Origin of the sequence: Bowmanella yangjiangensis, from assembly GCF_018531185.1 — a bacterium.
Classification (GTDB): Bacteria; Pseudomonadota; Gammaproteobacteria; order Enterobacterales; family Alteromonadaceae; genus Bowmanella; species Bowmanella yangjiangensis.
Map to the genome: position 1 here is coordinate 344016 of NZ_JAHDJU010000002.1, position 112773 is coordinate 456788.

124 protein-coding genes and 2 tRNA genes (2 of these 126 running past the window's edge) are annotated in these 112773 nt (G+C 50.2%); 77 read left to right on the forward strand and 49 right to left on the reverse strand.

Features of this window, described 5'->3' with window-relative positions; translation table 11 throughout:
• Positions 1-128: the beginning of an MFS transporter gene (locus tag KJY73_RS11090; RefSeq protein WP_214343835.1), read on the reverse strand. It extends 1090 nt beyond the left edge of the window; the window shows 128 of its 1218 coding nt (coding positions 1-128); it begins with the start codon at positions 126-128; its stop codon lies beyond the left edge, outside the window.
• Between the two features lie 128 nt (positions 129-256).
• On the opposite strand from KJY73_RS11090, the gene KJY73_RS11095 reads away from it, so the two are divergent.
• The 10 genes from KJY73_RS11095 to KJY73_RS11140 all read left to right on the forward strand — a co-directional run bounded on the left by KJY73_RS11095 (position 257) and on the right by KJY73_RS11140 (position 6452).
• The gene (locus tag KJY73_RS11095) at positions 257-1150 is read left to right on the forward strand and encodes a LysR family transcriptional regulator (RefSeq protein WP_214343836.1); all 894 of its coding nucleotides are present in this window, start codon (positions 257-259) and stop codon (positions 1148-1150) included.
• 24 nt (positions 1151-1174) lie between these two features.
• Positions 1175-1459, forward strand: a complete 285-nt coding sequence (locus KJY73_RS11100; protein WP_214343837.1) for a YciI family protein — start codon at positions 1175-1177, stop codon at positions 1457-1459.
• Positions 1460-1515: 56 nt separating this feature from the next.
• The gene (locus KJY73_RS11105; protein WP_214343838.1) at positions 1516-1872 is read left to right on the forward strand and encodes a MerR family transcriptional regulator; all 357 of its coding nucleotides are present in this window, start codon (positions 1516-1518) and stop codon (positions 1870-1872) included.
• Positions 1873-1916: 44 nt separating this feature from the next.
• On the forward strand, positions 1917-2495 hold the full coding sequence (locus KJY73_RS11110; protein ID WP_214343839.1) for an NAD(P)H-dependent oxidoreductase: 579 nt from the start codon (positions 1917-1919) through the stop codon (positions 2493-2495).
• 62 nt (positions 2496-2557) lie between these two features.
• Positions 2558-2956, forward strand: coding sequence for a fosfomycin resistance glutathione transferase (gene fos / locus KJY73_RS11115; RefSeq protein ID WP_214343840.1), 399 nt, complete (start codon positions 2558-2560; stop codon positions 2954-2956).
• A 35-nt stretch (positions 2957-2991) separates the two neighbouring features.
• On the forward strand, positions 2992-3732 hold the full coding sequence (locus KJY73_RS11120; protein WP_214343841.1) for an MliC family protein: 741 nt from the start codon (positions 2992-2994) through the stop codon (positions 3730-3732).
• Between the two features lie 12 nt (positions 3733-3744).
• The gene (gene sseA / locus KJY73_RS11125) at positions 3745-4578 is read left to right on the forward strand and encodes a 3-mercaptopyruvate sulfurtransferase (protein ID WP_214343842.1); all 834 of its coding nucleotides are present in this window, start codon (positions 3745-3747) and stop codon (positions 4576-4578) included.
• A 72-nt stretch (positions 4579-4650) separates the two neighbouring features.
• Positions 4651-5487, forward strand: coding sequence for an AraC family transcriptional regulator (locus KJY73_RS11130; RefSeq protein WP_214343843.1), 837 nt, complete (start codon positions 4651-4653; stop codon positions 5485-5487).
• Positions 5488-5605: 118 nt separating this feature from the next.
• On the forward strand, positions 5606-6058 hold the full coding sequence (locus tag KJY73_RS11135) for a RidA family protein (protein WP_214343844.1): 453 nt from the start codon (positions 5606-5608) through the stop codon (positions 6056-6058).
• A 1-nt stretch (position 6059) separates the two neighbouring features.
• Positions 6060-6452: a hypothetical protein gene (locus tag KJY73_RS11140; RefSeq protein WP_214343845.1), complete on the forward strand. Its 393-nt coding sequence runs from the start codon at positions 6060-6062 to the stop codon at positions 6450-6452.
• A gap of 33 nt (positions 6453-6485) precedes the next feature.
• On the opposite strand, the gene KJY73_RS11145 is transcribed toward KJY73_RS11140, so the two are convergent.
• Positions 6486-7511, reverse strand: coding sequence for a zinc-binding dehydrogenase (locus KJY73_RS11145; protein ID WP_214343846.1), 1026 nt, complete (start codon positions 7509-7511; stop codon positions 6486-6488).
• Between the two features lie 209 nt (positions 7512-7720).
• Between KJY73_RS11145 and KJY73_RS11150 the strand changes: the two genes are divergently transcribed.
• From KJY73_RS11150 to KJY73_RS11175, 6 genes are all read left to right on the forward strand, one after another.
• Positions 7721-8641 (forward strand): LysR family transcriptional regulator, encoded by a 921-nt coding sequence (locus tag KJY73_RS11150; protein ID WP_214343847.1) that lies wholly within the window; start codon positions 7721-7723, stop codon positions 8639-8641.
• Between the two features lie 80 nt (positions 8642-8721).
• Entirely contained in the window at positions 8722-9765 is a 1044-nt protein-coding gene (locus KJY73_RS11155) for a Kelch repeat-containing protein (RefSeq protein ID WP_214343848.1), read from the forward strand.
• Positions 9766-9917: 152 nt separating this feature from the next.
• The gene (locus KJY73_RS11160) at positions 9918-10616 is read left to right on the forward strand and encodes a pirin family protein (protein WP_214343849.1); all 699 of its coding nucleotides are present in this window, start codon (positions 9918-9920) and stop codon (positions 10614-10616) included.
• A gap of 2 nt (positions 10617-10618) precedes the next feature.
• The gene (locus tag KJY73_RS11165; RefSeq protein ID WP_214343850.1) at positions 10619-11365 is read left to right on the forward strand and encodes a sulfite exporter TauE/SafE family protein; all 747 of its coding nucleotides are present in this window, start codon (positions 10619-10621) and stop codon (positions 11363-11365) included.
• Positions 11366-11437: 72 nt separating this feature from the next.
• The gene (locus KJY73_RS11170) at positions 11438-12313 is read left to right on the forward strand and encodes a glycerophosphodiester phosphodiesterase (protein WP_214343851.1); all 876 of its coding nucleotides are present in this window, start codon (positions 11438-11440) and stop codon (positions 12311-12313) included.
• A gap of 125 nt (positions 12314-12438) precedes the next feature.
• Complete coding sequence (locus KJY73_RS11175; RefSeq protein ID WP_214343852.1) at positions 12439-14067, forward strand: methyl-accepting chemotaxis protein; 1629 nt, start codon at positions 12439-12441, stop codon at positions 14065-14067.
• 16 nt (positions 14068-14083) lie between these two features.
• Here the strand turns inward: KJY73_RS11175 and KJY73_RS11180 are convergent, their stop codons facing one another.
• The 3 genes from KJY73_RS11180 to priA form a co-directional block, all read right to left on the reverse strand.
• On the reverse strand, positions 14084-15058 hold the full coding sequence (locus tag KJY73_RS11180) for a quinone oxidoreductase family protein (RefSeq protein WP_214343853.1): 975 nt from the start codon (positions 15056-15058) through the stop codon (positions 14084-14086).
• Between the two features lie 25 nt (positions 15059-15083).
• Positions 15084-15620 (reverse strand): SPOR domain-containing protein, encoded by a 537-nt coding sequence (locus KJY73_RS11185; protein WP_214343854.1) that lies wholly within the window; start codon positions 15618-15620, stop codon positions 15084-15086.
• Positions 15621-15736: 116 nt separating this feature from the next.
• Positions 15737-17923 carry a primosomal protein N' gene (gene priA / locus KJY73_RS11190; protein ID WP_214343855.1) on the reverse strand — a complete coding sequence of 729 codons (2187 nt, stop codon included), beginning with the start codon at positions 17921-17923 and terminating at the stop codon, positions 15737-15739.
• Between the two features lie 187 nt (positions 17924-18110).
• On the opposite strand from priA, the gene rpmE reads away from it, so the two are divergent.
• The 3 genes from rpmE (at position 18111) to KJY73_RS11205 (ending at position 21834) form a co-directional block, all read left to right on the forward strand.
• Complete coding sequence (rpmE, locus tag KJY73_RS11195) at positions 18111-18323, forward strand: 50S ribosomal protein L31 (RefSeq protein ID WP_206594609.1); 213 nt, start codon at positions 18111-18113, stop codon at positions 18321-18323.
• A 263-nt stretch (positions 18324-18586) separates the two neighbouring features.
• Positions 18587-19831, forward strand: coding sequence for a malic enzyme-like NAD(P)-binding protein (locus tag KJY73_RS11200; protein WP_214343856.1), 1245 nt, complete (start codon positions 18587-18589; stop codon positions 19829-19831).
• 212 nt (positions 19832-20043) lie between these two features.
• Positions 20044-21834 carry a winged helix-turn-helix domain-containing protein gene (locus KJY73_RS11205; RefSeq protein WP_332874193.1) on the forward strand — a complete coding sequence of 597 codons (1791 nt, stop codon included), beginning with the start codon at positions 20044-20046 and terminating at the stop codon, positions 21832-21834.
• A gap of 16 nt (positions 21835-21850) precedes the next feature.
• On the opposite strand, the gene KJY73_RS11210 is transcribed toward KJY73_RS11205, so the two are convergent.
• Positions 21851-23581, reverse strand: coding sequence for a formylglycine-generating enzyme family protein (locus KJY73_RS11210; protein ID WP_214343857.1), 1731 nt, complete (start codon positions 23579-23581; stop codon positions 21851-21853).
• 282 nt (positions 23582-23863) lie between these two features.
• Positions 23864-26044, reverse strand: coding sequence for a winged helix-turn-helix domain-containing protein (locus KJY73_RS11215; RefSeq protein WP_214343858.1), 2181 nt, complete (start codon positions 26042-26044; stop codon positions 23864-23866).
• Positions 26045-26227: 183 nt separating this feature from the next.
• Between KJY73_RS11215 and KJY73_RS11220 the strand changes: the two genes are divergently transcribed.
• From KJY73_RS11220 to KJY73_RS11230, 3 genes are all read left to right on the forward strand, one after another.
• Positions 26228-27070: an alpha/beta hydrolase gene (locus tag KJY73_RS11220; RefSeq protein WP_214343859.1), complete on the forward strand. Its 843-nt coding sequence runs from the start codon at positions 26228-26230 to the stop codon at positions 27068-27070.
• A gap of 1 nt (position 27071) precedes the next feature.
• Positions 27072-27941, forward strand: coding sequence for a TolB family protein (locus tag KJY73_RS11225; protein WP_214343860.1), 870 nt, complete (start codon positions 27072-27074; stop codon positions 27939-27941).
• 99 nt (positions 27942-28040) lie between these two features.
• Entirely contained in the window at positions 28041-28568 is a 528-nt protein-coding gene (locus KJY73_RS11230) for a hypothetical protein (protein ID WP_214343861.1), read from the forward strand.
• Positions 28569-28618: 50 nt separating this feature from the next.
• Here the strand turns inward: KJY73_RS11230 and hemB are convergent, their stop codons facing one another.
• Genes hemB through tatA form a run of 7 tightly spaced genes read right to left on the reverse strand, consistent with a single transcriptional unit; the run spans position 28619 to position 34107 of the window.
• Positions 28619-29611 (reverse strand): porphobilinogen synthase, encoded by a 993-nt coding sequence (gene hemB, locus KJY73_RS11235; RefSeq protein WP_214343862.1) that lies wholly within the window; start codon positions 29609-29611, stop codon positions 28619-28621.
• Positions 29604-31484 carry a sensor domain-containing diguanylate cyclase gene (locus tag KJY73_RS11240; RefSeq protein WP_214343863.1) on the reverse strand — a complete coding sequence of 627 codons (1881 nt, stop codon included), beginning with the start codon at positions 31482-31484 and terminating at the stop codon, positions 29604-29606. The genes hemB and KJY73_RS11240 overlap by 8 nt, the downstream gene beginning before the upstream one ends.
• Positions 31471-32265 (reverse strand): TatD family hydrolase, encoded by a 795-nt coding sequence (locus KJY73_RS11245; RefSeq protein ID WP_214343864.1) that lies wholly within the window; start codon positions 32263-32265, stop codon positions 31471-31473. The genes KJY73_RS11240 and KJY73_RS11245 overlap by 14 nt, the downstream gene beginning before the upstream one ends.
• Before the next feature lie 2 nt (positions 32266-32267).
• Entirely contained in the window at positions 32268-32816 is a 549-nt protein-coding gene (locus KJY73_RS11250) for a PI-PLC domain-containing protein (protein WP_214343865.1), read from the reverse strand.
• Positions 32813-33556 carry a twin-arginine translocase subunit TatC gene (gene tatC, locus KJY73_RS11255; protein ID WP_214343866.1) on the reverse strand — a complete coding sequence of 248 codons (744 nt, stop codon included), beginning with the start codon at positions 33554-33556 and terminating at the stop codon, positions 32813-32815. The genes KJY73_RS11250 and tatC (KJY73_RS11255) overlap by 4 nt, the downstream gene beginning before the upstream one ends.
• On the reverse strand, positions 33557-33856 hold the full coding sequence (gene tatB, locus KJY73_RS11260; RefSeq protein WP_206594600.1) for a Sec-independent protein translocase protein TatB: 300 nt from the start codon (positions 33854-33856) through the stop codon (positions 33557-33559).
• A gap of 2 nt (positions 33857-33858) precedes the next feature.
• Entirely contained in the window at positions 33859-34107 is a 249-nt protein-coding gene (tatA, locus tag KJY73_RS11265) for a Sec-independent protein translocase subunit TatA (RefSeq protein ID WP_214343867.1), read from the reverse strand.
• 122 nt (positions 34108-34229) lie between these two features.
• Between tatA and KJY73_RS11270 the strand changes: the two genes are divergently transcribed.
• Entirely contained in the window at positions 34230-35165 is a 936-nt protein-coding gene (locus KJY73_RS11270) for a hypothetical protein (RefSeq protein ID WP_232848572.1), read from the forward strand.
• 46 nt (positions 35166-35211) lie between these two features.
• Here the strand turns inward: KJY73_RS11270 and ubiB are convergent, their stop codons facing one another.
• From ubiB to KJY73_RS11295, 5 genes are all read right to left on the reverse strand, one after another.
• Positions 35212-36837 (reverse strand): ubiquinone biosynthesis regulatory protein kinase UbiB, encoded by a 1626-nt coding sequence (gene ubiB, locus KJY73_RS11275; RefSeq protein ID WP_214343868.1) that lies wholly within the window; start codon positions 36835-36837, stop codon positions 35212-35214.
• Positions 36837-37448 carry a ubiquinone biosynthesis accessory factor UbiJ gene (locus KJY73_RS11280; RefSeq protein WP_214343869.1) on the reverse strand — a complete coding sequence of 204 codons (612 nt, stop codon included), beginning with the start codon at positions 37446-37448 and terminating at the stop codon, positions 36837-36839. Before KJY73_RS11280 ends, ubiB begins: the two co-directional genes overlap by 1 nt.
• The gene (ubiE, locus tag KJY73_RS11285; protein WP_214343870.1) at positions 37448-38206 is read right to left on the reverse strand and encodes a bifunctional demethylmenaquinone methyltransferase/2-methoxy-6-polyprenyl-1,4-benzoquinol methylase UbiE; all 759 of its coding nucleotides are present in this window, start codon (positions 38204-38206) and stop codon (positions 37448-37450) included. Before ubiE ends, KJY73_RS11280 begins: the two co-directional genes overlap by 1 nt.
• A 209-nt stretch (positions 38207-38415) precedes the next feature.
• Positions 38416-38604 (reverse strand): hypothetical protein, encoded by a 189-nt coding sequence (locus tag KJY73_RS11290; protein WP_214343871.1) that lies wholly within the window; start codon positions 38602-38604, stop codon positions 38416-38418.
• A gap of 46 nt (positions 38605-38650) precedes the next feature.
• Positions 38651-39325 carry a 4'-phosphopantetheinyl transferase family protein gene (locus KJY73_RS11295; protein WP_214343872.1) on the reverse strand — a complete coding sequence of 225 codons (675 nt, stop codon included), beginning with the start codon at positions 39323-39325 and terminating at the stop codon, positions 38651-38653.
• Between the two features lie 90 nt (positions 39326-39415).
• Between KJY73_RS11295 and KJY73_RS11300 the strand changes: the two genes are divergently transcribed.
• From KJY73_RS11300 to KJY73_RS11410, 23 genes are read left to right on the forward strand one after another with little or no spacing between them, the layout of a single operon-like run.
• Positions 39416-39799, forward strand: coding sequence for a hypothetical protein (locus tag KJY73_RS11300; RefSeq protein ID WP_214343873.1), 384 nt, complete (start codon positions 39416-39418; stop codon positions 39797-39799).
• A gap of 4 nt (positions 39800-39803) precedes the next feature.
• Positions 39804-40514 carry a beta-ketoacyl synthase chain length factor gene (locus KJY73_RS11305; protein WP_214343874.1) on the forward strand — a complete coding sequence of 237 codons (711 nt, stop codon included), beginning with the start codon at positions 39804-39806 and terminating at the stop codon, positions 40512-40514.
• Positions 40507-41292 (forward strand): lysophospholipid acyltransferase family protein, encoded by a 786-nt coding sequence (locus KJY73_RS11310; RefSeq protein WP_214343875.1) that lies wholly within the window; start codon positions 40507-40509, stop codon positions 41290-41292. Before KJY73_RS11305 ends, KJY73_RS11310 begins: the two co-directional genes overlap by 8 nt.
• Complete coding sequence (locus tag KJY73_RS11315) at positions 41264-41521, forward strand: phosphopantetheine-binding protein (protein WP_188690849.1); 258 nt, start codon at positions 41264-41266, stop codon at positions 41519-41521. The genes KJY73_RS11310 and KJY73_RS11315 overlap by 29 nt, the downstream gene beginning before the upstream one ends.
• Positions 41522-41536: 15 nt before the next feature.
• Positions 41537-41785 carry an acyl carrier protein gene (locus tag KJY73_RS11320; RefSeq protein ID WP_214344612.1) on the forward strand — a complete coding sequence of 83 codons (249 nt, stop codon included), beginning with the start codon at positions 41537-41539 and terminating at the stop codon, positions 41783-41785.
• 6 nt (positions 41786-41791) lie between these two features.
• The gene (locus tag KJY73_RS11325) at positions 41792-42340 is read left to right on the forward strand and encodes a COG4648 family protein (protein WP_332874194.1); all 549 of its coding nucleotides are present in this window, start codon (positions 41792-41794) and stop codon (positions 42338-42340) included.
• Between the two features lies 1 nt (position 42341).
• A complete protein-coding gene (locus KJY73_RS11330; RefSeq protein WP_214343876.1) occupies positions 42342-43634 on the forward strand; it encodes an AMP-binding protein in 1293 nt (430 codons plus the stop codon).
• Positions 43631-43984: an ApeI family dehydratase gene (locus KJY73_RS11335; RefSeq protein WP_188690844.1), complete on the forward strand. Its 354-nt coding sequence runs from the start codon at positions 43631-43633 to the stop codon at positions 43982-43984. Before KJY73_RS11330 ends, KJY73_RS11335 begins: the two co-directional genes overlap by 4 nt.
• On the forward strand, positions 43981-44712 hold the full coding sequence (locus KJY73_RS11340) for a glycosyltransferase family 2 protein (RefSeq protein WP_188690840.1): 732 nt from the start codon (positions 43981-43983) through the stop codon (positions 44710-44712). Before KJY73_RS11335 ends, KJY73_RS11340 begins: the two co-directional genes overlap by 4 nt.
• A complete protein-coding gene (locus tag KJY73_RS11345; RefSeq protein ID WP_214343877.1) occupies positions 44709-45665 on the forward strand; it encodes an LpxL/LpxP family acyltransferase in 957 nt (318 codons plus the stop codon). The genes KJY73_RS11340 and KJY73_RS11345 overlap by 4 nt, the downstream gene beginning before the upstream one ends.
• A complete protein-coding gene (locus tag KJY73_RS11350; RefSeq protein WP_188690835.1) occupies positions 45662-47206 on the forward strand; it encodes an HAL/PAL/TAL family ammonia-lyase in 1545 nt (514 codons plus the stop codon). Before KJY73_RS11345 ends, KJY73_RS11350 begins: the two co-directional genes overlap by 4 nt.
• Entirely contained in the window at positions 47199-47612 is a 414-nt protein-coding gene (locus KJY73_RS11355) for an acyl-CoA thioesterase (protein WP_188690832.1), read from the forward strand. Before KJY73_RS11350 ends, KJY73_RS11355 begins: the two co-directional genes overlap by 8 nt.
• Positions 47609-48151 carry a LolA family protein gene (locus tag KJY73_RS11360; RefSeq protein ID WP_214343878.1) on the forward strand — a complete coding sequence of 181 codons (543 nt, stop codon included), beginning with the start codon at positions 47609-47611 and terminating at the stop codon, positions 48149-48151. Before KJY73_RS11355 ends, KJY73_RS11360 begins: the two co-directional genes overlap by 4 nt.
• Positions 48148-50391: an MMPL family transporter gene (locus KJY73_RS11365; protein WP_214343879.1), complete on the forward strand. Its 2244-nt coding sequence runs from the start codon at positions 48148-48150 to the stop codon at positions 50389-50391. The genes KJY73_RS11360 and KJY73_RS11365 overlap by 4 nt, the downstream gene beginning before the upstream one ends.
• On the forward strand, positions 50378-51604 hold the full coding sequence (locus tag KJY73_RS11370) for an NAD(P)/FAD-dependent oxidoreductase (RefSeq protein ID WP_214343880.1): 1227 nt from the start codon (positions 50378-50380) through the stop codon (positions 51602-51604). The genes KJY73_RS11365 and KJY73_RS11370 overlap by 14 nt, the downstream gene beginning before the upstream one ends.
• On the forward strand, positions 51592-52143 hold the full coding sequence (locus tag KJY73_RS11375; protein ID WP_214343881.1) for a DUF3261 domain-containing protein: 552 nt from the start codon (positions 51592-51594) through the stop codon (positions 52141-52143). Before KJY73_RS11370 ends, KJY73_RS11375 begins: the two co-directional genes overlap by 13 nt.
• A complete protein-coding gene (locus tag KJY73_RS11380; protein ID WP_214343882.1) occupies positions 52136-53293 on the forward strand; it encodes a beta-ketoacyl-ACP synthase in 1158 nt (385 codons plus the stop codon). The genes KJY73_RS11375 and KJY73_RS11380 overlap by 8 nt, the downstream gene beginning before the upstream one ends.
• A 4-nt stretch (positions 53294-53297) precedes the next feature.
• Positions 53298-53762, forward strand: a complete 465-nt coding sequence (locus KJY73_RS11385; protein WP_188690813.1) for an ApeP family dehydratase — start codon at positions 53298-53300, stop codon at positions 53760-53762.
• Positions 53755-54480 carry a 3-ketoacyl-ACP reductase FabG2 gene (locus KJY73_RS11390; protein WP_188690809.1) on the forward strand — a complete coding sequence of 242 codons (726 nt, stop codon included), beginning with the start codon at positions 53755-53757 and terminating at the stop codon, positions 54478-54480. Before KJY73_RS11385 ends, KJY73_RS11390 begins: the two co-directional genes overlap by 8 nt.
• Positions 54480-55706 carry a beta-ketoacyl-ACP synthase gene (locus KJY73_RS11395; protein ID WP_214343883.1) on the forward strand — a complete coding sequence of 409 codons (1227 nt, stop codon included), beginning with the start codon at positions 54480-54482 and terminating at the stop codon, positions 55704-55706. The genes KJY73_RS11390 and KJY73_RS11395 overlap by 1 nt, the downstream gene beginning before the upstream one ends.
• On the forward strand, positions 55706-56503 hold the full coding sequence (locus tag KJY73_RS11400; protein ID WP_214343884.1) for a MipA/OmpV family protein: 798 nt from the start codon (positions 55706-55708) through the stop codon (positions 56501-56503). The genes KJY73_RS11395 and KJY73_RS11400 overlap by 1 nt, the downstream gene beginning before the upstream one ends.
• Before the next feature lie 2 nt (positions 56504-56505).
• Positions 56506-56937: an excinuclease ABC subunit A gene (locus KJY73_RS11405; RefSeq protein WP_214343885.1), complete on the forward strand. Its 432-nt coding sequence runs from the start codon at positions 56506-56508 to the stop codon at positions 56935-56937.
• A 34-nt stretch (positions 56938-56971) separates the two neighbouring features.
• Positions 56972-57931: a HEAT repeat domain-containing protein gene (locus KJY73_RS11410; protein ID WP_214343886.1), complete on the forward strand. Its 960-nt coding sequence runs from the start codon at positions 56972-56974 to the stop codon at positions 57929-57931.
• Positions 57932-58073: 142 nt separating this feature from the next.
• Here the strand turns inward: KJY73_RS11410 and KJY73_RS11415 are convergent, their stop codons facing one another.
• From KJY73_RS11415 to KJY73_RS11430, 4 genes are all read right to left on the reverse strand, one after another.
• Positions 58074-58577, reverse strand: coding sequence for a hypothetical protein (locus KJY73_RS11415; RefSeq protein ID WP_214343887.1), 504 nt, complete (start codon positions 58575-58577; stop codon positions 58074-58076).
• A 55-nt stretch (positions 58578-58632) separates the two neighbouring features.
• Positions 58633-59331 carry a DNA-3-methyladenine glycosylase I gene (locus tag KJY73_RS11420; protein ID WP_214343888.1) on the reverse strand — a complete coding sequence of 233 codons (699 nt, stop codon included), beginning with the start codon at positions 59329-59331 and terminating at the stop codon, positions 58633-58635.
• A 99-nt stretch (positions 59332-59430) separates the two neighbouring features.
• A complete protein-coding gene (gene prlC / locus KJY73_RS11425; RefSeq protein ID WP_214343889.1) occupies positions 59431-61455 on the reverse strand; it encodes an oligopeptidase A in 2025 nt (674 codons plus the stop codon).
• 111 nt (positions 61456-61566) lie between these two features.
• Positions 61567-62025, reverse strand: a complete 459-nt coding sequence (locus KJY73_RS11430; RefSeq protein ID WP_214343890.1) for an Hsp20/alpha crystallin family protein — start codon at positions 62023-62025, stop codon at positions 61567-61569.
• A 220-nt stretch (positions 62026-62245) separates the two neighbouring features.
• On the opposite strand from KJY73_RS11430, the gene gorA reads away from it, so the two are divergent.
• The gene (gene gorA / locus KJY73_RS11435) at positions 62246-63595 is read left to right on the forward strand and encodes a glutathione-disulfide reductase (RefSeq protein WP_214343891.1); all 1350 of its coding nucleotides are present in this window, start codon (positions 62246-62248) and stop codon (positions 63593-63595) included.
• Between the two features lie 61 nt (positions 63596-63656).
• Here the strand turns inward: gorA and KJY73_RS11440 are convergent, their stop codons facing one another.
• From KJY73_RS11440 to KJY73_RS11450, 3 genes are read right to left on the reverse strand one after another with little or no spacing between them, the layout of a single operon-like run.
• Entirely contained in the window at positions 63657-64331 is a 675-nt protein-coding gene (locus KJY73_RS11440) for a DUF799 domain-containing protein (protein WP_214343892.1), read from the reverse strand.
• Positions 64328-64678, reverse strand: coding sequence for a DUF4810 domain-containing protein (locus KJY73_RS11445; RefSeq protein WP_214343893.1), 351 nt, complete (start codon positions 64676-64678; stop codon positions 64328-64330). Before KJY73_RS11445 ends, KJY73_RS11440 begins: the two co-directional genes overlap by 4 nt.
• 4 nt (positions 64679-64682) lie before the next feature.
• Positions 64683-65360 (reverse strand): CsgG/HfaB family protein, encoded by a 678-nt coding sequence (locus KJY73_RS11450; protein WP_214343894.1) that lies wholly within the window; start codon positions 65358-65360, stop codon positions 64683-64685.
• 279 nt (positions 65361-65639) lie between these two features.
• Between KJY73_RS11450 and KJY73_RS11455 the strand changes: the two genes are divergently transcribed.
• From KJY73_RS11455 to KJY73_RS11510, 12 genes are all read left to right on the forward strand, one after another.
• On the forward strand, positions 65640-66326 hold the full coding sequence (locus KJY73_RS11455) for an MOSC domain-containing protein (protein ID WP_214343895.1): 687 nt from the start codon (positions 65640-65642) through the stop codon (positions 66324-66326).
• A 95-nt stretch (positions 66327-66421) separates the two neighbouring features.
• The gene (locus tag KJY73_RS11460; RefSeq protein WP_214343896.1) at positions 66422-67132 is read left to right on the forward strand and encodes an SIMPL domain-containing protein; all 711 of its coding nucleotides are present in this window, start codon (positions 66422-66424) and stop codon (positions 67130-67132) included.
• Positions 67133-67210: 78 nt separating this feature from the next.
• Entirely contained in the window at positions 67211-67435 is a 225-nt protein-coding gene (locus tag KJY73_RS11465) for a twin-arginine translocase TatA/TatE family subunit (protein WP_214343897.1), read from the forward strand.
• A 1-nt stretch (position 67436) separates the two neighbouring features.
• Positions 67437-67793 (forward strand): Sec-independent protein translocase subunit TatA/TatB, encoded by a 357-nt coding sequence (locus KJY73_RS11470; protein ID WP_214343898.1) that lies wholly within the window; start codon positions 67437-67439, stop codon positions 67791-67793.
• Positions 67790-68581 (forward strand): twin-arginine translocase subunit TatC, encoded by a 792-nt coding sequence (gene tatC, locus KJY73_RS11475; RefSeq protein ID WP_214343899.1) that lies wholly within the window; start codon positions 67790-67792, stop codon positions 68579-68581. The genes KJY73_RS11470 and tatC (KJY73_RS11475) overlap by 4 nt, the downstream gene beginning before the upstream one ends.
• A 183-nt stretch (positions 68582-68764) precedes the next feature.
• Positions 68765-70201 carry an alkaline phosphatase PhoX gene (locus KJY73_RS11480; protein WP_214343900.1) on the forward strand — a complete coding sequence of 479 codons (1437 nt, stop codon included), beginning with the start codon at positions 68765-68767 and terminating at the stop codon, positions 70199-70201.
• 50 nt (positions 70202-70251) lie between these two features.
• Positions 70252-70791, forward strand: a complete 540-nt coding sequence (locus tag KJY73_RS11485) for a PEP-CTERM sorting domain-containing protein (RefSeq protein WP_214343901.1) — start codon at positions 70252-70254, stop codon at positions 70789-70791.
• Between the two features lie 45 nt (positions 70792-70836).
• The gene (locus tag KJY73_RS11490) at positions 70837-71415 is read left to right on the forward strand and encodes a GNAT family N-acetyltransferase (RefSeq protein ID WP_214343902.1); all 579 of its coding nucleotides are present in this window, start codon (positions 70837-70839) and stop codon (positions 71413-71415) included.
• Between the two features lie 108 nt (positions 71416-71523).
• Positions 71524-71871: a PadR family transcriptional regulator gene (locus KJY73_RS11495; protein WP_206594584.1), complete on the forward strand. Its 348-nt coding sequence runs from the start codon at positions 71524-71526 to the stop codon at positions 71869-71871.
• Complete coding sequence (locus KJY73_RS11500) at positions 71864-72574, forward strand: hypothetical protein (RefSeq protein WP_214343903.1); 711 nt, start codon at positions 71864-71866, stop codon at positions 72572-72574. The genes KJY73_RS11495 and KJY73_RS11500 overlap by 8 nt, the downstream gene beginning before the upstream one ends.
• A complete protein-coding gene (locus KJY73_RS11505; RefSeq protein WP_214343904.1) occupies positions 72567-73412 on the forward strand; it encodes a MotB family protein in 846 nt (281 codons plus the stop codon). The genes KJY73_RS11500 and KJY73_RS11505 overlap by 8 nt, the downstream gene beginning before the upstream one ends.
• Positions 73413-73422: 10 nt before the next feature.
• On the forward strand, positions 73423-74205 hold the full coding sequence (locus tag KJY73_RS11510; protein ID WP_206594581.1) for a motility protein A: 783 nt from the start codon (positions 73423-73425) through the stop codon (positions 74203-74205).
• Positions 74206-74288: 83 nt separating this feature from the next.
• Here the strand turns inward: KJY73_RS11510 and KJY73_RS11515 are convergent, their stop codons facing one another.
• The gene (locus tag KJY73_RS11515) at positions 74289-75179 is read right to left on the reverse strand and encodes a LysR family transcriptional regulator (protein ID WP_214343905.1); all 891 of its coding nucleotides are present in this window, start codon (positions 75177-75179) and stop codon (positions 74289-74291) included.
• A 273-nt stretch (positions 75180-75452) separates the two neighbouring features.
• On the opposite strand from KJY73_RS11515, the gene KJY73_RS11520 reads away from it, so the two are divergent.
• The 6 genes from KJY73_RS11520 to KJY73_RS11545 all read left to right on the forward strand — a co-directional run bounded on the left by KJY73_RS11520 (position 75453) and on the right by KJY73_RS11545 (position 80592).
• On the forward strand, positions 75453-76427 hold the full coding sequence (locus KJY73_RS11520) for a DUF1852 domain-containing protein (protein ID WP_214343906.1): 975 nt from the start codon (positions 75453-75455) through the stop codon (positions 76425-76427).
• A gap of 31 nt (positions 76428-76458) precedes the next feature.
• Positions 76459-77487, forward strand: coding sequence for a methionine synthase (locus tag KJY73_RS11525; RefSeq protein ID WP_214343907.1), 1029 nt, complete (start codon positions 76459-76461; stop codon positions 77485-77487).
• Between the two features lie 378 nt (positions 77488-77865).
• A complete protein-coding gene (locus tag KJY73_RS11530) occupies positions 77866-78204 on the forward strand; it encodes a DUF6249 domain-containing protein (RefSeq protein ID WP_214343908.1) in 339 nt (112 codons plus the stop codon).
• Entirely contained in the window at positions 78204-78746 is a 543-nt protein-coding gene (locus KJY73_RS11535) for an RNA polymerase sigma factor (protein WP_214343909.1), read from the forward strand. Before KJY73_RS11530 ends, KJY73_RS11535 begins: the two co-directional genes overlap by 1 nt.
• A complete protein-coding gene (locus KJY73_RS11540) occupies positions 78743-79042 on the forward strand; it encodes a hypothetical protein (RefSeq protein WP_214343910.1) in 300 nt (99 codons plus the stop codon). Before KJY73_RS11535 ends, KJY73_RS11540 begins: the two co-directional genes overlap by 4 nt.
• Before the next feature lie 65 nt (positions 79043-79107).
• Entirely contained in the window at positions 79108-80592 is a 1485-nt protein-coding gene (locus KJY73_RS11545; protein WP_214343911.1) for a serine hydrolase domain-containing protein, read from the forward strand.
• Positions 80593-80675: 83 nt separating this feature from the next.
• Here KJY73_RS11545 and KJY73_RS11550 read toward each other — a convergent pair whose 3' ends face one another.
• A complete protein-coding gene (locus KJY73_RS11550) occupies positions 80676-82574 on the reverse strand; it encodes an alkaline phosphatase D family protein (RefSeq protein ID WP_232848576.1) in 1899 nt (632 codons plus the stop codon).
• Between the two features lie 366 nt (positions 82575-82940).
• On the opposite strand from KJY73_RS11550, the gene KJY73_RS11555 reads away from it, so the two are divergent.
• A complete protein-coding gene (locus KJY73_RS11555; RefSeq protein ID WP_214343912.1) occupies positions 82941-85115 on the forward strand; it encodes a methyl-accepting chemotaxis protein in 2175 nt (724 codons plus the stop codon).
• Positions 85116-85168: 53 nt separating this feature from the next.
• Here KJY73_RS11555 and ilvN read toward each other — a convergent pair whose 3' ends face one another.
• The 8 genes from ilvN to orn form a co-directional block, all read right to left on the reverse strand.
• Positions 85169-85666 (reverse strand): acetolactate synthase small subunit, encoded by a 498-nt coding sequence (ilvN, locus tag KJY73_RS11560; protein ID WP_214343913.1) that lies wholly within the window; start codon positions 85664-85666, stop codon positions 85169-85171.
• A complete protein-coding gene (locus KJY73_RS11565; RefSeq protein ID WP_214343914.1) occupies positions 85666-87384 on the reverse strand; it encodes an acetolactate synthase 3 large subunit in 1719 nt (572 codons plus the stop codon). Before KJY73_RS11565 ends, ilvN begins: the two co-directional genes overlap by 1 nt.
• A gap of 314 nt (positions 87385-87698) precedes the next feature.
• Positions 87699-88067, reverse strand: a complete 369-nt coding sequence (maoP, locus tag KJY73_RS11570) for a DUF413 domain-containing protein (protein WP_214343915.1) — start codon at positions 88065-88067, stop codon at positions 87699-87701.
• Positions 88068-88224: 157 nt separating this feature from the next.
• The gene (gene nhaD / locus KJY73_RS11575) at positions 88225-89481 is read right to left on the reverse strand and encodes a sodium:proton antiporter NhaD (protein WP_214343916.1); all 1257 of its coding nucleotides are present in this window, start codon (positions 89479-89481) and stop codon (positions 88225-88227) included.
• A 63-nt stretch (positions 89482-89544) separates the two neighbouring features.
• On the reverse strand, positions 89545-90054 hold the full coding sequence (locus KJY73_RS11580) for a DUF4442 domain-containing protein (protein ID WP_214343917.1): 510 nt from the start codon (positions 90052-90054) through the stop codon (positions 89545-89547).
• A 128-nt stretch (positions 90055-90182) separates the two neighbouring features.
• A tRNA-Gly gene (locus KJY73_RS11585) sits at positions 90183-90258 on the reverse strand.
• A gap of 39 nt (positions 90259-90297) precedes the next feature.
• A tRNA-Gly gene (locus KJY73_RS11590) sits at positions 90298-90373 on the reverse strand.
• Between the two features lie 134 nt (positions 90374-90507).
• Positions 90508-91053, reverse strand: coding sequence for an oligoribonuclease (gene orn / locus KJY73_RS11595; protein ID WP_214343918.1), 546 nt, complete (start codon positions 91051-91053; stop codon positions 90508-90510).
• Positions 91054-91148: 95 nt separating this feature from the next.
• Between orn and rsgA the strand changes: the two genes are divergently transcribed.
• Positions 91149-92183, forward strand: a complete 1035-nt coding sequence (rsgA, locus tag KJY73_RS11600; RefSeq protein WP_206593412.1) for a small ribosomal subunit biogenesis GTPase RsgA — start codon at positions 91149-91151, stop codon at positions 92181-92183.
• A 34-nt stretch (positions 92184-92217) separates the two neighbouring features.
• On the opposite strand, the gene KJY73_RS11605 is transcribed toward rsgA, so the two are convergent.
• Positions 92218-94041: a 5'-nucleotidase C-terminal domain-containing protein gene (locus tag KJY73_RS11605; protein WP_214343919.1), complete on the reverse strand. Its 1824-nt coding sequence runs from the start codon at positions 94039-94041 to the stop codon at positions 92218-92220.
• A gap of 231 nt (positions 94042-94272) precedes the next feature.
• Between KJY73_RS11605 and asd the strand changes: the two genes are divergently transcribed.
• Genes asd through KJY73_RS11620 form a run of 3 tightly spaced genes read left to right on the forward strand, consistent with a single transcriptional unit; the run spans position 94273 to position 96710 of the window.
• Entirely contained in the window at positions 94273-95130 is an 858-nt protein-coding gene (asd, locus tag KJY73_RS11610) for an archaetidylserine decarboxylase (RefSeq protein WP_206593414.1), read from the forward strand.
• Position 95131: 1 nt separating this feature from the next.
• Positions 95132-96010 (forward strand): DMT family transporter, encoded by an 879-nt coding sequence (locus tag KJY73_RS11615; protein ID WP_214343920.1) that lies wholly within the window; start codon positions 95132-95134, stop codon positions 96008-96010.
• A gap of 1 nt (position 96011) precedes the next feature.
• Positions 96012-96710, forward strand: coding sequence for a glycerophosphodiester phosphodiesterase (locus tag KJY73_RS11620; protein WP_214343921.1), 699 nt, complete (start codon positions 96012-96014; stop codon positions 96708-96710).
• A gap of 7 nt (positions 96711-96717) precedes the next feature.
• Here KJY73_RS11620 and KJY73_RS11625 read toward each other — a convergent pair whose 3' ends face one another.
• From KJY73_RS11625 to gpmM, 5 genes are all read right to left on the reverse strand, one after another.
• Complete coding sequence (locus KJY73_RS11625; protein ID WP_214343922.1) at positions 96718-97107, reverse strand: MerC domain-containing protein; 390 nt, start codon at positions 97105-97107, stop codon at positions 96718-96720.
• A 94-nt stretch (positions 97108-97201) separates the two neighbouring features.
• Complete coding sequence (locus KJY73_RS11630; RefSeq protein ID WP_214343923.1) at positions 97202-97990, reverse strand: SDR family NAD(P)-dependent oxidoreductase; 789 nt, start codon at positions 97988-97990, stop codon at positions 97202-97204.
• A 4-nt stretch (positions 97991-97994) separates the two neighbouring features.
• Entirely contained in the window at positions 97995-98753 is a 759-nt protein-coding gene (locus KJY73_RS11635) for a divergent polysaccharide deacetylase family protein (RefSeq protein WP_232848578.1), read from the reverse strand.
• Between the two features lie 103 nt (positions 98754-98856).
• Positions 98857-99987 carry a murein hydrolase activator EnvC family protein gene (locus tag KJY73_RS11640; protein ID WP_214343924.1) on the reverse strand — a complete coding sequence of 377 codons (1131 nt, stop codon included), beginning with the start codon at positions 99985-99987 and terminating at the stop codon, positions 98857-98859.
• Positions 99988-100004: 17 nt separating this feature from the next.
• Complete coding sequence (gpmM, locus tag KJY73_RS11645; protein WP_214343925.1) at positions 100005-101540, reverse strand: 2,3-bisphosphoglycerate-independent phosphoglycerate mutase; 1536 nt, start codon at positions 101538-101540, stop codon at positions 100005-100007.
• Between the two features lie 252 nt (positions 101541-101792).
• Between gpmM and KJY73_RS11650 the strand changes: the two genes are divergently transcribed.
• Genes KJY73_RS11650 through gpsA form a run of 4 tightly spaced genes read left to right on the forward strand, consistent with a single transcriptional unit; the run spans position 101793 to position 104055 of the window.
• Complete coding sequence (locus tag KJY73_RS11650) at positions 101793-102218, forward strand: rhodanese-like domain-containing protein (protein WP_206593421.1); 426 nt, start codon at positions 101793-101795, stop codon at positions 102216-102218.
• Positions 102219-102254: 36 nt separating this feature from the next.
• Positions 102255-102512 carry a glutaredoxin 3 gene (gene grxC, locus KJY73_RS11655; RefSeq protein WP_206593422.1) on the forward strand — a complete coding sequence of 86 codons (258 nt, stop codon included), beginning with the start codon at positions 102255-102257 and terminating at the stop codon, positions 102510-102512.
• 26 nt (positions 102513-102538) lie between these two features.
• The gene (secB, locus tag KJY73_RS11660) at positions 102539-103048 is read left to right on the forward strand and encodes a protein-export chaperone SecB (RefSeq protein WP_214343926.1); all 510 of its coding nucleotides are present in this window, start codon (positions 102539-102541) and stop codon (positions 103046-103048) included.
• Positions 103048-104055, forward strand: a complete 1008-nt coding sequence (gene gpsA, locus KJY73_RS11665) for an NAD(P)H-dependent glycerol-3-phosphate dehydrogenase (protein WP_214343927.1) — start codon at positions 103048-103050, stop codon at positions 104053-104055. Before secB ends, gpsA begins: the two co-directional genes overlap by 1 nt.
• Before the next feature lie 36 nt (positions 104056-104091).
• On the opposite strand, the gene trmL is transcribed toward gpsA, so the two are convergent.
• Positions 104092-104556, reverse strand: a complete 465-nt coding sequence (trmL, locus tag KJY73_RS11670) for a tRNA (uridine(34)/cytosine(34)/5-carboxymethylaminomethyluridine(34)-2'-O)-methyltransferase TrmL (protein WP_214344616.1) — start codon at positions 104554-104556, stop codon at positions 104092-104094.
• 113 nt (positions 104557-104669) lie between these two features.
• On the opposite strand from trmL, the gene KJY73_RS11675 reads away from it, so the two are divergent.
• On the forward strand, positions 104670-105599 hold the full coding sequence (locus KJY73_RS11675; protein WP_332874195.1) for a cation diffusion facilitator family transporter: 930 nt from the start codon (positions 104670-104672) through the stop codon (positions 105597-105599).
• Here the strand turns inward: KJY73_RS11675 and KJY73_RS11680 are convergent.
• The 3 genes from KJY73_RS11680 to KJY73_RS11690 are packed head-to-tail and all read right to left on the reverse strand — an operon-like array spanning position 105559 to position 108681.
• Complete coding sequence (locus KJY73_RS11680) at positions 105559-106602, reverse strand: alpha/beta fold hydrolase (protein WP_232848579.1); 1044 nt, start codon at positions 106600-106602, stop codon at positions 105559-105561. The two genes, KJY73_RS11675 and KJY73_RS11680, sit on opposite strands and share 41 nt — an antisense overlap.
• The gene (locus KJY73_RS11685) at positions 106592-107989 is read right to left on the reverse strand and encodes an ATP-binding protein (protein WP_214343928.1); all 1398 of its coding nucleotides are present in this window, start codon (positions 107987-107989) and stop codon (positions 106592-106594) included. The genes KJY73_RS11680 and KJY73_RS11685 overlap by 11 nt, the downstream gene beginning before the upstream one ends.
• Positions 107986-108681 (reverse strand): response regulator, encoded by a 696-nt coding sequence (locus KJY73_RS11690; RefSeq protein ID WP_214344619.1) that lies wholly within the window; start codon positions 108679-108681, stop codon positions 107986-107988. The genes KJY73_RS11685 and KJY73_RS11690 overlap by 4 nt, the downstream gene beginning before the upstream one ends.
• 155 nt (positions 108682-108836) lie before the next feature.
• On the opposite strand from KJY73_RS11690, the gene KJY73_RS11695 reads away from it, so the two are divergent.
• Positions 108837-109610, forward strand: coding sequence for a Spy/CpxP family protein refolding chaperone (locus KJY73_RS11695; protein WP_214343929.1), 774 nt, complete (start codon positions 108837-108839; stop codon positions 109608-109610).
• Between the two features lie 70 nt (positions 109611-109680).
• Here KJY73_RS11695 and KJY73_RS11700 read toward each other — a convergent pair whose 3' ends face one another.
• Genes KJY73_RS11700 through argE form a run of 3 tightly spaced genes read right to left on the reverse strand, consistent with a single transcriptional unit; the run spans position 109681 to position 111954 of the window.
• On the reverse strand, positions 109681-110094 hold the full coding sequence (locus KJY73_RS11700) for a methylglyoxal synthase (RefSeq protein ID WP_214343930.1): 414 nt from the start codon (positions 110092-110094) through the stop codon (positions 109681-109683).
• A 19-nt stretch (positions 110095-110113) separates the two neighbouring features.
• Complete coding sequence (gene hxpB, locus KJY73_RS11705; RefSeq protein WP_214343931.1) at positions 110114-110794, reverse strand: hexitol phosphatase HxpB; 681 nt, start codon at positions 110792-110794, stop codon at positions 110114-110116.
• Between the two features lie 11 nt (positions 110795-110805).
• A complete protein-coding gene (gene argE, locus KJY73_RS11710; protein WP_214343932.1) occupies positions 110806-111954 on the reverse strand; it encodes an acetylornithine deacetylase in 1149 nt (382 codons plus the stop codon).
• A 228-nt stretch (positions 111955-112182) separates the two neighbouring features.
• Here argE and argC point away from each other — a divergent pair, with 228 nt between their 5' ends.
• A protein-coding gene (gene argC / locus KJY73_RS11715; RefSeq protein ID WP_214343933.1) for an N-acetyl-gamma-glutamyl-phosphate reductase crosses the window boundary here: on the forward strand, positions 112183-112773 show its 5' portion. The gene runs 435 nt beyond the window's last position; the window shows 591 of its 1026 coding nt (coding positions 1-591); the start codon lies at positions 112183-112185; the stop codon falls past the right edge of the window.

The following is a 112773-nucleotide window of genomic DNA, read 5'->3' on the forward strand; positions in this document are numbered from 1 at the left end:
ACTTGCAGGTCCTGACTGACTTCGAGCAGCAGCCCCATAATCACAAACTCGGTCACACCTATGCCAAAAGCACCCACAGTGAGGGCCAGCAATGCGGCAGGTAATTTAGTCTTGGCTGACCGGCTCATAACCGGCAACCTGGTTGAACAGTGTGCATATTCATCTCACTTGCAAAAGGAATATGCCTATTGTGGGGTGACGCAGGCTGAATGATAATTGCCGTACTGTATAAAACACTTTCAAAGAATTATTGAAAATGAACAGGCTGGATGATCTGCAACTTTTTGTTGAGGCGGCGCGCCAGGGCTCTTTGAGCGGCGCGGCGCGTATTCTCGGGCGCACGCCGGCGGTGGCCAGCGCCAGTCTGAAACGTCTGGAAACTCAGCTTAGAGTGAAACTGGTTGAGCGCAATACCCGCAACTTGCGTTTAACTCCTGAGGGCACTTTGTTTCTGGATAAAGTTGCACAAGGACTGACGCTGCTCGAAGACGCCCAGCAGGTGGTTCGCCATGATTGTGCGGAGATTTCAGGGGAGATTCGCCTGACCGCGTCGGTGGATTTGGCCCGTCAATGGATTATGCCCTTGATGGATGAATTCCAGTCAGTGCATCCGCAGGTTTACTTTACCTTGCTAGCTGGCGATGCGGTGCGTGATTTGGTCTTGGAACCTCTGGATCTGGCTTTACGATATGGTGAGTTACCTGATTCCGCGCTAGTGGCTCGGCGCTTGCTGAATAACCGGCGAATGCTGGTGGCCAGTCCGAGCTATATTGAACGTCATCCTCCACTGCTGCATCCGCAGGATTTACTTCACCACAATTGTTTGATTTTTCAGAGTCAGGAACGGGCTTACCGTCGCTGGGCCTTTCATCAGGGCAGTGATGCTGTGGTGGTAGAGGTTAAAGGCGACAGGGTATGCAATGACGGCTCATTGGTCAGGGAGTGGGCATTGCTGGGCAGAGGTATTGCCTACAAAAGCCATCTGGATGTTTACCGGGACCTGCAAGCCGGTAACTTAGTGCAATTGTTGCCGGACTGGCAAGGGGACTCAGCTCCTTTGAGCGCCGTGTATCCGGGCTCCGGCCCCAGGCCGCCGCGGGTTAAGAAATTTGTCGAGTTCCTTGCCCAACACTTTAAAACCCTTGAATAGCCAACATTACCTCAGGAAGTCATTATGTTTGTTGTAGTACTCACTTATATAAAACCACTGGAGCAGGTGGAAAAGCTGCTGGCAGAGCATATTGCGTTTTTGGATTGTCACTATGCATCAGGCTGTTTTATTGCCTCGGGTCGCAGAGTGCCGCGCAATGGTGGTGTGATTCTGGCCCGTGGTGAAGACCCTGAGCAGTTGCAGGCCATATTGGCGCAAGATCCATTCTATCGTGAAGGTGTTGCCAGATATGACCTTTACCCCTTTGTACCAAGTAAAATGCAACCGGGATTTGAACAGTTTATCTGAGGTGTCAGGGGCTGGTATTAGCACCAGATAGGCTTTAAAGCACAGAGTAGTTCGCTATGTATATAGGAAAAGTGGCCAGTCTGACCGGTCTGTCCATCAAGGCCATACGGCTATACGAAGAGAAAGGCCTGATTGCGCCTCCTAAACGACAGGGTAAATACCGGGTATATGAGTCATCCCATATTGATGCCTTGCATTTGATTCGGGAGGCCCGGCAGCTAGGTATCAGTTTGAGTCGTTTGCAGCCTGTGATGCAATATCGCAGAGGGGCCCTCGACTGGCAGGGCATACGGCAATTTTTGCTAGAGATTCGCGGTGAGATGGAAGCACAGATTCGGCAAACTCAGATACGTATTCAACGATTGGACGCCTGTTGTGAGGAGATCGGCCACTGTCCCTTGACTCTGCCCTAAAGGGGAGACGCTAGACTGCCCCTTTGTTTACCAAAGGAGGTAGTGTGAAAAAGCGAATTCTGGTTATTAGCGGTAGCCCCAAAGTCGGTAGTTTCAGTGAATCTTTAGCTTTGTCTTATCAGGCTGGGGCAGCTGAAGACCATGAGGTGCAGCTGTGCTTGCTGTCTGCCATGGAGTTTAACCCGGACTTAAGCCAAGGCTATGCGCAGGTACAACCGCTGGAAGATAGTCTTGAGCGTTTCCAGCAGCAGCTCAGGTGGGCGGAGCACCTGGTGGTGTACAGCCCAGTGTGGTGGGGCGGGCTGCCCGCTAAGTTTAAAGGTTTATTTGATCGTACCTTGTTACCCGGTTTTGCGTTTCGCTTTGAGAAGGGCATGAGTGTGCAGCAAAAATTACTCACAGGTAAAACTGCCAGTCTGGTACTGACTATGGATACCCCACCCTGGTATTTTCGCTGGTGGCAAGGGGCTCCGGCGATTAAACAGCTTAAAATTACCACTTTGGAATTTTGTGGGATCCGCTGTACCAGCCAGCACCTGCTTGGCCCTATGATCAGTGCCACGGACAAGCAGAAAGCCACTTGGCTGACACAAGCCAAACAGCAGGGGTTGCAAGGTAAGTAAGTCCTTGCCTGGAGATGGCGGGCAGGTTAGCTTGGTGCCACCTAGAGATCATCTGTCTGATAATGCTTAAAGGACTAAACCATATCACCTTGGCCGTCGCCGATGTGCAGCGCTCGGTAGATTTTTATACCTTATTGCTTGGTTTCAAGGGGCATGCGCGCTGGCAGCGGGGAGCCTATCTGAGCCTGGGTGAATTGTGGCTGTGTTTGTCATTGGACAAGCCCGAGCCAGCGCAAGATTACACGCATCTGGCCTTTAGTTTGGACAAAGCTGACTTCGAACCGTTTTGCCAGCGTTTGCAGCAAGCGGGTACAAGCTTGTGGAAAGACAATAGTAGTGAGGGGGAATCACTGTATTTTCTGGATCCTGACGGCCATAAACTGGAGGCGCATGTGGGCGATCTAACCAGCCGTCTGCATAGCCTGCGTCAGCATCCCTATGACGGTTTACAGTGGTTGTGATAGATTGGGACTCTGTCTGAGACAAGGAGCATTCCATGCGCAACAGATTAATTTGGTTGGCCATTACCCCATTATTATTCGCTTGTAGCCAGGCCGAGAAGACGCCTCCTGAAGCTGCGGTAAAGGACTTCCTGCCTTCGGTTTCATACCTCTGCGACAGCGGTGAAATGGTTGAGGCTGCTTATACCACTGAGCAGCAAGCCAGTATCAGATACAAACAGCATATTCATGCTATGCAAATCACCGCTAGTGCCAGTGGCGCTAAGTATCAGGGCAGTAGCCTGACCTGGTGGACTAAAGGCAGTGGGGCGGGCAGTGAAGCCATGCTGTTGGACCAAAAAGGTCAAAGCCTGGAGCACTGTAAAGAAGTTTCCATGGTGGTCAACCCTGTTGCAGCACAGGTAGTCGGTGAATTCACTATTCCAAAGCGCGTAGGTTCATTTGACGGGCTGCGCCTGGAACTGACTCTCTTCAAGTATGACCCGCGTATCGCAGACAAAGCCGCCGAACGGGTCGACAGTCTGGTTATTGACAACTTCAGTCACGTACAGGAGTTTGTGACCCAGCAGGATTTTGTCCTGGGCCAGAATATCAAACTGGATCCGGAGCAAGGGTATTACCTGACGTTGTTTGTGCTGGACGGACAACGTCGCACCCATATGGGCATCTGTCAGCATAGCCCGGACAACCTGTGTAAAGTACTGACTCAGGGTGGCCCTTTGCAGGTTGAATTTGTGGTTAACCCGGTAGATAACCGGGGTGAGCCCAGTAGCTAAGTGTTGGAGTAGATGATGTTGAACAATCAGGTAACGGTGAGCACCGAATGGCTTGCTGCCCACCGCAAAGATACCAATCTGGTGTTGCTGGATGCCAGTATGCCGTTACCTGGCCAGGCCGCGAGCCCCGACCTGTGTTGTATTGCAGGGGCCCTGCGCTTTGATATTGATAAGGTGGTTTGTCAGCCTCACTCGCCCCTGCCGCATACCATGCCGGATGCTTCGCTGTTTGCCCAATTGGTGGGCGAGCTTGGGATCGACAATAACAGCCTGATCGTGGTGTATGACAATATAGGCCTTTATTCGGCCCCCCGTGCCTGGTGGATGTTCAAATGCATGGGGCACGACAAAGTCTATGTATTGGATGGTGGTTTGCCTAAGTGGCAGGCGGAAAGCGGGGCTCTGGCGAATGAATACGCACTGCCCGGCCAAGGCAAGCTATATCAGGCGCAACTGCAGGAGAACGCACTTATTACTGCAGAGCAGCTACTGGCTGTTAGCGGACAGGGTGATTATCTGGTGCTGGATGCCCGCAGTGCAGGGCGCTTCGAAGGCACGCAGCCGGAGCCACGGGCAGGTCTGCGCTCAGGTCATATTCCCGGTTCTGCGAATTTACCTTTTACCCTGTTGCAGGAACAGGGCTGTCTGCTGCCACCTGCGCAACTGCAGGAACAGTTTCAAGCACAAGGGCTTACCCAGGAAAAACAACTGGTGTGCAGCTGTGGCTCTGGTGTGACGGCTTGTGTGCTATTGATGGCAGCCTATGCTTGCGGGCACCGCAACCTGACACTTTATGACGGCTCCTGGACGGAATGGGGTGCACGAGCTGATTTGCCCGTTGCTTGAATTGCGCAAGAATGGTCAAGCGACGCATACCGGGCATGGGTAAGCTCTATACAAATCTAATGAGTGCCGCCTATGCCGAATCTGCAAGCCGTCTGTGAATATATCGACTGTCATCTGAGCCAAGAACTCAGACTAGAGGAATTAAGCCGTCTGGCCTATCAGTCGCCTTTTCACTTTCACCGCTTGTTCTCTGCGCAAATGGGGTTAGGGCTTAGTGCCTATATTCGCCAAGCCCGCCTGAAACGCGCTACTTGGCAGTTAGCGTTTCGCCCGCAAATGAGTATTACCTGTATTGCGCTGGATAACGGTTACCAGAGTCTGGAGGGCTTCTCCAGGGCTTTTAGACTGGTCAGTGGGCTGAGTCCCTCTGCTTTTCGTCAAAACCCGGACTGGCATTGGTGGCAGCACTATCCACAGAAGGAAACCATCATGACATCCACATCCGACTTTCAGGTTCAACTCGTGCAGCGCACAACTACCCCTGTTGCATTACTGGTCCATCAAGGGGCTCCCCATTTACTGGGACAAAGTATCCAGCGCTTTATTGCCTGGCGTAAGGCCAACCAACTGCCACCGGCTAAAAGCGCTACCTTCAACTTACTTTACGATGACCCGTCAGAAACCCCACCAGAGGATTACCGCTTTGGATTGGCCTGCGAATATCGGGGGCCGGCAAGTGACGAAATAGATGTCACTGAACTACCTGCTGGTACTTATGCCAGGCTGAGTGTCAAAGGGGGAGATCAGCAACTGGAAGAGGCTATTCGTTATCTGTATGGCCACTGGTTGCCAGAACAAGCCTGTCAGGCGGGGAACTATCCGTTGTTTTTGCAGCGCCTAAGCTTTTATCCTGATGTACCCGCCAGTCAGGCGCAGACTGATATTTACCTGCTGCTGAAGCCCAATTGAGCTGACTCGTCTGCACAATCAGAAATTCTTCATGTTAGTTCATAACAAAATAAGGTTGATTTAGTTGTTCGGTTGGAACATCTTGTGTATCCATCCTCTTTTTGCTGGGAGGACTGGAATGTCTAAATGGTTCGCTTTTAGCTGGCTGTGTGCCGTCTTATGTGTAGGGGGTTGTCAGAACCTGCCGACGTCGCAGGAGATTGAACGCAAGCACTACGCCCCTTTTGAGCGGGACTTAGGTATAAGTGCGGTTAGCAGGGTCGGTAATCAATTGTATCTGTCGGGTATCGTCGGATCGGGGGAGGATATGTCGGCGCAACTGAAAAGTTGTTACCAGACCATCAGTGATATTCTCGCCGACTACGGCACAGACACTCGAGCTATTGTCCGGGAAACCATCTACACCCGGGATATAGACAAGCTGAAGACATTACAGGATGAGAGAAAGGCATTCTTTGCCCATGGCAATTATCCCAGTGCAACCTGGGTGCAGGTGGAGCGGCTTTATCTGCAAGAGTTTTTGATTGAAGTAGAAGTACAGGTTTTACTTCCGGTACAAGGAGACAACTAAAATGAAGTATCTGATTATATTCTGCGCGTTATTGGCAAGCAGTGTTATGGCGCACCCGCTAAAGGGCAGTTGGCAGCTCAAATCTGGGTTCTATGTGAATGAGCAGGGGCAAAAGATTGACTATGAAGGCTTGAAGCTGAGCGCTATCAAAGTGGTCTCAGATAATCATTTCAGCTTTATCACCATGTCCGATGGAAAATTCTGGGCGGCGGGTGCCGGCAACTTTGAAGCCAATGATAAAACTTACACCGAGCGCCCAGTGCATACCTCATACCCGGTTCCTGCTGACGGGAAGTACCAGTTTGATTACAAACTGGAAGGTGATCTCTGGAAGAAAAACCGCTGGCAGGATGGTCAGTTGGTTGAGCATGAAGTATGGCAGCGTCTGCCCTGACGTCAGCCGTTTACCTCGCAAAGACGGCATGGTCTAAGGGCAGAGAATGACCTTGCCGTCACTTTTGTGCGCCGCGTAGTGTTCCAGCGCTGTAACGAAGTCATCGAAGCCGGTTTGCGCGTAGATATCCGTATTAAAGGTGCCGTCATTAAAGAGTTGCTGCACTTTTCTGTTTAACGTTATCACCTGCCAAATCGGGGCTTTTTTCAGGGTGCGAGCCAGCCAGAAGCCTTCAATACGCACGTCGCGAAAAATCACATCAGCCACACTGAAGTTACCACCCAGAGGATCCTGACTCTCTTCCAGCCTGCCGTAAACAATGGCCGTGCTGCCGCTTGGCATCTGCCTAAGTAAAAGCGCGGTGTCCTGGTCAGCAACCGCATCCATTAAAACCGAAGCGCCACAAGCTTCCACGGCGTCTTTAAGTTGCTGATTAAAATCGTGATCTGTGGTTAACAAGGCATAATCAGCACCCAGCTTACGTAACACCTCCAGATTGGGCTGACTGCGCACGGTGGCAATGGTTTTCATACCCTGCGTTTGGGCGTAACGAATGAGTCCTTTTCCTACCTGGCTGGCCGCCGCATTGATGACGATAGCGCGGGCGCCGAGTTGCCGGGCACGTTCAATTAAGCAGATAGAGGTTAAGGGATTCACTATAAGGGTAGCCCCTTGCGCGTTGCTGATGCTGTCGCGTAGTGGCAAACAGTAACTAGCCAGTGTACAAGCATATTTGGCCCATAAACCGTCCTGTCCGGGTTGCGCCGAGAGTGCCACACGCTTGCCGACCAGCCATTTTCCATACAAGCCGGCATTGGCTTTGATAACCAGTCCGCAGCCTTCAAACCCTGCATAGGCATTCGCTTGCGGCGGCAATCCATATTGGCCTCGCAAGTAAACTAAATCTGACGGATTCACCGGTGACGCCAGCATCTTGACCAACACTTGACCTTGTTGAGGTGTGGGGATGGGCTTCTCGTGCAGAGATAAGCGCTGGTGGAAAGGTGCCTGGGTATCATCCAGCAAATTAAGGGCGAAGCCGAGATTAGTGTCGGACATAGTGGTTCCTGTTGTTGTTTTTATGCTTGGCAGATTACCGGGTATGTCTGCCGCGGGTCAAAGATTAGGTCTAAACAAGGGCTGCTGTAGGTAGACATTTCATATTATTCATTCGAAATTTCTGAACCAATTTTTAAGAAATCCCTTAATATTTATAGCTAAAGCGAATTAAAGGGCGGTATCTGCCCGATTGCGATAAGGATTTGTGAATGCTGAAAACAACATTGGGACAATGGCGTATGTTCCGTGCGGTGGTGGAATATGGTGGGTTTAGCCAGGCCGGAGATGCTATCCACAAGAGCCAGTCAACCATTCACCATGCCGTGCAGAAACTGGAAGACTCGCTAGGTATTAAGCTACTTAAAGTACAGGGGCGAAAAGTAGGCCTGACCCAGGCCGGCGAGTTAATGTTGCGCCGGGCAAACTACTTACTTGATGAAGCGGCAAAGTTGGAGGCGGTGGCAACCGGATTAGGGTCAGGTACCGAAACCCAATTAAAAATCGCTGTCGATGAGGTGTTCCCACAAAATTTGCTGTACCGGGTGCTGGACACAGTATCTGCACAGTTTCCACTTTTACGTATTGAGCTGATGGAAACCGTGCTAAGTGGTGCACAGGAGCTGCTGGAAAAAGCCAAAGTGGACATTGCAATCTCGCCCGTGGCGCTGGCAAACGGCTTCAATGAGGAGTTCTGCCAGATTGAGTTTCTGGCCGTGGCGAATCCTAGTCATGCATTGCATCAGCAAGAACAGGCACTGAGTTTTGAAGATCTGAAATCACACAGGCAAATTGTGGTCAGGGATTCTGCCAGTAGCTCAGGCAAAGATGTGGGCTGGCTGGGGGCTGATCAGCGCTGGACCGTGAGCCATGTGCGCACTTCAATAGATATGATCAGTCAGGGATTTGGCTATGCCTGGTTACCTGTGCCTGCCATTGAGCAAGAGTTGCAGTCTGGTCTGCTTAAGCCGTTGCCTTTGGCACAGGGGGTAAAACGTACAGCCCAATTGTATTTGTGCTTTGCAGATGGGGACCGCTTGGGACCGGCAGCACGCACATTTATTGGTGAACTGCGCTATCAGTCACAAACTATGCTGACCGCAGAGCAATTGGATACTGCCGATTCGTTTTAATCAGAAGATTTACCCTCTTATATCAGTTAACCTTTTGAATTATTGTGTATTTATAATTTTATTAAAGATGGGAAGTGCGGATGTTAACACGGAGAGATTTTTTAGTGGCGGGCACAGCTGCGGTAGCGGCTAACTGTATTCCTGGCCTGTCTTTAGCGGCCAGCAGAAACTGGCGGGCTCTCGCTTCTTTACCTGTGCCTTTACAAGAAATTTATCCGTGCATTTTCAAAGATAAAATAGTGATTGCTGGCGCTCTGGAACAGGTGCAAGAGGGCAAGGGACTGCTGGGAAATATGAGTCCATCAAAATCGGTCCATCTTTATGATTTTAAGGACAATAGCTGGTACAAAGGGCCTGAATTACCAGAGCCTCGTCATCATTTAGGTCTTGCCTCAGACGAGCACTCCTTGTTTGCTATTGGTGGCTTCAGTTCTGACAAGCAGGATGCCTGGAAGATGGAAAGCCAGGTTTGGCAATTGAGCTCTTTTGCTGAAAGCTGGCAGCCTATTACTTCATTGCCGGTGCCTCAGGCTGAAGCAGGTTATGCCTTTCTAGGCAAGGATTTGCATGTAGTGGGCGGGCGTACTCACATCAAAGGTCAGTTAAACGACACTTCTGCACACCATTTTTATGACGGTGCATCATGGCAACCGGCGGCACCTCTGCCCGTGGCCAGGAACTCATTCTCCTGTGTGGCACACAATAATGGATTAATCGTGGTTGGCGGCCGCATTTATCAAAAACAGCATGAAAACCAGGCTCGCGTTGATTTTTATGAAAAGCAAACCGACCGGTGGTTTGAATTGGCGCCCTTGCCCAAGGCCAGCGCTGGCACTGCAGCGGCGGTGTGGCAAAACGAACTGTATTTGTTTGGTGGCGAAGCCTATTACTTTTCCCAACAAGACAAACAATGGACATTAACGTCCAGCGAAACGTATAACCAAATTTGGCAATATAGTTTTGCTAAGGATGAATGGCACACCCTGCCAGTGGCAATGAGTTCAACCCGTCACGGCTTAGGTGCGGTATCTACCCAATATGGGATTTATCTGCTCGGCGGCGCGAGGCAAGCTGGCATTGAAGGGGTGAGCAACCTAGTAGAAAAATTTACCTACTTGGGGTGATCTTTCATTTGTAAACTCGGCCTGAACGCTTAGATCAAGGCAAAATAGTTATATTCTAAATAAACGAATGTTTTTGCAGGTTTTATCTAATTTAAGTTCTTTAAATTCGTTTATATAGTGAGTCCATGTGAACTTCAAATTGAGGACAAATCATGGATTACATCAGACTTGCTGATGATCGCGGTCGGGCTAATTTTGGTTGGTTGGACAGCCGTCACACCTTTTCATTTGGTCACTACCATGATGCCAAGCATATGGGCATTTCCGCACTGCGCGTTATCAATGATGACAGGGTGCGCGGTGGTGCTGGCTTTGACACGCACGGTCACCGCGATATGGAGATTATCTCCTATGTGCTGGATGGTGCTTTGCAACATAAAGACAGTACCGGTAACGAGTTTATTATTCCTGCTGGTGATGTGCAGCTGATGAGTGCAGGCAGCGGTATAATGCATTCGGAATACAATGCATCCGCAAACGACCCTGTGCATTTTTTGCAGATCTGGATTCAGCCCAATATACGTGGGGTCAAACCCGGCTACCAACAGGCGACCATCAAGCAGCATGGCAAACTCACGGCACTGGTGACGCCAGATGGCAGAGATGGCAGCTTATCTATCCGCCAGGATGCCACTTTGTCGCGCCTTGCGCTGCAGGCAGGGGAGAGCATCGAGCTGTATGTGGGTAGCCGTAGCGGCTATTTGCACATGCTCAGTGGCCAAGCGCACAGCGGCCAGCAACGCTTGCAAGGTGGCGATGGTGTTGGTCTGGTGCGAAGCGACGCATTGGTTTTACAAGCCGACACAGACTTGCAGGCGCTGTGGTTTGATTTGCCGGAGCAGGCGAGCTGACTATGCTGATGGATATGGATCCCTTTAGTCTAGGTCTGATTGCACTGGTTGTGGTGTTGACCGGGATTTCCAAATCCGGATTCGCCGGGGCACTGGGGATATTCTCTGTGCCCCTTCTACTGTTGGTTTTGTCGCCTCAGCAGGCTTTGGGGTTGATGTTGCCGCTGTTGCTGCTGGCCGATATGTTCAGTTTAAAAAGCTATTGGCGCCAATGGGACAGTGCAAGACTACGAGTTTTATTACCCGGCGTGGCAATAGGTTTGTTACTGGGCAGTTTGCTGCTTGGGCATCTCCCCACGCTCTGGTTACAAGGGTTGATTGGTTCTCTGAGTTGTTTGTTTGCACTGCGCTATTTGTTGGGCCGACATCTGCGTGGTGCCTGGTTGGCAAGCCGGCCTGCAGGGCTTGTGCTGGCTTCGGCATCTGGATTAAGCAGCACCTTGCTGCATGCCGGGGGCCCTCCTCTGATGATGCATTTGTTGTCGCTAATCCTGCCTTCCGCGACTTTAGTGGCGACAAGCGCGGTGGTATATGCGGGTATGAACGTCGCAAAACTATTACCCTTTGTGTATTACGGCGTGCTTGACTGGCATCTGGTTGGCTTGGCGCTGGTTTTTTTTCCGCTGACCTGGCTGGGTAATCGCCTGGGGTTGTGGTTGCGTACCCGGCTGAATCATAGAGTCTTTATGGGGATCTTGCATGGGTTGCTACTGCTAATGGGGATAAAATTGATCTGGCAGGCAATTTGATCCTTCTGACTGGTTCACAGCGCGCTATTGCAAACGTAAGATGAACGTTCATTTCTTCATCAATTGATTCTGATGTTCAATTTGCTGCAATGGTTTCTCGGTATTTTGCTGGTGTGGGCGGGCTTATCTCTGGCACCTATGGTCAATCACATGGCCCCGCATCCCTATTATCAGGCTGATGGCTTTGAAGTTATTGCCCATGGCGCAGGCCAGGGACTAAGGCCCAAGAACACCTTGGAAGCTGCAAAACACGCCTGGCAATTGGGCGCAGATGTGATTGAGATGGATATTCATGCCAGTTGGGATAAGCAATTGCTCGCCCGCCATGATGAGACGGTGGATTCAACGACTAATGGTCAGGGGCGCATTCGTGATATGACCTGGGCGCAGTTGCAAGAATTGGACGCAGGCTTTCAGCATCTGCCGGAACAAGACTTCCCCTATCGTGGTAAGCAAGTGCGGATTCCTGCCTTAAGAGACATTTTCAAAACCCTACCCAAGGCGCGCTACATGTTGGAGATCAAACCCAATGATCGACAAGTGAGTCAGTTGCTTTGCAATTTGATCAACCAATACGGCATGCAGCACCAAGTGTTGGTGACTTCTTTTCACTCCGATGCACTGCACGCATTCCGGCGAGGTTGCCCTTCGGTGGCCACCGCTATGACCAAAAATGAAATAACCTGGTTTGTGCTACTGGAGAAAATTGGCCTGTCACATCTGTTCCCGGTTAGAGGTCAGGCTGTTCAAGTTCCAGAATATTGGTCAGGGGTGAAAGTCTTATCGCCATCCTTAGTGGCGGCTTTGCACCAGCGAGGGGTGAAAATTCAAGTTTGGACAGTCAATGACGTAGAAAAGATGGTGCAATTTAAAGCTTTTCAGGTCGACGGGTTGATAAGTGATTTTCCGGATAGGGTGTTAGCTTTATCTGACGAGCATAAAAAATAATCAGTCTTTAGTTGTAGTGCTGCGCATGCTTGAAAAAAAGCAGCTATGCTATTGTTTCTAATAACTTATAAGCACATGTCGGCGGCTTTAGGAGCTACCGACGCACGCCATCCGAGGGGTACTGCATGTTAAATCGTTTGAGCATTCGTCAGCGTCTATGGAGTATTTTGGCTGTTGCCATTGCAGGCCAACTGGCCTTGTGTTTGCTGATATTAAACGGACTTAACAATACCATTTTGGAAGAGAAGCGCCTGACCACCCGGTTTTTGGCCGAATCCATTGAAGGTCTGCTGGACAATTACCGTTCCAGGGCGCAAAGCGGTGAAATCAGTATGGAGGAAGCGCAGCGCTTGGCTTTAGGGACCCTGAAGACGATGCGTTACAAGGATGACGACTACTATTTTGTTATCGATGGTGAAGCAACCATGTTAATGCATCCTTTCCGCCCGGATTTAGATGGCACCAGCGTTGATGCTTTCCAGGACAAAGAAGGTAACCGTCTGTTCCACGATATGGTGGTTGGTGTGCGAGATGATGGCGTGCACACAGTGCAGTACAACTGGCCCAAGCCGGGCCAGTCAGAGCCCGTCCCTAAAATCACCTTTGTAAAACTCTATCAGCCCTGGGGCTGGATCGTCGGTACCGGTATTTATATTGATGATGTAGCAGATACCTTCTGGGCTGCGGCATTTAGAATGTTGGAAATTGCCTTGGTCATAGTGGTTATTTTGGCCGGGTTGATTTATTTGGTATCCCGCAGTGTGCTGAGGCCTTTGCATAATGTTGTTGGGGCCATGAAAGACATTGCCCAAGGTAAAGGTGACTTGACGGTCAAGCTTACTGTTGAGGGAGAGGATGAGCTTTCCAGGCTGTCTGACTATTTCAATCAGTTTGTACTGAAGATCAGAGAGTTGGTCAAAGAAGTAGCGGATTCCGCTACCTCGTTGGCTGACTCTGCCCGGCAATTAACGGGAGCCACGGAAGAGATCCGGGCCGAGAGCCAGCAGCAGTTAATGGAGACCGATCAGGTAGCCACAGCCATCACCGAAATGAGTGCGGCGGTATCGCAAGTGGCCGGTAATGCGGAACAGGCCAATCATTCTGCCATGCAGGCTGAGCAACTGACCAACCAGGGTAACCAGGTGGTAGAGCGTTCGCGGGGCAGCATTCAGCAGCTAAGCCAGAATGTGCAGCAAAGCGCTGAAGTGGCGAAAACCCTGTCGGCGGCAGTGGTGGATATCAGTAAAGCCTTGGGGATCATCAACAATATTGCCGACCAGACCAATCTATTGGCTTTGAATGCGGCTATTGAAGCAGCGCGAGCAGGTGAACAAGGACGCGGATTTTCGGTAGTCGCCGATGAGGTGCGTACCCTGGCCCAGCAGACACAGGATTCCACCCGTGAAATTGCGGTGATCATCAATAATCTTCAGCAAGACACCAATAAAATGACCAGCTCGGTACAGCAAAGCCTGGAACAGGCCAATAATACTGTGAGCCTGTCGGATGAGGTGAAGGATGCGCTGGATCAGATAAATCATGCGATAGGCTTGATATCTGAAATGAACTCACAAATCGCCACCGCCGCTGAAGAACAAAGTGCAGTGGCCCTGGAAGTTGATAAAAACGTACATAATATCAATAGCTTGGTTCAGCAAACTGCCAGAGGTATTGAAGATTGTGACCAGGCCGCTCAGGTACTGACGAACTTGAGTCAGGGCTTGAGCAGACTGGTGAGTCAGTTCAGGGTTTAAATACGATGACCAGCGTTTAGGGTAGCAGTATCGCCGAGCCGGTCAGTTTTCGCGCTTCCAGATCTTTATGTGCCTGGGCCACATCAGCTAATGCGTAACGCTGGCCGATCAGGGGTTGAAGCTTATTTTGTTGCACCATAGCAAACAGCTCCTGACACATAGTTTCCAGATCCTGTCGCTTGGCAACATAGTCAAACAACCGTGGCCGGGTAATGAATAAGGAACCTCTGCGCGTCAGCTCACTAAGTGCAAACTCTGGTACTGCGCCGGAGGCATTGCCGAACGACACCATCATGCCAAGCGGGGACAAACAATCCAGGGAATCCTGAAATGTGCTTTTACCCACACTATCGTATACCACAGGTACACCTTCGCCATGGGTCAGTTCTCTGACACGCTCAACGAAGGACTCCTGATTATAATTAATCACTTCGGCACAGCCGTTGGCTTTGGCCAGTTGCGCTTTTTGTGCGTCACCGACTGTTCCTATCATGCGCACGCCCAGGGCTTTGGCCCATTGGCAGGCCAGCAGTCCTACCCCGCCAGCGGCAGCATGAAAAAGTATGGTTTGGCCTGCTTGCACTTGATAAGTTCGCCGCAGCAAGTATTGCACTGTCAGGCCTTTAAGCATTATGGCGGCGGCTGTCTCAAAACTGATGTCATCAGGCAATTTTACCAAGTTAGCCGCTGGCATAACCCGCACTTGGGCATAGGCTCCCGTAGGGCCACCTGCGTAGGCGACGCGATCACCAGGCTGAACAATATCCACGCCTGCTCCGACTGACTCCACTTCACCTGCGCCTTCCAAGCCCAGACCACCAGGCAGAGGCTGTGGATACAGACCGGTACGAAAATACACATCAATATAATTCAGGCCGATAGCGTGTTGGCGCAGGCGTACTTCGCCAGGCCCAGGTTGACCGGGATCCTGGTCGACCAAATCCATCACTTGCGGGCCACCGGTTTGACTGATGCGAATTTGTTGTGTCATCTGCAGTTCCTTGGTTGACTAGGACTTAATCCAGATTCCATTGCCAAATCTGGCAAGTGGTAATGCCGGTGCGACGGATAGCGTGTCGATTCTTTTCCGCTTCGCGTTTGCGCTCAAAGGGACCCAGAATTACCCGATACCAGCGACCATTGGCGCCATCACTGGGGCGAACCTGAGATTCCAAGCCTGCAAAAGCAATTTTAGCGCGCATCTCCTCGGCTTGCTGCTGCTGGCGGAATGAACCACATTGCATCAGCCAGCGAATGCCGTCATCAACTTCGGCCGGTACGTCTACTTCTACGGTCTGATTAGGCAGTACTTCAATAAATTCCCATTCTTCCTCGGGGGGCTTGGGGAGATCATCCTTCTTCGATTCCTGCATTTTAACGGCAGCCGGCTCGGCAACCTTTCCCTGCTTAGCGCTGCCATTGATGTTCCACAGAAAATACGCAAAACCTGCAAAAAGCAGCAAGGTGATAACAATGCGAAGCCAGGGTAAAGGTGGCTTGGGAGGCGGTGTTTTATTGGTTCTGCCCCGGGATACATAATCTTTGTGTGCCATGTGTCAGCGTTAACCCTAAAAAATGCAGCGGAGCAAGTGTACTGCTGTTTTATGAAGAATGTGGTTGGGAGATGCTCCGTCTGCCAGATTCTACCTGTTGTCACCCTACAAGCAAATCAGGTGAAGTCCTGAGGATCCATATCCAGCGACCAGCGTACTTTATTTGCCAAGGGTAGTTTCTCTATTTGCGGCATCAAACGATTGAGTTGTTGTTGGATTCCGGTACGTAAAGTGGATTGCAGCAGTAACTGCATGCGATAGCGCCCCTGGCGCTTTTCCATTAGTGCGGGGATAGGCCCTATGGCAGCCATTTCCGGGCCGGGGCTGAGTAGCTGACGGACCTGCAAGAGAAAATCATGGGCCTGGGCAGCATGGTTGGACTCGGCCCTGAACAGGGCCTGATAGCTAAAGGGCGGCAATGCAGCGAAGCGTCTTTCCTTCAGTGCCAGGCGCGCAAAGTGCTGATAGCCATTGTTCAGTAAATCCTGTAGCAAGGGGTGGGATGGATGGTGCGTCTGTAACCACAATTCGCCCTGAATATGGGCTCTGCCGGCACGCCCAGCTACCTGGGTAATCAGCTGGGCCAACTTTTCTGCGGCGCGATAATCGGCACTAAAGAGTGCGCCATCAACATCCAGAATGACGACCAGCGATACATTGGGAAAGTGGTGGCCCTTAGCCAGGATCTGGGTGCCGATCAGCAGTTGGTAGTTACCTTGGTTAATATCTTCGAGTAGCTGGTGAAGTTTTTGTTTACCCCGGGCGGAATCACTGTCTATACGAGCGGCCGGATAGCCAGGGAACAGACTGGCGATACCCTGTTCGAGTTGTTCGGTACCTAAACCAACGGGTTGCATGGACGATGCACCGCATTGCTGACAGCTATGGGGTATGTGTTTGGCATCGCCGCAATGATGGCACTGTAACTTATTCATACCGCGGTGCAGGGTATAGCTACGATCACAACGGCGGCACTCTTCAACAAAGCCACATTGGTGACAGATAAGTGCAGGGGCATAGCCACGCCGGTTAATAAACAGCATAACCTGGTTGCCCTGCTGCAGGTGTGCCTGAATGCGATTGCGCATGCCCTGTGCCAGCCCATACTCAAGCTGCTGGCCCTTTAGATCCAATAGCTGATGCTGCACCGGCTTGGCTTGTCCGGCACGCTGGCGTAACAGCAGATGCTGGTATTTATCGGTCAGGGCATTGTTCAGACTTTCCAGCGATGGGGTGGCACTGCCTAGTAAGAGTGGAATATTTTCCAGCCTGGCCCTGACCACAGCCATGTCTCGGGCATGGTAGCGCCAGCCATCCTGTTGTTTGTACGAGCCATCGTGCTCTTCATCAACTATGATCATGCCCGGGTTTTTCATAGGCGTAAAAATTGCCGAGCGGGTACCAATGACAATGCCCAGCTCACCACTGCGGGCTTGTCGCCATACCTGCATGCGTTCATTGTCGGTCAGCCCGGAATGCAGTATGCCCACATCCAGACCAAACCTGAGTTGAAAACGGCGTACGGTTTGTGGAGTGAGGCCTATTTCTGGTACCAAAATCAGTACCTGCTTGCCTTGTCTGAGCAATGGCTCAATGGCTTGCAGGTAAACTTCGGTCTTGCCTGAACCTGTCACGCCTTCCAGCAGAAAACAGCGGAATGTTTCGTTTTGATGGGCGATGGCGCTGATAGCCAGGGATTGTTCCAGATTCGGTCTGGGCTGCTCTGCCAAAGAGATATGCTCGGGCCAATCCAGCTTGGCTTTTACCGCCAGGTTGGTGGCTTCGATTAAGTCCTTTTCCTCCAGGGCACGAAATATGGCGGCGGAATAATGCTCCGATAGCGTCTGGTGAAGCTGTGGGCCCGGTTTTAAGGCGATAAGTAAGGCTTGTTGTTTTGCTGCCCGTTTTAAATCCTGTGGGTCGAATTGTTGACCCTTGTCGGTCAGTTGCCAGGCCTTTTGCAGAGCATCCTGAGTCAAACCTTTGCGCAGGTTAACCGGTAAGGCGGTAAACAAAATATCACCAAGAGGATGCTGATAATATTGGCTGGCCCAGCTCAGCCAGTCCAAGAACAACTGGCTGACCACTGACTCTTCGTCCAGCAAGGTGTCCACTGCACGTAGCTTGTCGGTTGGCATGTCACTGGCTGACTTACAACGCATAACAATCCCCACCAACTGTCGACGCCCAAACGGCACCAGTACCCGGGCGCCGATACAGGGCACCATGCCTTCGGGTAACAGGTAATCAAAGTGGCCTCGCATCGGGACGGGCAGGGCTATTTCAGCAAATCCTAGGGTCATATCCGTTTCGGTGTTGGGACGGCTACCGTGGCGACAAAATGAACAAAAGCTTGAACCGTCAGAGGGGATACATTAATATGCGCGCCTCCCGGCGGCAAGCCGCCATTTTTGTAAATAGCGTATGGTTCCGATCAAGAACAGAAATCTTGGATCGGGTGGCGATACGGCCTGTTGATGAGGTAATCCCATGAAACAAGGTATCCATCCTGAGTATCAGGAAATCACTGCAAACTGCTCTTGCGGAAACAAAATTGTGATCCGTTCTACTCTGAAGAAAGACATCAACCTGGACGTATGTTCAGAGTGTCACCCTTTCTACACTGGTAAGCAGCGTAACGTTGACACCGGTGGCCGTGTAGATCGCTTCAACAAGCGTTTCGGTGCATTGGCTAAGAAATAAGCCCAGCAGATTGCAAGAAAAGGCGCCAGATGGCGCCTTTTTTGTTGCTCATTATCCTGTCTCTAATAACACAGACGAAAGTCGCGTTGCATATAAAAGATAGACATGCCCTAGATAGATTTGGTTATGCCGAATAGCGGTCTGATCTGATATGTTGTATACCGGTGTTGTGATAGATTCCACACCCGTTCCTGCCAGCGTTCAGGGATTGATAACAATAATATTCCTTACTCGTACCCATACAGATTCACTCAGAGGCAACTATGTCTGACTTTCGTCAAAGAGCACTGAATTATCATGCCAGCCCCGTCCCCGGAAAAATCAGTATTGAACTGACCAAGCCCGCCGAAAGCGTCGGCGATCTGGCCCTAGCATACAGCCCTGGTGTGGCTGAGCCGGTCAAGGAAATTGCCGCAGACCCGGACAATGCATACAAGTACACGGCCAAAGGCAACCTGGTCGCGGTCATCTCAAATGGCACCGCGATTCTTGGTCTGGGTAACTTAGGACCTCTGGCATCAAAACCGGTGATGGAAGGTAAGGCCTTATTGTTTAAACGTTTTGCTGGTCTGGATGCGATCGACATTGAAGTGAAGCATCGCACTACGGATGAATTTATCAATACGGTAGCCAATATTGCCGACACCTTTGGCGGTATTAACCTGGAAGATATCAAGGCACCTGAGTGTTTTGAGATTGAGCAGGAACTGATTAAACGCTGTCGTGTGCCGGTATTCCATGATGATCAGCACGGAACCGCTATTGTGACCGCCGCTGGTATGCTTAATGCCCTGGAAATCCAGGGTAAGCATATTCACGATGTCACTATAGTTTGTATGGGCGCTGGCGCTGCCGCTGTGGCCTGTATGGAACTGCTGATTAAATGTGGCGCGCAGCGTGAACGCATTTATATGTTGGACAGAAAAGGCGTAATTCATACCCGCCGTGACGATCTGACCACGCACAAGCAGTTGTTTGCCAATAACACCGACAAGCGCACTCTGGAAGATGTGATGCAGGATGCCGACGTATTTGTTGGTGTATCTGGTCCTGATGTGCTGCCGCCTGAAGCGTTAAAATTGATGGCACCTAATCCGGTGGTATTCGCTTGTTCAAACCCTGATCCGGAAATCAAGCCTGAACTGGCGCATGGTGCCCGTGATGATCTGATCATGGCTACCGGTCGTTCGGATTACCCTAATCAGGTAAACAACGTGCTGTGCTTCCCCTTTATCTTCCGTGGTGCACTAGATGTACGCGCTTCTACCATTAACGATGAGATGAAGGTTGCGGCGGTGGAAGCTATTCGTAGCATCGCCCGTGAGCCTGTGCCTGAGTCGGTGCTAAAAGCGGCGGATGTGAAAGAGCTGAACTTCGGTCGCCAGTATATTATCCCCAAGCCCATGGACCCGCGTTTATGTCAGCGCGTGGCCAAAGCTGTTGCTCAGGCGGCCATTGAGACCGGCGTATCGCCTTTCGAAGCGCTGCCTGACGGCTACATGGAATAAATGTTCCTGGGTTTTGCATAAAGAAACGCCGCCACTCGCGGCGTTTTTTATATGTAAAAACAGACCCTGCCAGCCACTGCTATCGGGTATATGTTTTTGCTGGGTGTAGATTGCACCAACCAAGGTTAACCTTGGCATAAATTGTCCCTATGCACGGCACGTTAGGGCAAAGTAGGTTACCATCCCGCAACTAAACTAAAAGAGCGAGCTTGGTGAGCACCTATCAATTTGGCGAATTTGAATTCGATCCAGATCAGTTAGTCTTAAAACAACATGGCCAGATCGTTTCGCTTAACGAAAAGGCCTGTTTGTTACTGGCGTTGTTGTTGGAGAATCGGGATAAGATCCTGAGCAAAGACACTATTTTAGATAAGGTTTGGACGAACAGGGTTGTCACTGAGCAGGTGATTTTCCAAAACATCAGTTTACTGCGCAGTATATTTGGTGAGACCGCCATTAAAACCTTTCCTAAAAAAGGGTATCAATGGCAATCCCCTATTATAGATAACCGCCATCAACCTACTGAAGTTACTGGCCAGGATAAGAATAAAGATTTAGCGCAAGTGCCCAAGCCGTTTGGAGGTTTGTCCAGACCGGCTGTTTATGGATTGGGTATTGCAATACTGCTTATCGTCTCGGTGCTTTGGTACAGACTCTATACTTTGTCACCCCTAGCGGCGCTGCAACCAGAGCAAATATTTGTCCTTGCTCCAGCCGCGCAGGAATTTAGGGTACAAAATCTTCAAGCCGGCCCGTCGGCACAAGCACTGTTTGACTCGCCTCATCGCACTTATGCTCAGACAGCCAACGCAGAAGAGTTACTTGTTGCTACCAAAAACTTTCCGGTGAAAAGCGGTGTGGTGGTCAGTTTCATTTTTCAGGGGCCGCAGCGAAGTTGGCAGGACTATATTCTGGTCAAGACTGCCGAAGAGGCGCAGCACAAGCTCAGTGCTGCTGTCCTGGCATTGCGCGACGGTAACTATTTTAGTTTGTCTCATCCGCAGCAGGCCCTTTCCGTATTGCAGATGCGTCAAAATGATCTTGGTGCAGAACAGGCCAGGTTATATATGGCGCTGGAAGAATACGACAAGGCAGCTGCGCTGGTGGAAAGACAGCTACTGGCGCCGGACAATAACCTGGAGAAAGCCTTGTATCTATGGCTCAAAGCCCAAATTGCCATGGAGAACAAGCAATTCCCTGTGGCCAGAGCAAGTATCGAAGCCGCTTTAACTATTCAGGAAGCTGTTGAGGTCGCCCCCCTAAAAGCACAAATGCTGATGACCTTATCCTGGAGTCTGCTGGTGGACAACGACCTGCGTCAGGGCATGCAAGTATTGAATAAGGCGGTTGCCAGCGCCAGAGCAGCGCGGGAACCATTGTTGGAGCTGAATGCACACCGCATCCAGGCTTTTATGGCATCAAAAGCCGGGCAGACGGAACTCGCTTTTACCCAGATGGGCCTCGCCACTCAGCTGATCAGCTTAAATCAGTTGGCTGATGAACATCTGGTGTTACTACTCAGTACACAAGCCTGGATGGCCGGGCCAGGAGGGGCCGCTAACGGTTTTTATCAGCAAATTTTGAGCAGACCATTTACGCCACAATATCAGAAGGATTTTTATATTGCCGCCAAACAGCTCAGGCAAAGCTATATTCAGCAGCAGCGCTGGGATGAGGCACTGGCCCTGATTTCCCCCTGGCAAAGAGACTCATTTCAGTCTCTGACAAGGGCATCAGTGTTGTTGGCGCAACAGAACAGGGCGGAAGGGATCAAGGAAGCCCTGCAAAGCTTTCAAATCGCGCAGTTAGCGCAAAGTAAAACCGATGCCTTGGATAGCGCCTTGTTGCTTTTACAGCATGCACAAAGCGGCGATACCATGGTCGACACTGTGGGGTTGAAAAGCTACCTGACCGCGCATGCCACCCGCCGTTGGCGCGACCAGAATAGCAGGGCATTGGATGCTGCAATACGCTTATCTAGCAGCGAATTGCAGCCTAATTAATGCCGAGTTGCTGATGCTACTGCACATCCCCTTTTGCTGTTGGTTTTTGTAAGGTGAATTCCAGTCCGGCCAGCATCCAGCGGTCAAATCCCTCGCGCATTACCTGTAGTTGCAAGCTGTGCTGGCCTTTTTCAAGATACACAGAATGTCGATTCGTTGTGTTCTCTGCTTGGCGCTTATAGCTAATCTCTGCCAGTAAGGTAGCGCCATTCCATAAGGTAAAGAAAGTACCATTCTGGAAGGTGCGACCTTGATAGCTGAGTTGATACTCTCCTGATTCTTCCACCTTAACCAGGAAGGTCATGCTCACCCTTTCCTGCGCTGTTACAGGGTTGGTTTTGAAAACATAGTATCGCTCTGGGCGCGTCTCAGTGGGGGCGGCTCGGTAAAGCACCACACCGTTCAGACTGGCTACATTTTGCATCTCTAGTTTGCCCGGAATGTCAGTAATAACCGGAGGGTGCGGAATCAGCAGTGGTTCGCTGGGTAAACTGGATTGCTCATCATTGGCGGCCACCAACAGGAAGCTGGTTCCATTGGCTACTGCATCCAGTTCCAGGCTTGACTGCGAGCTGTCCACCTGAGTTAACTTGGTATATTGATGTTGATAAAACCCGCCCATCAGATGCGCTTGAGGGTAAACCGACTGATAGATATCGTAGCGAGTTACACTTTTGTCCGTTACGGGTTGCCAGCGCAACTGATACCTGGTTTCACCCAACTGCACAATGTGACCAAAGCGTGGTGTCATTAGCAAATTGTCTTTTTCCACAAGCCGTTGCTGCTGGGCCTGCTTTAAAGCTGCAGTGAAATGGCTGTCGTCCGAAGTCGCTGGGGCCTTATCTGCAGCGAGCCTGAATCCAATATCAGCGGACACATTCCACCCTTCCCGCTTGGCCCGGCCTCTGAACGTATGGGGGCGGGCGGGGTAATGCCAGTTACTGCCTCGCAGACCATAGAATTCACACTGATTTTCTTCTTGGAACGCGGATGTGTCCAGTTGGTAACCTTTGTCGCTGTAGCAGGAGTTGACCATCTCCAGCACATTCCCTGTCATATCATGCAAACCAAAGGGGTTGGCCTTGTATTGTCCGACAATGGCGTTGTAGGCCTCCCCATCTTCACAAGGAGACAAGCCCACAAAGCCAATATTGCTTAACCCATACAACTGATTATTAACCGATTCACCGGTAAAGTCCGCGACGTTCCCATACTCACATGCTTGTGCACCGGTCGGGTCATCTCCCCAGAAGAAGCGGCTTGTGGTACCAGCCCTGGCGGCATACTCCCATTCTTGCTCGCTGGGTAATCGATAGGATGTACCGGTTTTCTGGCTTAACCACTTGGCATAGGCTTTGGCGGTTGTCAGAGAAATGCAGGTAACGGGCTGATAATCGTTGTGGCTGTAGCGATGTTTGTCCCATCGTCCTGTACCAATGTGGGTTGGCCCCCTTAACCCTTCCTTATCAATAAAGTCGTTACAGGTGGCGTCGGGTGAGAAGTTGGTGTCTTTAGCAAAGTAGCGAAACTCGGCGACAGTCACCGGGTATTTTGCCAGTTGAAAGGCCTCAACAGAGACCTCGTGAATAGGCTGGCTGGCCGGGTCTCCCCCTGTTGTGCCCATCATGAATTTGCCCGCCGGAATCTGCACCATCGGAGGGACGATATATGTCTCAACCCATGCTCTTGGCTCTGGAATACTCGCTAACATCAACATACTGATGAGTGAAAAAGATGACCCTACCATCAGGCTTCCTCGTGTTTATAAAAAATCGAAGCGAGAAATCTAGAAAAATGCCCGGCGGGTATCCTCATAGAATTAAATTATTTTTCTATCGAATTTCTATTTGAACCTGTGAGGTTAGTAGAACTGTCTATGTGAGTGGGTATTCACTTTCTTATGGCTAATAAATTCAGGGGCTTTGGGGGAATATATCGCGAGGTGCTTCTTGCAACACCCCAGCAAGTGAGACAATGGCTGCCAGGCATAGATACATATAAAATACCGGCTAGCACCACCGCCTCAGGGCTAATCAGCCAACGTCAGCTCCAGAATCTCCTGCCGTTCCCCAACGAGCAGCGTTGCCAGTATCTCATTGCCTTGAATATCGGTGAGGAATTCGATATCCGGGGAAACATTGCCCAGCACTTTAAAGGCACCGGATTGCAGATGATATGACCATAGCTGATTGTTTTTGTTGATGCCGTAGAGCTGTTCGTTGGTCAGTACAAAGCCTTTGCTTGAACCCTGATCATTCAGGGCATTAATCCTTTTGTCTTCAATGCTGCCGCGTTGCCAAAACTGGCGCAGATGATCCATAAAAACCAGTGTACCGCCTGGGTTTTGGGCGGCCCAAAATACCCGTTTATTGTTAAGTTGCTGGAATTCCATGCTACTGATATCAATGCTTACAAAGCGACTGGTATCGTTAAGCAAAACCCTGGCAATGACTTGTTGGGCATCTTCGTCCCAGTCATACAAACCCAATACGGGGTGAGGAAAATGAAGCTGACGCTGCTGCTTATCCACCGATAAGAGGTATAGACTCATGTCCGCCTGCACTAACAGGCTCTGACCGTCTTTGCTCCATAGTAGGTTGCTGACCATGGTACCTTTGGTAAAACTGCTTATCAGCGCGGCATTGTTATTCTCCAGCAACCAGACTTGCTCGCTGCCGGTCCGCTTTGAAACAAACGCAATGCTCTGGCCGTTGGGCCGAAACTTCGCCTTATCTTCGAGGTTGATTGAGCGCTCAAACACCTGGGCTTCCAGGTCCTGTGTTGGGTCATCAATGTGGACTTCGTCTGGAATCGACAGTCTGGCGACATCACTGTCATAACGGCCGGAAACAACCAGCAGACGATTACCGTCGGGGTGAAATGCCGGGCTGCCAATATTGGCGTCCAGGCCTATATTCAGCTCCTGTATTTGGCCTTGTTCAGACAAGGTAGAAAGTTGTCCCCTATAGGTAAGGAGCAGCCCCTTGCTGTCTGGCATAAACTCGGGAAGCAGCTTGGTGTAGCGTGGTGCCCCTGGCGGAAAGACAATGTTGTGGCTGGATTTCACTGTGCCATCGGCAAACAGCAAGTCGAGTCTTTGCCCGCCGCTACTTTTTAATGAGGTGACAGCAAACAATTGACGGTCGGCTGACCAGGCCAGGCCAAGCGTAATGCCATCTTTGGCCTCATACAGCGTAGAACTGCTCTGATCGGCAAGGGAGTAACGCACCAGCCGCCAGTTGCGATCCTCGCGTTGCATCAGGGCAATATGCTGCTCGTCCATCCAGATCGGGTTTCTAATCGCCGAATGTTGGCAGTCCAGTAATTCTTTGGCCTGTTGAGGTTCTTTCAACGCTGCCTGAAAATCCAGGCTCATCAGCTTAAAACAGCTGGGCTGATTAACCGGGGCAATGCAATCCTGTTCCTGAACAAATAGCAGGTTTTTGCCATCGGCAGACAGGTTATAACCCGAGTAAGTGCCCCGCTCTGCGGTAAGCTGCACTTCCTGCAAGGTGTCGGCATTTTTCGCCCAGATATGGTTAGTGCAGACCTTCTCATAATAACGGTGAAAGAGAATATATTGGCCGTCCGGGGAATACCTGGCGCCGTATTCCTTATCATCGGTGGCGGTCAGATAACGCAGGTCTTCAAGCTGAAAATCAGCCTCATGTTGTACAAAGGGCAATACTCCAACGGCAAGGACCAATAACGCTGCCAGCGCAGAATACCACCACAACTTGTTATGCTTTGGTTTTGCCGTTTTAGATTTTGGCGGTGCCATCTCGGGCTGGGGGAAGACGTTGACAGTATGCTCGGGGGGCAAAACAGGGAGGACTTCAGGTAACTGCCCCTGGCTATCAGCTGCAGGTTCAACGGTGCCGGTATCCTCCCCGGCTGACCAGCGCACTTCGACTTCCAGGCTGTAACCTTGTTTGGCATGGGTTTTTATCAGCGCAGAGGCGTGGCTGGTTTCACCAAAGGCTTTCCTTAACTGGGCGATACTGCGCTGCAAGGTATTGGGTGTCACGACAGTATTGGCCCACACCTGGTTTAGCAGCTCGTCGTGACTCACCACCCGGCCACTGTTCTGTGCCAGGTAAGTGAGTACCTGTAATGCTTTGGGCGGTAAGGTCTGAACATCTTGGTTGTGACTGATCTGGTTTCTGGACAGATCCACCAGAAACTTGCCTACCCAATACGCTTTGGTCATTGCCGAAATTGCCTGAAAAACATTAATAGAAACAAATGGATGTGCCATCCTACCATAGCAAGTGCGTTTAGGTAGTACCAGGGGCCGACGTCAGCAAAAAGTCAGCGAGATTTCATCGGCCTTTCAGTTCATTTTGTGCGCCGTGTTTTAGCCTGCCTTCTCCATTGTCACAGGCAAAAAAATATGAAAACGACCTACTTGCGGGTACTTTCCTGCTTACTACTGATTCTGGTTGGTGCAACCGCCTACGCCAAGCCTCTGGTGTTGCCGCAGATTCAGGTGATCCCGATTAAAGCCAGCGCCACAGAGCGTCAGTACGAGCTGCTGATAAAACTACCCGGTAACTATGCGGAAAATTCTGATAAGGCCTATCCGGTAATCTACTTCACCGATGCCTTATGGCACGTGGAGCTGCTGTCGGCCTCAACCTTCTTTCAGATGGAAGACAGTATTTTAGTAGGCCTTTCCTGGCAAAAAGACATAGATGCAAAGTTAATCGAAGCGGAAGGGGCGTATGTCAGCCGCTTCCGGGATTACTCCTTTGCCCCATCCAGCAATCCTGAGAACCAGGCTAAATACCAGTTTGGTCAGGCAGCCAAATATTTGGATTTTATTCGCCATGACGTGATTCCCTTTGTGGAGAGTCACTACCGCACTGAGCCTGCCAATCGCAGTTACTTTGGCTACTCAATGGGCGGCTTATTCGGCGCTTACATACTGCTATCACAACCCGATACCTTTAAGAACTATATGCTTGGCAGCCCTTCGGTTTGGCGCATGGCACAAATTGAAGCCCTGCCCAACAATGCAAAACCTTTTAACGCCAACGTCTTTGTGACTTATGGCAGCGAAGAGCAAAAGCTCAGTCCGCATGTGGACAGCCTTATCCAGTTTCTACATAACAAGAAGGATGCAAGCTTGTCCTTAACCCACAAGATCCCGGATGGCAGCCACCAGACCGCCTCGCCGATGACTGCCGTGATGGCCATAAACTGGCTGGCCACACTACAACAGCAAGGAGAATGATATGTTCCGGCTAAGTGTTTTTCTGCTGCTATTTTCCGGCTTGGCCATGATCTGTCCGGCCTACAGCCAGGAAGAATTCCCTGTTCTTGAGGGCCCTTATATGGGTCAGATGCCCCCGGGTATGGTGGCAGAACCTTTTGCGCCCGGCATTATCCCCAGGCAAGGCTGGGAGCTGGAAGGCGTATTCGCCCCTGGTATGCAGGAGTTTTATTTTACCACCAGAGGTGGGGAACGAACCCGCCCAACCGCGATTGGTTTTCGCCAACAACAAAATGTTTGGCGCAAGTTTGTCGAATTTACCCGTGACGGCGAGGTATTCTTTTCACCCGACGGCAGGCTAATGCATATGGCTGAAGGCTATAAGGAGCGTATTGATGGCGGGTGGTCTGAGCGCAAAAGCTTAGGCACCATGTTCGAACGTGAGGAATGGGGCATCATGCGTCTGTCGTCCTCAGCCATGGGCACCTATGTGTTTGATGACTATAAAAGTAAAGACGTGATCCGTATCTCAACCGTTAAAAATGGCCAGCGTCAGGAGCCCGTTCTGATGGGGCGCGCCATCAACAGTGGTGCCTGGACCGCACACCCTTTTATCGCCGCCGATGAAAGTTATCTTATCTGGGACAGCGAGCGGGAAGGCGGGTACGGTGATTCCGACCTATATATCAGTTTCCGACAACAAGATGGCAGCTGGGGCCGGGCTATCAATATGGGCGAAAACGTTAATTCCGACAGATGGGACGCCTACGCCAGTGTGACTCCGGATGGCAAATATATTCTGTTTAATCGCGGTATGGATGATGAAAATGCCAATGTGGATATTTACTGGGTCAGTGCGCAAATTATTGAGAAACTTAAAGCAAGCCAATAGGTAGTTGGCTTTATTTGAAGGGGTGTTGCAGCCTGGTGGGAAGGTGCAGCATAGGAAGTTAGGCATGACAAAAGGGAATCAGCCCCTGGGATGAGGTCAATGGAATTTCTGCGTATAGCTGGTCTTTTTGTAACGCTGGCATTGGCGGGCTGCGGCTTTCGTTATCTGCCTGAGCCGGAATTTCAGGGGCCGGTGTTAGCCGACCAGGCAATAAAAAATGAGCAATGGCTTGCCTTCTCGCCTGAGGCGGGCTATCAGCTAAATCTGGAATTTGGCTATGAGGACCCCAGCCATGTTCCTGCTCGCTTTGTACACTGGCAGGTTTTCAGCCTATATCGATTGCATCCAATTAAAGACCAACCACAAGGTTCCGTTCATAGATTGTCAAATTATCAGCGGGACACGCGCTTTAGTCTGCGCGGAACTTGGCAGATGGACGCGCAAGGTTGCCAGATTACCTTGTTTAAGGCGGGCAATGAGAAATTGCTAACTCTGGTCAGGCAGCAGTACACAGAGCATAGATCGGGTGAATCAACCCAAGGGTTCTTTAAGGTACAACAAAGTAGCCTGGCGGAGCTTGAAGGGCTGGTGTTCAACGTGCCTGAGCACAGCACCATCTGCAATTAAAAAGGGCTGATTAGCTCAGCCCTTTAAGGAACCAAAACAATAGCTCTGGTTTATCTCTGCAGCAGTTGAGCAGCCTGCTTGGCAAAGTAAGTAAGAACACCATCGGCGCCGGCACGTTTAAAGGCCAACAGTGATTCCATAATTACGGCCTCTTCATTTAACCAGCCATTGGCAAAAGCAGCTTTATGCATGGCATATTCGCCACTGACCTGATAAGCAAAAGTCGGCACGGCAAATTCCTGCTTGCAACGCTGCACAATGTCCAGATAAGGCATACCAGGTTTTACCATGACCATATCGGCACCTTCGGCAATATCCAGGGCAATTTCACGCAAGGCTTCATTGCTGTTAGCCGGATCCATTTGGTAGCTCTTCTTGTTGCCACCTTTAATGTTGCCTGCTGAGCCGACAGCGTCGCGGAATGGACCATAGTAGTTAGAGGCATATTTCGCTGAATAAGCCATGATGCAAGTATTTACATGACCCTGGCGCTCCAAGGCCTTGCGGATCAGGCCAATGCGTCCGTCCATCATATCTGAAGGGGCAACAATATCCGCGCCGGCTTCTGCATGTGACAGTGCTTGTTTGATTAGTACTTCACAGGTTTCGTCATTCACTATGTAGCCGTTTTCATCCATCAGCCCGTCCTGACCATGGGAGGTGAAGGGGTCAAGGGCGACATCAGAGATAACACCAAGCTCAGGTACGAATTCTTTCAGTGCCCGAATTGCTTTTTGCGCTAGTCCGTCCGGGTTAAATGCCTCACTGGCACATTCAGATTTCAGCTCTGAGGGGGTGACCGGAAACAGTGCAATGGCAGGGATACCCAACTTAACCAGCTCTTCGGCTTCTTTGAGCAACAAATCAATAGATAGTCTGGCGATACCGGGCATGGAAGTGATGTCTTCGGTGCGGTTTTTACCTTCTACTACAAACATGGGGTAAATCAGATCCTGCACAGCCAGGCGTGACTCGGCAACCAGTTGGCGGGTGAAGTCGTTTTTACGAATTCGACGAGGACGAACCAACGGAAAATCAGACATGGGAAGACTCCTGGGAATGATGACAAATTTGATTACGGCCAGCTTGTTTGGCCTGATAAAGCGCCTGGTCAGCCTTGCCAAGCAGAGACATCTCATCGCTATCCGATGCAATAATCTCGCTGGCGACGCCGCCACTGATGGTCAGAGGAATGGTGCCGGCCTGGCTGCTAATTGGGGTGTTTTCGACCATCTGGCGAATTTGCTCCAGTAACAGTACCGCGCCTTCGGTGTCGGTATTAGGCAGCAGCAAGGCAAATTCTTCCCCGCCGTAACGGCAGACATCGTCTGCTGGTCGGCGCAGGTGATCCTGAATAAGTTTAGCGACGGCCTTGATGCACTCATCGCCCACCAGATGACCATATTTATCGTTTACGCTTTTAAAATGATCGATGTCCAGCATGGCCACGCTCAGTACGGTTTGCTCACGGCGACTGCGGCGCAGCTCGGCAATATATTTTTTGTCGAAGTAGCGGCGGTTGCGGATCCCTGTCAGTGCGTCTTGGGTATTGCGCTCCTCCAGCTCCTGGTTTTTTTCCGACAGCTCACGCAGGGCTATTTCCAGCTCCAAGGTGCGTTCCTGAACATTGTATTCCAGCTCTTCCTGGGCTTTTTCCTGAAGTTCCCTGGAGTGGATCTCTTGTTCTAATGCTCTGCCCTGCGCAATGTAGGTCGCTTCCCGCTGCTCGTTATAGGTAATGGCTAATACCAGTGCCAGCAGGATGCTCTCGATAAGGGCGCCTACCATCAGCAGATAGTGGGAACTGATACTCAAGTCGATGACATCGAGGTTTTCCAAACTGGCAATCAGTGCGCTCAACAACAGGGTAAACCAAGCGAGCGCATAAAGCTTGGCTATGGCTATTCCTTTGCTGGCTAACCACAGCGCCAGACCGCAGACAAACACTACAGTGCCCATAAGCAAGACTAAAAAGGTTTGAATCATCAACCAGTAGGGCAGCATCAGGCTAAGCAGCAAACCTGTTAGGTACAAGGCACCGCAGATGAGCAGTCCTCTGTCCATCATCTGGCTGTGGGATTTGACCTGCAGTAATTCTCGCGTGAAAAATACCGCAAATAGCATGGTGGCGTTGGCAAACAACACCACACTGTGGCCTTGCAGCCATATGTTGTTTGGCCAGAAATACTTGTAGCCGATACCGTGCAGTGTCAGTAGCGTCAGACTGAGGAACAGGACATAGCCACAATACACCAGAAAGTTGGAGTGCCTGGTGGTGACAAAGAAGAAAAAGTTACTTAACGCCATGGCAGCCAGCAGGCCAAAAAAACTGCCCATCAACAGGTTATGTTCACCCGCATGAACAAGATACTGGTCGGCATTCCACAGGTTTAGAGGCAGCTTTAGCGAACCGCTGGTTCTGGTCCGAATAACGACATTCAGAGGAGACTGACTTGCAGGGACTGGAAACAAAAATTTCTCAGCACTGACATCACGGCTGCGAAACGGCAGGAGATCGCCGGTCACATAATCGCTCAGCAGTTTATCCCCTGCAAAAAACCACACTTCCAGCTCATCCAGCAGCGCATAGTCAACTTCCAGTAACCACTTATCTCTATTGTCGAGATTGGGTAATTGCGCCTTTAACCATAGTGTTGCATCAGGCATACCAAATGATAGTTGATTGCTCTGTTCGGTTTCCCAGGCTAGCTTGTTGTCCCGAAGAATACTTTCAATGTTCAGGCTATGTTGGGAGTCAAGCAGGTACTCTGTTCCTCTTCCTATGCTTTGGCTCGGTTGAGTTGTAGCGACGACTTCCAGAACTTTCAGTGCCGTGATAAAAGTGACAAGCAGGCCAATAAGCCCATACAACCACAGCCAACGACGACGGAGTTGAATACCACTAAGGGTTGTCATGACTTTTCTCCGGCTCGAAAAGAGCCAGACTGTTGGCAAAACTTTGCTTGGCTAATTCCGCCACCGGAATGTTCATCAGTGACGCCAGCTCTTCTGCCACTATAGGCAAGTGGCATGGCTCGCAGCGTTCAATTCTTGGGCGAATATGCCGTGGTGCCAGATAGGGAGCGTCAGTCTCCAGTAATACCCGCGACAAGGGTAGCGCAGTTACCGCTTCGCGCAGAGGCTGAGCTCGGCGCTCGTCACACAGCCAGCCGGTAATGCCGATATGTAAGTCCAGCTCCAGATAGGCTTCCATCTGCATTCTGTCACCGGTAAAGCAGTGGGCAACACCACCTGACAGTTTGTCTCTATATTGCTTCAATAAAGTGATTTGCTCGGGAAACGCGTCTCTTTCATGCAGAAACACGGGTTTTTGCAAGTCTGCAGCCAATTCCAATTGCTGTTCAAATACACGTAACTGGTCTTCCTTTGAGGAAAAATTTCGATTGAAATCCAGTCCGCATTCGCCGATGGCGCGCACCCTGTCGGCACTGGCAAGCTCACGCAGTCTAAGAAGGTAGTCTTGCTCGACTGCGCCCGCGTAGTGAGGGTGCACCCCTGCTGTACTAACTAGTTGATATTGTTCGGCTAATTGCAAAGCTGCACGGCTTTCTTGTACATCCGTGCCGGTAATCAGCAATTGGTTGACCTGCTTTTGTCTGGCACGCTCTATCACCAGATCCAGATCTGCACTAAACCTGCTGTTGGTTAGATTGACGCCAATATCAAACCAGGCCATGTTTATTTGATACGTTTAACCCTGATTTTGCGGTTGACGCTTTCGGAACTTAGGAAGAAAGATCCCAGCATGCCGCGTTCTATGTAGAGCTGCCCGTCTGGTAAAGGAAAACGACCAGTATCTGCCTGTTTCCAGACCTGGCCATTGGTCATGGTTAAAACCCACTTACCATAATTGTCTCGATCTTTGTCTTGCAAGGTGACCAGGATCTTATCTGCACTTTCTTCGCGGCTGATTTTTTCCTCCATGCCGAAATTCTTTTCCACATTTGACATGGTTGCTTCGGGTTGAGCGTGATGCTTAGGCGAAGACATCTGAGGTTGGGCTTTGCTGACAGCTGGCTGCGCGTTAACAATGGGTTGTGGGCTTGAGGGTTTATCGAGATCGCTATACTGACGAAGTTCTTTAGCCACTTTGTCATAGCAAACCAGTCTTTTTAAGCTGTCCTGTTCTTGTGAGCAGGCTTGTACTGCTGATGAAAGGGTTGCAGCCTGTCCACTCATTACGGTTAAACAAAGCGGTAGCGCAATTATTAGAGTTTTATTTTTCATGGCGAATCCTGATGTTCCGTTTCTTGTTCAGGTCGATAGTACAGAGAACCGGCTAGCACACCAAGTTCAAACAACAACCACATAGGTACTGCCAGTAAGGTTTGCGAGATGACATCCGGTGGTGTTAACAGCATGCCAATGACAAACACACCCACTATTACATAAGGACGTTTCTCTCTTAGCGCTCTCGGGGTTGTCACTCCAGTCCAACACATCAAAATAATGGCAACGGGAATCTGGAATGACATGCCAAAGGCAAAAAACAGCTTAAGCACAAAATCCAGATAGCTGTTGATATCCGTGCTTATGGTGACTCCTTCGGGCGCCACGCTGGTGAAAAAGGCAAAAGCCAGGGGGAAAACCACATAGTAAGCAAAGGCAATACCGCCATAAAACAGCAAGGTACTGCATACCAGTAAGGGCGCAATGAGGCGTTTTTCGTTGCGGTACAATCCAGGGGCGATAAATCCCCATGCCTGGTAAAGCACTACAGGTATGGCGACGAAAAACGACAGCACCATAGTCAGTTTAAAAGGGGCAAAGAAAGGTGATGCGACGTCGGTAGCGATCATTTGTGCGCCGGTCGGCATCACTTCCAACAAGGGGGTGGCTAACAAGTGGTATAGGTCTTGGGCAAAATACGCCAGACTGATAAATACCAGCAGCACCGCCAGCAGGGCTTTCAACAGCCGACTGCGCAGCTCTACTAAATGGCTGAAAAGGGTTTGCGAGTCTGACATCTATTCTTTTTGATAAGGTTTTTGCACCGAATCGGCCGCTTCTCGCAGTGTGTCTACCGATTCCTGTAATTCGGGTGAAAGATCCTTCAGGTTCTGTTGCTCGGCTTTCTTCAGGTTGTCATGCAATTCCTGGATTTTGAGCTGTTGCTCTACTTCCTGTTTGAAGTTGCTGGCCATAGAGCGAACACCTGAAATGGTGCGACTGGCAGAGCGAATCGCACCAGGCAATCGCTCAGGACCCAACACCAACAGGGCTACCACGCCAATGACCAATAATTCCCAGAAGCCGATATCGAACATGATTATTTTTGCTGCTGTTTATCAGCTTGCTGCGCTGCTTGGCTTTCAGCCTTATTTTCCATCTTTTGCTGAGGAAAGTCGGCGTCCTGCTCAGCTGATTGCTCGTCAGCTTTTTCATCAGTGACTGCTTTCTTAAACCCTTTGACCGCTGAACCCAGATCGCTGCCAAGGGTGCGCAACTTCTTGGTGCCGAACAGCAAGACGATGATTGCGAAAACAATCAGCAATTGCCAGATACTTATGTTACCCATGCTGTACTCCCGTTTAACACTTTTGCCGCTATTATACGTAGGTTGGACAAAAGGTCACTGCATTTGATCCATCGTAAGATAGTGGTCATGCTTGTGGTATCAGCTTGATAAAAGGAGCAGCTTTGAAGGGTCCATGGATTTTCATGATATTGGCCTTTGTGGCGTTGCCTGGGGTGTCTGAAGAGCAGCAAGATCCGCCAGTAGATAACCCCTGGCTGGATGAATTGCAGGTCAATGTGTCTGATTCCATTGATGCCACCGCCATGTGGTTTGATGCGTTCTTTGCTGACGAAACAGTACAGTTAGATGAAAAAGCCTACGGCGAAGCTCGTATTCGACTCGGTTGGGAACCACGTAGCCGGGCGGTTAACGAATTCGAAACCCGTTTTCGGGTGCGGGTCAAGCTACCGAATATGAAGCATCAAACCGATCTCATCTTCTCTGATTATGATGAAGACGAAGATGCCTCCAGTGTGAAAGCGGCTCGCAATGATGCCATAGATAACCGTAATCGTTTCTCTATGGCGCTACGCTGGACCGCCAAAAAAAGTGGCGACATGAATATTTCCCATCGCATTGGGGTTGGGCGTAAGTTGCAACCCTATGTGAAATCGCAGATTCGCAAAACCTTTGGACTATCAGATATCAATAACGTCAATCTGGAGGCGTCGGTCTACTACTACACACAAGACAGGTTCGGCAGTCATTTAATGGCGCAATATGAGCATCAGCTAGCTGGTAACGACCTGTTTCGCTTTGACAACCACTTTTATTTTCGAGACGAAGAGAACGATTGGATCTGGCAGCATGGCTGGTACAAATACAGTCAATGGGATGAAAAAACCGCCATGATTTATGGACTGTATCTGGAAGGTGGTACGCGGCCCAACTATCGTATCGAAGAGTATCTGGTCAGTACCCGCTGGCGCAAAAATGCGCTGAGAAAATGGCTGTTCTTCGAGGTGGAACCTTTTTTACTCTGGCGCCGCGATGAAGACTTTAAAGTCTCTTATGGTCTGGCGCTACGAGTTGAAGGTTACTTTGGACATTCTAGTTAAGCCAGTGGGCATGTTCATGCCCACTGGCTTGGCAAATTAAATAATATTAGCGAATCACCCAGGAGCGCAGCCAACAGAGTACGCCAGCAATACCTGCTCCTGCCGCGTAGGCATGACTGATAGGATATAGAGGCAACAGCACTGCCACAATTACTAAGGTGGCACCGAGCAACTGATAACGACGGCTGCGATGTTGCTTGTGTTGCTGCTGTTGCAGGGCTTCCATCCACTGCTGCTGTTGCTGAGGCAACTGACGAACCTGCTTGAGTGTATCGAACAGCAGATCCGGTACTTCCGGCATTTTCTCTGACCAGTAGGGCAAGTTGGCTTTGACCTTGCTGAGCATGGCCTTCAGCCCTATCTGCTCCTTCATCCAGTTCTCCAAAAACGGCTTGGCGGTTTTCCACAAATCCAATTGCGGATAGAGTTGACGGCCCAATCCTTCGATATAAAGCAGGGTCTTTTGCAGCAGTACAAGCTGTGGTTGTACCTGCATATTAAAGCGCCGCGCGGTGTTAAACAGCTGCAGCAATACAATGCCGAAACTGATTTCTGCTAAGGGCTTTTGGAATATTGGCTCACACACCGTGCGCACCGCCACTTCAAATTCATCGATATTGGTATCAGCCGGTACCCAGCCTGAATCCACATGTAGCTCAGCTACTTTGCGATAGTCACGGTTAAAGAAGGCCACAAAGTTTTCGGCCAGATAACGTTTATCCTCTCGGTTGAGGGTACCGACTATGCCGAAATCTATGCCAATGTACTTTGGATTCTGCGGATTTTCTGTGCTGACAAAAATGTTACCGGGGTGCATATCCGCGTGAAAAAAACTGTCGCGAAACACTTGGGTAAAAAACACTTCAACACCGCGTTCAGCCAGCTTTTGCATGTTGGTGCCCTGGGCCATCAGGGCATCCACATCCGCCACTGGTATGCCATGAATGCGCTCCATCACCATCACATTTTTGCGGCAGTAATCACTGTAGATGTGCGGAATATAAAGGGAGTCAGACTCTTCAAAATTACGTCTTAGCTGTATACCGTTTGAGGCCTCCAGCAGCAGATCCAGCTCGTCGAGAATAGTGCGCTCGTATTCCTTGACCACTTCCACCGGTCGCAAACGCTTGCCATCGGGCAGCCACTTTTGAACCGCCAGGGCCAGGGTTTGCATCAGCTCGATATCTGCATGAATAGTATTTTCGATATCCGGGCGGATGACTTTGACAACCACGCGTTGCCCGTCTGGCTTTAGCAGGGCGGTATGTACCTGGGCAATAGAAGCTGAGGCTAGCGGTTTAGGGTCAAACTGTTCAAAGAGCTCTTCCAGGCTGCTTAAGCCAAGCGCCTTGCGAATAGTATCCTGGGCGCGTTCACTATCGAAAGGCGGAACCTTATCCTGCAATAATGTCAGCTCGTTGGCGATATCCGGCGGCAGCAAATCGCGCCGGGTCGAGAGCATCTGACCAAACTTGATAAACACCGGACCGAGGGATTGCAATGCCAGACGAATACGTTCGCCGCGGTTCTTGTCTGGGTATTGGTTGGTTAACCAAAAAGCACTGCTTCTGGCCAATCTTGCGTACCAAGGCAGCCATTTGGCTGGAATCAGTTCGTCCAGGCCATGTTGTAATAAGGTTTTTTGAATCGTATACAGACGAGTCAGGCGCACTATCTCTTTGCCCTTTGTTCTAGCTGGTTAAGCCGCGCTTCTAAGCGGGCAGTGTCGGCACGTAGTCGGTTCACTTCCTGGCTGAAATCTTCAACGGCTAGTCGATGCGGGACAAGTTGCTTCTCCTGCAAGGCCCCATCTTTAATAATCTGCCCCAACTGCAAAAAATGACTCTTAGCTCGTTGATGAATATTCTTCACCAAACGAACCGATTCGTGGGCAATCACATCGCCGGTATAGCGGGAAATATGCTCTTCCCAATCGATATCCAGTTCTTTCATCAGGGCAGCAAAGCTCTGAGCTGTGTGCATATCGCCGTTCAGACTGAGTTTTTTATCCTGAATCAGGGCGCTGATGTTGGCCGGATCCTGCATTTCATTTAAATGCGAAAGTGATAATGCCATGGCACAGTCAACCGGCTGCTCCTGATCCATCAGTACATCAATACGTGATGAAAACACAAAGGTCAGCGGCCAGGGCATTTCCTGTAATTTGATACGCATGCGCTTGCCGTCAAGTTCAGCTAAACGTTTCTGGCTATTGGGATCCAATGCCAGCACCTTATTTAGCGCCAGTTCCAGCGCACCGGCCAGTAGCTGCGGCATAGGCATTAGAATTTGAATCCGCGATGCAAGGCGACAATGCCACCGGTCAGGTTGTGGTAGGTGACTTGTTCAAAGCCGACGTCTTCCATCATACCTTTCAGAGTGTCCTGATCAGGGTGCATACGAATGGACTCGGCCAGATACTGATAGCTTTCGGCATCGCCTACCACCAATTGGCCTACTTTAGGCAGTACATGAAATGAATACAGATCATAGGCTTTGCTCAGTGCCTCGATTTCCGGTTTGGAAAACTCCAGCACCAGCAAACGACCGCCGGGTTTCAGTACCCTGAACATAGACGCCAAAGCTTTGTCTTTATCGGTCACATTACGCAGACCAAAGGCGATAGTTATCAGGTCAAAATGATTGTCGGGAAAGGGCAGGCATTCGGCGTTAGCTTGAACATAGTCGATATTGCCGACTATGCCTTTGTCCCGCAATTTATCGCGGCCGACTTTCAGCATCGAATCGTTGATATCAGCCAGTACCACTTGGCCTTTTTCACCCACCAGACGCGAAAACTTTGCTGCTAAGTCACCGGTTCCGCCGGCCAGATCCAGCACCTTGTGGCCGGCTCTTACACCGCTGCAATCTATGGTGAAGCGTTTCCAGATGCGATGAATACCCATGGACAGCAGGTCATTCATCAAATCATATTTAGCCGCAACAGAGTGGAATACTCCCGCCACCATTGAGGCCTTGTTGTCCTTGTCGACCGTCTTATAGCCGAAATGCGTTTGATTGGAATCGGATTGCTGGTTCATGCTCTGTCCTGTGGGCTGGGCAATTTGCCGCGTCAGTCTACGCGAATGGGCTAAGAATACCAGATTCTGCCGCGGCAGCGCATGGCATTTAGACCTTTTACTGCAGCTTATCGCCCTATTAACTTAATCTTCGCATTGCGCTACCGGCGTGGGGCGGGACTTCTACTGTGTCACCCAGCATTCATCTTAAATAGAGCAGCAGCAAAGCGTCACGTGGTAAGTACCGAGGTTGTCGACAAACTTATCAATTTCCCTGTCGGCCATACCGATACTCTGGCGTGAGCACGGTCAATCCAGGCCGAATACAAACTGATAACTACAGCCACCCGGCTGACCAATAAGGCTGAGATCCCCTTTAGCATTTCACCACTAAGGGAGAAACCGTGTTTAGTTTCCATATATCACTGCAAAATATTTATTTTTCAATAAATTAAGTGGATTTTGTTAGAGCGTCCAGTGCGGGGTAAAGGGACGAAAGGCAAATTCTCTGGGAGATAATTGCAACTGCCAGAATAACGGCTGTTCCACCCCCTGAATGGGATTAGTTGCTGCTAAAGCCAAGGTTGCATTGGGAAGCTGAAAATGCCGGGTGTAGCAGCGCTGCCAAATGTGGACATGAGGCAGTGAGAAAGATTGCATAATCGAAATGCCTTGTAACTTGGCAAAGGCTTCTTTGAGCGTCCAAAGATCGTAGAATCGACGGGGATTTGTCAGACTGAGCAACTGATCCTGGTTGGGTAAGGCTGCTTGTAAACGGGCCAAGGAAGATAGCTTGCGATCATGATGTTGTACATCTAGCGCAATGTTTCTGTCAGAGCGATCTGCAATAGCAATCCAGTTACCGCTATGTGACAAACTAAAACAAGCACATACCTTGTCTTCAAGAAATAAACCGGTGGCTGCCAGAGATTCACAATAAGCCACTCGTAATTGCGACCATAAACTCGGATTAGTTGAGAAGTACAGTGCTTTTATAAACAAGCGACTAAATAAGAATTCTGTGCGTTTTATGTTTGCTAATTTGGCAAGATAACCCTGCTCCTGCTCGTGTAAAAACCAGTCTTCTGTAAGCTCGCCTTGTACTTCCAGCAAATGAAACAAATGAGATTTTGGACTCACGTTCAATTTTCTTGATGCAGCATTAATGCTCGATTTGTTATAATCGCCGGTCAACTTTTTACAGTCCATTAGCTAAACAGGGAGAGACGCGTGAAACGTATAAAATTTTATGCCTTGGCATTGATGCTCGTGTTATTGGCTGGTTGTGGAACTTCGCAATATATCTATAACGTATCAGGAAAGCAGTTACAGGTTAATGCCAGTTCTGAACAAATAGAGCAAGCCATACTGGATGCTGCCGCTTTTAAAAGATGGACTGTAAAAGAAAAAACACCTGGCCACATAATTCTTGAGATTAATGTACGTAAACACTATGCCAGTGTTAGTGTCGATTACGATCAAGGTGGTTATTCAATTAAATACTTGGATAGTTTCAATCTCGACTACAAGTTCAACAAAATTCATCGTAACTATAACAAGTGGGTGAAGTTGCTCGAGATGGAAATTGACCAACGATTAGTGTCTCGACGCTGAGTTTATGTATTTTGGTATAGCAAACTGGTCTGCCTGGGTGGCTGGAGTCACTTCTGAGCAAGAACTGAGAGAATGGGCAAAAGGAAGCTCGTTACCAGCAACCAGTGAATTCCCTCAGGTTGAGTTTGTGCCCAAAATGCACAGACGCAGATTGAGTGCGCTGGCAAAAATGGCGCTTAGCCGAGCCGAGCAGATTCCGGACTACACCCAATTACCATCGGTGTTTTGTAGCCGCCATGGTGATCTGCCTAAGACCTTGGAGTTGCTGCGTGATGTTGGCACCGCACAGCCATTGTCGCCAACAGCCTTTGCACTTTCCGTACATAATGCCGTTTCCGGCCAATTTGGAATTTATTCCGGCAATCAGCAACCCACAACCTTGATCAGTGGCGGCCGTGACAGTTTCTTTATCGGTCTGCTTGAAGCGCTACTCAGAATGCGCTCTCAACAACAGACTCGCATGCTTTATGTCTATGCAGACATGCCTCTTCCTGTGCCTTATGACAGGCAAGCTGACGAACTTCAGATACCTCATGCTATTGCCCTGGAGATAACAGCTAGAGGCGATTATTCGCTAGATTACTCTGCCGCTACTGGTGCCAGCACATCTGATGCATGGCCCCTTTCATTGGCTTTTTTGCGCCAATGGTTAGTCGCAGGCAAAAATTGTGAGATTGAGGGGCAGAGACATAGTTGGAGTGTGCGACATGGCTAATCTCAATCGCATTTGGCGTTTTTTTGCCACTGCCTTTTGCTTTAGCTTGTTTGGGTTGGGTGGGCTGTTTCTGGCTTTGATATGGTTTCCGCTATGTAATTTGTTTTACTCGGACCAAGCCCGTAAGCGTGCCAATTGTCGTGCCATTGTCAGACAAACCTTTGGTTTTTTTGTCACCGTCATGTGCTGGGTTGGAGTGATCCGGGTATCCTTGGAAGAAGCACAAAAATTGCGTGCATTGAGTGGTAAGGTGGTTATTGCCAACCATCCGTCATTGATTGATGTGGTGGTGCTGATTTCGCTCATACCCAACGCCGATTGTGTGGTGAAAAGCAGTTTACTGCGCAATCCCTTTATGCGCGGAGTAATTAAGGCGACGGGCTACATCAGCAACGATAACGTGGATGAGTTATTGGCTGACTGTGAACGTTCATTATCACAGGGCAATAATCTGATTATTTTCCCTGAAGGAACCCGCACTCACCCCGGACAGAAATGCCATTTTGTGCGGGGAGCGGCGAACATTGCGATTCGCACGGAAAAGGATTTTCAACTGGTGTTTCTGCGCGTAGAACCACCCTTCCTGACCAAGGGGTTGCCCTGGTACAAAGTGCCTGAGCGTCGTGTTGATTTTATGCTGCGCGTGGCGGGTACTTTTAATGTGCATCCTTACCTGAGTGACAATGTTACCGGCGCGGTGAGGAAACTGACCAAAGACATAGAAAATCTGTTCATTCAGGAGTTGAAAAATGACGGAAGCACTGAAGGCCGAGCTTAAGGCTTTGATTATTGAGTGTTTGGATCTGGAGGATATCAGCGTTGAGGATATCGACAGTGATGAACCGCTGTTTGTTGAGGGACTGGGGCTGGATTCCATCGATGCTCTGGAATTAGGTTTGGCCATTAAGAAGAAGTATAACGTCAGCATTGACGCCAATGCTCAGGACACCAAGCGACACTTTGCTTCGGTTTCCAATTTGGCCGCCTTTATCTCTGCAGCCGGTTAATATTTAAGAGCAAAAATAATGACAAAAGTAGAAATATTCGAACACCTCAAGGACATTCTGGTTAACGAATTCGAGTTGCCGGAAGAACAGATTTCATTGGACGCGAATTTGTACGAAGAGCTGGATATGGACAGTATTGATGCTGTCGATTTGGTGGTTAAATTGCGCGAGTTCAGCGGTAAGAAAATTGAAGCCGAGGCCTTTAAACAAGTCCGCACTGTCGGTGATGTGGTGGATGCTGTTTATCAATTGATGACTGAGTAAGCCCCCGTGAATTGGGTACTGACCCTGCTGCTATTTCTGTACCCGTTTATTTTGTATGCCGGTATGCAATTCAGCTCAGCCATTTGGGTTGCGCTGTGTTTACTTCCCCTTGCTATATGGCGTTTGTGGGGGTTGCGTCGGCATATCAAGGGGGGTTGGTTGTGGACTGGTATCTGCGTGCTGAGTTTACTCTTTGGTCAGAGCATTCTGTCTGATTCGGATTTAGGCATGCGGCTCTATCCTGTACTGGTGAATCTGGCTTTGTTGGTGTGGTTCACAAGCTCGTTGTACTTTCCACCGCCGGTGGTTGAGCGATTGGCCAGACTGAAAGAACCTGATCTTCCCGCTCATGCCATCACCTATACCCGTAAGGTTACCAAGCTGTGGTGTATTTTCTTCCTGTTGAATGGCAGTGTGGCATTGTATACCAGTCTGTTTTCATCCTTATCTGTATGGACTTTCTACAATGGCTTTCTGGCCTATTGTTTGATGGGGATGCTCGGTGCAGGTGAGTATCTGGTGCGACGTAAGGTAAAGCAGGCGCATGGTCAGTAGTGTGAATTTCCCCCTCGCAGAGCTTAGCGGCCTGTTGCAGACCAGTGCGGAGCAATCTGCCCACTGGCATGGGCAGATTTCGGCACTGACAGCCCAGTTCGAGTCCGCTCCCCAGCAAACTTGGCTATTATATGAGCCCGACTTTGAACGATTCAGCCTACTGTTTCTGGCGCTGCTAGGCGCGGGTAAAAGTTTGGTGTTGACCGCAAATGGTCAGCCGCAGCGCTTGCGCGAACTCACTGGGCAGTTTGACATTGCCATTCTGCCCGAGCTTTTGACCGATATTCCTTGTTGGCAGGGGCCATCTTTTACGCAAGCAAGTGTGAGAGCTGGGCTTTGTGTTGGTATGCACAGCACCATAGCGTTTTTTACCTCTGGCAGTAGTGGTGAGCCCAAACAAATAAATAAGACCTTTGGCCAGCTTTGGCAGGAGGTAGAAGCACAAGCGGATCTGTGGCCGGTGACAAGCTTTGCAAAGGTGGCCGCCAGTGTCAGCCATCTGCATATCTATGGCTTACTGTTTAAGTTGCTGCTACCTCTTCGCTGTCGTTTGCCTGTACATGCCCCTTTGATTCAGTTTCCAGAGCAGCTTGAGCAATTGCTGGAAGAAGAGCCGGCCCTGCTATTTGTCTCCAGCCCTGCCTATTTAAACCGGGTAGTGTTAAGTGAGCAGTGGTGTATCAAAGGTGCGCAGCCCGCTCTAACTATCAGTTCGGGCGGACCTTTAGGGCCTGAGGTGGCAAGCCATGTCTATGCCAATCAGCAGCGCCCGCCTATTGAGGTATACGGTAGCACTGAAACCGGGGGCATTGCCTGGCGTCAGTTTCCGCAGACAGACTGGCAGCCGCTGCCAGGTATCGAGATTGCCATCGATGAGGATAGTCGCCTGATGCTTAAATCCCCCTGGGTAGATCCCTTGCAGTGGACGGCAACGGATGACAAAGTTCGGGTAACCAGCCATCAGTGTTTTGCCCTGCTTGGCCGATTGGACCGGATAGTCAAACTGGAGGAAAAGCGCCTTAGCTTGGATGAATTGGAAAAGACCTTGCTATGCCACCCCTTGTGCCAACAAGTGAAAACCCTGTTGTTACCCGGGGTGCGTGCGCAATTGGCAGCAGTGGTACAAGTAGCCGGAGTGCATGACCGCCTGGCACTTATTGCCACGTTTAAAGCGTATCTGGCGGGTTATTATGAGGCGGTGTTGATCCCACGTAAGTGGAGGTTTGTGTCGACGATGCCGATGAATAACCAGGGAAAAATAACCCTGCAGGCGCTGATGGAACTATTTGAATGACGATATTACCCGAGATTCTCAGCCAACAATGTAGTGACTCCAGCTGCATCCTGCAGTTAAGACTGCAACCTGAGCTCTATTATTTTCAAGGGCATTTTCCCGATATGCCGGTGTTGCCTGGCGTAGTGCAAGTGGATTGGGCGGTGGCATTTTCCCGCCAGTATCTGCACATCCCCCAAAACTGGCCAGTAGCGCAATTGGAAGTACTCAAGTTCCAACAGCTGCTGTTGCCCAATATGCAGGTTGAGTTGGCATTGCAACGTAAGAGCACAGACAAGTGTCTGTTCAGCTATCAATCCAGCCAGGGGCAACATGCTTCAGGGCGGATTTTGTTTAAGGTGTCGGCTTGAAACTCTGTGCCCTGATCCCTTCCTATAACCACCATACCAAGCTGGGGACTATTACCGAACGGCTGTTTGCCCTGCATCTGCCCGTGATACTGGTGGATGACGCCAGTGGACCAGAAGCGTCAGCCGCCATGCGGGCGTTGGCGCAGGACAGTCGCATTACGCTGGTGCGCCATGAGCACAATCAGGGCAAAGGCGGCGCGGTGATGTCCGGTATGCAAGAAGCGATTAGACAGGGCTATACCCATGCCCTGCAAGTTGACGCGGATGGCCAGCACGACCTGGCCAGCATCCCTGAACTGCTGGCTAAAGCCAGACAGTATCCAAATGCGGTTATAAGCGGCAAACCCGAGTATGACGACAGTATTCCCAAAGGGCGTAAGTACGGTCGTTACATCACGCATTTTTGGGTGTGGGTGGAAACCCTGTCTTTTGCTATTGAGGATGCCATGTGTGGCTTACGGGTTTATCCACTGACTGCTTGCCAAAGCCTGATGGGAAAACAGCGCCTGGGTAAACGTATGGATTTCGATATTGAGATTCTGGTACGGCTTTATTGGCTAGGTACACCCAGCTACTTTGTTGTCACGCCTGTGCATTACCCTCAAGATGGGTTGTCGCATTTCCAGCCGTTTAAAGACAATGTGCGGATTTCCTGGCTGCACACCCGGCTGTTTTTCGGCATGTTGGTGCGACTGCCGGTGTTACTGGCCAGGAAGTACTCGTTATGACCCGCACTCCCTGGTATCAACACAAGGAACGAGGCAGCGCCTGGGGGCTGGCATTCTGTTTGTGGCTGTACCGATTGGCTGGACGCGGCGTGTTAAGCCTGGTGGTTTATCCGGTTATTTTGTATTTTTTTATCACCGGCGGTCAGGCTCGGCGGGCTTCCAAAGCCTTCCTGCGGCGGGTGTATCAGCAAGGTAGCCCGGCGTTAACAAGCTACCCCGGCAACTGGGCGAGTTTTAAGCACTTTCTGAGTTTTGCTCAGGCCATTCTGGATAAGATTGACGTATGGATGGGAAACATTCGTATCGAACAGGTCAGCTATGAAGGCTATAACCGTTTCGAACGATTACTGGCGCAAAAACAAGGGGCGGTGTTTATCGGCTCGCATCTGGGCAACCTGGAAGTGTGTCGTGCATTAGGGCAAAGCCAGTATCCGGTGCGCATTAACGTCTTAGTCTTTACTGCACACGCACCGTTTTTCAACCAATTGCTAAAGTCGCTGAATCAGGATGTAGAGCTTAACTTGATTCAGGTCACCCAACTGGGGCCGGACATCGCTATCATGCTCAAAGAGCGAGTGGAGCAAGGTGAGTTCGTAGTGATTATGGGGGATCGCACCCCAGTCGATAATCCCGGTCGTACCTGTAATGTGCCTTTTCTGGGCGAACCTGCGGCGTTCTCTCAGGGGCCAGTGATACTCGCCAGTTTACTGGAATGCCCAGTGCTGCAGCTTTTCTGTATGCGTGATGGCGAAGGTTTTAGAATCATTTTTGAAGACTTTGCCGAACCTAAGTTGGCGCTGGTGCGAAAAGAACGTCAGCAGCAACTGGTATTCTGGTGTGGTCGTTACGCACAGCGTCTGGCCGAGGTAGCGAAGCTATATCCCATGCAATGGTTTAATTTTTTTGATTTCTGGCAGTTATCGCCACAGGACAAGGGGCAATCCGGCAAATGAGTAAACAAGCAGCACAAGTGGTGTTCGGTGCAGAGCGTATCAGTATTGAACAGGTGGTCGCTATTGCCGCTGGCGCCGGTGTCGAATTAAGTGAGGATGCCGGGTTTTGCCAGCGTATTGATGCCGGCGTGGCCTTTTTGGATAAATTGCTTCGCGAAGACGGCGAAATTTATGGGGTAACCACAGGTTACGGTGACTCCTGTACTGTCGGTATTCCTTCTCATCTGGCCGCGGAGTTGCCGCTGCATTTAACCCGTTTTCACGGTTGTGGGTTGGGGGAGTATTTCTCTGTGCAGCAAGGACGCGCCATTATGGCGGCACGCCTTTGTTCGTTAACCCAGGGCTATTCGGGCGTGAGCTGGGCTTTGCTTAGGCAACTGAGCGCCTTTATTAATTTGGATATCGTGCCACAGATCCCACAGGAAGGCTCGGTGGGAGCCAGTGGCGACCTGACCCCCCTGTCTTATCTGGCGGCTACGCTCTGTGGTGAGCGCAAGGTAATGTGGCAAGGTGAGCTGCAAGACGCCGAACAAGCGCTCAAGGCGGCGGGCCTAAATAAGCTGACCTTACGCCCCAAAGAAGGCCTGGCCATTATGAATGGCACAGCGGTTATGACCGGCCTGGCCTGCCTTGCTTTTCAGCGCGCCAGTTACCTAAGCGAACTGAGCAGCCGTATTACGGCCATCTGTTGTCTGGCCCTGAAAGGCAACAGCCACCATTTCGACGATATCTTGTTTAGCGTAAAGCCTCATCAGGGGCAGAACCGGGTAGCACAGCGTATTCGTGAAGATCTCAATCACCATGAGCATCCGCGCAATTCCAAGCGCTTGCAGGACAGGTACTCCATCCGCTGTGCCCCCCATGTTATTGGCGTGTTGGAAGATACCTTGCCCTGGCTTCGCGGCCTGATTGAAAATGAACTGAACAGCGCCAATGACAATCCCATCATAGATGGGATAGGCGAGCATGTGCTGCATGGCGGGCATTTCTACGGTGGCCACATTGCCCTGGCCATGGATACCCTGAAAAACTGTGTGGCTAACCTGGCCGATTTAATGGACAGGCAAATGGCCTTGTTGATGGACACTAAGTTTAACAACGGCTTGCCAGCTAACCTGTCAGGGGCAAGTGGCGAGCGGGCCAGCATTAACCATGGCTTTAAAGCGGTGCAGATTGGGGTGTCGGCCTGGACCGCCGAGGCCTTAAAGCAAACCATGCCAGCCAGTGTGTTTTCACGTTCAACTGAATGCCACAATCAGGATAAGGTTAGTATGGGGACTATTGCTGCCAGAGACTGTTTACGTGTGTTGCAGCTTACCGAGCAAGTGGCTGCTGCGGTGTTACTGGCCAGTTGGCAGGGGCTTAAGTTACGTCAGGCTCAAGGGCAATTAGACGACACGACCCTAACCAGCTCGGTGCGCCAATTTGCCGATGCCATAGGTGCACAGTTTCCACTACTGACTGAGGACAGGCCGCTGGAGCATGAACTTCGCGACCTGATAACTCAAATTCAGCAACAAACATGGACATTGTATGCATAGTCTTCCAAGTGCCAGTCTGGTGGTCGAGGTACCCTTTTTCGACGTAGATGCCATGCACGTGGTGTGGCATGGGCACTACGTAAAGTATCTGGAACTGGCCAGATGTGAACTGTTACGTAAGTTCAATTATGACTATCCGGATATGGAAGCCTCGGGTTATGTCTGGCCCATTGTTGACATGCACATTAAGTACGTGGGTTCCGCCCGCATGACAGATAAGATACGCATTGAGGCAAATCTGCTTGAGTATGAGAACAGATTGAAAATTGCCTATCTGATCCGGGATGAAGCCACAGGTAAAAAGCTGACCAAAGCATCGACTATTCAAGTCGCGGTATGTAAGCAAAGCGGCGAGATGCAGTTTGCCAGCCCACAAGTTCTGTTGGATAAGTTGGCGGCCTTATGAAATCCATAATACTGCTGATGCTGGCTGCGTTTTCACTAAATGCCGAACCTCAGGATGCACCGACCTGGCTGGGAGCGTTGCAGCAAGGCACCTTTGTGCAGGAAAAACAGTTGCCCCAGCTTAAACGTCCTTTTGTTTCACGTGGGTTATTTGCTTACGATCCTGACAAAAAACAGCTGATTTGGCATACCCAAGCGCCACTGAATAATAAGCTGCTGATCGACGAACAAGGGGTGGCGGAAGAGGATGCGCAAGGAAACCCGCAGGTACTGACCAGTGATGGCCAGGTTTCGCAGGTGCTACTGATTTTGTTTAGCGGTGATGTACAACGCTGGCAACAGGTGTTTGATCTGACCTGGCAGGAAGAGTGCGTCACTATGACACCCAAACAGCCGTTTTTGCGCGATTTGTTCAGCCAGTTTGAACTTTGCCGCTTGTCTGACACCCAGCAGCAGATTCGATTATTTGAAACCAACGGTACCCAGGCAAGTATCGTCTTGGCACCTATGCCTGAATCTGAGCCGGAGCTATTGCAGTGAACAATTGGCGCTGGCCAATGTGCTGGGGAGTGGTTTTACTGCTGATGCTGGTAAGCCTGAGCCTGACACTGCCACGCACTGAGTTTCGCGCTGATCTCAGACAGTTGCTGCCATCTGGCAGTGTTGATCCCCTGATGCAGCAGGTGGCCGGTCAGTATCAGCAACAGGCACTGTTGTTGCTCAGTCACAGCGACAGTCAGACCCTGACCAGGGCGTTACCCATACTCCGGGACAAAATCGCCGGGTTGGAAGGGGTTAGCGGCAGTGCAACGGACCCATCCAAAGGGTTGGATATCGCCACCTTGGTGAATGTTTTTGGCCGCTTTCCTTTGTCGTTACTTTCCGCTGAGGCAGAGCATGCCCGGCTTAATGATAACTACGATTACATAGTCGAGCGTTATTTCACTGTGTTAAGTCAGCCAGGTAACCCTCTGGTGGGACTGACTATTGGCTCTGCCCCTTTATTGAATCTAGTCGACTGGTTTCCCCGGGTGCAGGGAAAGTGGCGCCAGGACGGTGAATACTGGTACCTGCAAGGTGAGCAGCGATATTACGGCCTGTTTCTGCAACTGGACGAGCAGGCACTAAACGTAAAACAAGCTCCGTGGTTAGTGGAGCAACTAGACGTATTGCTAACTAACTTGCCTGCTGATACCCAGGTGCTGCGCAGTGGCATGCTGTTTCACACTGCTGTGGCAAGCAGTCGCGCCAGTTTTGAAATGCAGCTGTTCGGTGGCATGTCATTGCTGGGTGTAGTGCTGCTAACGCTGCTGATGTTTCGTCGCATCACGCCGTTGTTGCTCACAACTGTTTTGATTGGCAGCTCGCTGCTGGCAGGGTTTGCAGCGCTGTTGCTGGTTTTTCAGCAGGTTCAGCTTTTAGCCCTGGTGTTTGCCGTAAGCCTGATAGGGATCGCGGTGGACTATGCCTATCATTTGTTGTGCTTGGCCCGCTACACCGGGGAGCGAGGACGCGCCCTGGTCAAGCACCTTACCCCGGCATTGTTAACCAGTGCCGTAACCACGGCCATTAGCTATTTACTGCTGACACTATTGCCCATCGACTTGCTTAAACAAGTTGGCGTCTTTGTGGCGGCCGGGTTGGCGTTTGCCCTGCTCACGGCTTTGTTACTGCTAGCCTGGCTACCTCTTCACTTCCCGCCCCAAACGGCAAAGAGCAAACCAGGCTCAGCACTCGCCTGTCGGTCATTGCTGGCGTTGATGCTAGTGGCTGCTATAAGTGGCGCTTGGCAACTGCGTTTTGCTGATGATGTGCGTTTATTTAACAGTTCACCAGCTTGGCTTTTGCAAAACGAGCAGCAGGTTGCGAGTCTGAGTGGTTATACGCAATACCCGCGATTACTAAGTGTTGAAGCTGACAATGAGGAGCAGTTGTTGCAACGTTTTGCCGCCATCCGTCATGCCTTCAGTGCGGTGGGGTTGGATCCTCAGGCGCTAAGTGGGCTGGACCAATGGCTGCCTTCCATGGCCCAACAAAGTCAAAATGCCAGTTGGCTGCGTGAAGGCCTGGTGCAGGGGCAGCTTGATGATATCTCTTCATACTGGCAGGAAGGCGCATTGCAGCAATTACTGGATGCCCCGGATGCTGGGCTGACCCTGGCCTTGTTACCCGAAGCGCTGCGCCGCGCTTACCCACCGGTGTTGCATAACGGCCATCATTGGACAGGGGTACTGCGCTTTGCAGGGTCATTGGATAAGCAGCAACTTGAGGCGGTCAATCAGAAACTGGATTTCCCGCTGCAATTGCATGATGAACCCGCACTGATTAGCGCGTCACTTAAGCAGTTACGCCTGTATCTGATGGAATTTTTGCTGGCGGCCTTGCTGTGTATAGGGCTATTGCTGTCCTGGCGTTATGGCGTCAAAAGAGGTGCACTAATGGTTGGCATCTGTGCATTGGTGACCGGCAATGCGCTTATTATTGGGCAGCGGTGGTTAGGCTATGCCAGCTTGTTTAATTTACTGGCCTGCGTCCTGATAGTCGCCTTGCTGGTGGATTACCTGGTATTTATTACTGAGCATGGGGACAGCGGTCACGTCAGGCAAGCGCTGTTGATGTCGTCACTAACCTCCATGCTGGCATTTGGCATGATGGTGTTCAGTCAGACACCGGCCATCTATCAATTTGGTTTTACGTTGCTGGTCGGGCTCAGCCTGGGCTGGCTGGTTTGTCGGCTGTTACCAGCAGCCTGGATAAGGAATATAAATGAACCTTTGTGATGTCGTGGTAATTGGAGCGGGGCCAGCTGGCGCTTGTGCAGCGGCAATGTTGGTAGACCAGGGGCTGTCGGTCATTGTGCTGGAAAAAGAACAGTTTCCGCGTTTCTCCATAGGTGAGAGCTTATTGCCACAAAGCATGGCCTTTTTGGATAAGGCCGGATTGGTAGAGGCAGTTAATCAGCATGGTTTTCAGTTAAAAAACGGCGCGGCCTTTTTGAAAGACGGCCAATACACAGTGTTCGATTTCAGTGACAAATATTCCGAAGGTCCGGGCACCACCTTTCAGGTAAAACGTGCTGAGTTTGACAAGTTGCTGGCTGATGGTGCTGCCAACAAAGGTGCCCAGATTCGATATCGGCACCAGTTGCTGGACGTATGTGGCCAAGCCGGGGCAATGACCCTGACGGTAGATGATTTAAACGAGCAACAACAGTATCAGCTGAGCTGCCGTTTTGTTTTGGATGCCAGCGGTTTCGGCCGGGTATTGCCAAGATTACTTGACCTTGAAAGTCCGTCGGACTTTCCGGTGCGTAAGGCGGTCTTTACCCATGTGCGCGATCATGCTCCTGCGCATTTTGACCGCAATAAGATCCTGATTACCGTGCATCCGCAAAAGCAGGATATCTGGTTTTGGTTGATCCCCTTTTCTGATGGAACCAGTAGTTTAGGGGTAGTGGGTCTTGAGCAACATTATCAGCAGGCCGGAGACTTGGACGATGAGGCTATGCTGTGGCATTTCATCAAGCAAACGCCTGAGCTGCACCAATTGTTGATTGATGCTGAAGTGGTGCAGCCGTTGCGCACTATTATGGGTTATTCCGCCAATGTCAGACAGCTTTTTGGTGACGGCTATGCCTTGCTTGGCAATGCTGGCGAGTTCCTTGACCCGGTGTTTTCCTCGGGCGTGACCATTGCATTGCAATCCGCCAATTTGGCCGTGCCCTTGGTGGTAAAACAGCTGGCAGGACAGCCGGTGGACTGGCAAACCGAATTCAGCGACCCGCTGCGAAGTGGTATCGGTTGCTTTAAGGAATTTGTTGGGGGGTGGTATGACACCCGATTGCAGGACATCATTTTTTACCCAGCCCCCGATCCTGGGATTAAGCGCATGGTTTGTTCGGTGCTAGCCGGCTATGCCTGGGATGGCAAAAATCCTTTTGTATCTGACGCCAAGCGGCGTCTCAATACCCTGGCCCAGATATGCGCAGCCTAATAATCCTTCTGGTATTGGCTTTATGCGCTTGTGCGGGACAGGTGACCCGGCATGTGGTGTTAACCGACAATACCAACTATGTCCTGCAACCGCCGCCCGATAATCTGATTGGTGAAGGACGACTGGAGCAGTTGCAGGTCACTTCGGCCGAAGGTTCACACAGCCTGCTGCTACAAACCGAGTATGATGGTCAGAGGCTGCAAATGAGCGGCCTGGCGCCAAGTGGCGTGAGTTTGTTTGATTTGAGTTGGCATGCGCAGCAGGGGTACCAAATCCAGCAAAATCTGCCTATGCCGGGCTTTGATATTGGCAAAATCCTGGCTTATTACCAACTGTCCGCCTGGCCAGTGTCATTGGTGAGTAAGGGCTTGCAGGGTGAAGCCCGGCTTGAGCAGGCTGGTGCAGAGCGGGTGGTAAAGCTAGCGGACGAAAGCTTGTTTCGATTAACCAGTGAAGGCAAAATTCGCCGCTTCGTACATTTACGCGACAAGTATCAAATAGAGATTCGGCTTTTGGAGCAATGGCAACTGCATGAGTAGTTTAGTCAGCCTGGGCATAGTCTGTGCGCTGGGCAATAACGGTCAGGACGTGCTGAGTAACTGCCTCAGGGGAGGTCAGTTTCTGTCTGCACGCCAGGATCTTTTGCCGCAACGCCAGGTGATGGTAGGGGCGGTAAATTCCCCCTTGCCCGATATGACAGACTTCCCTGTAGAGTATCAAAGCCGCACTAACCAACTAGCTTTCGCGGCATATCAGCAAATTGCCGAAGTGATTAAAAAGCTGAACTGTGCGCCGCATCGATTGGCGGTTATTTTGGGTACCAGCACCTCTGGTATTGCCGAAGGTGAGCAGGCGCTGGCGCAACTGGATGCAGAAGGGCGTTTACCCGCCACTTACCACTATACCACCCAGGAAATGCATGCACCGGCAAGCTTTATCGCCAGCCTGAGTGGGGCCACCGGCCCTGCGTATTGTATTTCCACTGCTTGCTCATCGTCAGCTAAAGCCTTGATTAGTGCCCGGCTGCTGCTCGACGCTGATATGGCAGATGTGGTGATTACCGGCGGCGTAGACAGCTTATGTAAGCTAACTCTAAATGGTTTTGCCGCGCTGGAATCGGTATCCGCGGGAGTGTGTCAGCCGTTCGGCAAAGCGCGGGATGGTATCAATATCGGTGAGGGGGCTGCCTTGTTTGTGATGCAAAAAGGCAACAACGGGATTCGTCTGGCCGGTTTTGGCGAAAGTGCCGACGCTTACCATATCTCTGCCCCGCACCCAGAAGGCACAGGTGCCTATCAGGCTATGCACAAAGCGTTGGATATGGCCGGGGTTGAGGCATCCTCACTGGGCTATTTGAATCTGCATGGCACAGGTACACCGCTTAATGATGAGATGGAGTCAAAGGCGGTTAATCGGCTTTGCTCACAAGTGCCTTGCAGTTCAACCAAGGCGCTTACCGGTCATACCTTGGGTGCGGCGGGGGCAATTGAAGCGGGTATCTGTTGGCTGCTAATGAACCAAGCTGAAGCCTGGTTGCCGGCCAACCAGCATAACGGGCTAAGCGACCCGACACTGGCGCCCATCAATCTGCTGCAAAGCATCATACAGGTTGAATCGCTTAACTATTGTTTATCCAATTCGTTTGCCTTCGGCGGCAGTAACGTTGCACTGTTGTTGGCAAGAGAGTGAGCCGATGTATCAGATAGAAGATCTTATTCCTCACAGACCCCCAATGGTATTGATAGATGCCATGGTCGCGTATGATGAGCAGCATGCTAAGTGCAGGGTCTGTATTCACCCACAGGTTAATTTTTTCGACTCAGCACTAAATGGCGTACCTGCCCATGTGGGAATGGAGTATATGGCGCAGACTATCGCGGCATTTGCCGGTGCGCAGGCCAGAGATGCGGGTGAACCCATCAGCGTGGGTTTTTTATTGGGCAGCCGTAAGTACGAGTGTCTGCATAGCCATTTTGCCAATGGCACCGAGCTGTTGGTCAGTGTTGAGCAGTTACACAGGGAGGCATCCGGTTTGGGGGTATTTGATTGCCGCATTGAAGCCGCAGGGATGGTATTGGCCCAGGCCAAAATTAATGTATTTCAGCCTGAGAATGCCAGTCAGTATGTGAGAGAAGCCAGTGGAAAAACAAATGAATAAACGAGTACTGGTCACCGGTGCCAGCGGTGGTCTGGGTGGTGCTATTGCTATCAGGCTAGCCAAGGCCGGGTTTGAGGTGTGCTTACATTACCGGGGCAGTCTGTCAAAGGTGCAAAGCGTACAAAGCGAGATTGCGGCCTTTGCTCCCGCGCCCAGATTGCTGCAATTTGATGCCTGTGACCGGCAGCAGACCGCCAGCGTGTTAGAAGCGGAAGTGGCCGAACAAGGGGCTTTCTATGGTGTGGTCTGTAATGCCGGCATTACCCGCGACAATGCCTTTCCGGCCATGTCTGGCGATGACTGGGATCTGGTGCTGCGTACCAACCTGGACGGTTTTTATAATGTGCTGCACCCCCTGATTATGCCTATGGTACAGGCCAGACAAGGTGGCCGCATTGTGACAGTTACTTCGGTGTCTGGGCTGTTGGGTAACCGTGGTCAGGTCAATTACAGTGCATCCAAAGCCGGTTTGATTGGCGCTACCAAATCGCTGGCGCTGGAGCTAGCCAAACGCAAGATTACCTGTAACGCCGTGGCGCCCGGACTTATCGAAACCGAAATGGTTGCTGATTTACCTCAGGAGCAGTTGATGCAACATATTCCCTTGCGCCGCATGGGCAAGGTGGACGAAGTGGCAGCCATGGTGAATTTTTTGTTTAGTGATGATGCCGGCTATATCACCCGCCAGGTGTTTGCCGTTGATGGTGGATTAAGCTGATGAAGCGTGTGGTTGTCACTGGTATGTCGGCCATTACGGCACTGGGTAATGACTGGCAAGATTTTGAACAGGCACTGCGCCTGGAACGTAATGCCGTTAAGCTGATGCCCGACTGGCAGACGGTGGGTGAGCTGGCAACTAAACTGGCGGCACCCGTCGAGTTTTCCCGTCCAGCGCATTTTCAGCGTAAGAAAATTCGCGCCATGGGGCGCGTCGCACTAATGGCCACCGCAGCCACCGAACAAGCCTTGCAACAGGCAGGGTTGCTCGGTGAAGCAGTGCTGAGTGACGGTAGTACCGGCATTGCCTATGGCTCGTCCACTGGTTCAACCTCACCGATTCCGGCCTTTGGCAACTTGCTGTCTTGTGGCGATATGACCGGTGTGACGGCCACCAGTTACATTCAAATGATGGCACATACCACGGCGGTGAATCTGGCGGTCTACTTTGCCGCCAAGGGCCGGGTGATTACCACCAGCTCTGCCTGTACCTCAGCCTCCCAAGGCATAGGTTATGCGTTTGAGGCGATTAAATACGGCAAGCAGAAAGTCATGATCGCTGGCGGTGCTGAAGAACTATGTGTCAGTGAGGCGGCGGTGTTTGATACTTTGTATGCCACCAGTACCCGTAATGACAGCCCGGAACTAACCCCCCGTCCTTATGACGCTCAACGTGACGGCCTGGTCATTGGTGAAGGGGCCGGCACCCTGATTCTGGAAGAGTTAGAGCACGCCAGAGCCAGAGGGGCGAGCATTTATGCGGAACTGGTGGGTTTTGGCACCAACTCAGATGGTTTGCATGTTACTCAGCCAACCAGCGAGACCATGTGCAGGGCGATGCAACTGGCTCTGGACGACGCCGGTATTGATGGAGCTCAGATTGGTTATGTGAACGGCCATGGCACCGCCACCGAAGCCGGGGATATTGCCGAGTCTGTGGCCACTCTTCAGGCGCTGGGTTGCGCTGTGCCGATTAGTTCACTGAAAAGCTATTTGGGCCATACCCTGGGGGCCTGTGGCGGCATTGAAGCCTGGGCCAGTATCCAGATGATGAACAAAGGTTGGTTTGCCCCCACCATTAATCTGGACAACATCGACCCACGTTGCGCCGAGCTGGATTATATTCGCCAGGGTGGTCGGAATATGGATGTGGAATGGGTGATGTCCAACAACTTTGCCTTTGGTGGTATTAATACCTCACTGATTTTCCGTCGCTGGGCGAACTGATGCGTAAGCTGTTTACTGCTTGCTTAATGTTTGTTGCCGTTGCGGCAAACAGCACTGAGTCTGACTATGTGCTGGAAGTCGGTGTCGGGGCCGTGGCCGGGCAGTTACCTAAGTATGCTGGCTCCTCCGAAGACTATAACTTTGTCTTGCCCTTTCCCTATATCTATTACCGCGATGAGCGGCTAACACTGGATAAGGAAGCCGTCACCAGCACCTTACTGAAAAATGCGGATTGGCGATTGTCGTTGACTGCCTCTGGAGCTTTGCCCGTCAAGGAGGCCGAGCGGCGCCAAGGTATGCCCGAGCTTGGCTGGGTCGGCAGAGCAGGGCCACAGTTGGAATATCAAATTCATCCCGAATGGCAGTTAAGCTGGCGGTTGCATAAGGCTGTGGCGATTTCAGATTGGAAACTGCAGAATGTGGGCTGGGTGGGGGATATGGCCCTAACCTGGGAAAAGAGCCTGGCGTCGGAATTTTTACCTGGCAGGTTGGTACTGACAGCGCAGGCCAGCCTCAGTTATGCGGACCATAGACATCAGGGGTACTACTACGATGTGGCACCACAATATAGTCTTGCTGACCGGCCAACCTTTAGTGCTAGCTCTGGGCTAATGGGCACTGGCGCATCCTTGGGGTTAACCTGGCGTCATCAGGACTGGTGGCTGGGCGCTTATGTTAAGTACAGTAATCTGACCCACAATCAAAATGTCGCCAGCCCACTATTGGAAGAACAACATCAGCTTAATGCCGGCATCGCCCTGGCCAAGGTGTTATGGACAAATCAAAGAGGAAGATAACCATGAAAAAAATCGCATATATTGCTGCTGTTGCGGCGTTAACCAGTTCCTTCGCTGCTCAGGCCAGGGATGACAGAGTCAGGTTTGACCTGGAACCCTTCTTGTCTTCAGGCAAAGCCAAGGAAGTGTTGCTGGATGTACCCGTGTATTTTGCCGGTCAGCAACACAGCGCCATTAAGGAAACCTGGGGCGAAGTGACCACCAGTCGTAAAACCAATGCCTTTAACAAGTCGGATAAAGAAGCCTGTGAATGGGTCTTGTTGTCAGCATTAAAAGTACTGCAGGAAAGAGCCAAGAAGGAAGGCATGAATGCCGTGGTTAACATTAAGTCTAACTACAAGCATCAGGAATACGCCAGTGCCGAACAGTTTGAATGTGGTGCCGGTACTTTTGTGGCGGGTGTTGCATTAAAAGGTGACATAGTTAAGTTATAGTTTCTTTTCCAATTGAAACCATCAGGGAAGTATTATGATAAAAATAAATAAGATACTGTCGATTTCCGCTTTTGTACTGTTGTCCGTTGGATGTGCACCATCCAGTTATGTAGTAAAAAGTCCAAGCCAATCTAATATGCCTTACCAGGCGGTCAACGTTAAGTCACCTTTAGAACTTTCATTTGCAGATAAGCGTGAGTCGGCATCCTCTTTTTCAACCGGTGTACTCAAGGCTGATCTTGTTCTTGATGGAAAACAATTTGATTCCATCCAGTTTATAAAAGACCACACCATCAGGGAAATTCAAGCAAGGGGCATAGATATCAAGCTTGCAGAGTCTGAAAATGCAGATGTGAATATTAATAAGCTTGTGATGAAGAACCATCGTACCAATGCTTATACGCCATTCATAACATTGACTATGCTCAGTGCTGACATTGTCAATAATGGTCAGAAGGAGAGAGTTGCGGTTTTCATCAAAAGAGGAAAAGTACCAGTTTGGTCATTTGATGAAATTATCAATCCTACCCTGAACGAACCTTTGGAACTGTTGATTAAAGAGTTTTCTGCAAAATTAACTGCAAACCTCTATGCTGCTAAGCTGTCGGACAATGAAGTTTTGGCCTTAATTGCTAGGCTGTCTAATCGAGCAAATAAGGAACTCAGTTATCTGGATGTTTATGAGCTGGGTTTCAGTAACAATATTAAGGCCGCAACTTATTTACGAGACCTAACCAAATCTGACGATGAGTACGTCAGAATGGCAGCTATTTCCTCTCTAGGGATACTCAAGGATCAGGCATCACTTTTACTGCTGAAAGATTTGTCCAAGTCTGCTAAAACGTGGACAGACCGCGCTATGGCTTTGAAGTCTATTGGTGATATCGGAGGGGAAGAAGCGACGGCTTTTTTGCGTGATAAAAAGGTGGAATTAGAAGGTCAAGACTCCAAAGAAGAACTCTGGAGTACAGAAATTATTGATCTCTATCTATAATAGATTGGCTTAAATATACCAGTCTGGCAGTGTATTTAAGCCTTATTTTCCGACTGATTAGTATTTTTATGAGGAAAATTAACTGAGGTTCAATTTGACCATCGACGTCTGCCAAGTACAACTTTCTTCATACAATGAGTTTTTAGATTTGCTTGGCAATCCACTTATTAGTAAATATACCAGCAGCAGTTGCAATTTTTTCCAATCTATCACAAGCCCCTAATGCAACCCCCGACCCAATTGTTTTTACTACGTTGCGAGAACTTTCCCCTTGTCGGTGCAAACTTATTTCAAAAGTCGCGACAGAACTAGGTCGGATAGACATAAATTTCCATTGATGCGAGACCAGTTCAGTTATTTTGATATCAACGGTCCATTCCTTGGTAAGTGGATTGCTTACACCATCACTAACAATGAAATTCAAATTGTAATCTTCTGAGTTTGATTTCAGCGAGTGATTCAGTGTGTCAATTACAGTGCATTCTGCTTTAACCTTTTCTAATGAATCGGCTTCGGTGATTTTAATCGGCTGTAAAACAATGTTTGTAGCGATTAGATTGCTGTTTGGGGGAGGTGTAGTGCCAGATTGTTTATTTGCACAGGATGTTGTGAAGACTAAAAAAATGATTAAGTAAATTGTTTTCATAATATCTCCTTATTTTTCTAAATTACTCAGAAACAAAGAGAATGGCAATTTAGTCTTAACTCACCAGATTATTATCCCCGGAGCTAAAGGCAATAATCCGGCTAAGCTCCTGCAACGAACGACCACTTTGCTTTGCCAACTGGTTAAAATAGTTCTGAATGATCGCCAGGTTGCGTTTACTGGTGAGACCGCCGTCGATAAGCTTGTGTGCACGTAGATAGCTTTCCACATCCTGGCTTAACAGGAAGGTGTCTTTACCGATAAAACGCAGGGCGTATGGGCCGGTATTGCCACCCAAACGAGCGCCGTGTTTTTTCAGATATTCCCACAGGCCGATAATATCTTCGCCTGGCCAGTCGGTGACAAAGTTACCAAAACTGCCATGCTGCTTGCGCACCGCATCTATCATTAGGGCATTGTCGCGAATGGTTTTCACTTTATTGAAGTTACGGATGATCTCGGGATTGGCGGCTTTACGCTCCAGCATTTCATCCGGCATCAGCAGAACTTTGTCGATATCAAAACCGAAGAAGCACTCCTCAAAGGCCGGCCACTTTTGCTCCACCACGCGCCACACGAAGCCGGATTGAAAGATCTTTTTGCTGAATTCAGCTAAGAAGCGATCATCACTGACTGCGCTAAGTTCATCAGCAGACTTAGGCTTGCCCAACATAGCCTCAAGGGCTTGCTCTCCGCCTTTGCGCTCGCAGGCGCGCTGATAGAGCGCCTCGAATGTTTCACCTTGAAATTCCATAAGGGCCTCTAGTAGTAGGAGTAGGCTTTGAACTAATAAGTTGCATGCAGTTGGCAGCCAGGCCGGATGACCAGCATGCTGCCAACCAGGTTTAACTGATTAACTGCCGATACCGCTATGGCGCAGCAAGGCATCTACTTGCGGCTCTCGGCCACGGAATGCCACAAACAGCTCCATCGGCTCTTTGCTGCCGCCCATTTCCAGAATATGGGTGAGGAAGTCTTCGCCGGTGCGGGGGTTAAATATGCCTTCTTCTTCAAAACGCGAGAAGGCATCGGCTGACAGCACTTCTGCCCACTTGTAGCTGTAATAGCCTGCCGCATAGCCGCCGGCAAAGATATGGCCGAAACTGTGCTGGAAGCGGTTAAAGCTGGGCGGGATCACCACAGACACCTGCTGACGCACTCGGTCCAGCACTTGTTGCACCTGACCGCTTTGCCCTGGCTGATAATCCTGATGTAAGTGGAAGTCAAACAGGCTGAATTCCAACTGCCTGACCATCTGCATGGCAGACTGGAAGTTACGGGCTGCCAGCATTTTATCCAGCAATTCCTTGGGCAGCGGCTCACCGCTTTGATAGTGACCGGAGATAAAGCTCAGCGCTTCTTCTTCCCAGCACCAGTTTTCCAGAAACTGGCTGGGCAGCTCTACCGCATCCCAAGGTACACCGTTGATTCCGGCAACGCCACTGGCTGCCACTTTGGTCAGCATATGGTGAATACCATGGCCGAACTCATGGAATAGGGTAACTACTTCATCATGGGTAAATAACGCTGGTTTATCCCCCACCGGACCATTGAAGTTGCAAGTCAGGTAAGCCACCGGGTTTTGCACTTCGCCGCCGTCCAGCAAGCGTCTGTCTAAACAGACATCCATCCAGGCACCGCCACGCTTGTGCGCCCGCGCATACAGATCCAGATAGAAACTGCCGCGCAGTTCGTTGTTCTTGTCGAAGATATCAAAGAAGCGCACGTCTTTATGCCAGACGTCCACCCCATCGCGCTGGGCAATATGCAGACCGTACAAACGTTTGACCACTTCAAATAAGCCGCTGACCACTTTGTGCTCTGGGAAATAAGGGCGCAATTGTTCATCGGATATGGCGTATCTGTCTTCTTTGAGCTTTTCGCTGTAATAGGCCAGATCCCAGGCTTCCAGATGGTTGATACCATAGGCTTCCTGAGCGAACTCGCGTAATTCGGCCAGGTCAGCCTGTGCCTGGGGCTTAGAACGTCTGGCCAGGTCGTCTAAAAAGCCGATAACCTGCTCGGTGGACTCGGCCATTTTTGTGGCAAGTGAGCGCTGGGCATAGGTATCAAAACCCAGCAACTGTGCGAGTTCCTGACGCAGGGTCAGGGTTTCTTCCATAATGGCGCTGTTGTCCCATTTACCAGCATTGGGGCCCTGGTCGGAAGCGCGGGTGCTGTAGGCCAAATACATTTCTTCGCGCAGTTCGCGGTTATCAGCATACATCATCACAGGCAAGTAGCTGGGAATATCCAGGGTAAATAACCAGCCCTGCAAATCTTTTTGTTTGGCAGCCTGCGCCGCCGCTTCCAAGGCAGATTCAGGTAAGCCGGCGAGCTCGTCCTGGTTTAGAATATGTTTGGTCCAACCCAGCGTGGCATCCATCAGGTTATTGCTGAATTTGCTGGATAAATCAGACAAACGGCTTTGAATTTCGGCAAAACGTTGTTGTTTGTCCTTGGGCAACGCGATACCTGATAACTCGAAGTCGCGCAGCGCGTTATCAATCACTTTGCGTTGGGCATCCGTTAGCTGTGGATACTCCTCGCCCTCACGAATGGCTTTATAAGCGCGGTATAGGCCTTCATGCTGACCTACCCAGGTGCCGTAATCAGACAAAAGTGGCAAACAGGCGTCATGAGCTTCGCGCAGTTCATCATTGCTTACCACCGAATTCATATGGGACACCGGTGACCAGTAACGGCTCAGCTTATCGTCCGCCTCATCCAGCGGCGCGACCAAGTTGTCCCAAGTAAAATGAGGCTGGGTAACTAAGCGTTCGATCTCGGCCTTACAATGGGCAATGGCTTGTTCGACCCGTGGCTGAATTTCGCTGGGTTTGATGGCTGAAAATACCGGTAGAAGCGTGTCGCTCATGGAAGGATCCTGTTTGCATTGAATATTGACAAGATAAGGTTGGCTGACCAGAACTCAAGCCCCCAGATAAAAAAACAGGCGCGAGGAGCGCCTGCTTTTCGCTTTTCACATTTACTTAATGTCGATGCGCTTGCTGTTAATTTGTTCACCTGCCGGTTTTGGTAACAACACGGTCAGCACGCCTTTGTCATAGCTGGCTTTCACCTCACTGCTGTCACTCAGGGTAAACGGCAATGGAATGACTCTTCGGAAGGAACCGTAAGCTCGCTCCATCAAGTGATAGCCTTTGTCATCCTTATCTTCTTTTTTGAACTGCTTTTCACCTTGAATCAGGAGTTGGTCACCATGTAATTCAAGCTGAATGTCTTCCCGATTCATATCAGGTAAATCAACTTTGACTTCCAGCGCTTCTTTGGTCTCAGCAATATCGACGGCAGGCCTTAGCCACTTAGCATCAGAGGCTTGTGGCCAGTCCTTAAAAAAGTCGTCAAATACATTATCTAAACGGCTGCGCAGAGAGGTCACTGTCTCAGGTTTCTGGTGGCCGAACAGACTTGGGAAAAAGCTCATATACACCTCCAGTTTGTTTGTGATTGCAGATAAAAAATAGGGTCACCAGAGGGGTTCATCAAGCTAAAGATGCATGATTTTTGCGCAAGATCAAATTGCTCGCTTATCACTCAATCCTAGCCTGCTTTGCAAGCAAATACCGGTTTAACCTGTCTATTCATTTCTGACAATTGAATGGCAATTTGGCAGAATTGCTGAATCTGGGATAAGAGCAAAGCATATGCAAGAATTCGACTATATCTGTATAGGCGGTGGCAGCGGTGGTATCGCCTCGGCCAACCGCGCGGCCAGTCATGGCGCTAAGGTGGCGCTAATTGAAGCCAATAAAATAGGTGGTACCTGCGTGAACGTAGGTTGTGTACCTAAAAAAGCCATGTGGTTTGGTGCCCAAGTCGCCGAGGCTATTAAGCTCTATGCGCCAGATTATGGTTTTGATCTGACCTTGAATGAGTTCAATTGGAAGACGTTGGTAGATAGCCGTGAGGCTTACATTGAACGTATCCATGGTTCTTATGACAGGGTGCTGGGTAATAACGGCATCACCCGTATTGAAGGCTTTGGCCGTTTTGTGGATGCCAATACTGTTGAGGTGAACGGTGAGCACTACCGCGGCAAACATATCCTGATTGCCACAGGCGGCAGGCCAAGTTGGCCGGATGTACCAGGTGCTCAATACGGTATCGACTCAAACGGTTTTTTTGCTTTACAGCAACAACCCAAACGAGCTTTGGTGGTTGGTGCCGGTTATATCGCCGTTGAGTTAGCCGGCGTATTACATGGCTTAGGTACCCAGACGCACTTGGCGGTGCGCAAAGAAAAGCCGCTGCGTGGTTTTGACCCTATGCTAAGCGACACACTGGTTGAGTTGATGGCTGAGCATGGCCCGACTTTGCATACACACAGCGAAATACAGCGGGTGGACAAGCGTGGTGATGGCGCTTTAGACGTAACATTTAGAAATGGTCAGAGTCTGCAGGTAGACTGTTTGATTTGGGCCATTGGCAGAGAGCCTGCAACAGATAAGTTGAACTTGGACAAGGCCGGTGTAGAGGTTAACCAGCAGGGCTATATCCAGGTGGATAAGTTCCAAAACACCAGCACTGCGGGTATTTATGCGGTAGGTGATAATACCGGTCGTATCGAGCTTACTCCTGTTGCGGTTAAGGCCGGGCGTTTGTTGTCTGAGCGCTTGTTCAATGGCCAGACACAGGCCCATATGGATTACGATCTGGTGCCTACCGTGGTATTCAGCCATCCCACTATCGGTACTATTGGTTTAACCGAGCCTGAGGCCGAAGCGCAATTTGGCCGTGACAATATCAAGGTTTACACCTCCGGTTTTGGGGCTATGTATACCGCCGTTACCCGCCACCGGCAGGTCACCCGTATGAAACTGATTTGTGCGGGCCCAGAGGAGAAAGTAGTGGGCTTGCATGGTATCGGTCTGGGCATGGATGAAATTCTGCAGGGTTTTGCGGTGGCCATCAAAATGGGCGCCACCAAGGCCGATTTTGACGCCTGTGTGGCTATTCACCCTACCAGTGCGGAAGAGTTTGTCACCATGCGCTAAGCATACAAAGCCGATTTAACCTGGGCGGAGAAGCGCTCCGTCCAGGTTTAGCGATGCCCTATCATTGCTTGCGCTGGCTTACCACGGGCTGACCGTATTTGGGAGAACGTGGGCCATATAGCAAGCCATTGTAGCTCTCGGATGACAGCATTCGGTTCGCCGCGATACCTGCAATTTCAAAGCCTTTATCTGTTAGGGTTTCCACTATCTGGTTTACCGCCGCCTCAATTAGCATGCCGGCCAAACTTTGATCGTCGCTGCTGCGCTGCTCGGCACTGGAGGCCCTGGCCGAGCCAGTCCATAACCTCTCTCCGGTTGATAAGTCCACCAATATCGCCGACGCGCTGACAACGGTATCACTGGACAGCACCACGTAAGAGGTGCCGTACTCTTCTATGGTGACGTAAAGAGCAGTATCAGCACCAAAAACACTTTTTAGTGTTGCATAGTCAACTGCATGAATATCCTGGGCTACGGTCAGTCCGTTTTCTTTAAAGGTGTTGTACACCAGAGCCACAGGGAACACGTAGTATCCTGATTCGGCAATAGGCGCGGCAATCTGTGCCAGCAGGCCATAAGGTGCCATGACTTCCGGGCTGTTGTTAATGGGTGGCAGCACCAAAATGGAGGTGGGCGCTGCATTTTCAAATGCCGCATAGTCAACGCTGTTAGACGGTGATGCACAGCCTGCCAACATACCTGCACTGGCTAAGAGGCCGAATATCAGTTTTTTCATCTTGCCGTCCCATTCTTGTTATTTTGCAGCAGCAAATCGATATACTGAGCTGACTCTGGGAAGAGCGTTTTTTCTGTTATCAGGCTTTCATAGCCTGCGGCTTCATCACCAATCTGCATATACAGCATACCCAAATGGGCGTGTATGCCGGGTGCCACGGGCAGACCTTCACTTTTTGCGGTGCTCAGGGTTTGCTGCAAACTTAAGATTTGCTCATTAACGGAAGATTCTCCGCTAATGTACTGATACACCGCTTGCGGATAACTACCATAGTAATAAAGCGGCTCGGTGGTTTTGCATGCCCCTAACAACAAGCTTGGCGTTAATATCAGTAACTTCAGCCGCATAGCCTTACTTCCAGGTGCCACTCTCAATACCAAGGATCAAATTGTTGACCGCTTCGCGGATGGCCAAATCCAGCACCTTGCCATTCAGTGTTGCGTCATAACTGGCTGTGCTGCCAAAGCCAACTACTTCACGATTGGATAAGCTGTATTCTCCAGCCCCTTGCACGGAATACACAACCTCAGAGGTTTGTACATCAACGACATTTAAGTTGACCTTGGCATAGGCAATTTGTGACTTGCCTTTCCCCAGTAGTCCAAAAAGCTGTTTGTCACCCACCTCTTTGCGCCCAAACTCAGTTACATCGCCGGTCAGCACAAAGTTGGCACCTAAAAAGGATTTTTCCTGGCCCGATAAGTCAGCTTCCTGAGTTAGTTCGTCGAGGTTTTCCCGGTCCAGGACCCGGAATCTATTGGTTTGCTGAAGATGGGTGATAAGGGTTGTCTTTGCCTGAGAACCTAATCTGTCGATACCATTAGCAAATAGCCCATTCTGAAAGCTGGATCTGTTGGCAAATTTTCCCACCGATATCCTACTTTTTTCACCTTGGTAGGCGGTGTTGTAGCTATTCACTTTGGGTGCTTCTACAACCCGTGATGATTCGCTGGCGCAACCAGATAATAAGACGGCAACGCCCATGGAAAGGAGCAAGGCAGTCCGTTTAATGGTTAAATTCGCTGTCATAATGTGGACCTCAATAATTTAATCTCTAGCGAGTTTTCACTAGCAGTGAATGGATAGCTTAGGATGCGCTCTAGATTAGCTTCTCCCCAGGCGATTCATGCAGGCTCTGCAACTAAGGTCATAGTGTATTAGATTGCAAACCCGTAAGAAGTTAAAAGTTGTATTTTGGATTGGCTCTGCGCACGGCTTTTATCCGTTAAGCCGGAATGTGTAGAATACTCTGCGGCCATGGCACTCAGGTTGTCAGTTGAGTAAAGGAAGTATGAGGCTAGGGGGACAATGAACGGAACAGTAGAGCTGTTTGTGGGTAAATCCGGCAAGTTGAACAAGAATGTTCACAGCGCTATTCGCAAACAACAACAAGAAGAACCTTTACTGCTCAGCCAGAGCGGTTTTGCAGGTGATGAGCAGGCCGATCCTAAGCACCATGGTGGCCCGGATCGGGCCGTACACCTCTACCCGTTAGAGCACTACGCTTACTGGCAACTGCAGTATCCCGAGCATCCGGACTTTGTTCCCGGGGCCTTTGGTGAAAATATCAGTCTGACCGGCATGGTTGAGGAGCAAGTCTGTATTGGCGATGTGTTTCAGCTTGGTCAGGCAAAAGTGCAGGTAAGCCAGCCGCGCTCGCCCTGCTTTAAACTTAATCTGCGATTTGGGGTGCCGGATTTAGCCTTGCAGTTACAGCTTACCGGCAAGGCTGGCTATTTGCTGCGTGTTTTGGAGCCTGGTTGGGTGGCGCCCGGAGATGAGCTGAGTTTGCTTACGCGCGCTTGGCCAGAGTTAACAGTACGTATGGTGGCCTGGCAGTTTTTCAATCATCCACTTAATTCATTATTCTTAAAACAACTTCTGGCTTGTGAGGCGCTGTCGGAAAGCTGGAAAAGCAAGGCTCTGCAACGACTTGAGCAAGGCCATGTTGAGGATTGGAGTAAACGCTTATTCGGCTTTTTGCCTCGTTCTTAAGTCGCGTCATCCCCTATTCATCTTTTTGCTGCCATAGTATTGCCAGGATTTGCCGTTAGGCTTGGCTAAAAGCTTAAACATAAGAGAGAAATAAAATGGAAAAACAACAGAACAACCTACTGGCATTGGGGGTCTTTTTGGGCCTGGTGCTATTAGGTTATCTGCTTGGCAATGCTGCCATTGAGGTTAAAGAATACGAGCGCACCGTGACGGTTAAAGGTTTGTCGGAGCGGGAAGTGCAGGCAGATGTGGTGATATGGCCTGTTGCCTTTACCGAAGCCGGTAACGATCTGGAGCAGCTGTATCTGGATATGGAAAAGAATGTTGAGAAGATCCGCGCTTACCTCACTCTCAAGGGAATTGATGAAAGTGCGGTGAGTATCAATGCGCCGTCTGTCACTGACAAATCCGCTCAGCAATGGGGGGGCGGCGAAAAAGCCGAATTTCGTTTTCTGGCCACGCAAGTGGTGACTGTCTATTCGCCGCAGATAGATCTGGTTCGTGATGCCATGCAGGATATTGTTGAGCTGGGTAAACAAGGATTGGTGTTTAGTGCCAACAGCTATGAGCATATGACCGAATATCAATTCACCGGCCTTAATGCACTGAAACCGGAAATGGTGCAGGAAGCTACCACCAACGCCAGAGCGGTGGCAGAAAAGTTTGCCAAGGATTCGCAAAGTCAGGTGGGCAAAATTCGCCGCGCCTCGCAAGGCCAGTTCAGCATTGAGGACAGGGATAAAAACAACCCGCATATTAAGACTATCCGGGTGGTGTCGACTATCGAGTACTATCTGGCCGACTAAAACCGTTCATAATTTCGTCATCCAGTCGACATAATCCTTTTGCATAGTAAGGCTAACTATGCAAATGGCGGAGGGATTATGGGCTTAAGTGTTTGGCAAATTCTGTTGGTCGTGCTGATATTTTTGTTGCTGTTCGGCCGCGGCAAGATCCCTGCCCTGATGGGGGATTTAGCCGCCGGCATCAAGAGCTTTAAAAAAGGCATATCTGACGAAGAACAGGCGCAACCAGCCGCAAAACTGGAGCAACAGACTGTCGGCGATAAGGCTGAACAGACCGTAAATTCGCAACAGCCGTCGGCCTGATATGTTTGACTTAAGCTGGATGGAATTGTTGTTTGTGGGCGTACTGGCGTTGCTTGTGATCGGCCCCAAGGATTTGCCAGCGCTGTTTCGCACCGGTGGCCAACTGCTGGCGAAGGTGCGTCGCATGTATAAAGACATGCTGGGCAGTATCAACCAGTTAGAACGCGAAGTGGATATAGCGTCCGGCAACAGCAAACAGCCTGATGAGCAATGGCGACAATGGCTGCCCGAGGAGGTCCGTAACCTGCCCGCTGATTTTCAGCCCGGGTCAATGAGTGCGGAGCAGCATGCTGAGCGTCGCCGCTTACTGGATGAAGCCAGGCAGCGTGAGGCTGAGAACCAAGAGCCGCAATCATGAGCGGCAACGAGCAACTGGATCTTTCCAAAGCGCCGCTACTTAGCCATCTTTTGGAGTTGCGCACCCGCCTGCTCTATTGCCTGGTGTTTTTCAGCTTGGCTTTTGCCATTTCCTATCTGTTTGCCCAGGATATTTACCATTTTTTACAAAGGCCGCTGCTGGTGATTTTTGGGCCGGACAGCGGTCGGCGTATGATTTACACCGGCTTGCATGAAGCGTTTTTTACCTACCTGAAATTGGCCTTTTTTAGCGCTTTGTTCTTCACTTTGCCGTTGATGTTGATTCAACTCTGGCGTTTTCTTGCGCCCGGTCTGTATCAGCATGAGAAAAAAAGCCTGTCTTTGTTGTTTGCTATGACGCCGGTATTATTTGTCACTGGCGCGGCATTAGCTTTCTATGTGGTTATGCCACTGGCCTGGGAGTTTTTTATCAGCTTCGAGGCACCGGGCGGTAATGATGCCATCAGTGTTGAGCTGGAAGCCAAAGTCAGTGAATACCTGGGTCTGGTCATTAAACTGATTCTGGCCTTTGGCTTATGTTTTGAACTGCCTATTCTTTTGTTGGTACTTGCCAAGGCCGGGGTGGCCAGCGCCGATGGCTTAAAGCGTTACCGCCGCCATGCGGTGGTGGCAATATTCCTCTTTGCGGCACTACTAACCCCACCTGATCTGATCTCCCAGATTGCTCTGGGTTTGCCTGTATTGTTGCTATACGAGCTATCCATTTGGCTGATTCAATGGACTGAAGCAGACTCCACAGCCCGGCAACGGAAGCAACTTAGTATCTGAATAGAAACTACTTTTGTACCATTTCTTGCTGTAATAAAACTTTCCCCTAAGCGTAAAAAGACTGACGAATCTTTGTCATCAGGCACCGGTACCTTGGTGGTACTGGAATAACCAGTTGGGTGTTGTTGCCTTGCGGTTTTTAGGTAACCCAAAAAGTTAAATAACAACTGCTAAACAGGTGCAATGATGACCAGTAACCTTTCCAATCACGAAGAAAATATGCAACCCGTGGTGAATCGCCGCGATTTTGTTAAAGGCAGCGGCGTTGTCGCGGCAAGCACTGCCTTTGCGATGATGGCCAATCGTGCCGTGGCAGCCAACTTGCCATACTCAGACTCGTATGGCCCTTTGTCCGTTAAGCCTTGCCAGGCCACTGGTCTGGAACTGCTGGCCTTGCCAGAGGGATTCGAATACATCAGCTATGGCTGGACCGGCCAGATGCAAGCTGATGGTCTGCCAACTCCTACGGATCATGATGGTATGGCAGTAGTGGCGGCTAAAGGCAATGTTATTTGTCTGGTACGCAACCATGAGTTGTCTGCGGGAGAGGGACCACAATGTATGCCCCGTGGCGGTCGTGGTGCATATAATCCGGCCCAGTTCGGTGGCACAACCAACATTCTGTTTGACCATGTGCAAGGTAAGTTCCTGTCTTCCTATAACAGCCTGGGCGGCACCATTCGTAATTGTGCTGGCGGTTTGACGCCGTGGGGAAGCTGGCTGTCCTGTGAGGAGACCTTCCAACAGGCGCAGGGTATGTATCATGGTTACGTGTTTGAAGTGCCTGGTTTTGGTGTGTCTGACGGCAAACCTATCCGGGAAATGGGGCGCTTCTCTCATGAAGCCGTGGCGGTTGATCCTGCCACAGGCATTGTGTACGAAACCGAAGATACCGGTCAGTCGGGCTTTTATAAGTTTGTGCCTGCAGGCCAGTGGGGTGACCTGAAGTCTGGCGGTAAGCTTTACGCCATGGTACTGGACGAAACCCCTCGTCTGGATCTGCGTGGTGGCTTAGTAGAAGGTTCAAGCTGGAATGTATCCTGGCAGGAAATTCCGGACCCGGACGCCTTTAATGAGTCTTGCTTCAGCCAGGCATCGGATGCGGCCATTATCGAACGTGGTGAAGGTTGCTGGTACGACGATGGCAAAATCTATTTTGTTTCAACCTCTGGCGGCGCGGCTAATCTTGGCCAGATTTTCTGCTACGACCCACGTAAAGAACTGCTAACCATACTCTTTGAATCCACCTCAGTGGATGAGGTGGACGGGCCGGATAATATCGCCGTTAGCCCCCGCGGCAGCATCCTGATGTGTGAAGACGGTGGTTCCAATCCTAAGCGTCTGGTCGGTTTGACCATGGAAGGCAGCACCTTTGTATTTGCCGAGAATCGTATGGCGCTGGATCAAGGAGATCTGGCGGTTGTCGATGCGGTGTACCCCGGAACTCAGGCGAATTTCTGGGATAGCGTGGGTGCGTCTTCTGATGGTAGTGCACGTCGCAGCTTCAGCGGCAGTGAATGGGCCGGAGCCTGTTTTCATGGCCGCTGGCTATTCGTCAATATCCAGTCACCTGGTGTGACGTTCGCCATTACCGGTCCCTGGGAAAACGGTGCCCTTTAATTGACTGTGGGGACCGGTAGGTCCCCATCTAAATAATTTGGAGAATCAAGATGCAAGCACTACTTAAATCGGCCGGCTTGGCCCTGATATTGCTGTTTGGCGCCACCAGTCAGGCCGCCATTATTCCTATGACGCTTCCTGGCAATGTAACAGGTCAGGTGATGGGTGAAGATGCCTGGCAAATGGATGACACTGCCGGTGTGGATTTCTGGACATTTGAAGTAACTGAGGCCGGAAGCTATTCGTTTTCAGTGAGTTCAGCCATCAACTTTGGTTTGTCTCTGTTCAGTGGTACGTTGACTGCCGATCCCGGATTTTTGTTTTTCCACGACCAGAGTTTTACCAGCTTATTCGACGGCGAGCTGGTTTATGTAGGGGGAACTGCGCCTTATGTACCTGGAGTCGGTAATATGTTTGGCATAAACCTGGCCGCGGGTTCTTATACCCTGGCACTGGGCGGTAATGATTTCGGACCGGGTTTTGACAGCATAGACTACGGGCTCAGTGTCGCTAAGGTACCCGAGCCTTCGCTTCTGGTGCTGTTTCTGCTGGCACTGGCTGGGCTGGTATACCGCCAACAACGTGGTTAGTGAGCCATTTCCCATCCTGCGCTCGACCTGATTCACGGATAACCCATGGCGGCAATTGGCAGTGACCTATTGCCGCGCTATGATGGCAACGCCATTTCACTTTTTACGCCACCCATGCAGTTAACCACGCCAAGATTGTCTTTACGCCTGCTGACCGACGAAGATGCAGGATTTATCCTTGAACTGCTGAATGATCCAGGATTTTTGCAGTATATAGGTGATAAAAACGTACGCAGTCTGGACGACGCCCGTCGACATATTCAGGAAGGGCCGTTAGCTATGTATCAGAACAAAGGATTTTGTCTGTTGCGGGTGGGCTTAAAAGAGAGTGATGATGCGATTGGCCTATGCGGTCTGTTAAAACGAGATTATCTGGACCATCCCGATCTCGGGTATGCATTTCTTCCCAAGGGACGGGGAGCGGGTTACGCGAGCGAAGCCATCCAAGCCGTGCTGGAACATGCTACAGCTAAAGGATTGAATACCTTAATGGCCTATTGCCAGGCGGACAATAGCGCATCTATTCGTCAGTTGGAAAAAGCCGGTTTTTTATCACTAGGCCCCTATCAGCTCGAAGGCTCTACCGATAACCTGATTCTCTTTCAGCGCACGGCCGGGTATTAATTTGCTACCGGATGCATCTAATTCTATACCCATAAAAACTACAAAATAGTAGAAATTAGTTTCACCTTGGTTTATTTCTACTACAAAGTAGATAAATGGGATAAATCTATGGCTGAACCCGGCAAAATTCTCGGTGAGTTTGAACAGATAACCCTATTGGCATTATTGCAATTAGATAATTGCGGTTATGGCGCGGTTATTCGTCAATTATTGCATGACAAGATTGGCCGTGATGTTGCCATTGGTGCCTTGTATGCCACTTTGGAGCGGCTTGAAAAGAAAGGCATGGTTAGGTCCTGGTTGGGGGATGCGACTCCTGAAAGAGGTGGGCGTGCCAAGCGTTACTTTGAAGTCAGCGCTAAGGGCAAACTCGCTTTGCAGCAGTGTAAAACGGCGCTGGACACTATGTGGCAAGGAATAGTGCTAGGTACTCATCAGGAGCATCGTTATGGCTGAGCTTTCGCATAACTGCAAACCACCCCGCCTAGCTGAGGGGCTGCTTGCGCTTTTGATAGGACGGTCTGACGAGATGCTCGGGGATTTATCTGAAGAATTTCTGTGCCGTGCCGCAAAAGACCCCAGAGCGGCAGGCTATTGGTACTGGCAGCAGGTGCTACGCAGCTTGCCCTATGCGGTAGAGCACTCAGTTCTGCTGGCAAGACTGTCATGCTTAGTGGTCTGTGCTTGTCTGATTTTGGTGCCAGTGTTGATCGCATTTGTCGCCTGGTTATCCAACTTTGATGTCTTTCCTGCTGGTGTGGAGCAGGGCATGCAGCGCCTGGTATCCGGGCAGATTGCAGGCCTGCTAACCGAGTCCGCCATTTGGGGACTGTTTCCTGAGGCGCTGCGGCGGACAGAGGACTTGTGGTTCTTAATCCATCCCCCAGCACTCATCTGGAGCCTGCTAAGTGTTGCCGCGGCATACCTTTACTATCGTCGTAAAGCTAGCAGTGCCGGGGGATTCGCCTTAATGGCACTGATGTTGGTCTTTATGCCTTATGTGGTAGGTAAGCTGTATATTTTCTTGAATGCGCCGCCAGCTAAGCAGGTTGGGCCGTTATTGGCTTTTGTGCTGCTGCATATTTGCTACAGCGTTCCGCCTCTGGCCTATATGGCGGTTAAACGCTTAAGGCATTCAGTCAGATATCGTCATGGATAGCCGTGAACTACTGCATGAAACTGAGCGAAGCGAAGGTGAGCAAGGCTGGTTAGCCACCTTCGCAGATCTGATGTCGCTGCTGATGTGCTTTTTCGTATTGTTGCTGTCTTTCTCTGAAATTGATGTGATCAAATTCAAGCAACTGGCGGGTTCAATGAAGCATGCCTTTGGTGTCCAGCAGCAAATTCCTGCGGAGGATATTCCAAAGGGCACCAGTGTTATTGCCCAGGAGTTTAGTCCCGGTCGACCCGAGCCCAGCCCAATCAACCAAGTGCGTCAGCACACCACCAGTGATTCGCAGCCTTTTGTTCCAAGGTCACTAGGGCCGCAAGAGCTTGTTCAGGATGCACTCAATCAGTCGCTTAAACAGGCCGAGACCCGCATACAAAATGACATGCAGGAACATCTGCGCCGGGGAAGTTTTGAACTGGATAATCTCGGTCAGCAATTGATTATTCGTATTCAGGAAAAAGGTGCTTTTGCCACTGGCAGCGCGTTTCTGCAGCCGCAATTTATTCCTCTGGTTAAACAGATTGCTGAGATCATCAGTGACGTGCCAGGCGAGATTATTGTCAGCGGCCATACTGATAATCTTCCCCAACATAATGAGCTGTTTGAGGACAATCTGGAATTATCTGCTGCCAGAGCCATTGCCATCGCCCGGGTACTACGCAATCCAGATATCCGTTGGCGTTTGAAGGTTGAAGGATTGGCGGACACGCAGCCCCTGCTACCCAACAGTAGCGTAGCCAACCGAGCCCGTAACCGTCGGGTCGAAATTATCTTAACCCAAGGCAAGGCCGTAAGCGGTGACTTGTCACTCTCTAAGCTCGAATGAGGAAAGTTGTATGGATAAAGGGTCAGTCATCGGCATACTGCTGGTCATTGCCGCGCTTGTGTTGGGGATTGTTAGCGGCGGTGAGTCGCTACTTAGCTATATTAATGCGCCGTCCATTGCGATTGTCATTATAGGTACTTTTGGGGCGGTGATTCTAAGTGTACGACCTGAGGTGTTTTTTAAGGCTATCGGCAATATTGTGCATGCATTTCGGCGTAATAAGTTGGATATGGCGCAGGCCATTGAGACCTGTGTGCGGCTGGCAGATAAATCGCGACGCGGCGGCTTGCTGGCATTAGAGCAGGAAAGTCTGTCCGACCCCTTTGTCAAAAAAGCCATGGATATGCTGGTGGATGGCTATGATGTTGCCACGGTCGAGGCCTTATTGAATAAAGAAATCTACCTGACCCGGGAACGTAACCAGCAGTCGGTTAAAGTGCTGATGGCGTTTTCGGAATTTGCTCCGGCCATGGGTATGATAGGAACCTTAGTGGGGTTGGTGGCTATGCTGCAAAATATGCAGGACCCTGCCAGCATCGGGCCGAAAATGGCGGTGGCGCTGCTGACGACCTTGTACGGTGCGCTTATTGCTAATGGCATTACTACGCCGCTGGCCAAAAAACTCAGCGCCCGCAGTAACGAAATTCTGCTCTATCAAAGCCTGATTAAAGATGCCGCGATCAAAATCGTTCAGGGTGAGCATCCCAAGGCGACATTTGATTTCCTGCAAACCTATGTGGACAACCATAAGCGTAAGTCACAAGAAGAAATGAAACAGCTAATGGCGGGCTAGTGGCGGCAGCTTACTCGCAAGGTGCCTCACTCCAGTTGAATGTGAAGAGGCTGTGGCCCGGTGAATCGGAGTTCACCGGCCTGTTATTTTTGTGATGTGCGTTCAGCCAGATTAATGAAATCAGTCACATAGGGGATGCGCTCGTCACCTTTGCGTATGCCCAGGAAAATGCTTTTCATAATGCCTTGTTTACCAATCCGCAGGCTGGTTATAGGTAAGCTTGATTCATACTCCTGCACTAACCAACCTGGTAACGCGCAGATACCGCGACCGCTGGCCACCATTTGCAGCATGATTTCGGTGGTTTCTATGACTTTATGCTGACGAACGGTACATTGGGCGGGGTTCAGAAACTGGCTGAAAATATCCAGGCGCTGCGGTTCTACCGGGTAAGTGAACAGCACCTCGTTGCTCAATTGTTCTGGGGTCACCCATTGCTGACCGGCGAGTGGATGAGACTTGGCCACCACTAAACGGTGCTCATAGCCAAACACAGGGAAATACTCCAACTCGGGTTTGAATAAAGGGTCGGGCGTGACCAGCATATCGATTTCATAGTCATACAGGGCCCGCAAGCCGCCAAACTGGAATTCCTGCCGGACATCAATATCTACCGCTGGCCATTGCTCGAGAAAAGGAGCCACCACCCTAAGCAACCACTGATAGCAAGGGTGGCATTCCATGCCAATTCGAAGCGAGCCCATTTCTCCCTTGGCAATTTGCTTAAGTAAAAGCTCTGTATGTTCAAACTGCGGTAGCAGCCTTCTGGACAACGCATGGATGCGCTTCCCTGCTGCGGTCAGCCGCAGATTGCGGCCCTGCTTCTCCCAGATTGTTGTGCCAATCTGCCCTTCCAGCTTTTTAATGCTATGGCTTAGGGCTGACTGCGTTAGGTTAAGCGCTTCGGCCGCTTGCGTTAGCGTACCTTGTTCCTCAATGGCTGACAGGATGGCCAGGTGAATGCGTTCCAACATGATGCGCTCCCGCAGAATATAAATTCATGAGTGATGCTCATGAATTTATGAAATAAGATCATTTTTATTCATGTGAATGGCCAAGTATAAAGTACCCATAGCGCTTAACTCTATACAAAGTTGCAATTGATTATTTCGTCGCACCATTTGCGCGGAAATCAAATTAAGCGGTGATGGTTAGCTACAGGCTCGCTCAGGGAAGCGAATTAAATTTCCACCAAGAGCAAGGAATGAATTCGGGTTTTATCCCTGAAAATTGGATGTCAGATCAGCATGAATAAAGACTTTAAATTCACTATTAAAAGCATTTGTCTCGATGAGAATTATCATCCGTCAGACAGTACGCGTATTACCACCAACTTTGCCAACCTGGCCAGAGGTGAGAGCCGCCAGCAGAACCTGCGTAATGCGTTAAAGATGATTGACAATAGTTTCAATGCGTTGGCGCATTGGGATAACCCAAAGGGCGACCGCTATTCGGTGGAACTTGAAATCATTTCTGTGGATATGGACATTGAGGGTAGCGGCCAGACCTTCCCCTCTATTGAAGTGCTGAAGACCTATATCCTTGACCATAAAACCAATGAACGGATTGAAGGTATTGTCGGGAACAATTTCTCGTCCTATGTGCGTGACTATGATTTTAGTGTGTTGCTGCTAGAACATAATAAGGATCAAGCCAAGTTCAGCATTCCCAAGGGCTTTGGCGATCTGCATGGCAAGCTGTTCCAGTACTTTGTGAATTCAAATGTTTATAAAGAGAATTTTAAAAAGCCGCCGGTTATTTGCTTGAGTGTGTCAGACAACAAGACCTATCACCGCACCGATAATCAGCATCCCGTATTGGGCTTTGAATACCAGCCAAATGAGTCCTCGTTGACGGAACAGTACTTCCAAAAGATGGGCTTACAGGTGCGCTATTTTATGCCACCCAATAGTGTTGCACCTTTGGCTTTCTATTTCTTTGGTGACTTACTCAATGATTACAGCAATCTCGAGCTAATCAGCACCATCAGCACCATGGAAACCTTCCAGAAGATTTATCGCCCTGAAATCTACAATGCCAATGCGGTTGCCGGCAGGTGTTACCAGCCGAATCTGAAAAATTCCGATCATTCTCTCACTCAGATTGTTTATGACCGGGAAGAGCGCAGCAAGTTGGCGATCAAACAGGGTAAATTTGCTGAGGAGCACTTTATCAAGCCATATCAAAACATTCTTGAGCAATGGTCTGCGAATTTCGCTTAATCACCAACCCGAACAGACAGCAGTATTTATTATGAAAAAATTACTACCAACTTCTACCGCAGGCAGTTTACCCAAGCCCTCCTGGCTTGCTCAGCCTGAGGTGCTTTGGTCACCTTGGAAGTTGCAAGGTCAGGAACTGATTGACGGCAAGCAAGATGCTTTGCGGGTGTCTTTACAAGAACAGCAACAGGCCGGTATTGATATCGTCAGTGACGGCGAGCAAACGCGCCAGCATTTCGTCACCACCTTTATTGAACATCTAAGTGGTGTTGATTTTGAGAAGCGCAAGACGGTAAAAATCCGTGACCGCTATGATGCCAGCGTGCCTACTGTGGTAGGTGCGGTATCCCGTCAGCAACCGGTTTTTGTTGAGGATGCCAAGTTCTTGCGCCAGCAAACCAAGCAACCGATTAAATGGGCTCTGCCAGGTCCCATGACCATGATTGATACGCTTTACGATGACCACTACAAAAGCCGGGAAAAACTGGCCTGGGAATTTGCCAAAATTCTTAATCAGGAAGCCAGGGAGCTGGAAGCGGCGGGTGTCGATATTATTCAATTTGATGAACCGGCATTTAATGTGTTTTTTGATGAAGTAAATGATTGGGGCATTGCCACACTGGAAAGAGCCATTGAAGGACTTAAGTGTGAAACGGCCGTGCATATTTGCTATGGCTACGGTATCAAAGCCAACACGGATTGGAAGAAGACCTTAGGTTCTGAGTGGCGCCAATATGAAGAGGCCTTTCCCAAGCTGCAAAAATCTAAAATCGATATTGTCTCGCTGGAATGTCACAATTCGCGCGTACCAATAGACCTGCTTGAGCTTATCCGTGGCAAAAAAGTGATGGTGGGGGCCATTGATGTGGCTACCAACAGCATTGAGACGCCCGAGGAAGTCGCCGCAACCTTGCGAAAAGCTCTTCAGTTTGTGGATGCAGACAAGCTCTATCCTTGCACTAACTGCGGTATGGCACCTTTGTCGCGCAGTGTGGCAAGAGGCAAGCTGCATGCGTTAACTGCTGGTGCTGAGATAGTGCGAAACGAGCTTCTGGGCTAACAAACAGCGACATGGATTTGCTTTTAATGGGTTATCAGTGTGGATGGCGTGGACTGCTTAGTTGGCTAATGCCCACTGTCGGGTCACCACGCTGACCATACATAACACATCACCAATCTCACAAATAAACACATCCTATTTCTTGGTATAGCGCTTGACGGGCCATTTGAACCACTGACTCAATACCATAGTGTTGATTTCGTTTATTTCTTGCATCCAAAGCACCTCAAGTGTGTGTCTAATTAAGAAATGGTTACTGTGGATTTGCATTTAGCCGGTCTGCTGCGAGCAGAACCTGAGCGTTTTATATCTGTCATGGACCAGGTGCATGTATGTTATTAAAGATCTTTGCCAGCATTCGAAGCGTGAGGAGAAGTTATGTCAGATTTGTGGATCCCTATTACCGGGATGATTTGTATTGCCGCTGTGGTATTGACCCATTTGGTGCTGTCTGCGCGGCATAAAGGTCAGGTTCATCAAACCTTACAGCAGCATTTGAGCAATGGCGGGCAATTATCGGTGGAATTGCTGCAGCAGATGGGAGCTACCCCCAGTAGTTGGAAAACAGACCTGCGTAAAGGTCTGATACTTATAGCCCTGGGTCTTGCGTGTCTGGCTGCCGGTGCGGTAGTAAATAATGCTTCACTGGGTATGGTGTTTGGTGTCTTTCCTCTATTTACCGGATTGGCCTTTTGCATTACTGCACGCATTAACTAATGATTGATGATAAGACCCTGATTGCCAGGGTGGTGCTAGCAGACGATCATCACGCATTTGCAACATTAGTGCGTAGATATCAGCAAGCTATTCGGCAATTCTTACGGCGCCTGACTTCCGGAGACCAAGCGTTAGCCGATGACCTCGCTCAGGAAGTGTTTACAACTTTGTATCACAAGATTGCTAGCTATCGATCCGAAGCGAGTTTTGGCACTTGGCTTCATAGCATCGCTTATCGCACTTTCTTGAATGAGAAACGAAAATCGCATTATGCCAATGAGGTACCCTATTCCAACGCAATCATAGAGCCTATGGCGTCCTCTAATGCCGAAAAAGACCTGTTGGTCGAGAGTTTAATTAACAGGTTAGGTCTAGCCGAGCGAACCTGTATTACCTTGGCGTACAGTGCCGGTATGAGTCACCAGGAGATTATGGAAGTTACCCAACTGCCATTGGGCACGGTAAAATCCAATATCACTCGCGGCAAGAAAAAACTAGAGACCTGGTTACACGAAAGCCAGATTACCCGGAGTGCATTATGAAAGAGTCATCAGAACGCGATCTTCAGCAGCTTCTGGCCTATTCTGAACAACCCAATGACGAGAATTTCACTGATGTTGTGCTCAATAAGGTGAGACGTCGTCGACAGTCACGCAAGGTCATGATGGCGATGGCGTGGTTTTCCTCACTTGTGGTTATCTTAGTGACGGTATGCTTGTCGGACGAGAATATATGGACACCGCTTAACGACTTTATCCTAAAGTCCCCCTATATGCTGACTGCCACATTATTTACTTTGGTATGCAGTGTGTTCTTATTGCCATCAGAAAAAATCTGATCACTTGCATCTAAAACCCGGGGCACATGTTTCTAATCAATGAAGTCAGAAACATGAGCCCTAATATGAAACTACTTATTAAAGTACTACTTGGTGTGTTTACCGCTTTGTCGATGCAAGTTGGCAATGCCGAGGTTTTGGATAAAGAGACTTTGCAGCGGATCCAGCGTCAGTTGCCAAAGCAAATTGAGAAGCTATATGTAGACAATGGCTTAAGGGGCGACTTTCTGATTGCAGTGGTCGATACTGAGGGACTGCGTTATGCCTATAGCCTCAATGAACGCGGGGCTAGCCCGAAAGACAATGGCTTGACGACTTCGACCCCATTTCTATTGGCGTCACATACCAAGGCATTTACTGGTACCCTGGCGCAGTTATTACAAGAACAGGGGCGTTTCTCGCTGAATGCACCTCTTCGTCAGTACTTGGCAGACCTAATTCTGGATAAACGTGTGGCAGTTGATGAGATAAGCATCGCGCAACTCCTCAACCATACCGCAGGTTTCACCAGTACCCAACACAGCTTCAAAACGGCTTATCTTGGCTATCAAGATGAGTCAGAGCTGGTCACAGCGCTAAATTCCAAGATGCTTGTCGCTGCCCCGGGTAAATTCCGTTACTCCAATACTGGCCCCATTCTGGCCGCTGCGGCAATGGAAAAAGCAACAGGACAATCCTGGCAGACCTTAATGCGCGAAGAGATTTTTATCCCGCTTGGGATGTCTAACACCAGCACCGATCTGAGTGATTACCCGCCCGGAGCAATATTATCAAGCATTGAACTGGACAGTGAAGGTAAACTGGCTCGTAAAGGCCTGTATAAGCTAAACACAACGCTGCATGCAGCGGGCGGTGCGGTGTCGACATTGGCAGATATGGCCAAATGGTTGCAGTTCAACTTGCGGCAGAGCCAGCACCTTTCTGATAGCGCCCACTTTTTTGATAGGTTGCATCAAGCGACCACAGTTCAGGAAAAGCATTACTTTACCTATCAGCGCAGCGGCTACAGTTTAGCCTGGGACATTGCCGACTATTATGACAAGCCCATATTAACGCGCTTTGGCAGCTATGCTGGGATTAGTTTGCATGTCTCCTTCTTGCCGACAGAAAAGCTTGCTGTGGTGAGCGTGTATAACGAAGAGCGTGGTTTCTTGCTGCCCCATGTGGCAGCTAACTATATATACAATCTAGTGGTCAGCCCTGGGGCAGCTCAGCAGCGCTTTGATGTTGAGCAAGCACGGCTTCATCAAAGTGTAGAACAAGAGAATGCCAAACTACTGGCTTATTCTCGGCAAGTCAGAGTAAGCCCTGAGTGGGAAACTTGGATGGGTAAATACCAGGCAAACGACGGCTGGCCAGTAATGGAGATATTCGAGAAACAACAGGTTGTCTGGCTGCGCTGGGGAGCGTTAGACGGGCCTTTGTATCAGAGTGAAGATAATCAGTTTACCGCTGCACTTGGGTCTTTGCGTCGAGATATCCGCTTGGCGACTGAGCACGGCAAGAGGATGATAAAAAACGGCAGCATTGATTATGTAAGGTCACCCTGATGTTTTTAAATTCAAGCTCATTGCGCCAGTGTGTTGATCTGTCAATGGGGCTTGGATAGCCGACAAGACTGCTTATTAAGGGGCTATGTAAACTCTACCGTCTTATCTTTACTGATCACCCGTGCCTGAATATGTTCATATTCGTCTGACAGTATTACCTGGCCGATACCACTGTTGTTGTAAAGTACGCCACGTTGCCCTTGAGGCTGGCGGCGTTTAATCAGCATACGGCGGCGCTTGGTTAGAAAGTTGAGAGGTGAGCGACTGCCGTACAGCCACAGGTTGATGCGGTCAAACCAGCGTAGCAAACCAGCAGGGAAGCAATTTTTAATGCCGCTGGCGGTAACCTGCAATATTTTCGGGCTGTGCTTGCGAAAACGCAGGGTGATGTCATACACAAAGCTGTAGTGTACGTCGCCGGACAGAATGACAAAATGCGGTGGGGTTTTGTGATGGCGGAAAATATTCAGAATCACATTGGCGGCACCGGGATGGGCCATCCAGTTTTCGGCGTCCACCATCAAGGCTTTACCAAAAAAGGTAAAAATACGCTGTACGGCTTCAATCAGTTTGACGCCGAAAATGGGCGCGGGAGACACCAGGATCACGGCGGGTTCACCAATCAGTTCTTGCTGCAAATCTGACAGCGATTCCCAGTCCATCAGGCCGGAAGGTTTGGCCGGGCTGCTTTCCGAGCGCCATCTGTGCGTACGGGTATCCAGTACAATAATTTTAGGTGAGGTAGCCAGACAATAATGCCACTCTTGCCAGTCCAGCAAAGTGTTGATGAGACTGTCCTGTTGCTCCAATTCACCGGCTTTAACACTAGCATGTAACGCTTCCAGCAAGAGATCGAAGCACTGCGGTTTGTTGCCCCAGCCCTGACAAAGCAAATAGCCAATCAGGGCATTACCGATAATCCGGCGTGAAAACGGATGCCCATACGCTGACTCTTCCCAGCCACGGGTCAGGTTCCAGTCATCGGTGATGTCATGATCATCAAAGATCATATAAGTCGGGATATGCGCCAGGGTGCGACGAACTTTGCTCAGACCGAGGACGAATTCTTTGACCGCCAGGTTCTCTTTGTCGTAACGGGGTTTAAATTTATCAGGAATGCGTGCGCGGCCTGCGTCTAAATCTACCCATTTCCAGCAAGTGTCGGACCAAACCAGCAGATACATGGCAATCACTTCTGCCAGGCTGATAAGGTGATTATGGGCGCCTGCAGAGGTAAATATCGGCTTTCTGGCCCCGCCAAAAAAGCGTTCCACCAGTTTTTCATTGGCCTTGTTTTTGGGTAGCAACTGCTCGCGAAGATAGTAGCAGTCTGGGCTGCTATACAATTCCTCGCTGGTGCTGACGGTCGCTCCGGCAAACTCCTCTGTGTATAGCCCGAGTTTTTGGATGACCTGATGAATCGCCCACAACGTCGGACCTGCCACGTCATCTACATAGACCTGGTCACCGGAAAACAGCATCAGTGCTGGACGATGCTGTGCATCATAACGTTTGTCTGCCAGCAGTTTGTCTACCTCAAGTAGGCCATCACTGCTGGGATGATGAGGTTTACGGCAAGAGCCATGTAAAAGATTATCCACCCTGGACTTCAGCATAAAGCCCGGCAGGGTGTCGCCTTCGTAGCAAAGTTCAGGGATATGCGTACAGAGCCCCAGGCCAGCTTCGTCCAACAGGTCGTAATGTACATAAGTGTCGGTAGTCAGCGGTGTGTCCAGGGCAAAATGCAGTAACTGAATATAACAATGCTCACCAACCCGGATTTGTTCATATCTGAGCTGCTCAGAGGAAACTTGCTGGCCTTTAGCGTCCTGCAGTGCTAGTTCAAATGAACAGGCACGCGTGGTTGCCAGCCAGAAGGTCAGCTGGGTCGGTTCACAGTGGCGCAGCACAGGGCCGGCCAGAATTAAAGGTAGGGATTCATTCACGCCTTGGTTTCTATCAGGGATTTCAACAGGTTGCAATGATTCACCTGTACTTGGGCATAACTGCTTACACATTTATGCAAAGTATCGCGCTAGCAAAGTCGCTTTGTTTGTATGCCGAGGTCAGGGCTTGGGAGGCGATGATGGGCGTGATAAATAGTCTGTTTTGCCCGTAAGCGACGAAATTATTCAACTAAGGGCATCATTTGTTGATGGAAATTTGTTGCGCTCTTGGTTTATTCGGACGATAACCTTAGTCAGGGATGCAAACCTATTCCGGTTGATGTTCGATGTCATTCGTGAATGGACGGGGGAAACCCAGGGAAATCACGTGGTGTGGCGGCAGTTGCGCAGTTGTTAAAGTCTGCCACACTTAGGTTTGACCAAATTGAGTTGCGGCCTGTTATGAATAAAAACACTAACCAGCCTTCAAATTTTCGTCCCTCCTCTTTAAAACAAGCGTCACTGGCCATCAAGCTGCTTCTTACCGTCGGCTTCCTGCTGGTCGTGGTAACCCTGGCCTTTCTGATGTACAGCCACTGGTCATTGTCTGATACCGAAGAGGTAATAGTGACCCAGGTCTCTTCTGAGCTAGAGAGCAGTGTTGCCGACAGCCTGAGAGCCCAAGCCGGTATGCACGCCAGCCAGGTTGCCGCCAGCATAGAGAATATCTATCAGTACCCTAAAGCGGTTGCGACACAAATAAGCAAAACCATTGAAAATGCCAATCAACAGCCGATTAGCAGGGCACAAGTGCAAAACCTGGTGAAATATACCTTAGAGATCAGTGGTTCTTCATCCATGTATGCACAGTTTGAAGCGGGGGGGTTCTATGACAATGACGCTGATTACAGCGCAGGAGCCAGCCACTCAGTGCCGGGGGTTGGGACCTTAGAGGTCTATTTTGTTCGTGAACCCGACGGCAATATTGATCAGGAACCTATTACCGATGCTGAAGAAAAGCATGATACCACGCCGGACGAGTTTGGCTTTCGAGCAGCAGAATGGTACCTGTGTAACCAGGAAAAAATGCGTCCCTGTCTGACCAATCCCTACAATTATGAGATTCGTCCCGGCTATGAAGAGCTGATGACCAGCCTGACCGTGCCTGTAATTGCGCAAGGGCGCTTTCGGGGAGTGGTAGGTGCAGATATGAACCTGCCTATTATTCAGGAGCGTGCTACTAAACTTGCGGCGTCATTGTTTGCCGGAAAGGCCAAAGTGTTTCTGGTCAGTCAGGACGGCTTCCTGGTCGCGGCCAGCAGCAATGCCGATAAGCTGGCCAGACCCTTCTCTGAAGTGGTGAGCGCTGAACAGGCCAAACGTTTAGTTGCCCTGGCCGCCTCTGGCGATACGCTCAAGCTCGACAACTACCTGTATGTTGCCAGTCCGGTAAATATTCAGACCGCCCAGACCCAGTGGCAGCTGATTATTGGTGTGGATTATCAGTCGGCCATGGCCGCTGTTGGTAAGGTATCCGGGGCCATTCAGGATGAAGTTTCAGCCTTGCTCGGGCAACTGCTGTTAATTGCCATTATTCTGGTGGGCTCTGCACTGGTGATTGTATGGGTGTTCACCCGCACTATTGTCAGCCCCCTGCGTTTAGTGGCACGGCGTATGACCGAACTGGCCGGCCAGGGCGGAGACCTGACCAACAGCTTACATGTCAGCACGCATAAGGAGCTTATTGAGCTGGCGGATGGCTTTAATCAATTCCAGGAGAAAATTCGTGGTTTGCTGCAATCGGTTAAGTCGTCCAGCCGTGAAGTTTCAGACAGTGCCAAACAAACCAGTGGCTATGCGAAAGACACCAGTGCCCAGATAAACCGTCAGCACCAGGAAATTGATAGTGTGGTGACGGCCATCACTGAGATGTCGGCAACGGCCAGCGATGTGGCAAAGCATGCTATTGATGCTGCCGACAGCGCACAGTCTGCCAGAGGCTCTGCAAACACCACAGAGAAGACCTTGTCCTTTGCCGTAGACGAAGTGACTAAACTGGCCGATGACATGGGACAAGCTGCTCAGGCTGTCTCTGCGGTGGCCTCTCGCAGCAATGATATCCGTAAAATTCTGGATGTGATTGGTGCCATTGCAGACCAAACCAACCTGTTGGCATTGAATGCCGCTATCGAAGCGGCGCGAGCCGGCGACCATGGTCGTGGTTTTAGCGTGGTGGCCGATGAAGTTCGCGCACTGGCGTCTAAAACCGCCGAGTCGGTGAAAGAGATCAGCGACGTAATAGCCGGCTTGCAGCAGGAAGTGAAAACTACGGTTGGCGTGATTGATGAAAACAGCACAAGGGCGACTTCGGCAGCAGCTAAATCCAAAGAAGCTTTCTCCGATTTGAGTAATATCGTTGCCGAGATCACGCATATTTCCGACCGTGTGATGCAAATGGCCACGGCTGCTGAAGAACAAAGTGCCGTCAGCGAGGAAATCAATAAGAATATGGTGTCCATTGGTGACGCTACCAGGCAAGTGGCTGATTTAGCCGGCTCGTCAATGCAAAGTGCTGGCGATATCGCCGACAACGTTCAGCGCTTACAGACGCAGCTCGACCGGCTCAAAACCGAGTAGGTGTGAAAAAACAAAACCCCGCACAATGGCGGGGTTTTTCTTGAGCATAGCTGTTATTGGCGCATGGCCTTTTCACCACGGGCCAGGCCACACACGCCGGTGCGTGACAGCTCGACGATTTCTGCTGTTTGACTCATGGTTTGGATAAAAGCGTCCAGCTTGTCGCTGGTGCCGGTTATCTCAATGGTGTAGTTACGCGGCGTAATATCTACCACCTGGCCTCTGAATATGTCCACGGTACGTTTAACTTCATCGCGCACCGAGTCGCTGCGGGTAGCGACTTTGATCAACATCAGCTCACGTTCAACATGGCTGCCGTCGGTCAGATCAGAGATCTTCAATACATCAATCAGCTTGTTGACCTGCTTGGTGATCTGTTCAATCACTTTGTCATCGCCTGCTGTGGTGATGGTCAGCCTTGATAAGCTGGAGTCCTCAATCGGGGCTACACAGAGTGAATCGACGTTGTAACCACGCTGTGAAAACAAACCGATAATACGAGACAGTGCACCGGGTTCATTTTCCATTAATACAGATATAATTCTTCTCATCAGGTGCGCTCCGTCTTGCTCAGTCTCATGTCGTCCATCGCGCCATATTTGATTTGCATGGGATAGACGTGCTCGTTCTGATCAACGGCAATGTCCATAAACACCAGCTTGTCTTTCAGTTCAAAGCAGCGCGCCATGGCGGCTTCCAGTTCTTCTGGCTTGTCGACCTTGATCCCTACGTGACCATAGGCTTCTGCCAGTTTGACAAAGTCGGGTAGCGAGTCCATGTAAGAATGAGAATGGCGGCCTTTGTAGATCATATCCTGCCATTGACGCACCATGCCCAGTGCACGGTTGTTCAGGGAGATAATCTTCACTGGCAATCCGTACTGCATACAGGTGGAGAGCTCTTGAATGTTCATCTGAATACTGCCGTCACCGGTCACACAGCAAACCACTGCATCGGGGTGGGCAAACTGCACGCCCATAGCGGCAGGCAGGCCAAAGCCCATAGTGCCCAGACCACCAGAGTTAATCCAGCGACGAGGCTTGGCAAAGGGATAATACAAGGCGGCGAACATCTGGTGCTGGCCAACATCAGAACTGACATAGGCGTCGCCCTGGGTGTGGCGGTACAAAGACTCAATAACCTGCTGTGGCTTAATCAGCTCATTGCTACTTGCATAGTTCAGACATTTACGGGTCCGCCATGATGCAATCTGTTCCCACCAATCGGCCAGTTGTTCTTTACGCTCGGTATCGTTGATTTCATGCATTTGCTCGAAGAATTGTGTGAGTACACTCTTCACCGAGCCAACCACGGGAATATGCGCATTGACTGTTTTGGAAATCGAAGCAGGGTCAATATCCACATGAATGATGGTGGCGTGGGGGCAGAACTTTTCGACGTTATTTGTTACCCGGTCATCAAAACGTGCACCCAAGGCCAGAATACAATCAGCATTGTGCATGGTTTTGTTGGCTTCCAGCGTGCCGTGCATACCTAACATACCAATACATTGTTCATGGTCGCCAGGGAAGGCGCCCAGACCCATCAGGGTATTGGTTACCGGTAAATGCAGCTTTTCAGCCAATTCAGTCACCAGGCTGCTGGCGTCACAGGCAATGGCACCACCGCCGACATACAGAACCGGGCGCTTGGCTTCCAACAGCGCCTTTAGCGCCTTTTTAATTTGTCCCATATGCCCCTTAATCGTGGGATTATAGGAGCGCATCTGCACTTTGTCTGGGAACTGGTAAGGATGGGATTCCTGGATATTGACGATATCCTTGGGAAGATCCACCACAACCGGGCCCGGACGACCGGTGTTGGCAATATAGTAGGCCTTGGCAATAGCATCTGGGATGTCTATTGCACGCTTAACCAGAAAGCTGTGTTTGACGATGGGACGAGAGCAACCGACCATGTCGGTTTCCTGGAAGGCGTCTTCACCTATATGTACTGAAGGTACCTGGCCGGACAGAATCACCATAGGAATGCTATCCATATAGGCGGTTGCTATCCCCGTCAGGGTGTTTGTTGCGCCTGGACCTGAGGTGACCAGTACAGTACCAGTCTGGCCTGTGGCCCTGGCATAACCATCGGCCATATGGGCTGCGGCCTGCTCATGACGAACTAACACATGTTGAACATCTTCTTGCGCGTATAGGGCGTCGTAGATGTCCAGTACCGCACCACCCGGGTAACCGAATACGTGCTTTACGCCTACATCTTTCAGCGCTCTGACCACCATGGCTGCGCCTGACATCATCTCCACTGCTTTTCTCCCATTGCTACTGGCATTTCCACGGGGTTTGGGGTCCGGGGTGCATATGGTTTTCTAATTAAGGGTTTCCCTAATGTGCTCTCTAATTCGATCTCCAGAAGTGGAAAAAGCCTAAATCAGGTCAGCGATTAGAGGAGGGAGTGAAAACTATACTCAAGGAGGAGAAGAGTTAAAACAGTAAAAGCAGGAAAAGTGAGATATCTATCCCGTTATACGGAAAAAATAGGATAAAAATTTCATTTCATATAATGAAATAAGCAAGAAATAGGATGTGTTAACTTTTGGTTAACACATCCGTAACGCGATTAATCGTCCAGTTCGATCTCAACGTCTGATTCTTCACCCATATCGTCACTTTCTGACATACCACGAGACTTGGAACCATAGATGCTGCCCATCTTGGGACGGTTGATACGCTTTTGGTATTTGCACCAGGCGCGCTCTGCAACGGTCTGTGGCTCACGTTCGCCTCGAGCAGATGCCAGAAAGCCTTCATCCTCATCGTTTTCAGGTTCTAAAAAACCATCAACCAGTGCAGCAATCAGGCAACCATAGCGGCTCAGCGCCTGGCTTTCGGATATGGAAAAATCCCCGGAACGAGAAAATCCATACGGATAGTTCTTCGGATCAAGAAATTGGCGTTTTAACAGCTGTTCTTTCGTTTGTTTGGCCATGATGGGCATCCCCAACTAAAAAGTCATCAACATCAGGAATGATACCAATAGAATTGGTATTGGCAGCGCAGCTCATAGGACATGGGCCTTTGCCAAGGACTAGATAGTTTCAAAACGCGAGGCTGTCAACAAAAAAGTGTCAGCCTCGGCATTTTTTTTACTGACCGAACAGAAATTGTCCCAGATAGTGCACCAAAAGGTAGCCAAAGCTGTACGCAATAACCAGCGGTAAACTGAACTTGGCGAAACGGCCAAAAGTCAGTCCGGGAACCTTACTCATGGCCACGATACCTGCCGCTGAACCGATAACCAGCAATGAACCTCCCACGCCAACCGCGTAGGTCAGGCTCAACCATGCGCCGGGATCCATATGGATATCAGCTTTAAGCAGGGCAGCAGTCAAGGGCACGTTATCGATAAAGGATGACATGACACCCAGTACATAGTTGGCGGCGTACAATGGCATTACGTCGTAAATCTTAATCAGTACATCCAGCACATGGATTTGTTTGAGCATACCTACTAACAAAAGGATGCCGAGGAAGAACAACAAGGTGTCAAATTCGATGCGACGGATATAGTCAAGAATGGGGTCTTCGTCGTTATCTTTACGCAGGAAATGCGCCACCAGGAACATCACTGACAGACCACATAGGAAACTGAGTACCGGCGGGATCTTAAAGGCAATATTACCCAGAATAGTTAGCAATATGGTGGTCAGGAAGATCGCAGCGATCAACATATCCACGCGATTGACCGGAATTCGGTTGCGGCTCAGGGTAATTTGCCCCTTCATGCCAAAGCTTAGCATGGCTGCCAGCAATATGACCGAGCACAACGCCGGTAAACTCAGCCACAGCAGGTTCTGGATTTCGGTTTTACCGTCAAGGAAGATCATCAGGGTTGTGACGTCACCGGTGATTAGGGCGACACCACCGGAGTTCACGGCGAAAACGGCCAACACGGCGAACTTAATCACCTTTTCCTTGGGTAAACCTAAGGGCAGTATCATGGCCACAGAGACCAGGGTGGCAGTGATGTTGTCCGCCAGTGAAGAGAAAAAGAAGGCAAACAAGCCGGTCATAAACAAGAGTTTGCGCTCGCTTATTTTGCTCGGCAACATCCTGTTGATCAGGCTCTCTATCATGCGCTTTTTATTCAGATAGGCGACAAAGGTCATGGCCGCTACTAGAAATAGCCACAAACTGGCAATTTCGGCGATGTTTTCCTCAAGATGAAGATTAACCAGCTCTGTAGCACTGTCAGTCATGGCTGTCAGATAGAGAATGACCCAGGACAGGGTACCGGTAAACAGGGTGATTTTTGCCTTGCTGATATGCGTGACTTCTTCGAAAACCACGCCGAGTAAGGCTAGGATTGCCAGCCCGATTAACAAAATCTCCACACCGCTCATGTGAATTTGCCTTGTATCTTTGCGATGGCGGCGGATTCTAAACCAAACTAGCGATAAATCCCATTATCCCTTGGTGGATGAATTTGCTTTCTTTGGTATCCAGGCCCAGCGCATTTCGCATTCAATCGTTTGTGCCCCCGTGCTGTCGGTCACTATGACATTGACTAGCAGATCGCCCCGCTCTTGGGTTTGCATGGCCTGAATTTGTTCATCGGTAATGCTTGCCACCGCCTGCATATCTCCTTGAGCCCTGGTCAGATAGCGGATTTGCATGGACTTTATGAGCGGTAGTTTGTCGCCCGGCAGATTGACGCCGAAGATAAAGCCGCTGGCTGATTCCGCCAATAAGGCCATAGCGGCGGCATGCACGCTGCCAATATGGTTCTGGGCTTTTTTTAGATTGCGTTGGCGCATGGTTACGGTGCGCCCGTCAGTCTCTAGGATCTCCAACCCGGCAGTACCGGCCAGCTTAACTTTGTGGCAAAACGCCCAGGTAAGAATACGTTTACTCAGCCACCTTGGATAACCATTGGCTTTGTCTACTAAGCGGCGCAAAGGATTACTTGCTGGCATGTGCGAATCTCCTGGTAAGACCAGTTATTACGTTGCCAGATTTACACAACGGAAACAATGATTGCTTGCTGGAATCGACAAAGACAATTAGTGAGTTTGCAGAGTGTAAAAAGAATTAGGAAGAAATTTGGAGCGGGAAACGAGACTCGAACTCGCGACCCCAACCTTGGCAAGGTTGTGCTCTACCAACTGAGCTATTCCCGCTTGTAAGAATACCGGCTAGCCGGCTGTATCAGGAAGATTTGGAGCGGGAAACGAGACTCGAACTCGCGACCCCAACCTTGGCAAGGTTGTGCTCTACCAACTGAGCTATTCCCGCAATCCTGATATGCTTGAGGAGAACTTTACTACCTCAAGCGGACGCGCATTTTACAAAAATACCGGTCAGACGCAAGTGCTATTTTGAAAATTCTGTCTGACCGATGATTTTATAAACAGGGAGCAAACCGCTTATCAGATACTGAAAACATGCTGACGATAAAACTGCAGCTCGGCAATGGACTCGCGAATGTCATCAAGGGCCAGGTGCGTGCCTTGCTTAGTAAATTGATTGAGCAATTCTGGTTTCCAGCGACGCACCAGCTCTTTGATGGTACTAACATCCACATTACGGTAATGGAAATAGGCTTCCAGTTCCGGCATGTGGCGAACCATAAAGCGTCTGTCCTGGCCAATACTGTTGCCGCAGAGAGGAGATTTACCCTGCGGAACCCAATCGGCTAAAAATGCCAATGTCAGCGCTACTGCCTGCTGTTCGTTGATCTGGCTGTCACGACAGCGCTGCGTCAATCCGCTGTTGCCGTGGGTACGAGTGCACCAATCGTCCATACCGTCCAATACTTCATCCGGTTGATGAATCGCAATGACCGGGCCTTCAGCCAAAATATTCAGCTGGCTGTCGGTAACTATGGTGGCAATTTCCAACACTTTTTCCTGCTCGGGATCCAATCCGGTCATTTCCATATCTATCCACACCAGGTTGTCAGCATTTTGTGTCATGTTCCGCCTGCCTTAATCTTTTGGTATTTGCTTATGTTGCGAGGTACACTGGGCGTCCCGTGTAAGGCCGTCATAGTAAAGCATTCGCATCCCAAGTGGCAAAGAGAAACAAATTAACACATCGCCAGAAACGTCAGGTTTCCAGCAACCTTAAAAAGCGTTTAAGTGGTAAAGAAGTCGGGCCTGCCGACGATACCTTATTGCCATCCACCCCTGGTTTGGTGGTGGGCCGTTTTGGCCAGCATGCGGATGTTGAAGATGAAGATGGCACCGTGCATCGCTGCCATATCCGCCGCAATGTGGAAGGCGTGGTATGTGGCGACAGAGTGTTATTCAGGCCAGGTAAAGACCAAAGCCTTAACGTAAGTGGTGTGGTTGAAGCCCTGGAAGAGCGAAAGTCGGTACTGACACGCCCAGATTACTACGACGGTATTAAACCTGTGGCTGCCAATATTGACCAGATTATTGTAGTCAGCGCCGTGTTACCCAGCTTGTCTTTGAATATTATCGACCGTTACCTGGTGGCGGCCGAAGATGTAAAGATTGAGCCTGTCATTCTGCTCAATAAGGTCGACATGCTCAGCGACGAGCAGCGCCAGGATGTAGAACAGCAACTGAAGTTATATACGGATATTGGCTACCGCCTGTGTTTTGTAAGTTGTAAAAGCGGTGAAGGCATTGCAGAGCTGGCCGCGCTGTTGAAGGATAAAACCAGTGTGTTTGTCGGTCAGTCAGGGGTAGGTAAGTCCAGTCTGGTGAATAAGCTGTTACCTGAAGCCGAAGAAGCGATCGGCGATGTGTCTGACAACTCAGGGCTCGGGCAGCACACTACCACCGCAGCCAAGCTACTGCGATTCCCGGCCGGTGGCAATCTGATTGACTCTCCCGGGGTGCGGGAGTTCTCCTTGTGGCACTTACCGGATGAGAAGCTTATCTGGGGCTTTCGTGAGTTCCGTGATTTTCTTGGTGGCTGCAAGTTCAGGGATTGTAAGCATGGTGATGATCCCGGTTGTTTGCTGCAAGAAGCTGTACAGCAAGGAAAAATCAGCAGGACGCGATTTGACAGCTATCACAAAATTCTCTCCGGAATGGGAGATCAGCGCCCCTCTTACAGCAAACCTCCTCGCTGAGAGAATGGGCTACCCGCAAGGTAGCCCCAGATTTTTACTCAGTTACTACAACAGACTTCAGGCAGTATTGCGTCCAATCCAATGCCGGTAAGCTTTGGTTGGGTAACACCTCTTTGAAATATTCAAGTAACGGCACGGCGTACACCACATCCGATTGTTCAAAAGCATCCGGTCTGGCTTCCCTTACCTGTCCAAAGGTCAGATATCCATCCTTACCTAAGGCCGTGAATGAATTTGTTGCCACAGAGTAGATGGCTTGCAGATCGATAGGCTGCCATTGACCCGTTGTTCTGTCTTTGATTTCCAGGTTTTTAATTCCTTGCTGTGCTGCAGCATTAAGCACGACGTCATAGCGTAGATGTGAAGAGTAGGGAAAGGCACCGGTGGAGGCACTGATACCCTGGGCATACTCGAGGGCTTCATTAAGTACCTGCAGAATTTCTGCGCCGGTCAGATCCAATGTCACTACTGTATTGGAAAACGGCAGAATTTGATAAGCGTCAGCAACGGTAAACGGGCCCTGGTGCAGTTCAGCCCTAACCCCTCCGGCGTTTTGAATAGCCACATCGGCTTTGGGCAGGTAATGCAGGAAAGCGTCTGCCACTACTTGTGCAGCAAAGCTACCTGAAGGTTGTTCACCGGCCGCAAAGGCGGTAGGAATGCGGGTAAAGGGCATGGTCTGCTCGACATGGCCCAGTTGTGATTGTTTAAAGCTTTCAAGCTCTTGCTTGTAGGGCGCTAAAATGGCATCCACTGCCGTGTCCGCAGCTATGGTGCGAATACTGGTCATGGCAGTAATACGTTGATTGATAGCTTGTTGCTGAACGTCATTCGCGGCTACCCATTTATTCTCAGCATCCTGCACTTGAAACTGATCAGCCACCAATAATTCCAAGTTGCCTTGAATGTCCTCTACATTACCCTGCGCATCAAATTTTATGTTGAGGCGTCCCAGGCCTTTGGCATATTCCCAAGCCTGAGCAATATACACCGGCTTACCTTCGGGGTTGTTCACCTTGGTCGGATACTCTCCATCCACAGCAATACCCATCTGCGCCAACTCACCGGTCGAGTCAAGTACATCGTGGGTATCTCCACCAATAATGATATCTATACCATTGACCTGGCTGGCCAACTGCTTATCGAATTCATAACCAAGATGGCTCAGTACGATGATTTTATTGATGTCCTCAGCCTGCAACTCGTTAACTTGTGCTTTTACCGACTCAACTTCGTCGGTGAAGCTAACAAATTCGCTGACCATAGAGGATTCGCGGGTTTTCTCTACCTTCAGCACGCCAATAATGGCGACCTTTTCACCGTCAATTTCCTTGATCACACGTGGCAGAATAGGTTTGCCATATAGCGGGCTTTGCGCGGTGGGGTGCACGTTGCCGGCAATGATGGGGAAATTGGCCATATCGATTAAGTCGGCCAGATGGGCATCACCTTCGTCAAATTCATGATTGCCAAGCTGATAGGCATCCAGTCCCAGATAATTAAATACCTGAATATCGACTTCACCTTTAAACAGGCTGAAATACAAGGTGCCGTTTAGCTCTCCACTGTTGAGTACCAGGGTGTTGGGATCCCGGTATTCTTCTATAGCACTGGCAATCCGTGAGAAGCCACCTAATTGCACTCGAACCTTTTCGCTGCCCTGGGTTTGTGCATCATAGTCCAAGGCCAGATCCATAGTCTGGCTTTCGAAGTACGAATGGTGATCATTGGTGTGCAGAATGTTTAGGCTAATTGCCTGATGGCTGGGAGGTTGAGGAACTGGCGCGACGTTGTCATCATCATTGCAGGCGGCCAGCATGCCAGCCAATATAGGTAAAGACCAAAGTACAGGTTTCATTAAGCAGATTCTCCAAAGTTAACTGCGTAGCATTGTGTGAAGTGCCTGGCAGTCTATGGCGAATCCATGAATAATTTATTTACCTTTAATTAAGGTTTTAGGTATTTAATATTTCATTGTGTTGATAAGTGATCCAACCCGGAAATTCTGACTGAGAGCGTTTTGGTATTTCGACTGGTCGGGGCGCTTAGGGTACAATCTCCGCGGTTATTTTCATCAGGAAAGAAAAACGTGCAGCCAATTAAGGTCAGCCTTCAGTATCTGCTCCCTAAACATGCCTTGTCCCGACTGGTGGGCAAGTTAGCCGCCGCACAAGCCGGGTTTCTCACTACCTGGCTTATTAAGCTGTTTATCAAGCAATTTAACGTGGACATGCAGGAAGCAAAGCAACCTAATCCCGAAAAATATAAGAGCTTTAATGAATTCTTTACCCGTCCGCTAAAAGATGGCGTGCGTGAGATTGTCGAAGACCCGCTAAAGCTGGCCCATGCTGTGGATGGCACGGTTAGCCAATTGGGAGATATCGAAGCCGATCGGATTTTCCAGGCCAAAGGCCATGACTATAGCCTGGCGGCATTGCTTGGTGGTGACGCCGAGCTGGCAAAGCCCTTCGAAGGGGGCAAGTTCGCCACTATTTATTTGTCCCCCCGTGACTACCATCGCATACATATGCCTATGGATGGGCAACTGACCGATATGGTGTATGTACCGGGTGAATTATTCTCGGTTAATCCCCTGACTACCGCCCATGTGCCTGGCTTGTTTGCCCGCAATGAACGCGTGGTGAGCTTCTTTGATACACCGCACGGCAAGATGGCGCTAGTACTGGTTGGTGCTACTATTGTGGCCAGTATTGAAACCAAGTGGGCTGGCACTGTCACGCCACCAACAGGTAAACAGGTTCAGCGTTGGCAGTACCCCGCACAGGGCAATAATGCAGTGGCGCTGAAAAAAGGCGAAGAGATGGGATTGTTCAAGCTTGGCTCAACCATAGTGGCGGTTTTCGAACCGGGCATGGTGGAGTTTGAAAACATGCAGCCAGGTGACGTAACGCGTTTAGGCCAGCCTTTCGCCACTCTGAAATCCTGACGTGGACCCGGTTAAGAAAAGCCTGTGGTCTTTGCACCTGGCAGTCATACTGCTGGGTGCCACTGCACTGTTCTCCCGCATTATTCCGCTATCTGCTCTGGATATTACCCTGGGGCGGGCGGTCATTGCCTTTGTAGTTTTAGCGTTGTTGGTACGCCTGAGCGGCGGCAATCTGCGTTTTCAGCGTACCCGTGATATCGGTATTGCTATCGTACTGGGCGGTCTGATGGCCGTGCATTGGGTCACTTATTTTGCGGCCATGCAATATTCATCGGTATCGGTAGGGATGATTGCACTTTTCACCTTCCCGGTTATCACGGTATTACTTGAGCCGTTTTTTGAAGGCATCAAGCTGGTTTGGCAGGATTTGGTTAGTGCCGTAGTGGTATTGGCGGGCATCTGGCTAATTGTCCCTGAAGCGTCTTTGGGCAATGAGGTGACATTAGGGATTGCCGTCGGGGTATTTTCCGCGCTCTTATATGCCCTGCGTAACTTGTTGCATAGAAAATACTTTTCCCATTATGGCGGTGCCCAAGCCATGACCTATCAAACACTGGTGATCGTGCTTTGCCTATGTTGGTTTGGTTCTGCAGAGCTCTATCAGGCATCCCAGCATACCTATCTGATGCTACTTATTCTCGGCACTATCTGTACGGCGGCGCCGCATGCCCTGGTGGCCTATACCTTGATTCATCTGCGTGCTAAAACCTTCTCCCTGGTGGCCTGTATGCAACCTTTGTATGGGGTGGTGCTAGCTATTTTAGTGCTGAACGAGCAGCCAAGCTGGCAAACTCTGGTGGGGGGAATTATGGTCATTAGTGCGGCCATTTATGAAACCATTAACGCCAACAAGCTGCATCCTGGCAAAGGACATAGCTGAAATGCTGATTTTCGCCCATCGCGGTGCCAGTAAAGCGGCACCGGAGAATACGCTACAAGCCATGCAATATGCACTGCAAATGGGTGCCCATGGTATTGAAATTGATGTGATCCAGGCCGCTGGCCAATGCTGGGTGATTCATGATGCCTGGGTTCAGCGTACCACCAATGGACAAGGTCGCCTGGACCAGATGACAGAGGCGCAGATTCGTCAGTTGGATGCCGGGAATGGCCAGCAAGTGCCAACCCTGTTTGATGTGATGGCGCTGGTGGGTAACCGCTGTTTGCTGAATATCGAACTCAAAGGCATCACTGATCTGGCGCATTTTCTCAAGCACCTGGACAGCGCCTGCGAGACGCTGAATATTGGCTACCAACAACTCTTGTTGTCTTCTTTTGACCACCCGTTGCTGGCAAAACTGGCGCATTTACGCCCGGAGTTAACCATTGGTGCTTTAACCGCCAGTTGCCCGCTTCACTATGCCGCTTTTGCCCAGGAGCTGAGCGCTGCTTCGGTGCATACCGATATTGCCTTCACCAACCTGGAATTCGTACAGGACGCTAAGGCCAGAGGCTTGAAAGTCTATGTCTACACAGTAGACGAAGTACAGGATATGCAACGACTTAAAAGCTGGGGGGTAGACGGTATTTTTACGAATGTGCCCGACAGAGCGCTGGCGTGGTTACAGCAAGCCGACTAACGTCTCTTTAGTGGTCGTCACACTGACGGCAGCTTTGGCACAGTTTCAGATTCACCATATGGGCAGCAATAATCAAGATCGCACCAACGGCAATGGTAAAGGGCTCATACTCGTGGCCAAACATGTCCTTATTCCAATAAATAAGGCCGCCTAAAGCCAGGCTGTAGAGAGGGTATATCTGGCGGTGGTAGCGGTAAAAGCCGGACAGCAATGCCCAAAATCCAATTACCAGAGAAACGCTTAGAATAATGCGTTCAAACCATGCGTCAGCAAAGAAGCTGGCACCAACAAAAGGTAATAATGTAATAAGTACGGGCAGCAACAGGCAATGCAAAGCACACAGGCTGGATGCCCATATACCCATTTTATCTAACAAGTTGTTGCGCTTGTTTGCCATAGTCCACTGTATTGCCGTATTTAAGGGTCGTTATAGTATAACATCCTTGTAAATTGGCAAGCGAAAAACCAGCAGATTAGGCTAACTGGCTGGTTCAGCGAATATTTTTTCTTGCGCTTAAGCGGGTAAAGAAAACCGGAAACCAACGTTTTATGGTAGGCGCCCAGGCACTGAGTCCTTTACCTATCACCACTTCAAACTTGTCTTTTTGTATGGCGCTGAGTATATCCTGCGCGCACTGCTGCGGGCTGATTCCGTCGGCAATGGATTTAGCCACTCGGCCATACTGGGTTCCTTCGGCCGTCAGGGCGTTGACAGAAATATTGGTTTGCACAAAACCAGGGCAAACATTCAGTACTTTAAGTCCGTTGCACGCCTCTTCTGCACGCAGGCAATCCATGTAGCCAATCAGGGCATGCTTTGAAGCAGAATAACCCGACATGCTTTGACCACCAACCTTGCCTGCCACGCTGGCAATATTAACTATCATGCCTTTGCTGGCCAGCAGCGCCGGCAATAAAGCCTGGCTGAGAGTGATAGTGCCGAAATAGTTAACTTCCATCACCTGACGTTGCACAGAAACCGGCGTATCCGCCGCCAGCCCACGCTGAGAAATACCACCATTATTGATCAGGATATCCAGACCTTCTGGCAGTGGTGTATTGGCAACCACTGTACTGATGCGCTCCCCGTCAGCTAAATCCAAAGGCACGATGCGGTGGCGCTTGGGATGTTGCAGAGACTCGAGTAGTGTCTGTAGTTTATCTTCTGACCTGGCACTGAGAATCAACTTGGCGCCAGCGGCGTCCAGGGCTCTGGCGAGCGCCTCACCGATACCCATTGAAGCACCGGTCAACCACACAACTCTATCTTGAATCTGCATCACTTTACTCCGTTACAGGGGCTGTTTCGCTTTGCTCGATTTGCACTAAGTGTTTTTCCCGCATCAAGTTGCGAATGGGCAACAATTCAATGCCTTGCTCTTCCAGTTGGGGTAGTTGAGCAGCGAGAAATGTCAGGGTTTCCTGATATGGGTGGCCTATGCCCACCGCATAATCCGATTTCTTCGCAATGCGCACCAAACGTTTGAATTGTGCTTCAATATGTTTTGGATCTTGAAGATGGTCGAGAAACACATGGCGGTGTGCACTAATAACCCCATGATGTTTGGCAATTTGCTCAGCTTTACTGAACTTGGTGGTGCGGCTGTCGACAAAAAATAATCGGTTATCCCGCAGAAAATCCATGGTCGCATTCATCGGCTGACTGAGTTGGGTTAGCTTGCTGCCCATATGATTATTCAGACCTATGGCGTTGGGAACTGAGTCCAGAGCAGACTTCAATTGCAGTTGGATGGATTCATCCGGCATATCTGCTGTCAGGGCGCCTGGTCCAAGTCTATTGCCCGCTAGCGCTTCCATAGGCATATGCAGAATGACATCTCGTTGCTGCGTGTCAGCAAGCTTGGCATAAGTCTTTGAGTAAGGGGTATGCGGAAGGATCGCGAAAGTGACTTCAGCAGGCAGCGCAAAGGCTTGTCTGTCCTGCTTACGATAACCCATGTCATCAATGATCAATACAATACGCCCGGCGTACAAGGGGCATGAGATGATGAGCAGGAAGACAAAACTGACAATTTTGAGCAAGTGGCCGGCTTCTTATTATGGTTATGGCAACTGAGACTAGCATGCCAGCTTTAGGCGCAAAATATCAACTGTCATGTCGGTTTATAACACCAGGTTGCCGACCTCAGGGTTTTTCTAGCCAACCAGCCGGGCTAATGGCCTGACCTTTGTGGCGTAGCTCAAAATACAGTGCCGGGCTAGTTTGACCGCCGGTTTGGCCGAGCAGCGCTACTTCTTCTCCTGCTTCAACGGACTCACCGACACCTTTGAGCAACGCCTGATTGTATCCGTACAGGCTCATGTAGCCGTCGCCATGGTCGATCACTGTGACCAGACCAAATCCGCGTAGCCAATCAGCAAACAGCACTTTTCCATGATGTACTGCGCGTACGGCATCACCGGTATTGCCCTGGAATAGCACCCCTTTCCAATGCACTTGCCCCTGTCGGCGCTTGCCAAACAGATCGCGCAGTCGGCCTTGAGCGGGACGCAGCAGCTTCCCTTTCATGTTATCCAAACCTGCCAGGGTTTGATTCTGCCTGGCAGCCAATTCGGCAGCGCGCTGAATGGCCTGGATAAGATTCTGTTCGTTAATCTGTAGCTGCTCTATTTGTGCAGCTTCTGTATCTATGCGTTTAGCCAGTTCCGATAGCGTGCGTTCGCGCTTCTTCTGCTCTGACGCCATAAGTTGGCGCTGTGCTTCCTGAACCTGTTCCAGTTTGACTAACTCGGTTTGCTTGCCCACCAGTTCCAGACGCACCACTTCCAGTCTTTTAACCATCTCGGTGAACTCGCGTATCTGCGTCAGACGCGCTTTATTCAGATAACCATAGTAGCTAAGCATGCGTTCAAGCTTGGCGGCGTCTTCCTGGTTAAGCAGCATTTTGGTGAAATCATGCTGGCCTGTCATATAAGCGCTACGCAACTGTGCGCCTAATGCATCTTGTTGCTGGCGGATTTTGCGCTGCAGCTGTCCGGCTTCTTTCTTCAGCTTGTCTTGCTCGGCTTTGTTGGCGTCCAGTCTAGTGCGAGTGCGTTTTACATCCTTAACCAGGCCAGCGATATCTTTCTCGGCTTTTTGTAAGCTGGCTTCCAATTCCTTGGCGTCGGACAGGCGCAAATCCAACTGCTGTTGACGCTGCTTGATTTGCTCCTGCAAGGCTTTGAGTTGCTGGTCGGTATCGTCTTGTGCCAGCACGGGCCAGGCAAGCAAACAAAACAAACAAGGCCACAGCAGTGGCCTGGTGAATTTCATGGGCAGAAACCTAACCATTAATCCTTGAGGGTAACTATAGGTTTGCCGGTCATTTCGGCCGGTTGTGGCATGCCCATCAGATGCAGCATGGTTGGAGCTACATCACTTAGGGTGCCGCCACTGCGAACCGAAGCGTCGCGACCGACATAGATAAAGGGCACAGGATCGCTGGTATGGGCGGTATGGGCCTGACCTGAATTGTGGTCGACCATTTGTTCGGCGTTGCCGTGATCGGCAGTAATCAGGCATTCGCCACCGACTTTTTGCAGTGCCTCAACCACTCTGCCGATGCAGGCATCTACTGCTTCGCAGGCTTTTACTGCAGCGTCAAACACACCGGTATGCCCCACCATGTCACCATTGGGGTAGTTACAGATGATGACATCAAACTTGCCTGACTCTATAGCGCCGACCAATTTGTCGGTCAGCAGCGTTGAATTCATTTCCGGCTGCATATCGTAGGTGGCTACATCAGGAGACGGTACCAAAATCCGTTCCTCACCTTCAAATAGATCTTCACGACCGCCACTGTAGAAGAAGGTCACGTGAGCATATTTCTCGGTTTCGGAAATGCGTAGCTGTGTTTTGCCGTGACTGGCCAGCCACTCACCCATCACGTTGTGCAGCTCTTCAGGCGGATAAGCGCAGTCTGTTTGGATGTCTGCTGCATATTGCGTCAGCATCACGAAGCCACTCAACGCCGGGCGTTTGGCACGAGTGAAACCGTCGAACCCGTCGTCAACAAATGCACGAGTAATCTGGCGGGCACGGTCAGCACGGAAGTTCATAAAAAACAATGCATCACCGTCCTGAATTGGCGCGGCTTCGCCAATGACGGTAGGTTTAACGAACTCGTCATTCTCATTGCGCTCGTAAGCGGCAGCTAAGCCATCCAGGGCTGATTGAGCCTGGTAATCGGCTTTACCCTGGGTCAGTAAGTCATAGGCGGCCTGCACTCTGTCCCAGCGATTATCGCGATCCATAGCAAAATAACGACCAACTAGAGAGGCTGTCTTACCAACACCCAGTGTGGCAAATAGGTTGTCGGCCTTTTCCAGTGACCCTTGGGCACTGCGAGGCGGCGTATCGCGACCATCCAAAAAGGCGTGCAGATAGATTTGCTTGGCGCCGCGCTTGGCTGCCAGCTCAATCATGGCCAGAATATGCTCGTCATGACTGTGTACACCGCCAGGCGACATCAGCCCCATAATATGTACCGCCTTGCCGTTTTGAATGGCCTTGTCGAGATTGGCGACTAACACAGGATTGGTAGCAAACTCACCATCTTCAATGGCTTTGGTGATGCGGGTAAAGTCCTGGTACACAATACGACCAGCGCCAAGATTAACGTGGCCAACTTCAGAGTTGCCCATCTGGCCTTCTGGCAAACCGACATCCAGACCCGAACCGGAAATCAGAGTATTGGCGTAGGTTTGAGTCAGTTTGTCCAGCACGGGCGTATTGGCGTGGGCAATGGCATTGTCCTGCTTATCTTCACGATAGCCCCAACCATCAAGAATGATTAACACCAACGGATGCTTTTTCTGACTCATCATCGAACTCCTACTTGAGAATATGGCGGCATGTTATACCAGTTTGCCGCCCAGATGGTAAGGGACGCTAACCTTCAACGCCAATAGCTATTGCCAATTGATGTAATTGATAAGGTTATAAGCTGACCTGTTTTATTGTTTTGGCTGGCTGCCATAAGCGGAATATGGGGTAGCAGGGACTGTTTTCTGCGGTCAATTTCTATATACTTTGCAGTCATTTTTTTACGCACCTTTGTTATAGGCGAACCTTTTATGCAGCAGTTTATCGAATTCATCGGTAACCATTATCTTCTGTCCAGTGCCTGGATTGCACTGATGGTGTTGCTGGTTTACAGCATGGTCAGCAGCAAACTTTCTCCGGTTAAAGAACTGGGTACGCATGAAGTGACCATGTTAATGAATAAACAAGATGCGGTGGTGATAGACATTCGTAGTCAGAACGAATTCAAGAAAGGTCATATTCTGGGTGCCAAGCTGGTTCCGACAGAAAAAGTCAACAAAGGTGACTTTTCTGCCCTTGAAAACAGTAAGGACAAACCCATTATTGTTGTCTGTGCAATGGGCATGACCGCAAAACGCACGGCAGCACAAATGCTCAAGGCTGGTTTCAGCCAGGTGTCTGTGCTTAAAGGCGGTATGAATGCTTGGCAAAGTGCGAACTTGCCTGTAGCCAAGTAACCCAAATGTTTTAATGCGGCTGTTGTGAGGTTGGCCATGACGAAAGTGGAAATTTATACCAAAGCTTATTGCCCTTTTTGTGTGCGTGCCAAACAGGTTCTCACCAGTAAAGGGGTGACGTTTAAGGAATATCCCATCGATCAACAGCCTGAATTGCGCGATCTTATGATTGAGCGGGCCAATGGCCGCTATACGGTGCCGCAAATTTTCATCGATGACCTTCATATTGGTGGTTGCGATGACATGCTGGCCCTGGACGCCCAGGGGCGCCTGGACGAATTATTGGCTGCTTAAAGCCTTAAACACTTTTAGGAACGAACATGACAGAAGAAGTAAAAGCAAACGGTTTGGATCAGGCGCAGGCTGCACAACCACAATTTGCCATTCAGCGTATCTACACCAAAGATATCTCTTTCGAGTCACCTAATTCACCCGCGGTTTTCCAACAAGAGTGGAAACCTGAAGTGAAAATGGACCTGGACACCCGCAGCACCAAGCTGGATGACAACAGCTACGAAGTGGTGCTGTCTGTAACAGTGACCGCCAATGCGGGCGACCAAACTGCGTTTTTGGTTGAAGTACAGCAGGCCGGTATTTTTACAATTGCCGATATGTCAGACCAGCAAAAAGCCCACATTCTGGGTTCATTTTGCCCGAACACCTTGTTCCCTTATGCGCGTGAGTGCATCTCCAACCTGGTGAACCGTGGCACTTTCCCGCAGTTGAACCTGGCCCCTGTTAACTTTGACGCGATCTTTGCTGCTTATATGCAAAAGCGCATCGAAGAAGCTCAGGCTCAACAGGCTGCAGCGCAAAGCCAAGAGGCCTAATGACTGCTAACGCGAAAAGCATGACAGTCCTGGGGGCGGGGTCGTACGGCACCGCCCTTGCTTTTTGTTTTGCCAGAAATGGTTTTCCGACCTGGATTTGGGGGCGGGATGCTGAGCAAATGGCACAGATGGCACAGGACAGGGTCAATGACCGCTATCTGCCCGACGCACCGTTCCCTGAACAATTGCATGTAGAAGCTGATTTGGCCAAGGCCGTGGCTGCCAGCCCCAATATTTTGGTTGTGGTGCCAAGCCACGGCTTTGCTGCATTGCTCAAGCAAATTAAGCCTATGCTCACTGATGAGCATCGCATTGTGTGGGCGACCAAAGGGCTAGAGCCTGATACTGGCTGCTTGTTGCAGGACGTAGCAAGACGAATTTTGGGTGACGAGGTTTCACTTGCTGTGTTGTCCGGGCCAACCTTTGCCAAAGAAATGGCGGCCGGTTTACCTACGGCCATTTCATTGTCATCTACCGACGATCGGTTTGTTGACGACATTGCCGATATGCTGCACTGCGGCAAATCGCTTAGGGTCTACAAAAATACCGACTTTATCGGCGTGCAATTGGGCGGCGCGGTGAAGAACGTGATAGCCATTGGCGCAGGATTGGCCGATGGTATTGGTTTTGGTGCTAACGCGCGTACGGCTTTGATTACCCGCGGTCTGGCAGAAATGACCCGTTTGGGTGCAGCCCTTGGTGCGGAAGTGAGTACCTTTATGGGCATGGCAGGTCTGGGCGATCTGGTGCTGACCTGTACCGATAATCAATCACGCAATCGCCGTTTTGGTTTGGCGCTGGGTAAGGGCATGTCTGTGCAGGAAGCCATAGACAGCATCGGCCAGGTGGTGGAAGGTTACCGCAATACCCGTGAGGTGTATTTACTGGCACAGCGTCAGGGTGTTGAGATGCCCATTACTGAGCAGATCTATCAGGTGCTCTATGAAGGTAAGCCCCCCAAAGAGGCCGCATTGGCTTTACTGGGCAGGGAGAAGAAATTCGAGTAAGGGTTGTTGCCCGGATACGGTTAGCTGGCGGTGTACTTACACCGCCCCTTCAAACCCCAGTTGCCGCCAGGCTTCAAACACCATCACCGCGACGGCATTGGATAAATTCATACTGCGACTTTGTGCCAGCATGGGAATCCGCAGTCGCTGCGCCGGCGGTAAAGACTCAATCACATCCATAGGTAAGCCACGACTCTCGGGGCCAAACAACAACGCATCACCTTTTACGAAACCTGCTTCGCTATAGTTGGCTTGGCCTTTCGTGGTGCAGGCAAAGAGCCGGGTTGGTTTAACCGCATCCAAGCAGGCCTGCAAGTTATCGTATTGACCCACAGCGGCAAATTCATGGTAGTCCAGACCGGCTCTGCGCAGCCGTTTGTCATCCCAGGCAAAGCCCAACGGACCGATGAGATGCAGACGAAAGCCGGTGTTAGCACACAAACGGATGATATTGCCTGTATTGGGCGGAATTTCGGGTTGATAGAGCAGAATATCCAGCATAATTCGGGACAAAGGCCAAAAGAGGCTTAGCATATCATTTTCTACCGCATACTGCCTGGCCTGTGCACGAGCTCAGATGAAAGGGTATACTGCTGCCATTGGCGTGGTAAAAAGTGAATAGGATCAGAGTGGTAGTTAAAAGCGAAATCAAGGACAGCTATAGTTTCTGGGTGAAGTTTGCCAGTTCTTTTGCCTTGTTTGCGGCATTCTCCATGATTCTGGTTAAAATTTGGGCTTGGTATCAAACCGACTCTGCGGTAATGCTGGCCTCGCTGACAGATTCCTTTTTTGACGTAGCCGCGTCCGTGATTAATTTCTTTGTCATCCGCTATGCCTTGATGCCAGCCGATGATGACCATCGCTTTGGTCATGGCAAAGCCGAATCCCTGGCCGGACTGGCGCAGGCCGCGTTTATCTTCGGTTCGGCTTTGTTGTTGGTGTTCCACAGTATTGAACGACTGAAGAATCCTTCGCCCCTGCAACACCCTATTTTAGCTGTGTATGCCACACTGTTTACCGTGGTGATGACCATAGTGCTGGTATGGGTGCAGCACCAAGCCATTAAACGTACCCGCTCTGTAGCGATTCGAGCCGACTCTTTACACTATAAATCCGATTTACTGATGAACCTGGCAGTGCTGCTGTCGTTGTGGTTAACCACCCAGGGCTATTTATCCATGGATGCCTGGTTTGCTATTGGCATAGCATTTTATTTGATGTGGGGGGCCAAGAGCATAGTGCAGGAATCGGCGAATGCCTTGATGGACAAAGAGCTGCCAGAGAGTTTTAGTGAGCAGATAAGAGATTTGGCCTTGTTACACCCTAAAGTCCATGGCATTCACGATATTCGTACTCGCCAGGCGGGGCGTACCATATTTATTCAGTTTCATTTGGAATTGGACGATCATATGCGTCTGTTGGACGCCCATGATATCAGTGACTGGGTGGAGGCTAAGGTTAAGCATGCGATCCCCGAAGCTGAGGTGCTAATCCATCAGGACCCTATTTCGGTGACTGAAAGAAATCCAGAATTGCCCGCATAGTCGGCTGGCGATATTCATCGGCTTCCATTAATAGTTCGTGGCGGGCTTTAGCAATGACCTGCAACTGGCAGCGGGGCAACATGGCGCATACATGATCCTGGGCCTGATTCTCCACGACCAAATCGTTGCCAGCCTGTAGCACCAGAATAGGGCTTTCTATCTGATTGGCCTGCTCGGCAACTTTGTCCATGGCGGCAATTGAGGCATCCAACCAGTCAAAGGTGACCCCGCCTAATTGTAATTTGGGCTCTTGCTCATATTCCTGACGGAAGAATTGATAGCGGCTCTTGCTGTGCGTGAGCGTATTGAGGGCGAAGGGCACCGCCAGGTAGTCGCCTTGGCCGATAAAATACCAGGGACGGGAAGCAAACCAATGATTAAAGGTTTGGCCTGTGTTGATCAGCGCCTTGGCCAGCCACATAGGCAAAGGGGTTTTAATTCCATACATGGGAGAAGTGAAGGCTGCTTTGGCAAAGTCATCCGGGTAACTGGCAAGATATAAGGTGCCAATTGCGCCGCCCATGGAATGACCTAGCAGCAAGGGTTGATGCTGACTGTTGGGAACCACGATCTGTGAGTAAAAGGTTTTAAGATCGTCAACATACTGCTGATAGTCCTGCACGAAGCCCTGATGTGGGTTGTCGCTCATGCGACCAGATAAGCCCTGACCTCTATGATCAAGGATAAACACCGAGTAACGGTTCTGGTATAAATCAAACAGTACTTCTTTGTATTTCAGATAGCCCTCAATCCGCCCACTACTGATGACGATACTGCCTGTTGCTTCCGGATGCAGAACATAGGCGTAATGAATAGGCACTTCCGCCACTCCGTTAAATTCACCGGTTTTAACTTGGTTGTGCCAGAAGCCTTGGATCTGAGTGGGGTAATGTGATTCGAGTTGGGTTTCGTCGGAAAAGTAATAATCCATAGCTGACAGGGTAGGGCAAAAGCCTAAAGATAGCAGAAAGCAGACCCAGAAAGGCAGGAGTTTATGGTTCAAGGCTATCAAGCTCCATTGTGACTTGCAGTCCACCTTGTGGCAGATTTTCTGCCCATATTCTGCCACCATGAGAAGCAATAGCACCAGCGGCAATGGCTAATCCTAAACCTGTGCCACCGGATTCTCGATTTCTGGCACTGGATACCCGGTAGAAGGGTTTAAATACTGCCTGCAGCTCATCTTCTGGCAGGCCGGGTCCGTCATCGATAATACGAATTTGTAATCGCTCGCCCTGCTGAATACAGTCCAGGCTCACGCGCGAAACACAATAACGCAGGGCATTTCGCAGCACATTTTCCAGCGCACTACTGACCAGTCGCGCATCGATATCGAGAATTTTTTGCTGGGGATAGTTGCATTCAAATCGCCGCTGCTTGGCCTTTGCTTCAAACTGAATGTCCTGACAAAGCGGTGCCAGCAGCTCGTCCAAACTGATACGCTGTTTGACCAGCTTTTGTTGCCCGGCATCCAGTTTGGCCAGGGTTAGCACATGCTCCAGCATGGTATCAATGCGATTTGCCTCGTGTTCAATTCTGGCTAGTTCAGGAATCACCTGTTGCTCGCGCTGTTGGGCAATGCCAATGGCCACTTGCAGTCTGGCTAACGGGGAGCGCAATTCATGGGAAATATCTGCCAGTATTCTTTTCTGACTATCAACTAACGCCTGCAGTTTATCCGCCATATGGTTAAACTCCCGGCCCAATTGCCCAACCTCATCATGGCGGTGAGCTACCTGGTCGGCCCGGCTATGCAAATTACCGGCGGCCATGGCCTGGGTGGCTTGCTTCAACTGACCTATGGGACGAATGAGTGACCAGGCTAGCAACATGCATAAGCTGCCACTTAGCCCTAACACCAGCGAGGCCAGTAAATATGGATGCTCCATAATCTGTCCGAGCATGCCAGGCGGGCGATGCCGGCCGCTGAACAGCAGATACTGCTGGTTACCCAGAGTGACAGGTAAGGGGCCAGTGAATTGCCAGAACAAACTCTCTACCTGAATCATTCCGGTTTGCTCTTTTAAGGATAAAAATGGCTGGATGTTAAAGCGTTCATCACCGGGAAAGCCGCGGATATAAGTGTCATTCTGCTGGTTTAACAATAACAACCCCACCCGACTACGCATGCCAATACCTTTTAACAATCTTGCCAGGCCCGCTTCATCAATATTGCGTTTTTCAGCCAGTTCTTGCAGCTTAGCGCCCATTTGATGGAGTTTTTTTACTTGTGCAGCTTCAGCTGGAGCGTAACTGGACTGTTCAGCCAACTGCCTTGAGGTCCAGCCAGTCGCGATAATCATGATCAGTGCAGTTAGCCAGAACCATAAGAAAATGCGCCCAAACAGGCTATTTAAGGGGTTGAGTTTTAGCCACCATCTGGACTTCATCTGATCTCTACCAACATATAACCAGCACCGCGAATAGTGCGGATCCGTTCCTCATCAGCGATGTTGGCAAGTTTTCGACGTAAGTTGCTGACGTGCATATCAATACTTCGATCAAAGGCACTCAGTTTACGGCCCAATACTTTTTCGCTTAAATCTTGCTTGGTGACCAGTTTACCTGTGTTGGCCATCAACAAATGCAGCATACCGAACTCGGTTCCGGTTAACTCCAGCTCAATGCCACTTAAAGATGCTTTTTGCGTAGAAGGGTCCAGGTGTAACTTGTCGATTTGCAGCTGTTGCTGCTGGCAAGTAACAGATAACAACTCCATGCGCCGAACAATTGCTTTGATGCGCGCCGACAGTTCTCTTGGGTTAAAGGGCTTGGGCAGGTAGTCGTCCGCCCCTAGTTCCAGGCCAAAGATGCGATCAAAGTCATCGCCCTTGGCGGTAAGCATTAACACAGGGGTGAGATGAGTTTGACGAAGCTGTTTTAGCACTTCAAAGCCGTCGAGTTCAGGTAGCATCACGTCTAGCAGAATCACATCGAAATGCTGCCCACTGGTTGCCAGTGCGAGCCCTTGCTTACCCGTATGCGCGAGGGTGAGTTTATAGCCCTGTGGTGACAGGTAATCACCTAGCAAAGCCGCCAGTTCAGTATCATCGTCAATCAGCAATATAGACTTATCCATCAGGCTCAACTCTAATCGGCTTCTGAATCTGATGCTAACCCCGCTGCTGAAATTGTCAAAGTTGCCTCTTCACACCTTTACACAAGCTTTACACTGGCTTTGCGTTACTTTGCATTGCAATGGCTAGACTGGTTCTCGAGTCAACCAAGGAGTTTGTTATGAGAACATTTGCTAGAAAATTGCTATTACCCCTGGCTATTGGTTTATCCCTTGGGGCAACAGTACAAGCCAAAGAGCCACCCCATGGGCCGATGCACAAGATGTTTGACGAGCTGCAATTAAGTGAACAGCAGCGTCAGGATATCCGCACATTGTTCAAGCAAAGCCGGGAAGATCGCCGGGTATTTCGCGAAGACGGCCAGATACTGCATGAACAGAAACAGGCACTGATCGAAGCGCCAAGCTGGGATGAGCAAGCCGCGTTGGCTTTACTCAGCGAGGCGCAGGCTGAGCGCCGCACCGCTATGTGGGCACGGGCTCAGATGGACCAAGCTGTGTGGAATCTGCTGACAGAAGAGCAACGCGAAGTTTGGGCTGATATGCAAGAAGAGCGCTTTGAGCGCCCTGACCGGGCCCCCTTTAGCGGACGTTGGTTGAAGAAGCTGGGGTTAAGCGATGAGCAGCAGGTGGCCCTTGCTGAACTGCAGGCGCAAGCTAAAGCAAGTCGTGAGCAAAATCACAGCTTAAGGCAAGCATTTGATGGGCAGGAGCTGGCGCTGATAGAGAAAGCAAGCCTGACCGAAGCGGCTTGGCAGAGTCTGTACGAGCAGTATCAGCCGCAGTTCCAAACCGCTGCTTTGCAAAGGCTGAAACAACGCTATGATTTTTATCATCTGCTGACGGCTGAGCAGCAAGCCAAGCTTGAGCAGTTTAAACAGCGACGTGAAGCGCACAAGGATAAATCTAAGCCTCGTCCGCACAAGCCAGACTAGCCGGGGCATTTGATAAGGGTCCATCTGGCACTAGCCCGATGGACCTTCTTAGTTGCAGCTGTCAGCCCACCTATTTACCGTAATCGGGTAATTTACGTACGTGCTGACTGTCTTCAAACAAGGGCGATGTAATCATCAGATCTGCGGTGGCTTCATTACAGGCTACCGGCAGGTTCCAAACACTACAAAGTCTTAGCAGCGCTTTCACATCCGGGTCGTGAGGGGCTGGATTAAGCGGGTCCCAGAAAAAAAACAGGGCATCCAGGGTACCTTCGGCAATCAATGCGCCAATCTGCTGGTCGCCACCAAGGGGACCGCTCTTAAATCGGTGCACGGGTAAACCTAACGCTTCAGACAGCAGCCCGCCTGTGGTACCGGTAGCTACCAGTTTGTGTCTGGCCAAAATCGCTCTGTGTTGTTTGGCCCAACCAATCAGATCGGGCTTCTTATGATCATGGGCTACCAGAGCCAAGGTTTTTTGCATGAATAGGTCCTGTTAGGGGTCAGCCAGCCAGTTTCTGATTATTAGGCCATTGGAATTGCGGTAAATCCAGCGCCTGCTCCAAGGAGTCGAGCAGAATATCCGCCATAGTAAATTTACCAGGATCTTTATGGCCAGCTTCAGGTACGGCAATAGTAAAGAGTCCGGCAGCTTTGGCGGCTTGGGCGCCACGGGCCGAATCTTCAAATGCGACGCAACGGGCGGCATCTAATCCGAGCTTGTTCAGGGTAGTGAGATACACGGCTGGGTTTGGTTTGCCTGCCACTTCATGTTCTGCTGAGTGGTATAAACCTATGTAGTCACGCAGTTGCAGTTTATCCAGCACCGCTTCAATCAAGCGACCGACAGAGCCCGATGCCACGGCGAGAGTCAAACCCAGGCTCTGGCAATGCTGGAGTAAATCATACACGCCGGGTAAGGCCTGGCCCTTACGCTGGACCAACTCTATGACTCTATCTTCCAGTTTGCGCGCGACCTCTTGCACATCCTGACGGTCAATGTTGAAACTGTTATACCAGTAGCGCACTACTTCTTCGGTGCTAAGGCCGGTGGTCTGAAAGCACATAGACTCGGTCAGACGAATGCCGACTGTGGCAAATACTTCCTGCTCGGCCTGACGCCATAATGGCTCTGAATCAATCAGCAGGCCATCCATATCAAAAATCACTGCTTGTAACTGCAATCTTCTCTCCACTATTTCAAACAGACCTGGCCGATTAAATGGCGCAGTAAATTGATGGTCGGATTAACGTAATCTAAGGAAATAAACTCGTCCGGCTGGTGGGCCTGGTCGATGCTTCCCGGCCCTAACACCAAGGTGTCGCAACCTAGCTGGCTGACAAAGGGGGCCTCGGTGCAGTAATTGGCACTGGTGGCGCTAAAGCCGGTGAATTGCTCGGCCAGTTCCAGCAACGCTGTTTCATTCCGGCTGGCAAAAGATGGCACGGTGTCATACATCAAGGCGCGGCTTAAGCGGCCTGGGTAAGCGGTGTAAACCGGCGCCAGCGCCTGGTCAATGCGTGCAATGGCTTCATCGTCACTAAGACCGGGCACTGCGCGTAAATCAAAGTTCAGCCGGCAATGACCACAGATTCGATTCTCACCATCGCCACCGTGTATATGACCCAGATTCATGGTGGTTTTGGTCACGCTAAAGGCCGGATCCACATACTGAGCCGCCAGTTGGTCTCTGAGTTTCATCAGTTCGCCTACCGCCTGGTACATAATCTCAATGGCATTAACGCCTTTGTCCGGATCGCTGGAGTGGCCTGCTTTACCTGTGATCTCCAGGGTATGCGCCATATGACCTTTATGTTTGCAAATGGGTTTTAGCCCGGTTGGTTCACCAATGATGGCCATATCGGGTTTGATCAGCTGTTGCTCGGCAAAGAAACGAGCGCCGGCCATCGAGGTTTCTTCATCGGCGGTAGCCAGAATGTATAGCGGTTTGTTCAGCTTGTTTAACGGAATATCCCGCAGGGCTTCGAGAATAAAGGCAAAGAAGCCTTTCATATCGCAGGTGCCGAGCCCGTATAGCTTGTTATCTTTTTCCGTGAGGTTAAAAGGATCAAACTGCCATCGTCCCTCATCGAAAGGAACAGTATCTGAGTGGCCGGCCAGCAACAGTCCACCATCACCACTACCAATACGGGCCAGTAAATTGAACTTGTGCCGGGTATTGGGCACCGGCTGAATACTTATGTGAAAGCCTAAATCTTCCAGCCAACTGCCTAGCATTTGCAGCAATGGCAGGTTGCTTTGGTCTATTTTTTCATCGAATGCGCTGATGGTCGGGTGCGCAATGATTTGTTTGTAAGCGTCCAGGAAATGCGGCATTTTCATAATAAGTTCACAAAATAAATATGCACAATTGTTGAATAAATATGTGTTTGGTGGCAAAGTATCTCACAATTCATACTTTAGTGCATCCAGATCCCTTAATGCAGCAAAATTTGCCGCCATCTTTTTTACTTCTCGCCAGGCGACGACATTAGCCTCTGTCCCGCTTTCGCGGGCTTGTAACCTTATTTTGCTACACTTGTTGTCTTTAACACTTCGAAAATTCTTATCATGATGAAAACCTGTATTGTTGGTGCCAGTGGATATACCGGAGCAGAACTGGCGGCATTGCTTGCTAAACATCCGGGCTTTGAACTGGCGGCGTTATTTGTCTCACAAGGCAGTCAGGACGCAGGAAAGTTGCTCAGCGACTTATATGGTCGTTTTACCGGCTTGCTGGATATGCCCTTGCAACCCTTATCGCAAGATAAGCTGGCGCAACTGGCCGCAGACTATGACCTGATCTTTCTGGCCACACCACACGAAGCCAGTCATGAATGGGCGGCCACCCTCACCTCTGGCAAGGCTGTGGTGATGGACCTATCCGGCGCCTTTCGTTTGAAAGACAAAGACATCTTTGCGCGTTTTTATGGCTTTGCCCATGAGCAACCAGAGCTGCTGCAAGATGCGGTATACGGACTGGCTGACTGGCATGGGGATAAAATTCGTCAGGCCAAATTGGTGGCGGTACCTGGCTGCTACCCCACGGCGTCTCTGACGGCACTGAAACCTTTGCAAGTCTGTGGACTGTTGGATGAACAGCAGTGGCCGGTAATTAATGCGGTATCCGGGGTGAGCGGTGCCGGACGCAAAGCCGCATTG

Coding starts and splice junctions, on each gene's coding strand:
- KJY73_RS11150 (WP_214343847.1), top strand. CDS start 7,721: ATGCTGAAAACAACATTGGGACAATGGCGTATGTTCCGTGCGGTGGTG.
- KJY73_RS11290 (WP_214343871.1), bottom strand. CDS start 38,604: ATGGAAACTAAACACGGTTTCTCCCTTAGTGGTGAAATGCTAAAGGGG.
- KJY73_RS11225 (WP_214343860.1), top strand. CDS start 27,072: ATGTTCCGGCTAAGTGTTTTTCTGCTGCTATTTTCCGGCTTGGCCATG.
- KJY73_RS11155 (WP_214343848.1), top strand. CDS start 8,722: ATGTTAACACGGAGAGATTTTTTAGTGGCGGGCACAGCTGCGGTAGCG.
- KJY73_RS11520 (WP_214343906.1), top strand. CDS start 75,453: ATGAATAAAGACTTTAAATTCACTATTAAAAGCATTTGTCTCGATGAG.
- KJY73_RS11490 (WP_214343902.1), top strand. CDS start 70,837: ATGGCGGCAATTGGCAGTGACCTATTGCCGCGCTATGATGGCAACGCC.
- KJY73_RS11170 (WP_214343851.1), top strand. CDS start 11,438: ATGTTCAATTTGCTGCAATGGTTTCTCGGTATTTTGCTGGTGTGGGCG.
- prlC (WP_214343889.1), bottom strand. CDS start 61,455: ATGAGCGACACGCTTCTACCGGTATTTTCAGCCATCAAACCCAGCGAA.
- KJY73_RS11485 (WP_214343901.1), top strand. CDS start 70,252: ATGCAAGCACTACTTAAATCGGCCGGCTTGGCCCTGATATTGCTGTTT.
- gorA (WP_214343891.1), top strand. CDS start 62,246: ATGCAAGAATTCGACTATATCTGTATAGGCGGTGGCAGCGGTGGTATC.
- tatC (WP_214343899.1), top strand. CDS start 67,790: ATGAGCGGCAACGAGCAACTGGATCTTTCCAAAGCGCCGCTACTTAGC.
- KJY73_RS11095 (WP_214343836.1), top strand. CDS start 257: ATGAACAGGCTGGATGATCTGCAACTTTTTGTTGAGGCGGCGCGCCAG.
- KJY73_RS11495 (WP_206594584.1), top strand. CDS start 71,524: ATGGCTGAACCCGGCAAAATTCTCGGTGAGTTTGAACAGATAACCCTA.
- KJY73_RS11305 (WP_214343874.1), top strand. CDS start 39,804: ATGTATTTTGGTATAGCAAACTGGTCTGCCTGGGTGGCTGGAGTCACT.
- trmL (WP_214344616.1), bottom strand. CDS start 104,556: ATGCTGGATATTCTGCTCTATCAACCCGAAATTCCGCCCAATACAGGC.
- KJY73_RS11530 (WP_214343908.1), top strand. CDS start 77,866: ATGTCAGATTTGTGGATCCCTATTACCGGGATGATTTGTATTGCCGCT.
- orn (WP_214343918.1), bottom strand. CDS start 91,053: ATGACACAAAATGCTGACAACCTGGTGTGGATAGATATGGAAATGACC.
- KJY73_RS11145 (WP_214343846.1), bottom strand. CDS start 7,511: ATGTCCGACACTAATCTCGGCTTCGCCCTTAATTTGCTGGATGATACC.
- KJY73_RS11445 (WP_214343893.1), bottom strand. CDS start 64,678: ATGCGGCTGAAGTTACTGATATTAACGCCAAGCTTGTTGTTAGGGGCA.
- rpmE (WP_206594609.1), top strand. CDS start 18,111: ATGAAACAAGGTATCCATCCTGAGTATCAGGAAATCACTGCAAACTGC.
- KJY73_RS11580 (WP_214343917.1), bottom strand. CDS start 90,054: ATGCCAGCAAGTAATCCTTTGCGCCGCTTAGTAGACAAAGCCAATGGT.
- KJY73_RS11130 (WP_214343843.1), top strand. CDS start 4,651: ATGCCGAATCTGCAAGCCGTCTGTGAATATATCGACTGTCATCTGAGC.
- KJY73_RS11410 (WP_214343886.1), top strand. CDS start 56,972: ATGATAAAAATAAATAAGATACTGTCGATTTCCGCTTTTGTACTGTTG.
- KJY73_RS11245 (WP_214343864.1), bottom strand. CDS start 32,265: ATGGCCTGGTTTGATATTGGCGTCAATCTAACCAACAGCAGGTTTAGT.
- KJY73_RS11460 (WP_214343896.1), top strand. CDS start 66,422: ATGGAAAAACAACAGAACAACCTACTGGCATTGGGGGTCTTTTTGGGC.
- KJY73_RS11140 (WP_214343845.1), top strand. CDS start 6,060: ATGAAGTATCTGATTATATTCTGCGCGTTATTGGCAAGCAGTGTTATG.
- KJY73_RS11395 (WP_214343883.1), top strand. CDS start 54,480: ATGAAGCGTGTGGTTGTCACTGGTATGTCGGCCATTACGGCACTGGGT.
- secB (WP_214343926.1), top strand. CDS start 102,539: ATGACAGAAGAAGTAAAAGCAAACGGTTTGGATCAGGCGCAGGCTGCA.
- KJY73_RS11120 (WP_214343841.1), top strand. CDS start 2,992: ATGCGCAACAGATTAATTTGGTTGGCCATTACCCCATTATTATTCGCT.
- KJY73_RS11350 (WP_188690835.1), top strand. CDS start 45,662: ATGAGTAAACAAGCAGCACAAGTGGTGTTCGGTGCAGAGCGTATCAGT.
- KJY73_RS11465 (WP_214343897.1), top strand. CDS start 67,211: ATGGGCTTAAGTGTTTGGCAAATTCTGTTGGTCGTGCTGATATTTTTG.
- sseA (WP_214343842.1), top strand. CDS start 3,745: ATGATGTTGAACAATCAGGTAACGGTGAGCACCGAATGGCTTGCTGCC.
- KJY73_RS11380 (WP_214343882.1), top strand. CDS start 52,136: ATGAGTAGTTTAGTCAGCCTGGGCATAGTCTGTGCGCTGGGCAATAAC.
- KJY73_RS11370 (WP_214343880.1), top strand. CDS start 50,378: ATGAACCTTTGTGATGTCGTGGTAATTGGAGCGGGGCCAGCTGGCGCT.
- maoP (WP_214343915.1), bottom strand. CDS start 88,067: ATGGCCAAACAAACGAAAGAACAGCTGTTAAAACGCCAATTTCTTGAT.
- KJY73_RS11405 (WP_214343885.1), top strand. CDS start 56,506: ATGAAAAAAATCGCATATATTGCTGCTGTTGCGGCGTTAACCAGTTCC.
- ubiE (WP_214343870.1), bottom strand. CDS start 38,206: ATGAACCAGCAATCCGATTCCAATCAAACGCATTTCGGCTATAAGACG.
- KJY73_RS11450 (WP_214343894.1), bottom strand. CDS start 65,360: ATGACAGCGAATTTAACCATTAAACGGACTGCCTTGCTCCTTTCCATG.
- KJY73_RS11540 (WP_214343910.1), top strand. CDS start 78,743: ATGAAAGAGTCATCAGAACGCGATCTTCAGCAGCTTCTGGCCTATTCT.
- KJY73_RS11375 (WP_214343881.1), top strand. CDS start 51,592: ATGCGCAGCCTAATAATCCTTCTGGTATTGGCTTTATGCGCTTGTGCG.
- KJY73_RS11400 (WP_214343884.1), top strand. CDS start 55,706: ATGCGTAAGCTGTTTACTGCTTGCTTAATGTTTGTTGCCGTTGCGGCA.
- KJY73_RS11685 (WP_214343928.1), bottom strand. CDS start 107,989: ATGAAGTCCAGATGGTGGCTAAAACTCAACCCCTTAAATAGCCTGTTT.
- KJY73_RS11505 (WP_214343904.1), top strand. CDS start 72,567: ATGGATAGCCGTGAACTACTGCATGAAACTGAGCGAAGCGAAGGTGAG.
- KJY73_RS11100 (WP_214343837.1), top strand. CDS start 1,175: ATGTTTGTTGTAGTACTCACTTATATAAAACCACTGGAGCAGGTGGAA.
- fos (WP_214343840.1), top strand. CDS start 2,558: ATGCTTAAAGGACTAAACCATATCACCTTGGCCGTCGCCGATGTGCAG.
- KJY73_RS11650 (WP_206593421.1), top strand. CDS start 101,793: ATGCAGCAGTTTATCGAATTCATCGGTAACCATTATCTTCTGTCCAGT.
- KJY73_RS11210 (WP_214343857.1), bottom strand. CDS start 23,581: ATGGTAGGGTCATCTTTTTCACTCATCAGTATGTTGATGTTAGCGAGT.
- KJY73_RS11555 (WP_214343912.1), top strand. CDS start 82,941: ATGAATAAAAACACTAACCAGCCTTCAAATTTTCGTCCCTCCTCTTTA.
- KJY73_RS11360 (WP_214343878.1), top strand. CDS start 47,609: ATGAAATCCATAATACTGCTGATGCTGGCTGCGTTTTCACTAAATGCC.
- KJY73_RS11180 (WP_214343853.1), bottom strand. CDS start 15,058: ATGACACAACAAATTCGCATCAGTCAAACCGGTGGCCCGCAAGTGATG.
- KJY73_RS11105 (WP_214343838.1), top strand. CDS start 1,516: ATGTATATAGGAAAAGTGGCCAGTCTGACCGGTCTGTCCATCAAGGCC.
- KJY73_RS11215 (WP_214343858.1), bottom strand. CDS start 26,044: ATGACCAAAGCGTATTGGGTAGGCAAGTTTCTGGTGGATCTGTCCAGA.
- argE (WP_214343932.1), bottom strand. CDS start 111,954: ATGAAAATGCCGCATTTCCTGGACGCTTACAAACAAATCATTGCGCAC.
- hemB (WP_214343862.1), bottom strand. CDS start 29,611: ATGTCTGATTTTCCGTTGGTTCGTCCTCGTCGAATTCGTAAAAACGAC.
- KJY73_RS11455 (WP_214343895.1), top strand. CDS start 65,640: ATGAACGGAACAGTAGAGCTGTTTGTGGGTAAATCCGGCAAGTTGAAC.
- KJY73_RS11345 (WP_214343877.1), top strand. CDS start 44,709: ATGACCCGCACTCCCTGGTATCAACACAAGGAACGAGGCAGCGCCTGG.
- gpmM (WP_214343925.1), bottom strand. CDS start 101,540: ATGAGTCAGAAAAAGCATCCGTTGGTGTTAATCATTCTTGATGGTTGG.
- KJY73_RS11535 (WP_214343909.1), top strand. CDS start 78,204: ATGATTGATGATAAGACCCTGATTGCCAGGGTGGTGCTAGCAGACGAT.
- KJY73_RS11415 (WP_214343887.1), bottom strand. CDS start 58,577: ATGAAAACAATTTACTTAATCATTTTTTTAGTCTTCACAACATCCTGT.
- KJY73_RS11625 (WP_214343922.1), bottom strand. CDS start 97,107: ATGGCAAACAAGCGCAACAACTTGTTAGATAAAATGGGTATATGGGCA.
- KJY73_RS11700 (WP_214343930.1), bottom strand. CDS start 110,094: ATGCAAAAAACCTTGGCTCTGGTAGCCCATGATCATAAGAAGCCCGAT.
- KJY73_RS11220 (WP_214343859.1), top strand. CDS start 26,228: ATGAAAACGACCTACTTGCGGGTACTTTCCTGCTTACTACTGATTCTG.
- KJY73_RS11385 (WP_188690813.1), top strand. CDS start 53,298: ATGTATCAGATAGAAGATCTTATTCCTCACAGACCCCCAATGGTATTG.
- KJY73_RS11185 (WP_214343854.1), bottom strand. CDS start 15,620: ATGGCACACAAAGATTATGTATCCCGGGGCAGAACCAATAAAACACCG.
- KJY73_RS11355 (WP_188690832.1), top strand. CDS start 47,199: ATGCATAGTCTTCCAAGTGCCAGTCTGGTGGTCGAGGTACCCTTTTTC.
- KJY73_RS11620 (WP_214343921.1), top strand. CDS start 96,012: ATGCTGATTTTCGCCCATCGCGGTGCCAGTAAAGCGGCACCGGAGAAT.
- tatA (WP_214343867.1), bottom strand. CDS start 34,107: ATGGGTAACATAAGTATCTGGCAATTGCTGATTGTTTTCGCAATCATC.
- ilvN (WP_214343913.1), bottom strand. CDS start 85,666: ATGAGAAGAATTATATCTGTATTAATGGAAAATGAACCCGGTGCACTG.
- KJY73_RS11515 (WP_214343905.1), bottom strand. CDS start 75,179: ATGTTGGAACGCATTCACCTGGCCATCCTGTCAGCCATTGAGGAACAA.
- KJY73_RS11640 (WP_214343924.1), bottom strand. CDS start 99,987: ATGAAATTCACCAGGCCACTGCTGTGGCCTTGTTTGTTTTGTTTGCTT.
- KJY73_RS11510 (WP_206594581.1), top strand. CDS start 73,423: ATGGATAAAGGGTCAGTCATCGGCATACTGCTGGTCATTGCCGCGCTT.
- KJY73_RS11280 (WP_214343869.1), bottom strand. CDS start 37,448: ATGCCTATGCCGCAGCTACTGGCCGGTGCGCTGGAACTGGCGCTAAAT.
- KJY73_RS11500 (WP_214343903.1), top strand. CDS start 71,864: ATGGCTGAGCTTTCGCATAACTGCAAACCACCCCGCCTAGCTGAGGGG.
- KJY73_RS11695 (WP_214343929.1), top strand. CDS start 108,837: ATGAGAACATTTGCTAGAAAATTGCTATTACCCCTGGCTATTGGTTTA.
- KJY73_RS11135 (WP_214343844.1), top strand. CDS start 5,606: ATGTCTAAATGGTTCGCTTTTAGCTGGCTGTGTGCCGTCTTATGTGTA.
- tatB (WP_206594600.1), bottom strand. CDS start 33,856: ATGTTCGATATCGGCTTCTGGGAATTATTGGTCATTGGCGTGGTAGCC.
- KJY73_RS11420 (WP_214343888.1), bottom strand. CDS start 59,331: ATGGAATTTCAAGGTGAAACATTCGAGGCGCTCTATCAGCGCGCCTGC.
- KJY73_RS11160 (WP_214343849.1), top strand. CDS start 9,918: ATGGATTACATCAGACTTGCTGATGATCGCGGTCGGGCTAATTTTGGT.
- KJY73_RS11200 (WP_214343856.1), top strand. CDS start 18,587: ATGTCTGACTTTCGTCAAAGAGCACTGAATTATCATGCCAGCCCCGTC.
- KJY73_RS11310 (WP_214343875.1), top strand. CDS start 40,507: ATGGCTAATCTCAATCGCATTTGGCGTTTTTTTGCCACTGCCTTTTGC.
- tatC (WP_214343866.1), bottom strand. CDS start 33,556: ATGTCAGACTCGCAAACCCTTTTCAGCCATTTAGTAGAGCTGCGCAGT.
- KJY73_RS11545 (WP_214343911.1), top strand. CDS start 79,108: ATGAAACTACTTATTAAAGTACTACTTGGTGTGTTTACCGCTTTGTCG.
- KJY73_RS11250 (WP_214343865.1), bottom strand. CDS start 32,816: ATGAAAAATAAAACTCTAATAATTGCGCTACCGCTTTGTTTAACCGTA.
- KJY73_RS11165 (WP_214343850.1), top strand. CDS start 10,619: ATGCTGATGGATATGGATCCCTTTAGTCTAGGTCTGATTGCACTGGTT.
- KJY73_RS11240 (WP_214343863.1), bottom strand. CDS start 31,484: ATGACAACCCTTAGTGGTATTCAACTCCGTCGTCGTTGGCTGTGGTTG.
- KJY73_RS11470 (WP_214343898.1), top strand. CDS start 67,437: ATGTTTGACTTAAGCTGGATGGAATTGTTGTTTGTGGGCGTACTGGCG.
- gpsA (WP_214343927.1), top strand. CDS start 103,048: ATGACTGCTAACGCGAAAAGCATGACAGTCCTGGGGGCGGGGTCGTAC.
- KJY73_RS11335 (WP_188690844.1), top strand. CDS start 43,631: ATGACGATATTACCCGAGATTCTCAGCCAACAATGTAGTGACTCCAGC.
- KJY73_RS11230 (WP_214343861.1), top strand. CDS start 28,041: ATGGAATTTCTGCGTATAGCTGGTCTTTTTGTAACGCTGGCATTGGCG.
- nhaD (WP_214343916.1), bottom strand. CDS start 89,481: ATGAGCGGTGTGGAGATTTTGTTAATCGGGCTGGCAATCCTAGCCTTA.
- grxC (WP_206593422.1), top strand. CDS start 102,255: ATGACGAAAGTGGAAATTTATACCAAAGCTTATTGCCCTTTTTGTGTG.
- KJY73_RS11315 (WP_188690849.1), top strand. CDS start 41,264: ATGACGGAAGCACTGAAGGCCGAGCTTAAGGCTTTGATTATTGAGTGT.
- KJY73_RS11175 (WP_214343852.1), top strand. CDS start 12,439: ATGTTAAATCGTTTGAGCATTCGTCAGCGTCTATGGAGTATTTTGGCT.
- priA (WP_214343855.1), bottom strand. CDS start 17,923: ATGACCCTAGGATTTGCTGAAATAGCCCTGCCCGTCCCGATGCGAGGC.
- KJY73_RS11605 (WP_214343919.1), bottom strand. CDS start 94,041: ATGAAACCTGTACTTTGGTCTTTACCTATATTGGCTGGCATGCTGGCC.
- KJY73_RS11430 (WP_214343890.1), bottom strand. CDS start 62,025: ATGAGCTTTTTCCCAAGTCTGTTCGGCCACCAGAAACCTGAGACAGTG.
- KJY73_RS11525 (WP_214343907.1), top strand. CDS start 76,459: ATGAAAAAATTACTACCAACTTCTACCGCAGGCAGTTTACCCAAGCCC.
- KJY73_RS11630 (WP_214343923.1), bottom strand. CDS start 97,990: ATGCAGATTCAAGATAGAGTTGTGTGGTTGACCGGTGCTTCAATGGGT.
- KJY73_RS11440 (WP_214343892.1), bottom strand. CDS start 64,331: ATGAAAAAACTGATATTCGGCCTCTTAGCCAGTGCAGGTATGTTGGCA.
- KJY73_RS11480 (WP_214343900.1), top strand. CDS start 68,765: ATGATGACCAGTAACCTTTCCAATCACGAAGAAAATATGCAACCCGTG.
- KJY73_RS11390 (WP_188690809.1), top strand. CDS start 53,755: ATGAATAAACGAGTACTGGTCACCGGTGCCAGCGGTGGTCTGGGTGGT.